Origin of the sequence: Staphylococcus simulans, assembly GCF_047037175.1 — a bacterium.
GTDB lineage: Bacteria > Bacillota > Bacilli > Staphylococcales > Staphylococcaceae > Staphylococcus > Staphylococcus simulans_C.
The window spans coordinates 1,553,778-1,669,120 of sequence record NZ_CP178241.1 but is presented as its reverse complement, the minus strand read 5'-3'; the positions used below and the strand labels follow the sequence as shown (position 1 = coordinate 1,669,120).

Genomic DNA, 115,343 nt, shown 5'->3' with positions numbered 1-115,343 from the left:
ATAAAACCGATTAAATTGAAGATAAGTGCTAGATTAAAAAAAGCGGCATCTGTTTTAATCAAGAATCATAATAATTTGTATGATATTAAAGTATACACTGAGGATAAACAAGTTTATTTAGAAACCATAGCAAAACCAGATGAACAATTACAAGTTATAAAAAACAATGGTTTTGCAATAGGTTCTGATTTTAAAGTTAATGCAAAACTTTGTTTAATGTTAGAAAAAGGCTCTCAATTTTATACTGACTATATTGATTTAGCACCTGAAAATGGTATTTTTAGGGTGGATAATATGATAAAAATAATCCGAAAATATAAATCGTTTAACACAGTATGGAAAGTTTTCATTATGATTAAAGATAATGACGGTAATGTCATAGAAAAAACAGTTGGTTTAAGCACATTGTATTCAGAGTTCAAAGACAAATTCCAGGAACATCACATTCAATATAATAAGCATTTTAATGATTTGTATGTCGATATTCCTGAAAATGAAGATAAATATAAAATTGCTGATACAACAGTTGAAGACAATGTGTTAAAGTTGATAATTCAAGCTAGCAATAAGTCGCCGAATTATAAGTCAGTATTTATAGCTAGGCGCAATAGACAAGGAAATATATTTGAATATCAAGATATCAAACAATATGAAATTAAAAAGAAAGAGTGCAAAATCCCTGTTGATTCACTAGCAATAGAGCAATATTGTGATGGAGATAACTTAGACTTTTTAATCGGAAATAGATTTGAGTCCGCACAATATTTAACAAGCATAACGGATGATAAGTTATCTCGAAAACCTCTAAGAGTTTCTAATGATTACATTGGAACATTATATAAAAACGGAAGAGGATCTGTCTCACTTTATATAGAGCCAAATACAATCAATACCGATGAGTCAGGTGTGAAGATAGCAGTTTTAGGAACATGTTTCTCAAGAAATGCATTTAATTCGAGTGATTATTTTAACCCTGATTACAAAAAATATTTCAACTGTGTTTACACTCAATTTCACAGTACAATAAAATCTTTAATTTCATCACCTGCCCCTAAGGCACTGATAGAGCAATATAGCAACGAAAAAGAATTTGAGCATATTAATACGGATATGAGTAAAACTTACTTTGAAGAGTTGAAAGAAAGTGATGCTGAGTATCTTATTATCGATTTGTACTCCGATGCAATGTTGCAGCAATTAGAATTAAATAATGGATCCACTATTACGTATTCTTATTTGATTAAAGAGAAGGTTGTATTAGGTGATTATGTATTAGATTGGGGACATGATAAATTTAAAAAGCTTAATTGTTTTATAGAAGACTGGGAAAAGAATATAGAAATATTTATGAGAAAGTTAGTAGAGATTATTCCGGAAGATCATATAATTTTAGATCGTGGAAGACTTGCGGAAAGATATCATACTGAATCGAATAAACTTGGTCGTTTTGGAACAATTGATTTTATTCGAAGAAATAACTACTTATGGGAAAAATTAGACAATGTATTTCAGGAAAAATACCCCAATATTAAAGTCATAGATATGAGCAACACACATTATTATGCCGATCGTAACTATCCATTTGGTTTTTCATACTCCCATTATGAAAGTGCCTATTATAAAGAATTTTTGAATCGTCTTATAAAAATCACATATCTAGATAAAATTTAACCTATCGTTCAAGAAGTCGTGAATCGGCTTCTTTTTTTATTGAATGTAAAACTTTCTTACAAGTGTTATACTTTTGTAAAGATTCATTAAACTCTATTAAATATATTAAGTTTATACTAATGAGTAAGTATGTGTATAAACGTTTTAGAAAAATAAACGCATGTTTACTTGAAAAATACATAGTAGAGTATGTTTCATTATAAATAAAGAAAAAAGAATGAAAGAGTGGACAGTATGAAAAGAGTAATTACGTATGGAACTTATGACTTATTGCATTATGGTCATATTGAATTGTTAAGACGTGCAAGAGAAATGGGTGACTACCTTATTGTCGCATTATCTAGTGATGAGTTTAATAAAATTAAAAATAAAAAGTCTTATTATAGTTATGAACAAAGAAAGATGATGTTGGAATCAATTCGTTATGTTGATTTAGTGATTCCTGAAAATGACTGGGGTCAAAAGAAAAAAGATGTTGAACGATATGAAGTAGATACATTTGTGATGGGTCACGATTGGGAAGGTGAATTTGACTTCTTAAAAGACCAATGTGAAGTGATTTACTTAAAACGAACAGAAGGTATTTCTACTACACAAATCAAAAAAGAGTTATACGGCAAATAATAAAGCCTTTGTTTTAAAGTTGATAAAAAAAGAAAACTAGGAGTGTCTACCTTGAATAAAGTCAGTGGATTTATACTCAATCAAGCAAAGAGAAAATACAAATTTATTGAGCAACCTGTTAAATCAAAGCTTAAAAGCAAGTATGTCTTAAAAACAACGAAATATGCGAATTTTTATAAAAAGAACAAAGTCAATGAGAATCAAGTTGTTTATCAATCACGAGATGGCAAGAGTATGACAGATAGCCCTTATGCAGTTTTTAAGTATCTATTAAATGATAAGCAATATAAAAAACTAGAACATATTTGGGTGGTAGATTCTGAGCAAAAACGTAAAGCCTATACAAAGCAATATAAATCACTTAAAAATATCCGATTCATTGTTAAAGAAAGTGATGATTACTTAAATGTACTTACAACAGCTAAGTATCTTATCAATAACTCAACTTTCCCAGCGTATTTTACAAAGAAACCAGAACAAGTGTATGTCAATACTTGGCATGGTACACCTATTAAAGCGATGGGATTAGATGTAAAAGATAACTTATTAGGTTCACAAAATATCATTAAAAACTTTTTGAGTGCTGATATTTTAGTTACACCTAACCCGCATACTACGGAAGTGTTTAAAAGAGCATTTAGTTTAGACGGTATTTATAATGGTGATTTAGCTGAAATTGGTTATCCGAGAATTGATTTAACATTGAATAGTGATAAAAAAGAAGTACGTAAACACTTAAAACAAAATGGGCTTAAATTAAAGCATCGTAAAACCCTTTTATTTGCGCCAACATGGCGAGGAACAGATGTTAATAATCCGGAAGACAGTGTCACTGACATTCATGAAATGGTGTTAGAACTTGAAAAGCAAACAGATTATCAAGTTATTGTTAAAGTACATCCATTTGTATATAAGACAGCTTTAAACTATAAAGAATTAAAGCCATATCTTGTTCCAGACTCATTTGATACGAATGAATTGTTAGCAGCTGTAGATTTATTAGTGACAGATTACTCAAGTATTTTCTTTGATTATCTTGTGACGGATCAACCTATTGTTTTTTATGCCCCTGATTATGAGGATTACAATAGTGATCGTGGACTTTATATCAATACAGACTTACTTCCTGGACCTTCGGTCTATGATGTAGAGGGACTTATATCAGCAGTTAAAGAAGCGGAAGCAAATCAAAGTGTGTACCATGCAAAATATGAGCGTTTTAAAGACTTGTATGTACCTTATGAAGATGGTCATGTAACTGAACGTCTTGTCAACATTATGTTCCAACCGATTGTCAGCAACCAAGAAAATGCTAAGAAAAAAATATTAATGTACCCAGGCGGTATGAAAAATAATGGTATTACGACATCAGCCATTAATCTATTAGAAAATATTGATTATGATAAATATGATGTGACGATTTTCTTAGGGCACACGAAGAATCGTGAAATCCTAGATAACTTGAAAGAAGTTAATGAAAATGTACGTATTATCTTAAGAAAAGGCCCTCTTTTAGGAACAACGTTAGAGAAATATAGAGATATCTTCGTTAAAAATAGAGGCGTTAAATCTGTGCTAGAAGAATCAGTATATCCAACAGAAGTATTTGAACGCGAATTTAGAAAGATCTTTGGAAACTCAAAATTCGATGTTGTAATAGACTTTAGTGGTTATTCTATGTTCTGGTCTAAAATTCTATTAGGCACAGAGTCTAAACGAAAATTGATTTATCTGCACAGTGATATTAAGAGTGACATGAACCGTAATGTAAATGGTGTGCGTCCGCACTATCAAAATTTAAAAGGTGTTATCAGTTTGTATAATCGATTTGACCATTTAGTCAGCGTATCAGAAGAAACTTGCAGAATTAATAAAGAAAACTTGGCAAATTCTAAAACGAAAGATAAGTTTACATCAGCTATGAATACGATTAATTTAACACGTATTAATAATCTAAAAGATGAAGATACAGATTTCTTTATGCATCGTGGTCAAAAAGTACTCGCGTACTTAAATAATGGAGAAATTGTGAGTGTTCCATTCAATGATCAAGATTTTAAAATCATGGCAATGGGACGACTTTCGCCAGAAAAAGGCTTTGACATTTTAATTGAAGGATTCAAAGAAGCAGTAGAAGAAAACCCAACAGCTAAGTTATATATCCTAGGTGAAGGACCACTACGTTCTAAGTTAGAGCAATTAATTCAAAAACTGCAGCTAGAAGATAATGTCTTCTTAGTAGGTCAAAAACGTAATCCATTTAACATCATGAAGCAATGTGACTTGTTTGCGTTGACTTCTCATTATGAAGGACAGTCTATGGTGTTGCTTGAAGCATTGACAATCGGCGTAAATGTTCTTGCTTCCAACATCCCAGCAAATCGTTATGTATTACGTTATGGTGATTTCGGTATTTTAACAGAAAATGAACCTGAAAAAGTAGCGGGAAATATTAAGAGCTTTATGAATGGGCAAATTCCAGTATTTGAGACGTTTAAAGGTCAAAAGCATAATGAAACAGCATTAAACGAATTCTATGCACTACTAGATTAATAAGAAATTTGAATATAGGCTTGCGCACTATGCGTGAGTCTATTTATTTATGAAAAATAATCTACGATAGAACTAAATATTATTGAGGACTCTATTGCACAAATGATGTGAATTCCATATAATTAATGATGATAAACGAATTTATAAAGGCATTTTTCTTTTAAATATCTCGCGTTGATATTTAAAAGACTTTTTTATGTGTTCGTTGAAAGTGTTTTACCAAAAAGGATAAATGTTAAGGGAGTACGCAAAATGAAAAAGAAAGTAGAACTCACATATGCGCGTGCTATTTTTTGTGTCATCATTGTTATTGTTCATGCTATGATGGGCTTTGTGAATGATCCACATATCACAGAGTTCCAAAAGCAAAGTGCAAGTTACATTCAAGTATTATTATTTAGTGCGACGCCATGCTTTATTATGTTATCAGAGATGTTGTTGGGTATGAGGTATTCAAAACATATACCAAACAATTTCTTAACTAAACGCGTAAAGTTCATTTTAATTCCATACATCTGCTTTGCGTTATTTGTAATCATTGAGATATATTTCGATCCAAGTAAAAACTTCTCAATGAGTCATTTATTAATTAATATTTTGCTAGAAGGTAAATTCTTTGGATGGTTTGTGCTGGTCATCTTCCAATTCTTTGTATTACATATGTTGTTTTATAAAGTATTAGATCGTATGAAACCACTTATACCTATCTTAGTGTCATTAATAATCAGCTTTGGCCATGCATTTTTAATGTACTATAGTACAGCTTACTTGGAGTTTTGGAATACGTATTATCCGCCATTTAATCGTACAATTATTTTAAATTGGCTGTTTTATTTTGTGATTGGATTCTACATTGGTAAGAACTTTGATGCTGTTATGCAATATGTTCATCAAAAAGTATATTATGTACTTGGTGTACTTTTAATAAGTGGACTAGTTATTGCATTTGATTTCTTCATGTTGAACGTAACTTGGAGAGAATCAAACCGATTCGATTTATTTATTTTTACAGCAGCGTTCTTTGTTTTAACGATTTATGTTGCAAAACAATTAAGTCGCTATCACATCACAGCATTATATTTGATCAGTGAAATCTCGTTCTTTATCTATTTATCGCATCAGATTATTATCGAACATATTTCTAGAGGTTTAGCTTCATTTGTGAAGTATCCGTTCGCATTCTTCACATTAACTACGATATTTACATTAGGTTTTTGTGTAGGGTTAGCCATCATCCTTTCTTTCTTCCCTTATGCCAGAATTGTAGTGGGAAGAAATACGTTATATCCAATGGTATTGAACAACTATAGTATTAAGCCAGAAGAAACTAAGCCCATTGCTGAAACTAAGCCTATTACTGAAACTAAATAACACTATTAAAGCATTTACATTAAGTTGTGAATGCTTTTTTGTATTTGAAAGCAGTCAAAGGAAAAATGATTTAAAAGTAGGCGAACTAGGCAATATTAATATGTATAATTGATCAGGAATATTTGAACATTATTGTTTTAGTTTAACTACCTTAAATGAATAACAATGTTCTTTAATATATTCAATACATCTTTTGAAGTCATGTCCATAAAATGTGTATATATTAAAATATATTGTTATTGCCGATTATGCGAGCGTGAGTTAAACTGTAACAGAAAGCTATGATTAACATTATCAAAAGCGTTAAAAGTAACAGAGACAGATAAAAGTTATTTTTCTCAGTATGAAAGCGCATTCAATAAAAGTGTAAAAAAGCGGCTGACAGTACAATAAATACAATGAATTTTATAAATCCAGAGTATGAGTTGTGCAGTATGGTCCTTTATTTTTGTGCGGAAATTGAATAATACTGTTTTAATAATGTATAGCGTCTCTCTACTTGCTTATCATGTATGAGTAAATGGAGGATAGATAGAAATGAGTAATCAAACTGAGCTTAAACGTAATTTAGGTTTCTTCTCAGCCATTTCCATTGTAATGGGAACGGTAATCGGTGCTGGTGTATTCTTTAAAGTTTCCAGTGTCGCAGAAGTAACGGGCTCTACAAGTATGGCAATGTTGGTATGGTTTTTAGGTGGTCTCGTCACAATTTGTGCTGGCTTGACTGCAGCCGAACTTGCTGCCGCTATTCCAGAGACAGGCGGGCTTGTTAAATATATTGAATATACTTACGGTAACTTCTGGGGTTACTTATCAGGATGGGCGCAAGCATTTATTTATTTCCCAGCAAACGTTGCAGCTTTAGCAATTGTCTTTGCGACGCAATTTACTAATTTATTCCATATTAAAGCACATTGGATTTTATGGATTGCGTTGATTACTGCACTTACTGTATACTTCATCAACTGTTTAGGATCTAAGGCAGGAGGTATGCTTCAGTCAATTACATTAGTCATTAAACTGATTCCTATTATCTTGATTGTAGCCGTCGGCTTCTTTGCACCTAGCAATGTGGAGTTCTCACTATTCCCAATTCAAGCAGGTGAGCAACAAGGCTTCTTTACAGCCTTAGGTGCAGGTTTACTTGCGACTATGTTCGCATATGATGGTTGGATGCACGTCGGTACAATTGCTGGTGAGTTGAAGAATCCTAAACGTGACTTACCAGGTGCAATCACTATCGGTTTAGGTGCAGTAATGGTTGTATATCTATTAATCAACGCAGTATTCTTAATGACATTACCGATTTCAGAAATCAGCGGCAACTTGAATGCTGCAAGTGAAGCTTCTGTCAAAATCTTCGGTGATGGCGGAGGTAAAATTGTCACAATCGGTATTATGGTATCTGTATATGGTGCTTTAAACGGCTATTTAATGACAGGTATGCGTGTACCTTATGCGATGGCTGAACGTGGCGGTTTACCATTCAAGAACTTCTTCTTGAAATTGACACCAGGACAAGCGCCATGGGCAAGTGGTTTAGTTCAAATGGTCATTGCTTTCGTAATGATGTCATTAGGCGCATTCGATACGATCACAAACATGTTGATTTTCGTTATTTGGACATTCTACACAATGGCATTTGTGGCAGTCATGATTCTTAGACGCAGAGAACCGGAGATGGAACGTCCTTATAAAGTACCGCTTTATCCAGTAGTACCTTTAATCGCGATTGTGTCAGGTGTCTTTGTATTAATTAATACATTATTCACACAAACATTACTCGCTTCCATTGGTATTATCATTACTTTACTAGGTATTCCAATCTACTTTTATACAAAGAGAAAAGAAGCTAAATAAATGAGATGATTTGAATTGGCCGGCATAATTGCCGGTCAATTTTTAAATAAGAGTTATCTCAATATTCAAAAATCATAGCATAAAGCGTTATAATATAAGAAGATACAACTTTAGATACGGTAGAAAACTACCGCAATACAAACATAAGGAGTACGATGAATATGAAAATTGCAGTTGCTGGTGCCGGCGCCATGGGCGGCCGTGTAGGAACACAAATTCAAAAAGCAGGTTATGACGTTACATTTATTGATAGCTGGTTACCTCATGTAGAGGCTGTACAAAAACATGGTTTTGAAATTCAAACTGAAACAGAAACTTATCAAGTAGATGCGACAATGATTACACCTGAAGAAGTGAAAGATCAATATGATTTAGTCATCATTCTTACGAAAGCAATGCAATCTGTTGAGATGTTGCAAAAGCTAAAAGATAAAGGTGCTATCACTAAAGATACAGCTGTGTTAACAATGATGAATGGACTCGGTCACGACGAACGCTTTAAACAAGTCGTACCTGAGGAACAAATCTATCTTGCAGTTACTATGTGTACAGCTGGTTTAAGAGGACCAGGTAAACTCTTACTTGAAGGTGTGGGTACTGTAGATTTCCAACGTGTAGATGGTAAAGAGAGTGAAAGAACGTTAGAAATTAATAAAGTGTTTGAAGATGCTGGTTTAAATCCAACAATCAGCCATCAAATTATGCAAACAGTTTGGTTAAAAGCAGCGCTTAACAGTGTTGTTAACCCACTTTGCACAATTTTAGATAAACGTATCGTTGATTTTGCAGCGTATGAACATTCACGCGAAATGATTTCACCAATCATTCGTGAAATCATTGAAGTTGCAGCAGCTAAAGGCGTCGAAGTTGATTTTGATACAATCTTGCACAAAATTGAAGGCTCTTATCCAGTTGAAACACAAGGCTTACATCATCCTTCAATGCATCAAGACTTATATAGCGGTCGTTTAACAGAAGTTGATTACTTAAACGGACAAATTGAAGCATATGGTAAAGAATTAGGTGTTCCAACACCAAACAATGCTATGTTGAAACACTTAGTACATCAATTAGAAATGACACATGTTAAAGCATAATTTATGTAATAAAGCTCTGCATCTTGCAGGGCTTTTTTTCGCGCATAAGCAGATTGTATGATAAGAATATTCAATTATGTGATAATTGAATATACAACCAAGAGAGAGCTTCATAATTAGCGTTTAAAACGATTTTGAAGCGAATATAAATTGAAAATAAATAAAGTAACTTTGAAGGAGGACTTTAATCATGAGTGTAAATGTAAGAGACTATGTTCATGAAAGTTATGATTTATTTATTAACGGTGAATTCGTCCCAAGTGAAAATGGCGAATCAATTGAAGTTACTAACCCAGCAACAGGTGAAGTCATCACAAAAGTAGCGAAAGCAAGTGAAAACGATGTGGATAAAGCAGTTAAAGCTGCACAAGATGCTTTCGAAAGCTGGAGTAAAACTTCAAAAGCTGAACGTGTAAAATTATTACGTGAAGTTGGAAGAAAATTATCAGAACAAAATGAGCGTTTTGCTGTGATTGAAACATTAAATAATGGTAAACCAATCCGTGAAACATCAACAATCGATATCCCATACTCAGCACGTCATTATGACTATTTCGCAAGTGTTTTAGATACTGACGAAGGCGCAGTGAACGATATGAGCGAAGACATTATGAGTATTGTACGCCATGAACCTATTGGTGTCGTAGGTGCTGTCGTAGCATGGAACTTCCCAATGTTATTAGCAACTTGGAAATTAGCACCTGCACTTGCAGCAGGTAACACTGTAGTTATCCAACCTTCATCATCTACACCAGTGAGCTTGATTGAAATGGCTAAAATTTTCCAAGAAGTATTACCTAAAGGTGTCGTAAACGTCTTAACAGGTAAAGGTTCTGAATCAGGTAACGCCATCTTCAACCATGAAGGAGTAGACAAACTATCATTCACTGGTTCAACAGAAGTTGGTTATCAAGTTGCAGATGCAGCAGCTCAACGCATCGTTCCAGCAACATTAGAACTTGGCGGTAAATCAGCAAACATCATCTTAGATGATGCAAACTTAGATGTGGCTGTTGAAGGGATTCAATTAGGTATCTTATTCAACCAAGGTGAAGTCTGCAGTGCAGGATCACGTTTACTTGTTCAAGAAGATATCTATGATGAATTAATGGATCGCTTAAAAGATGCTTTCAGTAAAATTAAAGTAGGTGACCCACTAGATGAAAATACACAAATGGGTTCACAAACTGGTGAAGCACAAATGGAAAAAATTCAAGGCTATGTAGACTACGCGAAAGAATCAGGTGCTGAAATCTTAGCAGGTGGTAATCGTCTAACAGAGGGTGACCTATCTAAAGGTTATTTCTTCGAACCAACATTAATTGCAGTAGAAAGCAATAAAGATAAACTTGCTCAAGAAGAAATCTTCGGACCTGTCTTAACAGTGATCAAAGTTAAAGATGAAGACGAAGCAATTGAAATCGCAAATGATTCTGTATACGGTTTAGCTGGCGGCGTATTCTCTCAAAATATTAACCGTGCATTAAAAGTTGCACGTGGTGTAAGAACTGGTCGTGTATGGGTGAACACTTACAACCAAGTACCAGAAGGTGCACCGTTCGGCGGCTACAAAAAATCTGGTATTGGTCGCGAAACTTACAAAGCAGCAATCGAAAACTATCAACAAGTTAAAAACATCTTCATTGATACAAGCAACCAAACTAAAGGCTTATATTAAGTCTGAACAACGAGCTTTAACGAATAATAAAGCAGTTTAAAGGCATGCCGCTCATTTCAAGTGATTTCTTGGAATGGGCGGTATTTTTGTATTTGAATGTCTCAGAAGTCAACGATGAGTGCATACACTATTATACATAGTTGTAGTAGACTATATATTTAACGGATTGTATAATTATATATGACTATAAAATTAAAACTAAGACATCATTAATGTGTAACAATTATTTAGATTTTGTAAATTTGGCGGGTTTTATTGGAGTATGTAATCTGAAGTATGTATAATCGAGGACAAACTTCACTTGAACATTATACAAAATAAGTGACTAGCCATAAAAATGGGTATATATAAAGAATAACCTTTTGTTTTATTAAATCAGTAATTTTAGACATAGAACGGAGCTATAGAATGGTTAAAGTGAGAATGTTAATCCCATGTTTTAATGAAGAAGATGTTATCAATTACACATATAAAGAATTAACAAAAGTATTAGACGCAGACTCAAAGCAACAAGGTTATGATTATGACTTGTTATTTGTAGATGATGGAAGCAGTGATCAAACAATTCATCTTATTAAGCAACACGCTGTACAAGACGCACACGTCAAATACATTGAATTCAGCCGAAACTTTGGTAAAGAAGCCGCAATGTATGCTGGATTGGATCAAAGCAGAGATGTAGATGCGGTAATTATTCTAGATGGTGATTTACAACATCCACCGGAATTAATTCCACAGATGATTAAGAAGTATATGGAAAATGGTACGGACCAAGTGATTGCTAAACGTAATCGTGAAGGTGAAAAAGCGATGCGTAAGTTTATGTCACATTGTTATTATAAATTGGTCAATCGTTTTGTGGATGTGCCGATTGAAGACGGTGTTGGAGACTTCCGTTTATTAAGTCAACGTGTTGTACGTACATTGGCAGATTTAGGGGAAACACAACGTTTCTCTAAAGGTTTATTCTCTTGGGTTGGTTATAAAGCCGAAACCATTGAATATGAAAACCAAGAACGTAAGGCAGGGGACTCTAAGTGGTCGTTCTTTAAATTATTAGATTATGGCGTAGACGGTGTCATTTCTTTTAATAATAAACCGTTACGAACAATTATGTACTTTGGTATGGGTATCTTTGGCATCAGTATTATTTACTTGTTAATCAACTTCTTGATGATTGTTTTTAATGGTATTGACGCACCAGGTTATTTCACGACGATCTTCGCAGTTTTATTCCTAGGTAGTATTCAGTTGATTTCTTTAGGTGTGATTGGTGAGTATATTGGACGTATCTACTACGAAGTGAAGAATCGTCCAAAATATCTTCAACAAGATTCTAATTTGACAGAACAGTCACAAGAGAAAAAGAACGTGGAAAAATTTAAAAAAACTTCAGACAGAGAAGAGAAACACCCTGACATTGAACCCTTGCATCATGCGATACCTACACCAAAAGAGCCGATTTCATACAAAACGAATTTACAAGAACGAGAAGAAAGTGAATTAAAAGAAAAAGAAAAACAAGCACAACGTATTAAACAAATGCATGTATAACATAAAGCGACACGTCTAAGAAAGCAGCTGCTTTCGTTAAACGTGTCGCTTTTAATATATTAAGTGTTAGTCTGTTTCATCATGTGCACGATCTGATTTGAATCCTTGCAAGATAATGAAAAATTCACCTAACACAATGAAGATAATGGTTGATGCGAGTGACGTGATACCTAAAATATCGAAAATAATCACGATAACCAAATAGAGAATAGGTATAATGAATTTTGAGTTGCCACCGGCTTTTGATGCAATGACTTTTTGGAGTACAATCGCAATGATCAGTGTAACCAGTGGTGTTATCCAATGCATTAAGAATGCTGACATTTTTTATCACACCTCTTTTTGATTTGTTTCCTCATCATTTCGCTTATTTTCTTCATGGCGTTTAAGCTGCTGCTCGAGCCCGAAGAGCTGAAGCGCTCCTAATCCAAAGAAAATAATAAACATGGATAAGTTAATGATATGTGTTAAAAATAACACAAGTAAAATAACTAAATAGGCAATCGGTACAACAAATTTATACTTCTTGGAAGTATGACGCAATATGTAGTGTTGCGTAAAGAATGCTGCAGCATAAAGAATAATGATACTAATAACACTTAGAAATGCAGACAACCTTGCACCTTCTTTATTTAAATGATTATGTCTCTAGTCTATCATATTGGCAGATGTTGTTAAGATAATGAAAAAACATACCCAAAATGAATCAGGTATGTTTCTGTATCAATCTTTAAAGCCTGTGAAGTTTTTAACTGTGCCATGTGTATATCTATAGACATGAAACGCAGTGACTAGTACGTATAGAATGAAGACCGGCGCAACGATATAGTGTGCGATGAATAAGCCAGTCATCACGAGTACTGAAATGACAGGTACGATTAGGTTCCAGTCACTTTTAATACGTTTCATTAATGAACCTTGAATTAAAATAACTATCACGAAGAAAATCAATGATAGTACCCACATTAAAACTGGAGACATTTAGACTAACCTCCTTACTTATCTCTGTTATTATGCTTACCTTTATTCTAAAGGCAGTGGATAGGTTAAGCAAATACATGAGAAGCGGTACAGTATCTTTTTGACACTGTACCGCATTTTAATCTAGTACTTTGTATAAATTAGAATAATTGATTGTCTTTAGGGAAGACATCATCGCCTAAGGCACGTTGTGCTAAGACGTTCAGATAGTTCCATGGACGATCAAAATTAGGTTGGAAGAAGAAGTCGACTAATGCTAAATCTTCTAATTTCCAGCCTGCATTAATTGCGACTGAAAGTGTGTTGATTGATTCGACTAAATCTTCTTTACTCATGATTTGGCCGCCTAAGATGTGATGTGAGTCTTCGTCATAAATAATTTTCAAATGCACAGTTGTATCATTTTGTCTGAATTTAGGGCGAACAGGTACTTCAATATACGTTGCACCTAAATTGCCGTTATAGTTTTCTTTTTCTGTTTCATGGACACCTGTTTGGCCGAATTTGTAGTCAAATAAGGCTAGCCCAGATGTACCAGAAACACGAGGCATTTTCATGTCATGACCTGCCATGTTGCGTCCTGCAACATAACCTTGACGACGTGAATTTGTCGCAAGCGCGATATAGCGTTCTTCTTCAATTGGCGCATACGGCACCATTGTTGCGTCACCACTTGCGTATACATCTTTTTCAGATGTTTCAAGATGGTCATTAATTTCAATGATACCTTTAGTACCTAATTTCACTTTCCCATCTAACCATTCTGTCGCAGGTTTCACACCTACAGTAAAGATGACGGTATCAGCTTCAAATTCACCATTGTCTGTCACGACACCAGTGACATTATTATTGTCATCTGCTTTTAAGGCTTTCACATTTTCATTTCCTCTGAATTTAAGGCCATGTTCTTTTGCATTCTCTTCGAGAATATCTGTGAATTCTTTATCGAGATACGTTTTAATTAAACGGTCACCGTTATCCATGATAGTCGTATCGATGCCTGCTTTAACGAAAGCTTCCGCAGCTTCAATACCGATATAACCGCCACCGACTACGATAGCTTTCTTCGCTGATTTCATACGTTCTTTGATTTGACCTGCCCAGTCAGCACCACGCATGAATAATACGTTATTATATTCGTTGATACCATCAATAGGCGGTGCATTAGGAACGCCGCCTGGACTTAGGAATAATTTATCATAGTCTACTTTAGATTCGTTATCGTCTTTATCTTTGACTGTGACTGTTTTATTCTCACTATCTAAGTCAGTCACTGTTGTATTCACATGAATCTTAACGCCGCGATCTTCTAGTGATTCCACACTTGCATAATGCAGTGAATCTAAACTAGGTGCGACATCTTCTAAATAGCTTTGAATACCGCAAGATAAGAATGAAGGCTTATCTGCACTTTCAAACACTTCGATTTCTGCTTCTGGGTCTGAAATCAGCAGCGTTTCGATTGCTGCGTAACCCGCATGAGAAGTTCCGACAATTACATATTTCATAATGAAAAGACCTCCTCTAATATAATTTTCATTACTATATAAATCGTCACATTAATATATTTACCCTTGTATGTTATTTCTAGACTTGATATTTCGGGAGAGTCTTCAAAGTTGATAAAATTGTCATATTTAAAATGTATCATTTATATACTTTCAAAAAGTGTTGTATGGTTTCAGTCCAAAATCGCTTATAATGTAAGTACTATGTCATGTAAGGAAATGAGGGGATGTTATGCAAGAGGTTGCACAATTAATACATGCATCTAAAGCTTATAATAAACAAACTGTGCTAGAAGATATTTCATTGACGCTCAAACAAGGCCAAATTATGGGATTGATCGGGCCGAGTGGTTCAGGGAAGACGACAGCCATTAAGTGCTGGCTAGGTATGGAACAGTTAGATGGCGGAGAAGCGTCTATCTATAATCAATCTATGCCGAATCGAAAAGTATTAAGTCATGTCGGTTACATGGGACAGACGCTCGCATTATATGAGAATTTAAGTGCGAAAGAGAACTTAGTTTTCTTTGGTAATTTAAAAGGCTTATCAGGTAAGAAACTGAATGAGGAAATTGAACGCTATATGAAATTGGTTGATTTAGAAAATAAGCAATCACAAATCGTACATACCTTTTCTGGAGGAATGAAACGTCGATTGTCTTTGGCCATTACATTATTAGGACAGCCGGAATTACTAATCTTAGATGAACCTACTGTTGGTATTGATCCAAGTTTGCGCCAAACTATATGGCATGAATTACGTCAGTTGGCTGACCAAGGTCAAACGATATTAATGACGACACATGTGATGGATGAGGCAGAGCGCTGTGATCAAGTTGGACTCTTAGTTGATGGTCGTATCTTTGCGCTAGGTTCACCCGAGGAATTGAAACAACAGTTCCACGCTTCAAGTATTGAAGAAGTATTCTTAAAAGCAGAGGAGGAGAAAGGTCATGAGATTTAAGGCAGTCTTAAAACGCGTCATGATTGATTTAGTACGTGATAAACGTACCCTCGCTTTAATGTTTGTCGTCCCTTTAGTTATTTTGACGATTATGTTCTTCTTATTTAACAGTGATAATGAAGAACACTTAAATATTGGTTTCTCTGATAATGTTCCAGAGGCTTATGTCAAAGCATTGCCTAAAGATAAAGTGAAAACAGAAACATACCATTCTTCTGAATCTGTTAAGAAGATTATCGAACAACATAATTTAGATGCATACGTTCAAAAAGAGGATAAACAATTGTCCGTCACGTACACTAATGAGAATCCAAGTAAAACCTCAGCAGTAAAACAAATCCTAGCTGGAACACTTCAAAAAGATAAGATGCAAACACTTGCGGGTGAAATGAAAACGATCAAAACACAACTGGCAGATATGCCTCAAGCTGGTAAACCAGATATGAAAGCAACATCAACTTCAGAAATCACATCACTTGATGCACACTATTTATATGGAAGTTCAGACAGTAGTTATTTTGACAAGATGTTCCCGATTCTCATGGGCTTCTTCGTCTTCTTGTTTGTGTTCTTAATTTCAGGAATTGCTTTGTTGCGAGAGAGAACAACTGGCACGTTAGAACGTGTACTCGCAACTTCAATTAAGCGCAGTGAAATAGTATTCGGTTACTTAGTAGGTTATGGTATCTTTGCGGTTATCCAAACAATGATTATCGTACTGTTTTCCATTTATTTATTAAAGATTGAAGTTGCGGGCAGTCTGTTGTGGGTCCTATTAATTAATATTTTAATCGCGTTCGCTGCACTGACGATGGGCTTATTCGTGTCAACATTTGCGAATTCAGAATTTCAAATGTTACAGTTCATTCCGATTGTAGTCGTTCCCCAAGTCTTATTCTCAGGAATTATTCCTTTGGATAATGTGAATCGTTTTATCGCAAGCATTGGTTATCTGTTCCCATTACGTTATGCAGGTGATGCATTAACTAAAGTGATGATTAAAGCACAGAGTATTGATGCTTTCTGGTTTGATATCGGTATATTGCTCCTCTTTATTCTAGTCTTTACCGTCTTAAATATTGTGGGATTAAAACGGTATAGAAAAGTATAGTTAAACTAATAGGAAATGAGATCTGTTCAGAAATGAAGAGGTCTCTTTTTTACACGTCAATAAAGAACTTCAAGAAATATAGCATGTTTGTTTGAAACGAATATGAACCAAAATTGACAACACTTTTAGAGTGATTTACGATTTATGGTAGCGATTACAAAGTTATATATAACACGTACATAATAGAGAAAACGATTGAATAATTAAAGAAGGTGGACGCTGTGGAAAGAATTAAACAACAAATTGAAACTGGCACTATCAGTGTGGGCATAGAATTAGGATCAACACGTATTAAGACCGTCGCAGTCAATGCCGAATGTGAAACTATCGCAACAGGGTCATTTGAATGGGAGAATACATTTAAAGATGGGTTTTGGACCTATTCACTCAATGACGTTTGGAATGGACTTCAAATCAGTTATCGTGCAATGACGGATGAGGTAAAAGCCGAGTATGGTGTAACCGTTAAGCGCTTGAAATCATTAGGTATCAGCGGCATGATGCATGGTTATCTGGCATTTGATGATAAAGATGATTTATTAGTGCCATTTCGTACTTGGCGTAATAATAATGCACATGATGCAGCACGTAAACTGACAGAACATTTTGGGGTGAATATTCCTGAGCGTTGGAGTATTGCGCAGCTATATGATGCAGCGATTCACGATGCACCGCACACACGCCATGTACGTTATATGACGACATTGTCAGGTTATGTGCATTGGTATTTAACAGGTGAACGCGTCTTAGGTGTAGGAGATGCCTCAGGTATGTTTCCGATAGACCCTAAGACACATCGTTTCAGAGAGGATTTATTAACTCAGTTTAATGACCTTTATCACAAAGAAGGCTATACACAAGATATTCATGATATCTTGCCGAAAGTGTTAGTGGCTGGAGAAGATGCAGGTTGCTTAACAGAAACAGGCGCGAAGTTGATTGATCCCAATCAAGAACTAGAAGCAGGGTGCCCAATGTGTGCACCTGAAGGCGATGCGGCAACGGGTATGGTGGCAACGAAAAGTGTTGCGCCAAGAACTGGTAACATTTCTGCAGGAACAAGTATCTTCTCGATGATTGTGTTAGATCATCCATTAAAGCAATTATATCCAGAAGTTGATTTAGTCACAACGCCTGCAGGCGATGAGGTTGCGATGATTCATGCGAATAACTGTACATCTGATATCAATGCTTGGATGGATTTGTTTGCGGAAGTATTAGATACCATGGGTGCTTCTTATACTAAAGAAGATTTATTTACAAGTATGTTCGAGAAGGCATTAGAGGGTGATCCGGAACTTGGACACTTATTATCTTATGGCTATGTTTCAGGTGAATTTATCACAGATGTGCCAAAAGGTTATCCGATGTTTATCCGCAGTGTTGAGAGCCAATTCAATTTGGCGAATGTGATGAAGACACACATTTTCAGTGCTTTCAGTACCTTGAAGATTGGGATTGATTTATTAAAGCGTAATGAAGCATTAGAAATCGACAGTATGATTGGTCACGGCGGCATCTTTAAGACAGAACGTGTCGCACAAAGTTTCTTAGCTGCAGCCCTGGAAAGTCCGGTCAGTGTGATGCAGACAGCAAGTGAAGGTGGCGCATGGGGAATTGCGGTGCTTGCGCGTTATCATATCGATCATAACGGCAAAAAACTGTCTGATTACTTAGAACAGCATGCGTTCGGTGACGTAGAAGCATTAGTGCTTGAGCCGAAAGAAGAGGATGTAGAGAGTTTCAAACAGTATATTGAGAGATTTGAAGCGGGACTACCTTTAGAACAACAAGCAGATACACACTTTAATTTATAAAGATAAACAAGTAAGATTATTGTGCAGACTTTAGAGAGAAATCCATCAAATTTAAAGAAACCCGGTAAGGATAACGGTCACTAACCATTGCCTTACCGGGTTTTGTATAGGTGTTAATTGTTATAAAGAATAACGATTAAATTATTCGTTTTCTTTACGACGACGTGCATTTAATAAGAATAATGTACCAGCACTTGCGAATAATGAACCAGATAATAATCCGAATAATACTTGATCTTGTTCACCAGTTGCAGGTAATTGTTTTTTAGCATCTTTAGCTTTTTGTTGAGCATTAGCTTTATTTGGAGCAGTTGTAGCTTTGCTTTCTTTTTGACCAGTTACAGCTTTAGCATTGTTGTTTCCAGCTTTTGAATTGTTTGTAGCTTTTTGTTCTTTATTATTTTGAACTGAATCTTTAACTACTTTTTTAGCTGGTACTTGTTTAGCATTTTCAGCTTGAGCTTTTTTAACAATTGCTTCTACTTCATCAGTAGCAGCTTGCGCAATTTTTTGATTGTATTGAGCTTTAGCATCTTTAGAAAGGTTTTCTAATTTGTTAACTACAGCCTGAGCTTGCGCGATTTGTTGAGCGTGAGCTTTTTGAGCTGTTGTAATTTGTTTTTTAGCGTTAGCAGCATATTTGTCTTGTGCTTGAGCATCTTTAACTAATGCTTCAACTTCATCAGTAGCAGCTTGAGCGATTTTTTGATTGTATTGAGCTTTAGCATCTTTAGAAAGGTTTTCTAATTTGTTAACTAATGCTTGAGCTTGAGTAATTTGTTGAGCATGAGCTTTTTGAGCAGTTGTAATTTGTTTTTTAGCATTTTCACCATATTCAGCTTGAGCTTGAACATGAGCTTTTTGAGCTGTTGTGATTTGTTTTTTAGCGTTAGCAGCATATTCATCTTGAGCTTGAGCATGTTTAACTAATGCTTCAACTTCATCAGTAGCGGCTTGAGCAATTCTTTTGTTATATTGATCTTTAGCATCTTTAGATAGATTTTCTAATTTATTAACTACAGCTTGAGCTTGTTTAATTTGTTGAGCGTGAGCTTTTTGAGCTAATTCAATTTGTTGTTTTGCACCTTCATTCTTAGCTGGAGCTTGTTTTGTGTTTAATTCTTTAGCTTGAGCTACAACAGTATCGATAGCTTTAGCATTTGTACGTGCAACTTCGTTAAGTTTGCGATGTGCAGCAACTTTTTGTTGAGGTTTTAAGTTTTTCAATGCGTCTATAGTGTTGTGAGCATCTTTAACTTTTTTAGCTACATCTGCTGGAAGGTTAGTGTTGGCACCTTCTTCACGAACATGTTTAGCTTGAGCACTTTTAGCATCTTTTTGTTTTGCAGCAGCGACGATGTCATTAATTTTTTGACCTTCGTTGTTTCCGCTGTCTACTAAAATTTGATGGTTGAAATCATCTTTTTGAGCATCGGTTAAGTTTGGTAAGTTATTAACTACATAATAAGCATCAGCAGTTTTTTGGTTTAAAGCTTTAACAGCTTTAGCTTTTTGTTCTTTGTCATAAGCGAATTGAGCGTCTAATTGTTTGGCGTCAGCAACGATAGCATCGATGTAATTACCATTATTAGTACCGCTGTCAACTTCGACTTGATGTAAGAAGCTTAATTGTTGTTTATTAGTGATGTTTTTCAAAGAGTTAATTACTTGGTATGCATCAGCAGTTTTTTGGTTTAATTCTCTAACAGCTTTATCTTTAGCATCAGCAGTTTGTTTATCTAATGTTTTAGCTTTAGCAACGATATCATTAATCTTTTGACCATTGTTGTTTCCGCTGTCTACTAAAATTTGATGGTTGAAATCATCTTTTTGAGCATCAGTTAAGTTTGGTAAGTTATTAACAGTGTTATAAGCTACTTGAGTTAAAGTATTTAATTCTCTAACAGCTTTGTCTTTTTGTGCCACAGTGCTAGCACCTGCTTCACGAGCATGTTTAGCGTTACCGTTTTGTTCATCTAAAGATTTTGCATTAGCAACGATATTATTGATGTTATGACCATTGTTGTTACCACTGTCATGTAAGATTTGTTTGTTAAAGGCATCTTTTTGTTGATCAGTTAAGTTGTGTAGGCCGTTAACAGTGTTATAAGCTACTTGAGTTAAAGTATTTAACTCTCTAGCTGCTTTTTGTTCAGCTTTAGCTTTTTGTTCTTTATCATAAGCGAATTGAGCATCTAATTGTTTAGCGTCAGCAACGATAGCATCGATACGTTCACCATTGTTAGTACCGCTATCAACTTCAACTTGATGTAAGAAGCTTAATTGTTGTTTGTCAGTGATGTTTTTCAAAGAGTTGATTACTTGATAAGCATCGGCAGTTTTTTGGTTTAAAGCTTTAACAGCTTTATCTTTAGCAGCAGCTTGTTCTTTAGCTACATTTTTAGCTGTTGCAACTTGTGCGTCTACAGCTTTAGCATCTTTAAAGATAGCTGGAATGTCAGCAGTTGCAGCTTTAGCGATTTTATCATTGTATTGAGCTTTATTTTCTTTAGAAATGTTTGCTAATTTGTTAACTTCAGCTTGTGCTTTAGTTACTTGTTCAGCAGCAGCTTTTTTAGCAAGTTCTACTTGGCTGTTAACAGCTTTAGCGTCTTGTTCTTTTGCAACTTTTTTAGCTGTACCTACTTGAGCATCTTCAGCTTTAGCAGTTTTTACAATGCCTTCAATATCAGTAAGTTTGTCATTACCTGCAGCAGCAGTAATTTTTGCGATATAAGCATCTTTAGTTTGATCAGAAATATTTGGTAAGTTATTTACCACGTTATAAGCGTTTTGTGTAATAGTTGTTGCATCTTGCGCATTGCCTTGAGCATCAGCAGCTTGCGCTCCGCTTAAAAATACGACTGTTCCTAAAGATACAGATGCGATACCAACTGTTAATTTACGTAATGAAAATAGTTGTTTTTTCTTCATGATGTATTTCTCCTCCTAATGTGACTATACATAGTGATGGTGACGATATGATAGATAAAATATTGATATGTCTATATTTTACACAACGTATATGGTCGATATACTTCACTTTATTAATTAAGTTTGAAAATTTTCTGTAAATTCAAACGACTTTTTGTATTGAGTGTGACATATTATGTCTTTTATTGAGTTTTTGTAGTTATTTAATAGGGTTATTGTACTTTCGCTAATGATTAAGGAGGGATTATAGACAGATTCTTTAAATATTTCACTAAGAATAATGAATAAAGAAAACAACCCAGTAGATATTTCTACTGAGTTGTTCTGAGATAGGGGAGTTTTTCTAATGTTAGATAGAAGAAAAATACTTACTTATTTTCTTTACGACGTGCGTTTAATAGGAATAAAGTACCTGCACTAGCAAATAGAGAACCAGATAATAAACCGAATAATACTTCATCAGATTCACCAGTTGCTGGTAATTCTTTAGCTTCTGCAGTTTCTTTTGCAACTTTAGCATCTTCATCTTTTGCTTTATTTAAGATTGCTTCGAATTGTGCACCTTTATCTTCTTTAGCTGATTTGTCGATTGCTGCGTTATAAGCATCTTTTTGTTTTTGAGTTAAGTTTGCTAATTTATTTACTGCATCATGCGCTGATTGAGTTCTGTCTTCTAATGAAGCTTTTTCATCAGTTGCTTCTCCAATAGCTTTTTCTACATCTTTTTTGTCTGTTTTATTTTCAGCTTTTGCATCTTCTTTAGGTTGATCTTTTTCTTTAGCTGTACCATCTTGTTGTTCTTTATTTTCAGGCTTAGCTTCTTCTTTAGATGAATCGTCTTGCTGTTCTTTTTCTTCAGGTTTAGCTTCTTCTTTAGATGAATCATCTTGTTGTTCTTTATCTTCAGCTTTGTCTTTTTCGTCAGGAGCTAGTTTAGCATCTAAAGCTTTAGCTTCATCTAAGATAGCAGCGAAGTCAGTGCTGTTAGTACCAGCAACTTCTAGAATGCGTTGGTTAAATGCATCTTTTTGCGCATCTGTTAAGTTTGGCAAGTTATTAATCGTGTTGTAAGCATCTAAAGAAGCTTGGTTGATGTCTTGAGCAGCTTGATCATTTGCTTTTTGCGCTTCATCTAAGATAGCAGCGAAGTCAGTGCTGTTAGTACCAGCAACTTCTAAGATACGTTGATTATACGCATCTTTTTGCGCGTCAGTTAAGCTCGGTAAGTTATTAATCGTGTTGTAAGCGTCTTGAGAAGCAGCGTTGATGTCTTGAGCTGCTTGATCATTTACTTTTTGCGCTTCATCTAAGATAGTAGCGAAGTCAGTGCTGTTAGTACCAGCAACTTCTAAGATACGTTGGTTATACGCATCTTTTTGCGCGTCAGTTAAGCTCGGTAAGTTATTGATCTTGTTGTAAGCGTCTTGAGAAGCAGTGTTGATATCTTGAGCCGCTTGATCATTTACTTTTTGCGCTTCAGCTAAAATCATGTCGAAGTTCGTGTTGTTAGCGCCAGCAGCTTCTAAGATTTGTTGGTTGTATGCGTCTTTTTGCGCATCAGTTAAGCTCGGTAAGTTATTAATCGTGTTATAAGCATCTTGAGAAGCAGTGTTTATGTCTTGAGCCGCTTGATCATTTGATGTTTGCGCTTCAGCTAAAATCGCATCGAAGTTTGCGTTGTTAGTGCCAGCAGCTTCTAAGATTTGTTGGTTATACGCGTCTTTTTGCGCATCAGTTAAGCTCGGTAAGTTATTAATCGTGTTGTAAGCATCTTGAGAAGCAGCGTTAATGTTTTGAGCTGCTTGTGTGTTGTTTGTTTGCGCTTCATTTAAGATTGCATCAAAGTTTGAGTTGTTTTGTCCGCTTTGTTCTAAGATTTGTTGATTGTACGCATCTTTTTGCGCATCAGTTAAACTCGGTAAGTTATTAATCGTGTTGTAAGCATCTAGAGTTTTTTGGTTTAAATCTTGTGTTTCGGCACTTACTGTTTGGCCTCCACCTAGAAATACTAATGTCCCTAGTGATACTGAAGCAATCCCCACAGATAACTTACGTAAAGAAAATAGTTGTTTCTTTTTCATTTTCTAATCCTCCTAATAATAAATATGCATATACTTTGATAGACTTACTAAGATGAAAAAAATATATTTTGCTTATGTATTTATTCTACCGAATAGGTATAGACATAAAATTTCAGTTTAAATAAAAATGAATGCGTTTTTCATTAATAAAGCGCACGACTTATCCACACTGAATGACACATTATGTCATCAGATGACTATATGTTTAGAGAGGGAGTTAAAATGATTAAGAAAGAGTGAAGACGTGATAAAATAAGCGGATAGTGGTTATTAATATAGGAAGAAACTCATTATGAGCTTCGACCAAAAAAGCTGCATGTCCACATTGAACATACAGCCTTTCACGTTAATATTCATTTGCGCTGAGACGAGTAAATAAGTATGTTTCTTGAAGCTTCAATAGTTCTTTCATCACAACTTGATACGTACTTTCTGGCCCAACAAGTCGTGCTTGATTTCGTGCAGTAAAACAGAAATTAATCGCATCTTCTACGCACATTTTAATACGAATGACATAATACTTTTTATTAACTAATTTAATGATTTTGTGCGGATAACGATGTCGAATTACTTCATAGAGTTCTGGCACGAGTTCAAAAGTAACCCATTCTATAGAGTTAGAAACAGACTGTGCATGGTAATGGTTGGGACTGAGCGTGATAACTTTTTGTTTTAAGTCGGTAGATTGAATTTGATCTTGCATCTTATAGATTAAATTGAATGTAAAGTTATAATATTGAATGCCGATAGGGGTGATTTCTTGATGATGGTCAGTATATAGCTTTTGAGATTTATTGATTGCGCGTGAGGCAGTGACAATATGTTTGAGTTCATCAAAGCGTTTGCCTACATTTAGCTTAGACAAATGTGCACGTAATTCACTTTCATGTTGTGTATGGAAAGTCGAAATCAATAATTCTAAATAATCATAAAGATGTTGGTCAATATCAGGTGAAACTGTTTCTAGCAACGTCAGCAAAAAGTAAAGTGAGATTTCATGATTTGAGCCGGAGCTGTCCATTTCATAGGTTTCTAACTTATGATTGTATGTGATTTCTTTACGATACCCATGCCATTCATCTGTATCATAAAGAAAATTCCGAATATTATCGATATCTCTTTGTATTGTCCTTGAAGAGACACCCCATTCGTTAGACAGCTCATACTTATTTACAACCTTTTGTTGAATTAAACGCGTATAAATACTTAAAATTCTGTGAGCTTGTTCCATAAACATGCCCCCTTGCTCTCAAGATGAAAATTCATAGATAGTGAAAAAAGATTCGAGTTTGTATGAAGTCACGAATGTCGTACATCACACAATTAAACACTGTGAAATCCCCATTCATAAATAGTATACAATAATTTTGCATACAAAAGAATAATGAATTTGATTACATACAGATTAGGTTGCATTGTAAACTCATTCTTTATCAATAGCACTATGATAAAATTAAACTGATTTGAAATAATTTTTCAAAAAGGAAAGGTGGTCCGTATGTCTGATATCGTCATTCAAACAGAAGCAAGCCGATTAACTAAAACGCAATTAAATCATGTGTTAAACAAAGACCGTGGATATATTCAACAATGGGCAGCTGACATAGAAAGTATCGGTATTTTAATTCAAGATCCGGCACAATTTTTGCGTGTATATTTAGCTGTACAATCTTCTGGTTATATTCCAGTTGTGTTAGATGCTAAATGGACGTCTGAACAACTCCATCAAATTTTGAAACACTATCATATTACGTATGTCATTGCGGATAAGCAGATTGAGAATGTTCATACACTGCTTTTAGAACAATTAAATGAAGCAGAAAATGCTTCTGCACAAAAGGTGACATCACCACCCCATGATCTTTTGCACATTGGTTTTACCTCCGGTACAACCGGTATGCCGAAAGCGTATTATCGCAATAAACACTCTTGGGTAGTCAGTTATGATGCGAATGATGCTATCTTAAATGCTGCACCTTCATGTATGATCGCACCAGGTCCGATTGCACATTCATTGACCTTATACGCCATGATGTATGCATATCGTTCTAATTGTCCATGTTATATGCAGATGGATTATCATCCGGCTCAATTATTTCATCAATTAATTGAGCATCCACAAGCTGTTGTTTTTATTGTGCCATCTGTTTTAGAACAACTCCTACAATTAAATACTGAACAGTTAAAGGATATTTCAGTGACCTTTTTAACGTCAGGCGCAAAATTAGAACCGCATACTATTAAACGTTTTAAAGACCGCATGCCCAAAGCGCAAGTGATTGAATTCTTTGGGACAAGTGAAGCAAGCTTTATTTCATATCATCATGTGACAGACTACGCACCTAAAAATGTCGGCAAACTGTTCCAAGGTGTCAAAGTCATTCTAACAGACGATGCTGGACAGAAATTGTCTGACCAAACAAAAATCGGACAACTGCATGTACAAAGCGATATGGTCTTTTCTGGTTATGTAGATGGAGAAAGTGTTTCTAATCAAGATACGATTGCGACAGGAGATTACGCCAGAATGACAGAAGATCAAGAGTTGATTTTAGAAGGTCGTGTAAACAATAAAGTCATTGTAGGCGGTATGAATGTATATCCTGAAGAAGTAGAACGTGTAATTTTAGAAACCACACCAATTGAACAGGTTATGGTAACAGGCGAAAGCCATTATGAGTTGGGAGAAGTCTTAATCGCTTATTACCAAAGTGAGCAACCTGTAGATATCAGAGCGTTAAAACGAGATTTACGCCAACATTTAGAACGTTATAAAGTACCGATGCGTTTTATTCAAGTGCCGGAAATGCGATGGACGAATAGCGGGAAAATTGCGCGAAAAGAAATGATAGCGCGTTATGGGAGGAAAGAAAAATGAGAGAAGCAGTCATTATTGAAGCGAAACGCACACCCATCGGAAAATATGGCGGCATCTTTAAACATCTAGAACCTGAAGCGTTGCTTCAACCGCTTATCGATGAACTTATCCAATTACACCCATCTATTGCGGCTAACATTCAAGATGTCATCATCGGCAACACGGTGGGCAATGGCGGCAACTTAGCACGCAAATCCTTGCTTCATGCGGGATTATCTTCTGACATACCTGGCATGACCATAGATAGACAATGCGGTTCAGGCTTAGAAGCGATCAATATAGCTTGCCGCATGATTCAAGCGGGTGCAGGAGATATTTATTTGGCTGGCGGTGTCGAATCGACGAGCCGTGCGCCATGGAAAATTCAAAAACCACAATCACTCTATGAGAAGCATCCGCCAGAGATTTACGAACGTGCACCTTTCACACCAGAATCTATGGGAGATCCGAGTATGTTAGAAGCTGCTGAAAATGTCGCACAAGTCTACCAAGTGACAAGGGAAAGACAAGATGCCTTTGCGGCACGCAGTCATCAAAACTATTTTGAACATTTGCCGAAAATTCAAAGAGAAATCGTGCCATTGCGTGTTCGAGGTGAAGAGGTAATACAAGACGAAGCACCTAAATCTAAGATCACTGCACAACGTCTGGGACGCTTAAAGCCTATATTTGATGCTGGAAGTGTGACTGTCGGCAATGCATGTCCTAAAAGTGATGGTGCCGCATTAGCGTTAGTAATGTCACGTGAAAAAGCAGAGGCACTTGGATTAAAAGGACAATTGAAATTTGTAGATGCGCAAGTATCTGGTGTGAATCCTAAATTATTAGGGATTGGTCCTGTTCCTGCGACAGAACAATTATTGATGAGACATCATCTTTCTGTGTCAGACATCGACTGGGTCGCATTTAATGAAGCGTTTAGTTCACAAGTGTTAGCTTCTATGGATTTACTAGGATTAGAAGAAAGACAAGTCAATCCATTTGGCGGTGCACTCGCAGAAGGTCATCCCTATGGCGCAAGCGGTGCAAATCTAGTTGCACGTCTGATTTCAATACTTACGTATTTCCCTGGAAATTATACTTTAGCGACGATGGGTATCGGTGGAGGATTAGGTATTTCGACTTTATTTGAGAGAGTAGAGGATTAAATGAAACAAACATTTACATGGAAGGCACCTGCGTTATCCGCACCTTTAGCTTTAGATGCATTTTATTTAACAGAGATATGGCATCAATTCGAACCGTTCCAAGACTCCGCTGAACATACTTATATGTTGAGACAAAAACGTATTCGTCATCATGGTGATTTAATAGAAGGAAAAGCCTACACAGCTGAACTGACATTGATAGATCAACGTAAACTTAAACACTTTACACAAGCGCGTTATACACTCATTATTAAAGAATTGCTTCAAAATGAAGTATTAATAGAAATTGAAAGCACCTTTATCACGCACACAGAAAAGTTAACTAAGCAACCATTACAATCAGAGTCACAGGTTGAACGCATTTCTAAGCAGGAGAAACAGGATTTACCCTCCAATGCGCTGCCACTAGAAATAAAGTGGTCTGATGTTGAAACGTATTTAGAAGCAGTTTCAGATTATAATCCTCTTCATTGGCAAGATTATGTCATGCCAGGGGATTATGTGGTGATGCAAGCATTGAATACAGTGGTACCTCACTATGAAGAGGTATCGGCTTATCGTCTGTTAGATATTAAATATAAACAGATGATAATGAAAGATGAAAGGTTATACATTCAAGTGAACACAACAGATGAAATTTATCATGTGACGGTATATAATCCTGCGCATCAAGTGTGTGTTGTGATAAAAGTTGGATAGTACTTTTACTGATGCTTTAAGTTGAATATAAGCGTATGTATTTTAAATTGAAAACCACAATGTGGTTTTCTTTTTTTATATGGTCATATATTATCTTAAGGTTTTGTAAAGCATGGTTTTTGACGCGAATAAGGGGTAGAGGCACATAAGGAGGGATTTAAATGGGAACTTTATGCGGGTTCTTTTTTCATGTTCATTAATGTGGACAGGTCATATACATTGTTAAAAGAGCCACACTGACCAGCTGATGGAAGCATAATGTATATATTCTCTAAAAAATGAATAAAATTTTTTCTTTCGGATTTCAAGCGCATTAATTCTACGCATTATTCACGGTTTATACATGTAAACCCCACATAAATGTATTAAATATACAGAAACATGTAATGAATAAAAAGATTAATGTGAAATTAACAACAGTTACAATGTGATTTAATTCACATGTGCATAGTTTGGAAGGGCTTACAATATAGATAAATAAAACAAGGAGGTTTCACAAATGAATGAACATCCAATTAAAGTAAACAGTGAGATCGGTAAATTAAAAACGGTATTGCTTAAACGACCTGGTAAAGAATTAGAGAATTTAGTACCTGAGTATTTAGGAGACTTATTATTTGATGATATCCCGTATTTAAAAGTAGCACAAGAAGAGCATGATAAATTTGCACAAGTGTTACGTGACGAAGGCGTAGAAGTGCTTTATTTAGAAAAATTAGCCGCAGAAGCCATTGAAGATCCAAAAGTACGTGAACAATTTATTGATGACGTATTATCAGAATCTGAAGAAACATTATTAGGCCACGAAGAAGAAGTGAAAGAATTATTCGCAACGTTAAATAACGAAGATTTAATCGAAAAAGTAATGGCTGGTGTTCGTAAAGAAGAAGTAAGACAAGAACATGCACACTTAGTAGAATATGTAGATGATTCTTATCCATTCTACATGAACCCAATGCCAAACCTTTACTTCACACGTGACCCACAAGCATCAGTAGGTAACGGTATGACAGTAAACCGTATGTTCTGGCCAGCACGTCGCAGAGAATCAATCTTCATCACTTATATCTTGAAACATCACCCAAGATTCAAAGATGCTGATGTGCCAGTATGGTTAGACAGAAATTCACCATTCAACATTGAAGGCGGAGACGAATTAGTACTTTCAGAAGAAGTTATCGCAATCGGTATTTCTGAAAGAACATCTGCACAAGCGATTGAAAAATTAGCACGTCAAATCTTTGCGAACCCTGATTCTAAAATTAAAAAAGTGGTTGCGATTGAAATCGCAAATACACGTGCATTCATGCACTTAGATACAGTATTCACAATGATTGACTATGATAAATTCACAATCCACTCAGCAATTGAGAAAAAAGGTGAAGACATGAATATCTTCACACTTGAACCAACTGAAGATGGTCAAGATATCACAATCACTCGTACACACAACTTAAAAGAAACATTGAAAGATGCGTTGAACTTAGACCATATCGACTTCATTCCAACTGGTGACGGCGACCGTATCGTAGGACCTCGTGAACAATGGAATGACGGATCTAATACATTAACAATCCGTCCAGGTGTTGTTGTAACTTACGACCGTAACTATGTATCTAACCAATTATTACGCGATAAAGGCATTAAAGTTATCGAAGTAACTGGTAGTGAGTTAGTTCGCGGACGCGGGGGCCCACGTTGCATGAGCCAACCGTTATACCGTGAAGATATCTAATTCTAAAGCATTCAGTGCTTTAAGTGATAAGGATTGCATCAATAGAGGCAGTTCACCGTCATCACTTAAAGCCTGACTTTAGATGAAATACTGCTTTGAGTTCATTTGATACCTATTCACGGCGACATGTCTGACATGGCCTATGATTATAGAAATAGCAAGAGGCGCAGGCCCTTTAACAATTAAAGCAGTATAGCGTCAAAAAATAAATAAATTGACAAGACATGCTTAGAGAGCAGTCTCAAGCATTAAAGGAGTTTTGAAGATGAGCGGAGAACAAAGTAAACTCAGTAAAACGGCTTTAATCGGTCTGGTCGTTGGTTCCATGATCGGCGGCGGCGCCTTTAATATTATCTCTGACATGGGCAGCAATGCCGGCGGTTTGGCAATTATCATCGGATGGATCATTACAGCTGTAGGTATGATTTCACTCGCATTTGTATTCCAGAACTTAACAAATAAACGTCCTGATTTAGACGGCGGGATTTACAGTTATGCACGTGCCGGTTTCGGCGACTTCGTCGGTTTCTCCAGTGCATGGGGATACTGGTTCGCAGCATTCTTAGGAAACGTTGCTTACGCCACGTTGCTGATGTCAGCAGTCGGCAACTTCTTCCCGGTATTTAAAGGCGGCAACACACTTCCAAGTATTATCGTAGCCTCCATCTTACTTTGGGGTGTACACTTCCTGATTCTGCGAGGCGTAGAAACAGCTACTTTAATCAACAGTATTGTAACGGTTGCTAAATTAATTCCTATCTTCCTAGCGATTGTATGTATGATTGTCGCATTTAACTTTGACACGTTTATGGCCGGTTTTGCAGGAATGAAAGGCAACATTGCATTACCTATCAACTTCTCAAACATTATGGAACAAGTGAGAGGTACAATGTTGATTACCGTATGGGTATTCACTGGTATTGAAGGTGCGGTTGTATTCTCAGGCCGTGCGAAAACGAAAAAAGACGTAGGTACAGCTACAGTACTAGGTCTATTGATTGTATTAGTGATTTACTTCTTATTAACTGTACTTGCACAAGGTGTTATTGAACAAAACCAAATTTCTGAATTAAGCAGTCCATCTATGGCAGCTTTACTTGCTCACATCGTTGGCCCATGGGGTTCAGTTGTGACTAACATTGGTTTAATCATCTCTGTACTAGGTGCTTGGTTAGGTTGGACATTGCTTGCTGGTGAGCTACCATTCATCGTCGCAAAAGACAAAATGTTCCCGAAATGGTTTGCGAAACAAAATAAAAATGGTGCACCTGTCAATTCACTTCTAATCACAAACATTTTAGTACAATTGTTCTTAATCAGTATGTTATTTACAGATAGTGCGTATCAATTCGCATTCTCACTCGCATCCAGTGCGATATTGGTACCTTATGCATTCAGTGCATTCTATCAGTTCAAATATACATTGCAGTATGATCGTAAAAGTAACCTGCAAATGGCAATCGGTATTATCGCTTCTATCTATGCGGTATGGCTCATTTACGCAGCAGGTGTGGACTACTTGCTACTAACAATGTTGCTTTATGTACCAGGTCTATTCGTATACTGGATTGTACAACGCAATAAAGGTATCAAACTTATCACAAGAGATTATATTTTAATGGGATTCATTGTCATCTTTGCCATTATCGGTTTAATAAGATTGTTCAGTGGTGCAGTCAGCGTTTTCTAATGACTGACGCATGAAATCCTGACAACAGATAGAGAAATGGCAGCTTGCAGGACCCTCGCTACATCCTGTAAGCTGCCTTTCTCACTGTATACATAAACATGTCTGTACCTGCGCAATATGTTACAATAAACACGTTGCACACGTTGAAAATGATGGTGATAAACTAATGCTTAATCATTTCAACACACATTCATGAAAAAGAGAAAAAAAGAGATGAGGTGAACGTGTATGAGCAATAGTACTGAAGATTATCAAGCATCGATACAAGCATTATCGAAAATATTAGAAGTGCCATCAGGACTGCTCGTTCCTCATCTTTCTGAGATTTATGTCAGGAATTATGAAAAAGGGCAAGTGATTTATTATCAAGGGTCAGAAGCGGATAGTATTTATGTATTACTCGAAGGCTATGTCTCAAGAGAGATGTTGAATGAAAATGGTGATGATTATTTAATGTTGAATCGTCCCATCAATATGTTTCCGCTCAATCATTTATTCCATTCTGATCATTATCATGAATCTTGTACTGCACTCACAAGCAGCTTGATTGTCAGAGTGCCTAAAAATGTCATTGAATATTTATGTAAAAACAACGAAGATACGTTTATTAAAATTTTTGATTTACTACGCACAGAAACTAATCAAAGCGTTGAGCGTAATATGGCTTTACTTGGCCGTAATGCCGAACAAAAAGTAATGAATACCTTACGTGTCATGTGCGAAACGGTCGGTAATGATCAAGGTGCGTATTATGAACTTGATAAAATCATGACCGTGACATTATTAAGTGAACTGGCAGGTGTCTCTAGAGAAAAAGCCAGTCATGTCATTAGAGATTTAAGTAAACAAAATTTAGTTTTAAAGAATCATCAAACATGGACAGTAAGCAAGTCCTTATAAAATAGAGAGAAGCGGCACACAAACTTTGGTTGTACTGCACCCCTAAAGTTGAACCTGAAAAAATCAACTTTAGGGGTGTTTATTTATGAGAAAAAATATCAGCTGAATCACGTTTTAGAAGTGGCTAATATCGATAAAAGTGTCTATCATAATTGGAAATGTTATATAGGCGTAAAAGATGAAAAAGATGCTCCATTGATTAAATTAATGAAACAAAGCATTGAAAAATATAATAATCGCGTAGTCTATCGCAGAATAACCCTGTGACTTAAGGAAATGGGTCATAAAATAAATCATAAGAAAGTCTTGAGATGACAAAGGAAAATAATCATTTTTATAAAAAGTTCAGTCATATAAGCAGAAGTTACAATTCTTATAAAGGTAATACTCGAAAAATCGCTAAAAATTTACTGAATCGCAGATTCATGTCTGACAGATTTTATCAAAAATCATTAACTGAAATTACTTGATTCAATATCAATAATACTAATATAAAACGCTATTTATCACCTGTTTAGATGTGTTTTCAAAAGAAATTATTGCCTATCCTATAAGCAAAAATCTAACTTAGGATTTGGCGATATAAACTATAGATAAAGCTATTAGAAATATCTCGATTTTAAATTATCGAACTACAGTTCATTCTGAATAGGGTTGGCACTAGCAGCACAAATTTTAGGTGGGAACGCTTAAAAATTATCGTATTTTCAAAGCTTGTCACGGAAAGTTAATTGTCATGATAGTTCTCCTTTGAAGCATTTCTTCGGATTATTAAAGCAAGGGAGGATTTATGGAGAAGAATTTAGTACTTATGAAGAGTTGGGATTAGAAATATACAAATATACTGAATACTACAATAAGGTAAGAAGTAAAATAAATTTAAAGGCAAAACTCCTGTTAAATACAGAAATCTTACCTTTAAAAAAGTTTAACTTTTAAGATTACTTCTATTGTACACGATAAAGGTTGTCTGGCACAATCGCATAAAAATAAGACGCAAAACTTGCGTCTTATTTACCTTATTGCCAAATATCTTCTTCAAATTTTACTGCGTCATGCCCTACCGTACCGTTTGCTGTCGGGTCATGGGACATTCTATCGTACCATTCTTTGTGTAAAAAGGCACGTTCTTCGTCCGTACGGTCTTTCGGTGCTTTTTTGACCGCCTCGTTAAATGTGTTCATGAAGTCTTGTGTTTTAATGATACGACCATCCTTGCCGTATGTGATTTCATATTTGTTGTGTAGTTTATTAGCTTCTGCTGGTTTAGCTTGTTCAACAGGTTTTGTTTCTGCTGGTTTAGCTTGTTCAACAGGTTTTGTTTCTGCTGGTTTAGCTTGTTCAACAGGTTTAGCTTCTGCTGGTTTAGCTTGTTCAGCAGGTTTAGCTTCTGCTGGTTTAGCTTCTGCTGGTTTAGCTTCTGCTGGTTTGGCTTCTGTTGGTTTAGCTTCTGCTGGTTTAGCTTGTTCAACAGGTTTAGTTTCTGCTGGTTTAGCTTGTTCAACTGGTTTAGCTTGTTCAGCAGGTTTAGCTTGTTCAGCAGGTTTAGCTTGTTCAACAGGTTTAGCTTGTTCAACAGGTTTAGCTTGTTCAGCAAGTTTAGCTTGTTCAACAGGTTTAGCTTGTTCAGCAGGTTTAGCTTGTTCAGCAGGTTTAGCTTGTTCAGCAGGTTTAGCTTGTTCAACAGGTTTAGCTGTTTCTTGTTTTACAACAGGTTTAGCTATTTCTTGTTTTACAACAGGTTTCACTGTTTCTGCTTTTTCCACAGGTTTAGATTCAGCTTTTACTGCTTCTTCTTTTTTAGCAGGTTTAACTTCTGTTTTTACTGTTTCTTCTTTTTTGGATTCAGCTTTTACTGGAGTTTCTTTTTTAGCTTCTGATTTAACAGTTGTTTTTGTATTTACTGGACTTTGCGGTTGTAAGGCTTGTTGTGTCTTTTGTTGATTAGTTTTTACTTCAGATTTAGTTATTGCTTTATTTTGTTGAACTATTTTTGTCTGTTTAGCTGGAGTTACAGGTTGGTATACAATATTGTTATTTTTAACAGATTGTATTGTATATTTACCATATAGGTACGTTTCTAAATTTTGAAGTTCATTTCCTGTAACCGGTGTTGTTTGGGCTTTAACGTTTTCTGGCGTTAAGTTTTGTTGTTGAGCTAAAAGAGTATATATTTCTTGAGTAATTGTTTTATCGATGTGTTGTTCTAAAATATCATCTTTTAATTCGTTTTGATAAGATCGGGCTAATTTTAGTCTTAAAATATTTTCAGAATCATTTTTGTGTGCAAGGATATCGTTATATACACGATATGTCATTTGTAAACGATTTGATTTGTTGTTATTAATAGTGAAGCCATCTAAATACGAATTGATTTTCACTACATTTTGATATAATTCGCTATCTTGATGTTGGATACTGTTTTGGGCAGTTTTGGCTAATAAATCATTGGCATAACGTGCATTATTTAAGTTTAAAACATCTACATTGCGATACGGATTAACATTTGCTTGTGAAATACCAGACATTTCAGCTTCTAGAGAAAGAAATGTATTTGAAGCAACGCTTGCACCAATACCAGTAAGCGCAAGTATGCTAGCTGCACTCATAGTGAATTTTTGAAGATGGCTTGGTTCTTTAGTTTTATTTTTGAAATTATTTCTAGTTTCAGATCTAAGTGGCTGTGTGTCAAATAATCTCATGGATTGCTTTGATTTTTTCATGATGTCGTCTCCTTAACTTTAGATACTCATATTGTAATATAAGGTTATTAGGTTGTGCAACATGTTACGCGACTTATATAGAAAAATATTGTTTGTGAAAAATGAAGGGGGTTTTAATTTTGTTGCGAAGTACATACAAAAGTACAATAATTATAATTAAGAAGAGATTGTAAATAGGGACCTTATTAATGTATGTGACTTATTAATAGAAATTAATTTTAGAGGACAGTAAGCTAGTCCTTATAAAATAGAGAGAAGCGACACACAAACTTTGATTCAAAGTAAGTATGTCGCTTCTCTTTGTTTAATTTCCTCTATCTCATTAAGGTTTTAGCAATAAGTATTTGACGTATTCTGCTTCTTCATGTGACTTCATCAGCATCATAATGACATCATTTCCGCTGACTGTACCAAGGACATGCGGCAGGTGCATTTGATCGATACAGTAATTAATCGTGCGGGCAAATCCTGGTTCGGTTTTAATTAGGATATAGCTGTCTTTAACAATAATGGAATTAATACTGTCATCGCGATATTTTTTGAATGCCTCACGAAAACTATTCGCTTCGCTTTTCTCTGGCAATACATAATAAGAAGGGGCTGAGCCATTCGGAACTTTTGTCACTCTTAAATGTTGTAGATCTTTTGCGACTGTTGTCATACTGAAAATGAGGTTATATTGTTCTTCCATAATTTCAGCTAATTCACGTACTGTAGAAATCTTGTTGTTCTTTAATAGTAATTTAATTAAATCAAGACGCTTCTCTCTTTCCATATCCTCATCCCTTAAATTAATAATTATTCAGTATTATTGTATTCTATAAGTTAAGTGAACTCAAATCATTTTTCCTTATTTCTTAATATTATCTCAAAGTGCTTTGAATAAATGAAAGAAAATGTTTGTAAGTTAGAAGAAATAAGGAGATTAAATAATTTGCGGTTTATAATGGTTGAAGACAGTAAAAAAGAAGTGTACACGTGATTGAGGTGTACACTTCTGTGTGTTTATTACTATTTCACTGCTTTTAATAGAGTGCGATAAAGTGCTTCTGCAGTGTCTTCATCTTCAATATGATGGACATTCATACGCCCGTCTTTAAATAAAGTTGCGTCATAGCCATGCACATTTAATAATTTGACATAAGGGTTGGCTTTTAGGACTTCTCCCGGAAATAAGTCGGCATTATCAAAATGATCCGCTTTGAATCGAAAGACATAGGTGTCACCACAACTGCCTTCGATTACGTTAGTTTGACGTTGGCCTAAATAGGCATACTGGCCTTGTGCACAAACGGTACAATTAGGATTTTTTAATCGGCTGACATCCATTGCTTGTTGTTTGATTTCAAATGGTGACACAGTAATCAATTTGCCTGAGAAACCTTTGCCTGAGACAAAACGCATCAGCTCTGCGATTTGATAACTGACCACCTGCATGATGACCGGCGGAATGACACCGTTAATCGCACAGCTTTCCGCAGTTTCTGGTGTTTCTTCCATAAAACAGCGTAAACAAGGACCTGTATAATCAATCGCATATACAGAACCTTTGCCTCCAACAGCTGCACCATAAATCCAAGGCAAGTTTAATTTATGACAGACTTCATTAAATAAGAAACGAATCGCAAAGTGATCCATACCATCTAACAAGATGTCTGGGTTAATGTCTTGAATCATAGTCTCAATATTCATCGATGTGATTTCTTCATAGATAGGCTGTACGTCGATTTGAGCGTTAATGGCCTTTAATTTATCGGCTAATGCGTAAACTTTCGGGCGCATTTCTCGCGCATCGGTTTCATCATACAGTGCTTGACGATGCAAGTTTGAAATTTCCACGATATCCATATCTACAATGGTTAATTTGCCGACACCCATGCGTACGAGCTGTTCAGCTAAATGACTGCCGAGTGCACCAGCACCCATGACTAAGACGTGGGTTTGTTCAAGGTGGTGTTGGCCTTGTTGACCAAATGGCGCAAAGCGTGTTTGACGGCTATAGCGCGCATTGATATCAAATGCTTCTGGCATTATAAGAATCCTAAACCTTCGCTAGGGCTTGAAGCTTGTGCTGTATATTTAACTGGAATACGACCAGCTTCATAGCTTAAACGGCCAGCTTCAACGCCAAGTTTCATCGCTTCAGCCATTTTAACTGGGTCTTTTGCGCGTGATACGGCAGAATTTAATAAGATACCATCAGCACCAAGTTCCATCGCTTGTGCTGCGTCTTTCGCTGAACCAATACCTGCATCTACAATAATCGGTACATTCGCATTCTTAATGATATAACTTAGGTTTAATGGGTTGTTGATACCGCGACCTGTTCCAATTGGTGAAGCTAAAGGCATCACCGCATGGACGCCGAGTTCTTCTAGACGTTTGGCTAGAACGGGGTCTTCAGAGATATAAGGACATACAATGTAACCACGTTCTAATAAGATTTTACATGCTTCATAAGTGGCAATCGGATCAGGTAATAATGTTTCATCATCTCCGATGATCTCTACTTTAATCATATCGCATACACCTGCATGTTTAGCTATCTCTGCGATACGTACAGCTTCTTCAACCGTTTTTGCGCCTGCAGTATTCGGGAAAGTTACGAAGTCTTTTAAGTTTACGTTCGCAAGTGGGTTCGGTAAATTTTTGTCATATAAATTCATACGACGTACCGCAAAAGTTAAGACGTTTGTACCTGAAGCTTCAATCGCTTTAGTTTGTACATCTTCATTATCAAATTTACCTGTACCGAGTAATAATCTTGATTCCATTTCATAAGGTCCAATTTTTAACATATTATCCGCCTCCAACAAATTCTAATAGTTCTAAACGATCATCTTCACGTACCATTTGGTTTGCGAAGTCTTCACGTTGTATTAAGTTTTGGTTGTGTTCTGCGATGACACGTTTCTTATCGAGTTCTAAATGATCTAGAATATCTTGAATCGTCACTTCCGAATCGAATGTGAACGGATCACCATTAATGATGCATTTCATGTATCTCCCTCCTTGGTTCAAATTGAAACGGTTCGAGTGCTTGTGGGCGTTGATCAGTGATTACCCATTCAGCCATTAATTCACCAATGATAGGTGACAGTAAGATGCCGTTACGGTAGTGTCCGGTAATAATCCACATGCCGTCTTTCACTTCATCCATAATGGGTTGTTCTTCTTTAGTCCATGGACGAATGCCTGACCAGTATTTCAGTTCTTTACTGCTGGCAAGTTCAGGTACACGTTCAATCGCTTCTTGAAGCAACCAAGTTTTACCTTGTTCGGATACTCCGACGGAGTAATCATCAAAGTAGCTTGTGGCACCGATTAAGAAACGATGCGGCGGCTTAGGCACGATATAACATCCATTGGTCATAAATAATGTTTGTTTTAAATCTAAGTCTTCGTTTTCAACGAGTAAGACTTCGCCTTTAACCCCGCTGACCGCATCTTGAATTTCTGGCTGTTCTGATACATTGCCGGCCCATGCACCTGTTGCTTCAATGACTTTATGTGCTTTAGTCAGTGTACGACGTCCATTGCGTTCAGCTTCGATATCATACCCTTCACCTACACGATGAATCGCAGTGACATTAGTGTGAGTAAAACGATCAATATTAGAATGATTTTCTAATGAGGCATGTAACGCTTTCGTGTAATGATTGGCATTGACTTGATGGTCATGCGGCACAAACATCATGGCTTCTGTTCCTTTGACCAGATGATTTGTGAGCAACGCTAAATCTGACTCAGTTAAATCTTGTACATCTTCATCATGTGCATGTAGAAATGTATATTGTTCTTTTAATGAAGGCACATCTTCAGGGCAAGCAGCTAATTTAATCAAGCCGTTTTGTTGGTACTGAATATCTATGCCAGTTTCTGAAAGTAATTCTGTACTTAATGCGTTGAACTTCGCACGTGATGAAAGGGCTAAACGAAAGAGGGGACTATCTGTTTTGAATTCATTTTGTGCCCCTAACATACCGCCTGCTTTATAAGAAGCATGTTTGCCTTCAATGTCGCGATCAATGAGTGCGATAGACAAACCGCTGTCTTTAAGATGTCTTGCGATAGACATCCCGATGACGCCTGCCCCAATAATGGCTAAATCATACATAGTGTTCACCTTCCTTGATGGTACGTAATGTGTGTAAATCTTGTTGTAAGAAGAAAGAAATGGCTGCGATGCCACTAAAACCTTGAGGCACTTGTGTGCGTGTCTCTTTATTAATACCGCCAAGTGCGATGATAGGCATATTCACTTTTAATGCATCTGTGATTTCAGATAGTGTACGTGGCGGAACACCTGGTTTAGAACGGGTTTTGAAAAGGTGCCCGAATAGCACATAATCCAAGTCATGTGCTTTAGCCTGTTGAATGGTCTCTTTATGATGTGTAGACATACTGACACAAACCTCTGGATGGCTTCTTTTGAAATCAAAGGCACGTACATCCATCTCTTTAAAATGAATACGTTGTAAATCAAAATTTTCTAACACATTTATATTGGAATGCGCAGTGATTTTATCTTTTGGAAATCCTGCATCTAACAAGCCCTGAATATCGGCTGCTTGTGTAGCTTGATTTGTCCTAACAATCAGACAATCAATCACAGGCGCGATTTCAACATAATGTGACATGATTGTTTCTGTGAGTTCATTTGGCGTTATCGCTACCCACACGATAGATTCACCTTCTTTTATCAATAAGTCGCAAGAAAAAAGCGAATAAAAAAGCAATAAAAAAACGCTATTTTCGTATAAGAAAATAGCGCATTAAACGTACAATACGCCACTTTCCTACGCTAGTGTGAACTAGATCAGGTTCCAAGAATTTCCTTATCAACTATAAAGATCTCAGCCTGTAGGAACAGGCACTTCCAGTGGACTTATTGAAAAGTATTTAATTCATAGCATTTCAGGAAGTCATCATATTCAATACTTTAACTATTCGTGTAGCGAGGCGTTAACGTATTGGACTGACTTTTTCATTCTTGAAAATATAACTTCCTTGTATTACAAACACATCATAAATCACTTACCTTAAAAATGCAATAGCGAATCGTTGTCACTACGGTTTTTAACAGTTTTAGTTCTCAACCACAAATGGTTGTATTGTCACATTGTTTACTTATTGGTTAAACAAATATAGAAAAGATGATAAACACCAATCATACCTTAAAGAAGCCCTTAACTAATGACAGTGGCTAAGAGCTTTGGCATATTATATGGTTCGTTAAATTCATATTATAAAATAATTATGTATTATTTCCAAGGGATACTATTGAAAACATGCGAATGCAGCTGTCAGTATGTGTGATACAATGAGAAAAAAACATAAGGGGATAAACATGAAACAAATATTTAAAAGTGCAGTTGTATCACTTGCGGTTGTGACGGGCTTAACATTAACAAGTACAGAAACTTTAGCAGCAGGCAGTTACTATTATAATGGGATGACAGATTATAATGCGTCAAAAGCCTACCCTCAAACAAAACGTATTTCTAATAACGAAGTACAAATTAAACATATCGCAAATGCATATAAAGGAAAATACAAAGCAGTAGGACGTATTAGCAACAAAGATGGTTGGAAAGGCAGAGGTAAAGACAGTATGGGGACAGGGACTGTCATAGGACCTTATACCGTTATTACTAATGCACACGTTATAGATGATGCCAAAGGTGCAGCAGCGAATCCAAAATATATTTCATTTGATTTAAACCGTGACGGCCAGAATAAAACATTTACTTTTCACGCAACCAAAGTCGTCAAAGTACCACAAGCTGATGTCGCATTAGTCTATACTAAAGAAAAGCTGACAAACTATACACAAGCACTACCACTTGCGTCAAATGCTCAAATCAACAACTTAACTTATAACCGTAATCTCTATTCAGTAGGTTACCCATGGCAAAATGGAGACAATACAAAATCCTACTGGAGTAAATTAAAATTCATACAAAAATCTTCAAATGGCACAGAACTACAAACTAAAGATAAATTCCGTGCAGGTGCATCCGGTTCAGTCATGGTTGATGGCAATTATCGTATTTACGGATTACGCACATATGGTTATAACCTATGGGGGACATCACCATACAATTATGCCAAAGTTGAAATGGCTGGCGGAGAAGCTTTAAATGGATCAACAGGAAACTTTGTGAGAAGTCATATTAAATAAACCTTAAAAACAATCTCCTTAATAGTGTGAAGTGAGTCATACGGATTAGGGAGATTGCTTTTTTGGTTTTTATTTACCTAATATGGCTCAAATTTGTAAAAAAAGATGACATTTATTTTACCTAAATAGTAAAGTAAATATTCAAGTTGGATATAGAATTAAGAATTGAATCGTAGTATAATTATATTAATAAATATCTAGAAGAACTAGAAAGTACTTCAGTGTTTAAATATAAGGAAAGGCGGTAACAACTATGAAAAAATCTTTGAAATATCTACATCGTATGCCTTATTTTGCTGGAGTTCAGCCGTCTTAGCCAGGTTTCATATTAATGATTTTAAGTTGATGGGAATTAAATGTTTTTCATTTAGCGTATATGAGAGTAATCAAAAATCTTAATTATTAATATGAGAGAGGATCTGGAATGATGGATGACGAAGTACAATTTTTAACTGATGAAATAAGACGAATGCAAAACATGTTGTTAGAGATGAGTCTGAATCAAAACTTAATGAGTATAGACTTGAAATATCTCGGAGAATCTGAAAATAGAAATTTTGAAAGCTTAGTGAATAAAATTGACAATTTAGATAGAAGCTTAATGGAACTTAAAAGTCTGATTCGCAACAATCAATAATGAAAAGTGATGTGAGATTTTTAGTGTATACATTACTGATAGGTACAGTCACTTTAGTTATTATCCAAAGTATTTTTATATAGGTATATATATGGCAGAAGTCTATGGGGCTTCTGCTTTTTTAATGCTTGGTTATGAAATTAATTTTCAAAATGAAGACGCTGTTTTGTGTTAAAATACCAATGATATATAATATGAATAAAGAAGGTTAGAAAATGACTGAATATGTAGTGACAAACGGTAAAGTTTATACGGAAACAGGTGTCTTAGATAAAGGTTATGTGAAAATTTCTGATGGTAAAATTTCAGAGGTTGGTGAAGGTGACTATCAAGGCAATCTTGAAGTAGTAGATGCACAAGGACAATATGTTTTACCAGGGTTTATTGATATTCATATTCATGGTGGATATGGTGAAGATGCGATGGATGCTTCGTTTGAAGGTTTGAAACATTTAGCTGAATCATTATTATCTGAAGGGACAACATCTTTCCTTGCGACAACTATGACTCAATCAGTGGAAAATATTGATCGTGCTTTAGAAAACATTGTGAAATATAAAGCAGTTCAAGATAAAGAAAATGCGACTGAAATTGCGGGTGTTCATTTAGAAGGTCCATTTATTTCAGAACATAAAGTAGGGGCGCAAAATCCTAAATATGTACAACGTCCTTCAGTCGAAGCGATTGAACATTTCCAACAGAAAGCGGATGGCAATATTAAAGTGATTACGTTCGCACCGGAAGTGGAAGGTGCGAAAGAAGTATTGGAAAAATTATCAGATCAAATTATCTTCTCTATGGGGCATACTGTTGCGACTTTTGATGAAGTGAATGAAGCGGTAGAACATGGCGCAAAACATGTGACTCATCTTTATAATGCGGGCACACCATTCCAACATCGCGAACCTGGACAATTCGGTGCCGCATGGACTAACGATGGTATTCACACTGAATTAATCGCAGATGGTATTCACTCACATCCAGCATCAGTTAAAATTGCTTATACCATGAAAGGAAACAAACGCTTTTATTTAATTACAGATGCGATGCGTGCGAAAGGTATGTCAGACGGTGAATATGACTTAGGCGGTCAAAACGTTATCGTGAAAGGCTCAGAAGCGCGTTTAGCCTCAGGTGCTTTAGCTGGCAGTATCTTAAAAATGAATGATGGCTTGCGTAATATGATAGATTTCACAGGTGCTTCTCTTGAAGAAATGTGGCGTGTAACAAGTTTAAACCAAGCCATTGCGTTAGGTATAGACGATTATAAAGGTAGTATTAAAGCAGGTAAAGATGCAGATTTAGTCTTATTAGATCAAGATATGCATGTAAAAACAACAATTAAAAATGGTCGCGTACACACATTTAAATAAGTATAGTGGTTAAGTAAACCTCTCGTATGACTTTCATATGGGAGGTTTTATTCATTTTGGTCAACTTAATAATAAATTTACAAAAGTAACAAATTCCATACAGTAGCTTAAAATATGACTGATACAATAGGATTTAAAGGAAATGAGAAGTGGGCTATATTATTAATTTGAATTTTTGTAGTGTTGTGTAGTCGTACTTCTTTTAATACAAGTAAGAATATTTTGGAGGTAAGCCTTTGAAGAATAAGTACATCAAGAAATTTGCGGCAGGAAGTATGGCGAGTTTAATGTTGTTGTTGGCAACGGGTGTTGCTAATGACGCTAATGCGAGTGGTGGAGGTCAACAAGCTGTCACACAACAACCAAAAGCTGCTGCGCAACAAAAAGGTCAAATTAAGTTATTGAAAGAAAAGCCAGAAGTGGCTCCAATCCCTAAGAAGAACAAACCAAACCGTATCATCGCAAATATTAATGGTGATACAAAAACACAAATGGCATTTAACTGGTTTACGACGGATAAAGCTGAACAGCCACAAGTTTGGGTTTCTACTACTAAAGACTTTAAAAATGCGAAAGTCTTTGCGGCCAATGCTGAACAAGTAGATTCTAAATACGTTGAGCGTGATAAAACAGGCCACATTATTTTTGAAGATATTGAAAAGAATGATGATGGGAAACCAGTTAAAGACAAGAACGGCAAACCTAAAATTAACGGCTATTATACAGATGAACATGTAGGCGGACCAGAATGGACAAGTGGTAACCAACATGGTAAAGCGATTCCTAAAGTTGAGAAAGAATATGTGTATAAAGCACAAGCTACAGGTTTAAAACCAAATACAACATATTACTACAAAGTAGGAGCTAAAGCCGGTAAACAAAGTGAAGTCGGAACATTTAAAACATCTGGTCAAGCGAATGATAATTTCAAATTCGTACAATATACTGATACACAAAATGCGTTTTGGAATGAGCATGTAAATAATGAAGCGAAATATGGTGCGAATACTATCGCAGAAGCGATTAAAACAGCAGGTAATCCTAACTTTGCATTACACACAGGTGACTTTGTACAAATTGCACAAGTAGAAGATGAATGGAATGATATCTATGGTCAATCACGTCCATCATTCATGTCATTACCTATCGTAGCTGTTTCAGGAAACCACGATGAATATTCATTTGAAGACAGCAACAAAAAGGTATTAGATCTGTTTAACCGTCACGTGAATGTACCGAAAGCAAACAATGCGGTAAACGGCGGCTCATACTACTCATTTGATTACAACAACATGCATATGGTTGTCGCAAACACGAATGACAACAAAAAAGGTCCAGATAATCCAGAAGGCAAAGCGATTGGTCAAACACAATTCAACTGGATTAAAGAAGATATTAAAAAAGCACGCGCAAATGGTGCGAAATGGATTGTCTTAAGCATGCATAAACCAATGTACTCTAAGTCATATCATGCTTTAGAAGATAAAGACATCATGAAATTACGTGATGAATTAACAAAAGAAATTGATGACTTAAATGTAGACTTAGTGCTACAAGGTCATGACCATGTGTTAGCACGTACAAAAGTATTGGAACATACATCAACAAAAAGCAGTTTCGTTAATGCGAAAATTGAAGACGCGAAACAAATTGTCGGTGCTGATGGTGTGAAATACTATGACAATCCGAAAGGTTCTGTGTATGTCTTACCAAATACAGGCGGTACAAAAGCCTATGATGATATTTACAGCAAACCACTAGAACACATTAAAAAAGTACGTCCGAAATTAGGCTGGTTGACAGAAGCACAACGTCAAGAATACAACAACTTATTCGCGCTCGGTGAACAGCCGCAAAAAACGGATGCCTTTAACAAAAGTCATGAAAACAACCGTGACTCTACAGCACAAAACTTCACAGTTTATGAAGTAAAAGGCAACAAACTGATTGTGAAAGTCTATCAATTACATGGTGACTTAAGCAAAGGTGAACCAAGAACTGTGACACTCGTTGATCAATTTGGTATCTCAAAAGATAAATAAGCATAACGTAAAAGAAAGATTGGGTTTTTGGAAGTGCCCAATCTTTTCTTTAAACATAAAGTAATCAATAATAATTAATACTTTAAACTAATCTTACAGTTCTAACATTGAATTAATAATTTCTTAACGATAGGTTGCTACAATTTATATCGAGAGGAAGTAAAGAGCTTATAAGACTGAATGTTAAGTGGTCACATGAAATTTTAAACTTCCTTTAAATTTCAACCTAATTTTGGAGGTAGCGCATTGAAGAATATTAAGATGACTAAGATGGTAGCAGGAAGTATGGCAAGTTTAATGCTTTTATTATCGACAGGAGCAGCACAAGCAGATGCAAGTGGGAAACCAACTCCACAAGCAGCACCGCAAGCGCAACAGGCACAACAAGGGATTAAATTACTCAAAGACAAACCTAAAGTTGCACCGGTTAAAAAGAAAAACAGTCCTAACCGTATCATGACAAACTTTAATGGCGACACTAAAACTGAAATGGGCTTCAACTGGTTCACTACAGATAAAGCTGAAGAACCACAAGTTTGGGTTTCAACATCTAAGAATATGAAAGATGCGAAAGCATTCAAAGCTGATGCAGAACAAGTGGACTCTCAATACATAGAAAGAGATCATTCTGGCCACTTCATTTTCGCTGATGTGGAAAAAGATGATAATGGTAAGCCAGTCAAAGACAAAGATGGCAATCCTAAAATTAAAGGTTACTTCACTGATAAAGGTGCTAACGGTCCAGAATGGACAAGCGGTGACCAACACGGTAAAGCTTCTTTAATGAACGTTAAAGAATATAACTACAAAGCGAAAGCAACAGGTTTAAAACCAAACACTACGTACTACTACAAAGTAGGCAGCAAAAAAGGCAAACAAAGCCAAGTCGGTACATTCAGAACTTCTGGTAACGCAGGTGATCCATTCAAATTCGTACAATATACTGATACACAAAATGCTTACTGGAATGAACACGTACGTAACGAAGCAAAATTCGGTGCGAACACTATTGCTGAAGCAATTAAAACTGCAGGCAATCCAAACTTTGCATTGCATACAGGCGACTTCGTTGAGAACTCACAAGTAGAAGATGAGTGGAGCGATATTTACGATCAATCACGTCCATCATTCATGTCTTTAGCCATCGCACCAGCAGCTGGAAACCATGATGAATATCCATTCAATGAAAAAGATAAAAAGTTATTAGACCGTTTCAACCGTCACGTGAACGTGCCTAAAGCGAATAACGCAGTGAACGGTGGTTCTTACTACTCATTTGATTACAATGGTACACACATGGTAGTTGCTAATACGAATGACAACAAAAAAGGTCCAGACAATCCAGAAGGTAAAGCCATTGGTAAAAAACAAATGGAATGGATTAAAGAAGACATCAAAAAAGCACGTGCAAACGGCTCAAAATGGATTATCTTAGACTTGCATAAACCAATGTACTCTAAGTCATACCATGCTTTAGAAGATGAAGATATTATGAAATTACGTTCAGAGTTAACAAAAGAAGTCGATGACTTAGATGTAGATTTAGTGTTACAAGGTCATGACCACGTATTAGCTAGAACTAAAATGTTACAACATACATCAACAAGCAACAGCTTCGTTAACGCAAAAATTGAAGATGCGAAACAAGTTAAAGGTGAAGATGGCGTAACATATTACGACAATCCAAAAGGTTCAGTTTATGTATTACCTAACACTGGTGGTACAAAAGCTTATGATGATATCTACAGCAAACCATTAGATCACATCAAAAAAATCGAACCAAAATTAAAATGGTTAACTGAAGAACAACGTCAAGAATACAACAACTTATTTGCGGTGGGTGAACAACCTCAAAAAACAGATGCCTTTAATACGAGCCACTCAAACAACCGTGACTCATCACAACAAAACTTCTCAGTTTATGAAGTGAAAGGCAACAAATTAATCGTCAAAATTTATCAATTAAGCGGTGACATCAGCAAAGGTGAACCAAGAACAGTTAAATTAATTGACCAATTCGGTATCCAAAAAGATAAATAATCCTTATAAATCGCGTTTCATGAATCAACGATGAATAAATCATATGAAATATTGGAGGAAAACCATTGAAGCATAAGTACATCAAGAAAATTGCAGCAGGAAGCATGGCGAGTTTAATGTTATTTTTAGCAACAGGTGTCGGTCAAGATACGACATTTGCGGCTGATCAAAAAGGTCAAGAAACACAAGAAGTCGGACAAAACAAAGCAGGTATTAAATTACTGAAAGACAAACCAGAAGTTGCACCTGTACCTAAAAACAATAAACCTAACCGTATTATGACAAACTTTAATGGAGATACTAAAACAGAAATGGCTTTCAACTGGTTCACAACAGACAAAGCTGAAAAGCCTCAAGTTTGGGTATCTGAGACTGAAGACTTTAAAGACGCTAAAACATTTAAAGCTGAAGCGAAAAAAGTGGATTCTCAATATATCGAACGTGACCCATCAGGCCATTTCATCTTCGCAGATGTTGAAAAAGACGATAATGGTAAAGTGAAGAAAGACAAAGACGGCAAAGAAAAAATTAATGGCTATTACACTGATGCGACAGTAGGCGGTCCTGAATGGACGAAAGGTGACCAACATGGTAAAGCGTCTATTGGTACAGTAGATGAGTACAACTACAAAGCACATGCTAAAGGTTTAAAACCCAATACGACTTACTTCTATAAAGTAGGTAGTGAATCAGGTGAACAAAGTGCAGTAGGTCAATTCAAAACATCTGGTTCAAAAGATGACGGCTTTAAATTTGTACAATATACTGATACACAAAACGCATTCTGGAATGAACATGTGCGTAACGAAGCGGAGTATGGTGCAGATACAATCAAACAAGCATTAAAAACAGCGGGTAATCCAGACTTTGCAATCCATACAGGCGACTTTGTAGAAAATGCGCAAGTTGAAGATGAATGGAATGACATTCTAAATCGCTCACAACAATCATTAATGTCGGTACCTTTAGCACCAGCATCAGGTAACCATGATGAATATTCATTTGATAAACATGAAAAGCGTAAGTTATTAGATCGCTTTAACAGACATATGAATGTTCCTGTCTCAAACAATGCTATGAGAGGCGGCTCTTATTACTCATTTGATTACAACAACACACACATGGTAGTTGCGAATACCAATGATAATAAAAAAGGAAAAGACAACCCTGAAGGTAAAGCCATCGGTAAGAAACAAATGGAATGGATTAAAAAAGATATCAAAAAAGCACGTAAAAATGGTGCGAAATGGATTATCTTGAATATGCATAAACCAATGTATTCTAAGTCATACCATGCATTAACTGATAAAGATATCATGGCTTTACGTAAAGAATTAACAAAAGAAATTGATGATTTAGATGTAGATTTAGTATTACAAGGTCATGACCATGTGTTAGCACGTACAAAAGTGTTACAACATACTTCAACTAAAAACAGTTTTGTGAATGCTAAAATTGAAGATGCAAAACAAGTTAAAGGCGAAGACGGCGTAACATACTATGACAATCCAAAAGGTTCTGTGTATGTCTTACCAAACACGGGTGGTACAAAAGCCTACGATGACATCTACAGCAAACCATTAGATCACATCAAAAAAGTTCAACCAGATTTAAAATGGTTAACTGAAAAACAACGCAAAGAATATAACAACTTATTTGCGGTGGGTGAACAACCTCAAAAAACAGATGCATTCAAAGATAGTCATGAAAATAACCGTGATTCAACTGCACAAAACTTTGCAGTCTATGAAGTCAAAGGTAATAAATTAATCGTTAAGATTTATCAGTTACAAGGTGACCTGAGTAAAGGTGAACCAAGAACAGCGACACTTATTGACCAATTCGGTATTTCAAAAGACAAATAATAATGCAATCAATCGTCATTTGACGAAGGCAGGGACTCGTAAAGGATACGAGTCCTCTGCCTATATACATAGGAGGCAAGATTTATGAAAAAAACTTTAACATATCTAACAGCAGTCGCAAGTTTAGGCTTGATTTTAACAGGATGCAGCGGACAACAAGAGAAAAAAACAAGTGATGCTAAAGCTCAGACAGAAACAACAACAGAGTTACAACAACCTACAGCCTCAACGAAAGACATTAAAATCAATAAAGAGAAATTATCTGATAAAGATCAAGAAAAAATAAAACAAGAAGTCATGAAGTGGGCAGAGAAACGTGCGAAACAACAAGGTTTAGCAACGTCTAATCGCTACTTTGGTGCAGGTGAGATTTCTATTGGAGACTGGTATGCGATGACACCTAAAGGTGAACTGCAAGTCAGCAATCAAGATGCACCAGGGCCTAAAGCCTTTGAACGCCATAATCTTGTAGGGGTCGTGTTCTATCACTCTAACCAAGGTGTAACAGGTTATGATGAACATGCGAAGCATTTATCAAACATTGAAGGTTATGATAAAGTAGCTGACTTAAACCAACCTGTTACTAAATATTTATTCGCAGATGACGGTAAAGTCTATGAATGTCAATTTAAATCCGACAAACCAGTCACACTATCATCAGGATTCGCACCTAAAGATCATAATGATAAAGACCCGAACTTAAGACCTGATGAATTGTTTAAAGTCTCTGAAGATGAAACTGCGACTGAATTGATGAATCATTTAGTCAAAGAATACGGCAAAAAATGATGTGCAAATCTGTACATAAGACATAATAATTTTGTCTAATTTGTACATATTTAAAATGGGGCAGTCATAGTAAGATACTGAATAGAAGTTGATTTCTTATAAGTACCCTAATGAATTGAAATGCTAAAAATTCCCAAGCGAACGATTGCCGCTTGGGAATTTTTTTGCGCTTATTAATTTTCATTATATGCTAGATATTCCGCAATTCCTTTAGATACAGGATAGTTAGGTTGATAGCCTAACGCTTTTAATGGGGATACATCTGAACGTGAATGTTTGATATCGCCTGCACGTTCCTCTTTAAATGAATAGTTCACTTCATAACCGAAGTAGTCTGAGAAGGCTTTGAATACGGTTAATAAATCTGTTGCCTCTCCTGTTCCTGCATTATAAATTTTGCCGTTTGTTTCCTCATTATGCAAGACAATCCAAATGGCTGAAAGCAAGTCTTTAATGTAAATAAAGTCACGTGTTTGTTTACCGTCACCAAAGAAAGTGAAATCAGCTTTGTTTAAGAATTTCTGATTTAAAATGGATAATACACCTGAGTAATCTGACTCTGGGTTTTGTCTTGGACCATACACGTTGAAGAAACGTAAAGAAACGGTCGGCAAGTTATACAGTGAATGGTAAATTTTTGCGTATTGCTCACTTGCGAATTTCTGTACAGCATAAGGTGATAATGGATTAATTTTAGAGTCTGTTGATTTTGGTAAATCTGGCAAGTCACCATAAATTGCTGCAGAAGAAGCGAATAAGAATTTTTTCAAATTCGGGTTATGTTGACGGTTTGCCTCTAATAAATGAATTGTTGAATCAATATTATCTCCGTTGGATTCGACCGGTTTGTCTACCGTTTCTACTACACTGACCATTGCGGCTAAATGAAAGACAAAATCAAATTGATGTACTTTCACAAGTTCTTCAAGCAATTCAAAGTCTTTTACATCATTTTGGTAGAAGTGATCATCATCTATAAATGGGATATTCTCTCGTTTACCTGTAGAAAGGTTATCTACGATAAATACTTCTCCGCCTTCGTTGTTAAATTTCTCTGCGATGTGCGAACCGATAAAACCAGCCCCGCCTGTAATCAATACTTTCATAATAGGTACCTTCCTCATTAGAAAATTTATAGCTTGCATCTATTTTAATATGTATACGTCTAAAGTGTAGCATTATACTATAAAACTTGAAAGACAAAACATGTGTGAAACTATTAAAATTTTGTAAAGTCGCGAACACGCGTCATGACAAGGATGAACAAGACAGACGGCAGTCTGACTTTATAGTATTTTCTCAAGAAAACACTTGCTTATGACGCAGCGTTATAGCGTAAGCTAGAGATGTAGAATAAATATAAAAATAAGTAGGGAGGCCATGCTCATGGAATATTCAACAGGTGAATTAGCCAAAGCTTGTGATGTATCAGTACGAACGATTCAATATTATGATCAAAAAGGATTGTTAGAACCGAGTCGCATGGAACATAAACGCAGACTCTATAGTGAAGAAGATAAAACAAAATTAGAAAGCATTATCCTGTTAAAAAGTATGGGCGTATCGCTTCAAGAAATTCATCATATTCTTAATGAGTCAGAAGACAATGCGACGTTAAAAGTATTATTGAAAAAGAAACAAGTAGAATTAGAAAATACATTAACACAAACGAAGCAACAATTAGCACGTCTGCATCAATTAGATGATCTAGTAGGGAACGATAATCTCGGTATATTAGATAACGCACAACAATTCGAACAATTATCAGAACGTATGGATCAAATGCGTCATATACGTCGCAATATGTTAGTGACCGGAGTGGCAATTGGCGGTTATCAACTCAGTGCTTTAGTACGCGCATTCACGCACAAAGATTGGAAAATTTGGGCTCGTGCCATTCCGTTTAGAATGCTGTGTGCGGCAGGTCTAACTGCGTATTACTATCAAAGTGTCAGCTATGTCTGTCCTAATTGTCAAACGGTCTTCAAACCGAAATTAAGCCAAATGATGCTCGCAAATCATACGTTTAAAACACGTAAATTAACTTGTCCAAATTGTGGTGAAACTCACTATTGTATTGAAGTAGCGGATGATCGCAAGTTGATATGAAAAGAGGGAGAACATCATGATTGCAAAAGTAGAACATCTATCTAAAAGCTTTGCGGGCAGAAACGTTATACAAGATATTTCATTTGAGTTAGAAACAGGCAAAATCCATGCGATATTAGGTCCGAATGGTTCAGGAAAAACAACGACGATCAAATTAATGACGGGCTTATTAAAACCAGATAAAGGTACGGTAACGCTCTTTAGTGAATCGTTAGACCATCCGAACTTTAATGAAGTCAGACAAAAGATGGCAGTACAAAATGATGGCGCGCTCTATGAAAATTTGACAGTAGCACAAAATTTAAAGTTTTGGGCTGAATTATATGGATTGAATGCAGCTGATTTTAATCAAACCAGCAACTACTTATTAAAAGTATTTGATATTCAAGCACATATGCAAGTTAAAGCAGGGGCTTTAAGTAAAGGGATGAAACAAAAGGTATTGTTAATTCGAGCAATGATGACAAATCCTGAGTTATTAATTTTAGATGAACCGACTTCAGGTTTAGATCCCATTGCGGCACAACAATTCGTTGAATTACTAAAACAAATGGCAAAAACACAAGGTACAACCATCTTAATGTGTACCCATCAACTTCAAGGTTTAGAATCAATTGCGGATAATATTTTCATTATGAAAGCAGGCAAATTTATAGTACAAGGTCCAGCCTCACAGCTCATACAAGCAGAATGGCCTGCACATGAATTTCATCTGAAAGTATCAGATGCGAAACAAGCTGAACAGATACTAAGTCAAGCCGCTTTGGACGTTGTGAATTTTATGGAAACGAGTGAAAAGCAACTTATCGTTAAAGTGGATGCCTATCATGGTATTTCTGAAGTGCTTGCTGTGTTAATCAGACAAAATATTAAAATATATGAAGTAACAAAGTACCAACATTCACTCCAAGAACTTTATGCGAAGAAAGTAGGTGCTTTATAAGATGAATACACACCGTATTAAAGCATTAGTTAAAAAAGAATTGTTAGAAATGATGTATGATAAATCCACATTATATCCGATGCTTTTCATCGCTATCTTCTTTAGTGTCATACTGCCAAACTTATTAATTGTGTTCAGCACGAAAGTGGATTTAATCAATTTACCAAGTGAATTTGAAACATCCATCAAGCAGTTGAAGACTGTTGATTTACCAGCTGATGTATCAACGGCACATCTTATAATTTACATTGTATTGATGTATTTCTTAATGCCGCTCTTTCTGTTGATGCCAGTCATTATTTCAAATGCTTCCGCAAGTTATAGCTTTGTAGGAGAAAGAGAACATAAAACACTAGAAGGGTTGTTGTATACACCACTATCAGATAAAGAAATGTTATTAGGGAAAGTAATCGCATCTTTTATACCTTCCATTATCATTACGTATGGCGCGGTAATATTCTACGGTATATCTGTCAATATATTTGGTTGGCAACATTTTCATCAATTGATTTTTCCTAATGGTGCTTGGTTATCTTTAATTATCGTGATTATACCGTCAATTACTTTTCTTTCAATATGTCTGGTCATGATGATTGCGAACCAAGCAAAGAGTATGAAATCTGCACAAAGTGTGGCACTCTTTCTAGTCGTACCGATTATCGGTTTAATCATTTCCCAAGCCTCCGGGATTATGCTTCTAGGTTTCAAAACGATTCTAATTGCCGGACTCATTTTAATTGTATTGAACATCATTATTTTCATATTATTAGCGAAGTCATTTAACAGGGATAAAATGGTTTCGAAATTATAAACAGGGCGATATTTTCGTCCTGTTTATAATTTTATGAAGAAGTAGAAAAAATTTAAGAGAATTGAATCGAAGCAATCAACGTGTTAATGCTCATTTGTCGTATCAATGAAGTCATATTGTAGAATTTCTTTCGGTTCTTTTTTAGTGAATTTATCAAATAAACTTTGATTGATGTTGGCTAACTGAGTTAAAAATTCGGGTTCTACTTTTAAGGTATCTAGAAATTTTTGTGGTGTGATGAGTTCGCGTACAAACATGTATTCTAAATGCGCATTTATTTTTAATGGATGTCTGCGTGTGAGTGTATCATCCAAAGGTTCAACGTTATCGTAATGTTTGTCTTGAATCGCATGACAAAAAATATTGTATTGTTCTGGTGTGAGTAAGCCTAATTCATAAGCACGCATGCCCATGACTTTGATGGAGACATACCATTTCTGTTTTAAAGGTAGATAATCATCTGGATTAGATAGATGAGCTATCTTTTTCATATCTTCTCTAAATGCTTGTTCAGGCAATAGAAATGAGAGGGCAAAGGTATTTGCTTCACGTTCTAGCGCTTGATATTCTTCATGCGTGAGTAAATCAAATTGAATATGCTTATGTAATAGTAAATGACCTAATTCATGCGCAACATCAAACATGCTTTGTACGGCAGAATCGTTGTTGTGCGTTAAAACAATATAAGGCATACCTTTTTCAGACCAGAAACTGAAAGGATTGGCTTCGTTATTGATATTTGATTCACATATACATACGCCTGCTCTTTCTAACATAAATAATAATCTTAGATTCGACGGCTCTTTCATCAGTAATGCATGTGCTTTTTCAGCAGCACTTCTAACGAATTCGATTGGAGTGCTATCTTGGTCGTAAAGCTGTTCTATTTCATATAGGGTACCTAAAATTAGTTTTAAAGGTGATTTGACGAACTTTAATTGGAATTCTACAAAGTTCGCGATAAATACAGATTGGTAAAATTGTTGTGCATGTGTACGAAGGTCATAGTTGCTTAGAGACACATGTCCGCGTTGAACTGTATGAGATTTAGAATAGACTTTGTTGTCGTCTGTTAGATAACTGGTTCTTACTTTGAAAAACCGACTTAAAGTTAAGATCAAATTGAAATTAAAAGGGGCATTGTTTTTCTCGCATTGTCTTAATTGGTATTCACTGATATTTGTGTGTGCAGCTAAAGTACTGTAGTTATAACCGTGTAATTGATTTAAGCGAACGAGTTGTTTTCCAATATTCATAGATGTTGTGTGCTCCTCTGTTAGTTATTTAAGGTTCTGTTCGAGATGGAAAGTTGTCTGCTATTTATTGTTTTATTATACATAAAACCCGAGCGAAATCATGATAATTACGCTCGGGTTGCTTTTGATTATGTTATATTCAGTTCATTTTATTTTACAATTATTGTAGTTTGACGTCTGCTTTCGCAACTTCAATCACAGTATCAATGAGTGTTTGGACACCTTTTTCAATTTCTTCTGGTTCAACAGATTCTTTTGGTGAATGGCTGATACCGTCCTTACATGGGATAAAGATCATGCTGGTAGGGCAGATTAAAGCCATGTTCATTGAATCGTGACCGGCACCGCTGAACATGAAGCGGTAACTGTAACCAAGTTGATTGCATACATCTTTAGTAATTTGTGCCATTTCAGCATTTAAGCCTACAGGTGTGTCTTGACCAAGGTCTTCGACCTCTGCTTGAATGTGACGACGTTCTGTAATATCAGTAATGGCTTGTTGTACTTCTGTCGCAACTTGTTCGCGTGACGCTAATTCTTTGCCTCGAATATCTATCAATAGTGTGACATCACCAGGGATAGCGTTCATGATATTAGGAAAGGCGTTTAAATGACCGACTGTCGCAACGACGCCTGCCTTATGATATGTTTGCGCAATTGATTCGACCTTTAAAATGATTTCTGATGCGGCAGTTAATGCATCATAACGCATCGGCATCGGTGTTGAACCTGAATGACTGGTTTCACCTGTCAGTTTGACTTTGAAACGGTGGGGTGCTGCGATATGTGTCACAATCCCAATGTCTTTATGTTTATTTTGTAAGATAGGCCCTTGTTCGATATGCAGTTCTAAGGAAGCTTTTAAGTCACCTTGATGATAGAAATCTTGTTCTGAAGGCAAGCTTTGTTTCAATGTATCGACTAATTGGAATAATGTTTTGCCTTCATTATCTTTAATGGCTTTCATATCATCTTGTGATAATTGGCCGATCATGTATTTACTGCCTAGTGTCGCAGTGTTGAAACGTGCTGATTCTTCAGCTGTAAATGCGACAATTTCAATCGGATGATCTGTTTCAATTTGGTGTTCGTTCAAATGCAGCATGAGTTGTAAAGCAGCAACGACACCAAGCAAGCCGTCGTAACGACCGCCGTCTTTCACTGTGTCAATGTGTGAGCCAATCATGACCGGCGGTAAATCCGGTTGTTTGCCTTCTCTTCTTGCGATGACATTGCCGAAGTAGTCGAAGCGGACTTCTAATCCTGCTTCGCGGCACAACATTGAGAATTTCAAAGCGGCTAAACGTTCGGCGTGGCGAAAGGCAATACGGTTTGTGCCGCCTGTTTCAGTGTTAAAACCATAGTTATTAAACGTGTCTAAATGAGACATGACAGTATCTCTATTCATGGAGCTCCCCCTGTTTTGTTTATGATTGATAGATAGTTATTAAACTGTTCTGTGTGCAATGTGAGTGGCTTATTTATCAAATAGTATTTCTTCTGATGCATATAATGCAAGTCGAATGTTTAAAGAGTTGAACGGATCTTCTACAGTACAGCCTAAAAGTTCTTCACAATTTTTAATACGGTATTTGACCGTGTTGCGGTGAATAAACATTTTTTTAGCTGTTTTCGTAATATCACATTGATAATCCATATAGATTTTAAGTGTATCTTTCAATTCTTCATCTTTTTTAGTACTAGGATAGGCTAGATCACCTAAAGTATGTTGAATGAAAGGTTTTAATTTACTTGGCGGTATCAGTTGCAGCAGTTCTTTCATACTTTTTGATTGATAGAAGTTCATAAATGCTTTACGCGTTTTATCTAAACCACTTTCGTAGGCTTCATTCGCTTCTAAAAATGATGTGGATAATTGAGAGAACTCTGTGACTTTATTTCCTATACCAAATGAAATACTGCTGTCGAAGAACTCATGATACTCTTTTTGAATATGTTTTAAGTAATTTATATAGTATTCGTGTTGAGACTGCAGTAAAATCGCAAATCGGCGATTGCTTGGCATACTGTAAACGCTAATACGTGAATCTAAATCTGTCAGTTTATGTTTTAACCAAGTGAACACAAATTGATAACGTTCTTCCACGTACTGACTGTTTTCTAAATTATCCATAGGATCAATAGCACAAATAATGACTTGATAATAATCAGATGGATAGATGCCATATTGTTCGAAAAGAATAGGGTGGTTATGAACGGATAAAGATTGATCAGAACGATTGGTAATGAGTGATTCGAAGAAGCGATTGATATCTAATGATTCAGCTTCTTCGACTTTTTTATTTTTATAAATCGCAAAGCTTAATGTCGTCACAATCTGTTCGATCGTTAATAAACTGAAAGGATATGACAACTTATTAATATCCGATACCATTAAATAATATGGGAAATACGCATACGCCTGTACTTTGAAAATGGCGACATCATTGGTGAACTTAGTTTGATTGCGTGTAATGGTATTCGCATTTTTTGAACGTAAGTATTCTAGGAAATATTTGATATGTTGTTGTTTTAATAATTTGTTTTGTTGGTAATGCCAGCTTTGAGAGTCAACCATATAGAAAGGATTGAATAACAGAACCGGAACCCCTAAGATGCGGCTCATTCTTTCTATCATTGTTTCGACACCGAAGCCTTTGATTAACATATCGTTCAATTCTTCTTGAATGTTTAAGGCGTAGTTTAACTTAGCTGTCTGCTCATCTGAAATATATGTTGAAATTTGTCTTGTGATTTCCCCTAAGTTCCATTCATCAGAAATTTCAATGAGTGGAAATTTTAATTGGTTCGCATAATCAATCACATCTTGATTAATCTGTTTTAAATAACGTGACGTTTTAATACCTAACCCTGCAGTATTAATGTCATTCAACTCTTTAATCATTTGTTTTAAACCTTGCTGATTATCTTTAAACAATAATCCTGTCGTCAGTATAAATGACTCTTTAGCAGTGTAGTCTTTAATATCAATATTCTCAGTGATGTCTAAATGGAGCACATCCCTATTCAAATCCCCGTGTTCATTGATGAGTTTCAATCCGGCAAAGCGCGGAGCAGCAAGTATATCCTGCAACGTCGGCATTTAATCACCTTCCTTAAAGTTGGTAGTTCAATTTCAGATGTTATGACAAAGGTCTTTATTTATACAAGTGAATTTACTTTTTGTTTTATCAACCTTGTTCAATAGCATTTAACTTCCCCTTAAACACTTTATGTAATTTCTATTAGAAATATATGAATACTATTGTACCTTAGTTATTTGCATCTACTGAAATAAATTTTAACATGAAATGACATAATTTGTTCGAAATCGATAATTTTATAAAAAATTACTGTCAAACTGCACAAAGAAAAACGTTTCCACTCACTGTAAAATTTTAAGTAAAGATTATACGTATAGTCATTATTTATTCCAACTCAAAGGAGATATACAAATGACGAAACAGGGGCAAGCGCAAAGCGGCATTCATGATGCGGCTTTCTTTGAACGCAGAGGCTATAACAAGGATGTTATGCCGAAAACTGGCAGCCAAAGGAATACATCAACATTTAACTTCTTTACCCTTTGGATGGGGGCTGTCCATAACATTCCAAACTATACAGCCGTAGGCGGATTTTTGCTACTAGGGCTTTCGCCGTTACAAGTTATCTTCGCATTGATTTTCAGTTCGTTTATCATTGCAGCATTACTTGCCGTTAACGGTTATGCAGGTTCTAAGTACGGCATTCCATTTGCGATGCAGTTACGTCAAACTTACGGAGACATCGGGGCAAAGCTTCCTGGTGTGTTACGTGGTGTAATTGCGGGTATTGGATGGTTCGGATTACAAACCTTCGCAGGCTCACAAGCATTACTTATTTTGCTTATTAAGATCTTCCCGGGGTTCGAGCATCTTGGTAATGGAACGACAATTTTAGGTATCACGATACCTGGTTTAATCGCATTTTTAGTGTTCTGGGCTATTAACTTTGCGATCGGTATCGGCGGCGGTGAAACATTAAATAAATTCACTGCAGTTTTAAACCCGTTAATTTATATCGTATTCGGCGGTATGGCAATCTGGGGATTCATGGTTGCCGGCGGCTGGGACAACATCATGAACTATGAAATCACTACAAAATCAACTGGTGTCATTTATCCAGCCATCTTATCATTCATCTTAATTTTCAACTCAATGATGGGTGTATGGGCTGGACCAGGTTCAAGTGTTTCTGACTTTACACAAAAAGCAGTTTCAACACGTTCACAAATTGTAGGTCAAGTTTCTGGTATTGTAGTTGCGCACTTATTGTTCGCATTCAGTAGTGTGTTTATCATTATTGGTGGTTCTATCTTCTTAGGTCATCAAGAATGGAACATTCTAACTATTATCAATCACTGGGATAGTATCTGGGCAATCTTAATTGCAACAGGTGTATTATTGATGACAACAATTTCTACGAACGCGACAAGTAATATCATTCCAGCAGCATACCAATTAAGTGTATTGATGCCGAAATGGATTAACTATCGCCGTGGTGTGATTTTAGCTTCTGTGATTAGTATTTTGATTATGCCTTGGAAATTAATGGAAAATGAAGATAGTATTTTCGTTTTCTTAAACATGATCGGTGCGATTTTAGGACCTGTTTCAGGTGTGTTAATCGTACACTTCTACTTAATTAACAGATGTAAAGTTGACATTGAAAGATTATACTTTGACTTGAACGACCCGCATCATGGCGGATTGAGATTTAACTTCTCTGCATATGCGGCAACGATTTTAGGTGTTGTATTCTCACTATTAGGTTTCATTCCGAAATTCCAAGTTATTTCTGACTTCTCTTGGTTTATCGGATTTATCATCGCAGGCGTTTCTTACATCATTTTATATGTGATTGAAAAGAAATTTAAAAAGGATAAAGGAGAGAAAGCTAATGAAATATGATTTATTAATTAAAAATGGTCGTGTTATTTTAGACGAAGGCGAACAAGAAGTAGAAGTAGCCGTTAAAGACGGTAAAATTGCAGCAATTGGTCATGATTTAGGTGAAGCAGAAAAAGAAATCGACGCAAAAGGTCAAATCGTTGCGCCAGGTATGGTAGATGCACACGTGCATATTACAGAACCAGGCGGCGGATACCGTGATGGTTGGGAAGGTTATGAAACAGGATTGAAAGGTGCTGCTAAAGGCGGCGTTACTTCAATCGTTGAAATGCCTTTAAACCAAGTACCAGCAACAACTGACAGAGCTTCAATCCAAGAAAAATTTGACGCAGGTAAAGGTAAACTATCAGCTGACGTAGCAAGTTATGGCGGTTTAGTACCTTATAACTTAGACGGCGGCATCCAAGAGTTAGACGAAGAAGGCGTTGTGGCTTACAAAGCTTTCCTAGCTACTTGTGGTGATCGTTCAATCGAAGGCGACTTCGAAAACGTTGATGATTACTCTCTTTACGAAGGTATGAAACAAATTGCGAAAACAGGCAAGATTTTATCTGTACACGCAGAAAACGCTGATATTACTGACCGTTTAGGCGAAATCGCTTATAAAAACGGCGAAACATCATTAGCAGCTTATGTAGATTCAAGACCTGTATTTACAGAAGTTGAGCCTATCCGTAAATTGATTTTATTCGCGAAAGAAACAGGATGCCGCTTACACATCGTTCACGTAGCATGTGAAGAAGGCGTTGATGAAATTGTGAAAGCACAACAAGAAGGTGTCGATGTGACATGCGAAACATGTACACACTATCTATACTTCTACAAAGAAGAATTAGATGACATTGGTCCAGTTGTAAAATGTTCACCACCAATCCGTGAAGAATCACGTTTACCAGGTATGTGGGAACGTGTTATCAATGGTGACATCAACTTTGTAACATCTGACCATTCACCAAGTACACCTGACTTAAAAGATACTGACAATGCATTTGAAGCATGGGGCGGTATCGCAGGTATCCAAAATAACGTGGATGTATTATTTGATGAAGGTGTTCAAAAACGTAATTTATCATTGAAACGTTTCGCTGAAATCATTGCGACAGAACCTGCAAAACGTTTCGGCTTAGAAAACAAAGGTAGTATCTCAGTTGGTAAAGATGCAGACTTCGTCTTCATCAAACCAGAATCTTCTTACACATTACAAGCTGAAGATTTAGAGTACCGCAATAAATTAAGTCCTTATGTAGGTCGTACAATCAACGCGCAAGTTGCGAAAACAATTTTACGCGGTGAAGAAACTTATAGTCTTGAAGACGGTGTTTCTAACGACTTCCGTGGTGAATTTATCTAAGTCTTGGTTAAATAGATGTGCTTATGATATAAGCATCAAAAGAGGCCTCCGAACTGAATGGTTCGGAGGCCTCTTGTCGTCTTTAAACAAGATTTAATAAGAATGATTGAGCTTGTTGATAAATATCTAAATTGAAGTCGTTTACTTCACGATCGAAATCGTGGTCTTTATTGTCAAAGGCAATGAATTTTGTGTTTGGAATATTGCGGTCTAAGTGCTGTGCTTCACCGAAGGGCACATCTGGATCTTGTTTGCCATGCACGATAAATGTAGGCGGAAATGTTTGGAGTGTTTTCGGTGCAATATTATAAGCTGCATCTGTAGATTGTTGAATGCCGAGTAATTTCAGCCACTGGTTTTGGCCACGTGCATAAAGGTAAATGAGATAACGTGTCTGCAAATCACCTTGTGTTAAGGGTTCCTTTTGAATCATATTGTTGAATAATTCTGGTGTGATTTGTTGGGACATGGCCTTGTATTGCGGGTTCGCACGTAAGAATTGAGGGACATGGAAACGACTGTAACCATAGAAATCAAGAATACCTTGTACTTCTCTTTTAGAAGCAACAATCAAAGATAAGAATGAACCGGCAGAACGTCCAAATAAGAAAATCGGCAAGTCTGGATGATTCGCTTTAACGTTATCAAATTGTGTTAAAGCATCTTCAATGATTGTGTCTATATTGCTTTCAGGTGCAAGTCGATAATCTGCAGAAATCATTGTGAAGTCTTCAGTGAGTAAATCCACATAGGCTTGTGGTAAATCATCAGGTTGTCCGAAAATTAAACCGCCGCCATGAAAGTAAAGCACGATCCCTTTAGGTTCATTTTGAGCGGGTGTGATGATTTGTGTTAATTGAAATTGGTCTTGGGTTGTAATGTGTTTTGTTTCTGACAACAAAAGAACCTCCTTTAGTTAATGTTAAAAGTATGGAATTTATTCATAATTACCCAAAATAATTATCCCAAACCTTATATCTATCGTATTTGTACAAAATGAATAAATCAGCGGTTGTTAATTGTCGGAATTGTGGATGTAGTAACAAAAGTAAACATTTATAATAGATGATGAGATGAAAAGGAGTTGTTGTATATGAACATCCGTTCCTCTTTTGAAGCTTTAGATAAGCAATTTACCGCTTACGGCGGTTTGGTTGGTGGAGGAATTACCCGTTTGCTTTATTCAAACGAATGGCAGCAAGCGGTGCATGCTTTAAAAGAAACATTAGAATCAGCTGGATTTGATGCAACTTTCGACGATATCGGCAACTTAACAGGCCGTTTAGAAGGCAGCAAATATCCAGAAGAAAAAATTGTTTCAGGTTCTCATATTGACACAGTTGTTGAAGGCGGTCATTTAGACGGTCAATACGGAATCTTAGCTGCAGTCACAGCAATGAAAGCACTAAAAGAAGAATATGGTCAACCCCTTCGTTCTTTAGAAGTACTTGCTTTAGCTGAAGAAGAAGGCAGCCGCTTCCCATTCGCATTCTGGGGCAGTAAAAACTACTTCAATCTTGTAGACAAATCAGAAGTTGAAGAGATTGCAGACGCAGAAGGTGTGCGTTTTGAAGATGCGATGAGAGATTCAGGCTTTGACTACAGAAAACAAGATCATACACATGATGATATTAAAGCTTTCGTTGAAGTGCATATCGAGCAGGGGAAAGTGCTTGAAACTGAAAACAAAGCTATCGGCGTTGTCAATGGTATTGTTGGACAAAAACGCTATACCATTACGTTAAAAGGTGAAGCGAACCACGCAGGTACTACACCGATGGGCTTAAGAAAAGACGCAGTAGTCGGATTCAGCGAAATCGCTTCTAAATTAACACAACGTGCAAGAGAAATCGGAGATCCGTTAGTATTGACTTTCGGCAGAGTGGACCCTGTACCAAACACTGTTAACGTGGTACCAGGTGAAATTGTCTTCAGCATTGATACACGTCATATCGATCAAGACGCATTAAATCAATTCGCTGATGAAATCACTGAAACGATTAAATCAGTATCTGAGTCAGAAGGCTTAGATTATGACATTGATTTATGGATGGACGAAGCACCAGTGTTAATGGATAAAGGTTTAGTAGATCGTATCGAACATTCGGCTGACCAAATAGTGGGTAATGAACAATATAAAGTTATGGCATCAGGAGCAGGACATGATTCACAAATCTTTGCGAAATTTGTTCCGACTGCAATGTTGTTCGTACCATCTATCAACGGTATCAGCCATAACGTTGAAGAAGAAACAAACATCGAAGACTTAGTAAAAGGAATCGAAGTATTAAAAGACGTTTTATATGAATTAGCTTACAAAGAATAATTAATGTAAAGGAGATTTTAATCATGGGTTACTTAAATCACAATCAAGGTTATAGAGAAGGTTTATTGGAGTCAAGATCAGTTATTAAAAAAGACAATTATGCGGTAATTGATCCAGATGGCTTAGTGAATAACGTTGTTCCAGGTTTCGAAAACTGTGACGTTACAATCTTAGGTTCACCACGTTTAGGTGCACGTTTCGTTGACTACCTAGTAACATTGAAAGATCAAGGCGGCAATACACAAGGCTTTGGCGGAGACGGTATCCAAACATTCATCTATGTGGTATACGGAAACATCAATGCGTATGCAGGCGATGACAAATATGAATTATCACAAGGCGGCTACTTATATGTACCAGCTGACCAAGTCATGAAATTCGAAAACAACAACAATAACGAAGACAGCCGCGTATTCTTATACAAAAAACGTTACCAACCACTTGAAGGTCACAAACCAGAAGTTGTATCTGGCAATGTAAATGAAATGAAAGCAGAACCATATGAAGGTATGAAAGAAGTATTAGTACAAGACTTATTACCAAAAGATATCGCATATGACATGAACATTCATATCTTATCATTCCAACCAGGTGCTTCACATGGTTATGTTGAAACACACGTACAAGAACACGGTGCTTACGTATTAAGCGGTCGCGGTATGTACAACTTAGATAACGAATGGTTACCAGTAGACAAAGGTGACTATATCTTCATGGGCGCTTATGCTCCACAAGCAACTTATGCTGTTGGTTTAGAAGAACCATTCGCATATATCTACTCTAAAGATGCCAACCGTGACATCGAACTATAAGAGAGGGTTTCTAAAATCATGAGTGAAGAAAATTTAGTTTATGTTGGCTATGATGAATTACGCCAATTATTTAAAGAGAAGCTTATGCTTGCAGGTATGCCTGACAAGTATGCAGATAAAGTCGCTGAGTTAATGGTATTTGCGGATGCACGCGGTATCCACTCTCATGGTGCCGTGCGCTTGCAATACTATGCAGAACGTACAGCCAAAGGCGGATTCAACTTAGAACCAGAAATTAAATTTGAACAAACAGGAAAATCAACAGGTATCTATCACGCAGATAATACAGTTGGCCATTATGCAGCGTATCATGCGATGGAAGAAGCGATTAAAATGGCTAAAGCACATGGCATTGCTGCAGTAGGTGTCAAAGAAATGGGACACAGCGGTGCGATTGGCTATTACACGCAAATGGCAGGTAAAGCAGGTTTAGTGTCATTAAGTGTCTGCCAATCAGATCCGATGGTTGTACCTTTCGGAGGTACGAAACCTTACTTCGGTACGAATCCGATTGCTTTCGGTGCACCACGTAAAGATGGCAAACCGATTGTCTTTGATATGGCTACAACTGTACAAGCGTGGGGTAAAATCTTAGACGCACGTTCAAAAAATCATTCTATCCCAGATACTTGGGCTGTGGATGATAAAGGTGAACCGACGACGGATCCATATAAAGTCAGCGCATTGTTGCCGGCAGCTGGACCAAAAGGTTACGGCTTAATGATGATGGTAGATATTCTATCAGGCAGCTTGCTTGGCTTACCATTCGGTCAGCATGTGTCTTCTATGTACGAAGATTACAGCGCATACCGTCGTCTTGGCCAATTCCATTTGGTAATCAATCCAGTTCTTAACACAAATGGAACAAATGGTCCAAGAACTTCATGATATTGATCCAGCGAAAGGCTTTGACCAAGTCTACTATCCAGGTGAAATTCAAGAAGATGTGGAAACAAAATACGAAGAATCAGGTATTCCAATTCCACAATCTATCTATGATTACATGAAGTCAGACCAAGTTTACTAATTCAATTGAATGAGCGGTGCTGGTCATTGCACCGGCATCGCTCTTTATTTAGTTTTATAGACTACCAAATTGCAAGAATCTTCAAAAAAGTCAGGAGGGTTTTAGTGATGCGTGTTACAAAAAAAGAACTTTATGCGTTAATGAAAAATAAATTGATGAAAGCCGGTCTGCAAGAAGATGCAGCAGCTGATGTTTCAGATGTTTTAACATTCGCGGATCATCGCGGTATTCATTCTCATGGTGCAGTACGTGTTGAATATTATGCAGAGCGTATTGCCAAGGGTGGTATTAATGCTCACCCGAATTACGAGTTCGAACAAACAGGTCCATCTTCTGCAGTGTTCCATGGCGACAATGGCCCAGGCCATCAAGCAGCGAAACAAGCAATGGACAAAGCGATTGAGATGGCAAAAGAAAATGGGATTGCCGTCGTGGGTGTGAAAAACATCAGTCACAGTGGTGCGCTAGGCTATTTCGTAGAAATGGCTGCAGACCAAGATATGGTCGGCATCAGCATGTGCCAATCTGACCCGATGGTTGTTCCATTCGGCGGTACTGAACCTTACTTCGGCACAAACCCGATTGCTTTCAGTGCGCCAACAAATGATGATCGTGTCATCACATTTGATATGGCAACGACTGTTCAAGCATGGGGCAAAGTACTCGATGCACGTTCAAAAGGACAATCTATTCCAGATACATGGGCAGTTGATGAAAATGGTGAACCGACAACAGATTCAAGAGCGGTACACGCGTTAGTACCTGTCGCAGGTCCTAAAGGCTACGGCTTGATGATGATGGTAGATATCTTATCAGGCAGCTTGCTTGGCTTACCATTTGGCGGCCATGTGTCATCAATGTATAAAGATTTAACAAAAGGCAGAGATTTAGGTCAATTACACGTAGTAATTAACCCGGCTTACTTCACTGACCCTAAACAATTCAAACAACAACTTTCAACCATGATTGATGAGTTGAAAGCACAACCCGCAGCAAAAGGTTATGGCGAAGTTTACTATCCAGGTGAACGTGGTCGTTTACGCAGCGAACGCTATGACAAAGATGGTATTGAAATTGTGGATGACATCTATGACTACTTGAAGTCAGATGATGTGCATTATGACCGTTATCACGGTAAAAACAGATTTGCAGAATAATAATGGAGGACTATTATGTTATATACAATCATTAAAGAGAATACGTATCAAGACTCTATTGTATTGATGTTGTTATCAAACAAATTATCAGCAATGGACGGCGTTAATAAAGTATCAATTATGATGGGGACACCCGCAAACAAAGACATCTTCAAAGCTTCAGGATTCGATACACCTGAATTAGAAGATGCGAAACCAAATGACATTGTGATCATGGTCGATACAGATGATGAATCAATGGTTGATGAAGTGAATCAACAAGTTGAAGACGAGTTAAAAGGTAAAGGCGAAGATGATAAAGCTGAATCACAACAAGAGGTTTCAAACTGGAACCAAGCGTTGGATAAAGCAAACAATCCTAACCTTGCGTTGATTTCAGTTCCTGGCCAATATGCGGCAATGGAAGCAGAAACAGCACTTAGAAACAACTTGCACGTGTTCATGTTCAGTGACAACGTACCGAAAGAAGACGAAGTACGTTTGAAAGAAATGGCACATGACAAAGGTTTACTCGTAATGGGTCCTGACTGTGGTACAGGTATTATCCATTCATTACCATTAGCTTTCACAAACATCGTTAACAAAGGTGACATTGGTATCGTTGGTGCATCAGGTACAGGTATCCAAGAAGTAACTACAATTGTTGACCGTGAAGGCAAAGGTGTGACGAACGCTATCGGTACAGGCGGCCGTGACTTATCTACAGAAGTGGGCGCTATCACAATGATGGACAGCATCAAAGCGTTAGCACAAGATCCAACTGTTAAAGTCATTACAGTTGTTTCAAAACCACCAGCTAAAGAAGTAGAAGAAAAAGTATTAAACTTGCTGCGTAATATCGACAAACCAGTTGTGACATTATTCTTAGGTCATAAACCAGCTTACACTGAAGCAAACATTTACCATGCTTATACTTTAGAAGAAGCTGCACGTGTATCAGTTCAACTTTCTAATGGTGAAAAACCTGAATTCACACCAGCAACGAAAGCAATCAAAGCATCATTAAAAGATGGCCAAGATGGTATCAAAGGTTACTATTCAGGCGGTACATTAGCAAGTGAAGCAGCAATGCTTGTTAAAGATGCATTCGATGGCTTAACAGAAGAAAAAATTGAAGGCTACACATACAAAGCCGGCAACCATGAAGTGATTGACTTAGGTGATGACATGTATACACAAGGTCGTCCTCACCCAATGATCGATCCAGGTAAACGTATTGAAAAATTACAAGAAGCAGCAAATGATGAAAGCACTGCAGTCATTATGTTAGATAACGTTATCGGTTACGGCAGTCATGATGATATGGCAAGTCAATTAGCACCAGCAATTGAAGATATCATCAGCGAAGCAAAAGCAAATGGCCGTGACATCGCAGTACTTGCGACTGTTGTAGGTACACAACACGATCCACAAAGTTATGATCAACAAATCAAAACATTAGAAGCAGCAGGTGCACAAATCTGCGAAACGAACGATCAAATGGTACGTTTAGCCATCGAATTAACAGGTCATAAAGCTGAACAACCAGAATTGAAAGAAGAATCATTCGAAGCAACACCAGTTGATTTATCAGTAGATGATAAAGTACTTCAATTAATCAACACAACGCCAAGCGTTATCAACGTTGGACTAAAAAGCTTTGCGACTGCGATTGATGAAAGCGGCGCAGATGTTGTTCAATTCAACTGGAGACCAGTTGCTGGCGGAAATGAAAAATTAATGAAAGTATTACAATTCTTAAACAACTATGAAGGAGAGTCTGTATAATGGGTTACCAAACAATTGATGAAGCAAACCAAGCTGTCATAGACAAAATTATCGCGGCGGCACCATTCCTAGTTGACGTGGTACCTGCCAAAGATAAAATTCCTGAATTAAAAGAGCATGTTTTATTACATGCTGGTCCACCAATCAAGTATGAAAACATGACTGATCCAATGAAAGGCGGTTGCATTGGTGCAATCTTATTCGAAGGTTGGGCAAAAGATGAAGACGAAGCGCGTGAATTATTAGAAAATGATAAAATCACGTTCATTCCATGCCACCATGTGAATGCTGTTGGACCAATGGGCGGTATCACTACAATGAACATGCCTGTATTGGTTGTTGAAAACAGAGAAAGCGGCAACGAAGCATATTGCCAAATGAACGAAGGTATCGGCGCAGTATTACGTTTCGGTGCTTATAATGAAACAGTTGTTAACCGTCTGCACTGGATGAAAGATGTATTAGGTCCAGTCTTAGGTAAAGCAATTCGTCAAATGGAAGATGGCTTAAACGTGAACGTATTAATCGCGAAAGCAATCGCAATGGGTGACGAATTCCACCAACGTAACATTGCAGCTTCATTAGCATTCTTAAAAGAAGTTGCACCCATCATCTCAGAATTAGAAGATGTTGAGCCTGAAAAACGTACAGAAGTTATTCAGTTCTTAGCAGACACTGACCAATTCTTCTTAAACGTTGCGATGGCAACAGGTAAAGCAATGATGGATGCTGCACGTCAAATCGAACACGGTACAATCGTTACAGCAATGTGCCGTAACGGTGAAAACTTCGGTATCCGTATCGCTGGTATGGGTGACGAATGGTTCACAGCACCTGTGAATACACCACAAGGTTTATACTTCACTGGTTATTCAGCAGACGATGCGAACCCTGATATCGGTGACTCAGCAATCACTGAAACAATCGGTGTCGGCGGTATGGCTATGATCGCAGCACCTGCAGTTACACGTTTCGTTGGTACTGGCGGCTTCAATGATGCCCTAGCAACTTCAGACGAAATGACTGAAATTTGTATCGGCGAGAACCCTAACTTCTCTATCCCGACTTGGGACTTTAAAGGGGCTTGCTTAGGTATCGATGCACGTTTAGTTGTTGAAAAAGGTATCACACCAGTAATCAACACAGGTATCGCACACAAAATTGCCGGCTTCGGTCAAATCGGTGCAGGTACAGTGCATCCACCAATCGAATGCTTCGAAAAAGCAATCACAGCATATGCTGAAAAATTAGGATTTAATGGATGATTCTCACAGCACAAGCCATTGGCGAAAGTGCAAGCAGAATCTTGAATCATACACCAGAACTTAAAGTGCACAGCTGCTTTAACAAAGGTTTCAATGTGGTGGATAAAGATGACAACCTCATCTTTATCGGTACCACGGAGAATGGCATGTTTCCATTCGGAGTTGTAGTTGATGTATTCACCAGAGATCGATTACTACAATCGATTCAGGTGGGTCAAACGTTAAAAGTACATCCGCGTGCTTTAGCGTTTGATCGCAATCTGCAACTAAATATCAATGTCGATTCATTTAAAGCGAGTCAAAATTTTGAAGCGGTTTATTTGAATCAATTAAAGGAAAGTATTCAATCCTTTGATTTCAGTGAATATGCGGATGGAGATTTCAACCTTAATCAAATGCATCGCATTTATGATGCATTGTCAAACCCACATGGAGATGCGAAGACTGAATTACGTTATTTAATAGGTCGAGGACAAGGTTTGACACCATCAGGCGATGATATGTTAGTAGGTATGTTGTTCGTGCATTATATAAGACCATTTATTGCGGATGAACAAATGCCAGTCATTGAACAAATGGTTGAAGCCCCTTTAACGACATTGGTCAGCCAAACCTTTTTGAAATATGCGGTTAACCATATCTTTAGTTCTAAATTAACTGATTTGATGGAAGATGCCTCTAAGTCGACGTTAGATAAACTTCTCCAAGTAGGCTCATCATCAGGTAAAGACACACTTTATGGTATGTCTATAGCTTTATTGAAGGAGTGAATGAAGAATGGGTAAATATGTTGTTTTAGCACTTGGCGGTAACGCAATTTTACAACCGGGCCAAGAAACAACGTTTGAAAATCAATATAACAACGTAAAAAATGCGGCTAGCAAAATGGTCGACATTAAAGAAAGTGGACACAAAATTGTGGTGACACATGGTAATGGACCGCAAGTGGGTAACATTATCGTACAAAACGAAGCGGCGAAAGACCAAGTTTCACCAATGCCAGTTGACGTATGTAACGCTGAATCTCAAGGCTTCATCGGTTACATGATGGAAAGTGCATTGAAAAATGACTTGCATCAACGCGGTATCGACTCAAATGTGGTGTCATTATTAACAATGGTTGAAGTCAGCAAAGATGATCCTGCTTTCGACAATCCAACGAAACCAATCGGTGTGTTCTTCTCTGAAGAAGAAGCAAAACGCATGGAACAAGAACAAGGTTTCACAATGGTTGAAGATGCTGGCCGCGGCTATCGTCGTGTTGTACCTTCACCTGAACCAATGGTAATCAACGGTGTCGATGCGATTAAACGCTTAATGACAGACACAGTTGTGATTTCATCTGGTGGTGGCGGTATCCCAGTATATCGTGATGAAGACGGTAAAATTCATGGTTTAGAAGCGGTTATTGATAAAGACCGTTCTGGCTTGAAATTAGCTGAACAAGTGAATGCTGATACATTCATTATGTTAACGGACGTATCTAACGTTTATATCAACTACGGTAAAGAAAACGAAGAAAAATTAGAAAATATCTCAGTTGAGGAAGCGGAACAATATGTTGCGGAAGGTCAATTCCCAGCAGGTAGTATGTTACCGAAAATCCAAGCTGCGATTGAATTCGCAAAAACAGGCAAAGAAGCGATTATCTGCTCACTTGCAGACGCTGTTGATGCTTTAGAAGGCAATGCAGGTACACGCATTACTTCAAAATAAATTAAGTACGTCTTTCACATGTAAGAGATGAGGAAATTCTGCGCCTGAACTTGCATAGATAGTTTGAAAGACATAGAATAAAGTTAATTCAATGAGGTGGGGAGATTCGGTTCTGTCCTGCCTCTCTCTTTATTTAGAAAAAACATAAATAAAATAAAGAAAGGGTGAGCTTATGGAACAGGAGGGTCTCTATCAAAAGCATAGCTTAAGAGATTCATGGCTTATAGTACTCGCAATGGTCTTTGTGGCTTCGACGTTACGTGCACCATTAACGTCAGTGGGTCCTGTCATTGATCAAATTAAAGATGCATTATCTATCAATAACAGTGTTGCAGGTATTTTAACGACGATTCCGTTGTTGATTTTCGGTATTGTATCACCGTTTGTATCTAAAGTATCCTCACGTTTGACGATGTCTAAAACCGTCTTCTTCTCTACGATTTTAGTCATTATTGCTTTAATTGTCCGTGTCTCAGGCGGATTCCCGGTTTTCATTCTTGGTACAGTATTATTAGGTGTTGGTATTGCCTTTGGTAACGTGGTACTGCCAAGTTATGTTAAATGGAAATTCCCACTTCAAATTGGCCTTATGACAGGCTTGTACAGCGGTACAATGAACTTTACTGCAGGTTTAGGAGGCGGCTTAAGCTTCCCATTATCTGAAGCGGGTACATACCGTCTATCGTTAGCTTTCTGGCTATTATTTGCGATTATCGCAATTATCTTATGGATTCCGCAAATGTTGTCAGGGACGAAACAAGAGAAAGCGATGTTGGCTGAAGCGGCTAAAGAAGAAAAGAAATTATTTAAAATCAGCCGTTCTAAACTGGCATGGATGGTCGCATTTATGATGGGCTTCCAATCCATGATCTTCTATACAGTGGTCGCATGGGTGCCTTCTATTTTAGTAGATAGAGGGGTAGATCAATCGACTGCAGGTTACTTGTTAATGTTGAACCAATTCGCACAAGTACCGATGACATTTATCTTCCCTATCTTGGCATCACGTATGAAGAACCAAAAATTATTAGTGACGATCGTATCCGCATTCTTTATTATCGGATTCGCACTCTTCTTCTCACAATCATTCACATTATTAATCATCGGTATGATTTTAGCCGGCTTTGGTATGGGCTCTGGATTTAGTTTGTGTATGACATTCTTCTCAATCCGTGCACGTACAAGCGATGGCAGTATTGCCTTATCAGGCTTTGGTCAATCTATTGGTTACTTTGTCGCAGCCATTGGACCATTCTTGATCGGTTTATTACACGATGTGACAGGTAGTTGGATCTCAGGTATCATCGCTCTTGTCACAATGGGTGTGCTATTCTATATCTTCGGTTTACTTTCATCACATGGTGAAGTAGAAGACGAATTAGCATAAATCTTGTAAGCATGACAGTTCTAAACGCTGTCATGCTTTTTTATATTGATAGCACTTTCTTAATGGGTTTCATATAATAGAAGTAAATTAACAAAGGGAGCTAACCATGGAAAATTTTAATGACTATTTAAATAAAGTAGAAGATCCGAAACAAAAGGAAATTTTGACGAACGTTTTTAATTGGGTAGATGAGACATTCCCTGAATTAGAGAAAGTGATTAAATGGAATCAACCGATGTATACACATCATGGGACTTATATTATTGGATTTAGTCGTGCCAAAGCACATTTCTCAATTAATCCTGAAGCTGCAGGGATGAAACCATTTATCGCGCGCTTTGATAAAAATGGCTATACGTATACAGAAAATCTATTCCGCATTAAATGGACGCAAGATGTGGATTATGACTTATTAAAGGATATGATTCAATATAATTTAGAGGATAAAGCAGAGATTACGTCATTTTGGCGCCATTATAAATAAAGATATGAATAGATACAAATAGCGCAACCTTTTGAATTCATTTTCAAGGTTGCGCTGTTTGTGTTTTATAAATTATTTTAGTTGTTTGTTTCGTTTATCTTTAAAGTATAACAAGGCTTCAATGATAAAGACGATAATTAGTGAGAAACCGAATAAAGGCATTAAAACACCAAGGATAATCAAGGTGATAATCAATGCGATAGACATCGGCTTTTTCACACGTCTCGGCAGCATTTCAAGTTGTTTCATGTGTTTTAGGCGTTTGAACCAAGATAAATAACCAAAGATGATACCGCCTAAAAAGGCAATACATACAAGCAGGTTAATGATTTTATTGGCAATGCCGAATAAGTGGCCTTCGTGAAGCGGAATGCCCCATGTTAACCATTTAGCTAAGATGCCGTAATCTTGATAATCAACTTTGCCTAATTGTTTACCAGTATATTGGTCCATATACTGCGTTGTTTCTTTTTCTGGTGCGACATCAAAGCCGGTTACACCACTATTGCTGGCTTTGGAAAGTGTAAAGGAACCTTCAGGACTCGTTGGATACACAATCGCATAGGGACGTGTTAAGCCTTGTTTTTCAGCTTTATGCATGACTTGATCTAATGACAATTGACCTGGAATATCAGTCATCGGCATAGCCATACCGCCGTGATGACCACCGCCTTCTGATTCGGGTGCTGCTTTTTGTCTTAATGCCCAAGGAATTTCATTGGCTTCTGATTTAGGCGGATTTGCGACTAATTTTGTTTGACCCAATTGTGGGTACGCTGTTGAAATTTGGTTAATCTTAGCCCCCATAAAGCCAGACCAAGGCAAGCCAGTAAAGACTAAAATTAACATTGGAATAGCAACGACTAGACCGATAGCCGCATGCCATTTTTGAAATTTAAGTACTTTATTGTTAGAAGTTAAGAGTTTCTTCTTAATTAACATATAAGTACCAGATAGTATCATAAAGATTGTCCAACAAGCAGTTAATTCCACTAAATAGTTAATCGCAGTATTTTCAGTTGAAAGGGAACTATGTATGCTTCTGACCATATTGGAATACGTATATTTCGCATTTTGTTGATCGACAATCTGGTTATGCTTGTCTAGGAAAATATAATAAGAATTACCATCCATATCCCCAATGGTAATACGGTTATTATAAGGCGCTTCCATCACACTGACCTTATTGATCGTGTAGCCTGGATGTTCTTTTTCTATTTGTTTAATCGCATCAGTCATAGATTGTTGATGCGTATGTTTACTTTTATCATAGAATTCATGCTTATACAATTGATTTTCAACTTCAGGGAAGAACAGATAAGCAATACCAGACAAAGTCAAAGTAATTAATAAAGGCGTAATAAATATCGCAGCATAAAAGTGCAAGCGCTGCATAGGGTTAAATGTATTATGTTTCATAGGACACTCCTTTATATATAAATTGTAATGATTTCGCTTTACATAAAAGCTATATTATATTATTACAGATTTTCAAATAGATTAAAGGACAAATGTTTGTCATATTTTGAAAATTGTATGACGAAAGTTTGACAATTATTAAATGCTGAGTATTATAAGCGAGACATATAAATTTAAGTTTAGTGTAAAATTTACTTATCATTGGTGTTGACTTATATTATTAGATAAAATATAATTTAGATATAGCACAACGTATATGTGCTGTACTTATACCTAAAATTACAGAATCTACTAAAACAAGGCAAAATGCCGTGTTTATCTCGTCAACTTGTTGGCGAGATTTTTTTAATATCAAAAATCAAAAAATTCAAACATCTTAGGAGTGGTCATATGCACAGAAATTATATCTTAGGACTAGATATCGGAATTACATCAGTGGGATACGGAATTATTGATTATGAAACAAGAGATGTTATAGATGCAGGCGTACGCTTATTTAAAGAAGCAAATGTTGAAAATAATGAAGGACGACGATCAAAAAGAGGTGCCAGAAGACTTAAGAGACGTCGCAGACATAGAATACAAAGAGTGAAGAAACTGCTTTTTGATCATAACTTGCTTAATGATGAAAGCGAATTAAGTGGGATCAATCCTTACGAAGTGCGTGTAAAAGGGTTGAGAGAAGGATTAAGTGAAGAGGAGTTTTCTGTAGCCTTGCTTCATTTAGCAAAGCGCAGAGGTGTACATAACGTAAATGATGTGGAAGAAGATACTGGTAATGAATTATCCACTAAAGAACAAATCGCAAGAAATAATAAAGCTTTAGAAGATAAGTATATAGCAGAATTACAGTTAGAACGGTTGAAAGAACAAGGTAAAGTTAGAGGTGCTGCCAATCGCTTTAAAACCTCCGATTACATCAAAGAAGCGAAGCAGTTATTAAAGACACAAAGTAATTATCATCAAATTGACCCATCTTTCACAGAAACATATCTCGAATTATTGGAAAATAGACGAGCGTATTATGAAGGCCCAGGTGAAGGCAGCCCGTTTGGTTGGAAAGATATCAAAGAATGGTACGAAATGTTAATGGGACATTGTACATATTTCCCAGAAGAATTGCGAAGTGTAAAGTATGCTTACAATGCTGATTTGTACAATGCGCTTAATGATTTAAATAACTTAGTGATTGCACGAGATGAGAATGAGAAGCTAGAGTACTATGAAAAATTCCAAATAATCGAGAATGTCTTTAAACAAAAGAAAAAGCCAACACTCAAACAAATTGCGAAAGAGATACTTGTAAATGAAGAGGATATCAAAGGATATCGTGTTACAAGTACAGGTAAGCCAGAATTTACTAACTTTAAAGTCTATCATGATATCAAAGGTATTACTTCAAGTAAAGAAGTGCTTGAAAATGCTGATTTACTTAATCAAATCGCTGAAATATTAACGATTTATCAGTCAGCAGAAGATATACAAGAAGAATTAGCAACACTGGATTCGAAATTAACACAAGAAGAAATTGAACAGATTTCAACTTTAACAGGCTATACAGGTACGCATCGTCTTTCTCTTAAAGCTATCAATTTAATATTAGATGAGCTATGGCATACAAGCGATAATCAAATGGCTATCTTTAATCGTTTGAAACTTATGCCGAAAAAAGTGGATTTAAGTCAACAAAAAGAAATTCCGACATCTCTAGTTGAGGACTTTATTCTATCCCCAGTAGTGAAACGTTCATTTATTCAGTCTATTAAAGTAGTTAACGCTATTATAAAAAAATTCGGATTGCCAAAAGATATTATTATTGAACTTGCAAGAGAAAAGAATTCTAAAGATGCACAAAAATTCATAAAAGAAATGCAGAAAAGAAATCGTCAGACTAATGAAAGAATCGAGGAAATCATCAAAAAAACTGGTAAAGAAAAAGCTAAGTTTTTAATTGAGAAGATTAAACTGCATGATATGCAAGAAGGCAAATGCTTATATTCATTAGAAGCAATTCCTTTAGAGGACTTACTTAATAATCCTCATCATTATGAAGTAGACCATATCATTCCTCGTTCTGTTTCCTTTGATAACTCTTACAATAATAAAGTATTAGTAAAACAAGAAGAAAATAGTAAGAAAGGCAATAGAACGCCATTTCAATATTTAAGTTCTTCTGATGCGAAAATTAGTTACGAGGCATTTAAACACCATATTTTAAACCTAGCTAAAGGTAAAGGAAGAATTTCTAAGAAGAAAAAAGAATATTTGTTAGAAGAAAGAGATATTAATCGCTTTAGTGTCCAAAAAGATTTTATTAACCGTAATTTAGTAGATACACGATATGCTACAAGAGAGTTAATGAACTTATTAAGATCATATTTCAGAGTGAACGAATTAGATGTCAAAGTGAAATCGATTAACGGCGGTTTTACAAATTTCTTGAGAAATAAATGGGAGTTCAAAAAAGAAAGAAATCAAGGTTATAAACACCATGCTGAAGATGCATTGGTTATTGCAAATGCTGACTTTATTTTCAAAAAATGGAAAGAGTTAGACAAGACTAATAAAGTAATGGAAAACCAAACTCTTGAAGAAAACCAAACTGAAAGTATGCCAGAAATTGAAACTGACGATAAATATAAAGAAATCTTTGTAACACCACATCAAATACAAAATATCAAAGACTTTAAAGACTTTAAGTTTTCTCATAGAGTTGATAAAAAGCCAAATAGAGAATTAATAAATGACACTTTATACTCAACACGAAAAGATGAAAAGGGAGATACACTCTTCGTCAACAACATTAAAGGACTGTATGACAAAGATAATGACAAATTGAAAAATTTAATCAAGAAATCACCTGAAAAATTATTAATGTATCATCATGATCCACAAACTTATCAAAAGCTGATAACAATAATGGAACAATATAGTAATGAGAAAAATCCACTTTATAAGTACCATGATGAAACAGGCAATTACTTAACTAAATATAGTAAAAAAGATAATGGGCCAATCGTTAAAAAAGTTAAATATTATGGTAAAAAATTAAACGCTCATCTGGATATCACAAATGATTATCCTAATAGCCGTAATAAAATTGTGAAACTGTCATTAAAACCGTATCGTTTCGATGTATATTTGGATGATGGTGTATATAAATTTGTGACAGTTAAATATTTAGATGTTATTAAAAAAGAGGGACACTATGAAATTGATTCAATAGCATATGAAGAGGCAAAAAGTCAGAAGAAAATCAGTGGAAATGCAGTGTTTATCGCAAGTTTTTATAATAATGATTTGATTAAGGTTGATGGAGAATTATTCAGGATTATAGGTGTGAATCATGATTCGACTAATAGGATTGAATTAAATATGATTGACATAACTTATAAAGAATATTTAGAAACCATTAATGATGGAAGAACTCCGCGAATATATAGAATGATATCAAAAAAAACACATTCTATTGAAAAATATTCAACAGATATTTTAGGTAATCTTTATAAAGTGAAAAGTAAGGAAAAGCCTCAAATGATCATGAAAGGGTGAGTAGTTTTTGGCGTGGAGAATTGTATATCTTTCAGAAGTAGATAAACTTGCATTGAACTTGAATAATTTGAAAATCGCAAAAGGGGATTTAGAGGTTAAAATCCCCCTAAGCGATATTTTCGCTATAGTGATTGAAGACTTAACAACGACAATAACATCAAGACTTATGATAGAGCTTTCTAAATATAATATTTTAGTCATTTTTTGTAATCAACAACATTTGCCAGAATGCATGGTGCATCCGATTAATGGTCATTTTAATCAATACGGACAAATGAAAGAGCAGCTTCAGTGGTCAAATGAAAGAAAAGAAGAATTATGGAAACACATTTTGATTCAAAAAATACAAAATCAGATTCAGTGTATGAAACATGTTGGAGTACATGAAGAGAGAATTATTAAAATGAAAACATTACAAACTTTGATTACTGCTAAAGATGAAATGAATATAGAAGGACAAGCAGCTAAATATTATTTCAATACATTTTTCGAGGATTTTAGGCGTGATGATGAGTTTCTAATTGAAAATATGGTGTTGAACTTTGGTTATACAATTATAAATTCAGCAATCGCTAGAACTATTGTAGCCAAGGGATTGATTCCAGCATTAGGTATACATCATATTGGTGCACGAAATCATTTTAATCTTGCATCGGATATCATTGAAGTGTTTAGACCTCTAGTAGATTTATATCTGTTAAAGCATCCTCCGGAAGAAGAATATATGACAAAGGCGTATAGATTAGAATTGGTTAATTTAATGCATGCAAGAGTACAAATTGATGGTAAGCAGCATACTGTAATTAGAGCAATTGAAATTATGATTCAATCAATGATTGAGTATTTCAGAACTGGGAGATATGAAACACTTAAACTACCAAATATTAAACAATATTCCTTTTATGAATCATGAGTTATAAATTTATGAGAGTAATGATAATGTTTGATCTCCCAACTGATACGAAAGAAGAGAGACGTTTATACAGTAAATTTAGAAAAGGATTGATATCTGAAGGATTTTTGATGATGCAGTACTCTATTTATATTAAAAGTTGCAATAATAAAGATTCAGCAGAAAGCAGTGTGAATTATGTTAAACGAATTTTACCACCTAATGGTCATGTAAGAGCTTTGACTATTACGGAGAAGCAATATGAGAAAATGAAAATATTATTAGGTGAGGAAGATAAGAATATTGAGATTTTAGGAGATAATCGTACAATTTTATTTTAGGAGAAAAGATATGTATGAAGCGGTTTTAGAAATTAACATTGAGGATTTACCAAAAGTTATTTTAAATACTAGTGACTATACATCTATTTATAATGAAGATTCAACGCATGAAGAATACATTCTAGAAACACTTAAGAATTACTTTCAACCAAGAAATTCAAATAAAGACTCTGTATCTATTACAAATCTTATTGAGTATGAGAGGGTTTCAAATAACCGATATAGAGGATTTATCTTAAATCATTCCGCTATAGAAAATGAGCATCAATTAGCAGCAACCAGTATGATGACTAAGAAAATCATTAGAGAATTACAAAATGATATGGAAATAGAAGGCTATATCAACTCAATTAATGTATTATTAGATGACTTAAGAGAAAATTTAAGAGGGACTTTGCCTTTAGCTGTTAAATCTTTTGATTTAAAACAGTTTATAAAACTACTGTCATTTAAATATGATTATAGCGAAGATTACGCCAGGTTGATTAACCGTTTGGAGCAAGTAGTTCCTTTAGTAGTAGATGAAATGAACTATCAAGCGAAAGAAAAAGCGTTTCTGATTTATTTGTATCCAGAAGCTGGTTTAAGTATAAAAGAACAAATTAGGTTCCGAAAAATATTAAATGATTTACCTGTACCAATTATTGTGCTAACTGAATCACCATATTTTTTATCTAATAGTATCAAAGGCTTAAACTACTTTATTCAAAACGTACAGATGATCACAGAAACATTTTTTGAAGACAGTTATTGGAATGCGCCTATTAATATAGATGAAGAAAAGTTTAAAGAGAGATTCGAGTATTTGTTCAACAAATACTGTTCATTTCTAGAAGTAAACCCTACAATTTCTAATTATAATCTGACAGAGATTGTTGCTTTTGATGATTTGGATTTATATGTAGTGATAGCCTTTTTAAAACACTGCAACTTAGCTTACCAACTTGATATTGATCAAACCAAAATTTCTTCAGCATTATCAGCTTATTTATTTTCTTAATCACAATTTAAATATATAATTGTGCTAGAGGTTTTAGTACTCTGTAATTTTAGGTATAAGTGATTCATAAAGTTGATGAGATTAAAAAGTGGGCAGGTTTTAGTACTCTGTAATTTTAGGTATAAGTGATTCTAACTCTAGTGAACCTGTTACATCGTATACGTTTTAGTACTCTGTAATTTTAGGTATAAGTGATTCCGCATTAACTGGATCAGTACAATTTGTAGGTTTTAGTACTCTGTAATTTTAGGTATAAGTGATTCAAAGATGACAAAAAATTGAGACTAGAGGTGTTTTAGTACTCTGTAATTTTAGGTATAAGTGATTCTAGTTAAACAACAAACATATCAACGTTCATGTTTTAGTACTCTGTAATTTTAGGTATAAGTGATTCCGTTGATAGCGCTTGTTACTACCGTTTTTGGTTTTAGTACTCTGTAATTTTTAAGCAGCTTCGGCTGCTTTTTTATTTTTTGTACATTGACATACATAGGTGATAGGACTACAATAATTCTGAAAATTACGAAAACATCATGTCTTTTGCATCACGAGAGGAGTCTTATTATGGAACACACAGCGATGGATCATACTTCACCCACACGTCCAGGGACTAAGATAGGTCCTAAGTATTTTCTTTTTAATTTATTGAATGGGGTCGCTATTGGTATCGTAGCCGGTTTAATCCCGAATGCGATTTTAGGAGAAATTTTAAAAGCATTAGTCCCATTTAGTCCGGTATTTACACAATTACTGCATATTACAACAGCCATTCAATTTGCGGTACCTTGTTTAATCGGTGCGTTAGTTGCGTATCGCTTTAAATTTACACCATTAGGTATTGCGGTTGTCTCCGCAGCTTCCTTTATCGGTAGTGGCGCAGTTGTCTTTAAACATAATGCATGGGTTATCACAGGTATAGGAGATTTGATTAATACCATGTTCGCAGCCGCAATCGCCTCACTCATGATTTTATTTATTGGTGAACGTTTCGGCAGCTTGAACTTAATTATTTTGCCTACCTTTGTGGCTGTAAGTACAGGTTTCATCGCTTTGCATACATTACCTTATGTCAAACTTGTCACAACCGCAATCGGTAATATGGTTAACAGCTTTACTGAATTACAACCGATTCCGATGTGTATTTTGATTTCTTTAGTATATGCGTCAATTGTTATTTCGCCGATTTCAACCGCCGCGTTGTCCATGGCTATTGGTATAGAAGGATTAGCTGCAGGTTCAGCATCAATTGGTATAGCGGCAGTAGAAGCAGTGTTAACGATTGGGACATTACGTGTCAATCGCTTAGGGGTGCCGATGACAATCTTTTTAGGTGGCGTTAAAATGATGTTGCCGAACTTAGTACGTCATCCAATTATCTTTTTACCAATTACGACAACCGCTGCGGTTACCGGTTTTGTGGCAAGTTTAATTGGTATCGGCGGAACGAAAGAATCAGCAGGTTTCGGTATTATCGGTTTAGTCGGACCGATCAATGCGTTCAGATTTTTAGATTATGGTGACTTCTGGCTTAAAGCCATTCTTTGTGCTGTCGCATTCTTTATCGTACCGTTTATTACTGCGTTCATCGCACACTTTGTTTATAGTAAAATATTTAAACTTTATGATGAAGAGATTTTTAGATTTATCGATTAATATTTATAGTGAGAAGCTGCTTTTGGGTGGCTTCTTTTTTATGGTAGATAATGAACGGTTTCTACTATTTTAGTGGCTTCTTACTATTATATGTTATTAAAACCATTATTAAATTGAAGAGGATGTTGACTTTAAGACATTAAAATATTAGAATTATCAGAAAATTAAAACTTATTAAGCATCATAGAAATGGGAGGAAATGATATGTCAGAAACGATGACAAGACCAGGTACCAAGGTGTCGGTTGGTACATTTTTGTATAACGTATTGAACGGGGTTGCATTTGCGATTATCGCAGGATTAGTACCGCATGCCGTTTTAGGGGAGATTTTAAAAGCCTTAGCACCGCATTTTAAATCAGCAGGGGTACTCTTACAAGTTGCGACAGCGATTCAATTTACAGTACCGATGTTAGTCGGCGCACTCGTTGCACACCGTTTTAAATTTACGCCACTTGGCATCGCGGTAGTCGCAGCTGCGTCATTTATCGGAAGTGGGGCAGCACAATTTAAAAATGGCGCATGGGTAATTACAGGAATTGGTGATTTGATCAATACGATGTTAGCCGCTTCAATCGCCTCACTATTAATCCTATTAATCGGCGAACGCTTCGGCAGCTTAAACTTAATTATTTTACCTACCTTTGTGGCAGTCATTACTGGCTTTATTACCTTACATACTTTGCCTTACGTTAAGTTAGTTACAACAGGAATTGGCCACATCATTAATACATTTACAGAAATGCAGCCAGTATTAATGTGTATGCTGATTGCGATTGCGTACAGTATGATCATCATTTCTCCGATTTCCACAGTTGCGACGTCAATGGCAATCGGTATCAGCGGTTTAGCAGCAGGTTCTGCTTCTATTGGAATTACAGCGGCTGAAGCAACATTAGTCTTCGGGACAATGAGTGTCAATCGTCTGGGTGTCCCAGCAACCATCTTACTAGGCGGCGTTAAAATGATGCTTCCAAATATGGTTAAATATCCAGTCATGTTAGTACCGATTACTGTTACAGCTGCGATTTCTGGTTTTGCATCTAGTTTCATCGGTATCGGCGGTACAAAAGAATCAGCCGGTTTCGGTATTATCGGTATGGTTGGACCAATCAATGCGTTCAGATTTATGCATGTGGATGATTTTTGGATGAAATTTATTTTAATTGGTATCGCATTCTTTGTGATTCCATTTACGGTTGCCTTTATCGCACACTTTGTTTTCATCAAAATCTTTAAACTTTATGACAAAGAAATCTTTAGATTCTTAGGGTGAATGGGGATTTCTGATAAAATATATCAGAAATTTAAAGTGCAGAGATTGCGCTTAAACGTTGTTGTACCACCCAATATTAAATTAAACACAATTCGAAGTGTAAAATTATAGCAAAAAAAGTCTTTTACTTAAGCAACAAATGTATTATATTAAAACAATACACATGAAAAGGTTTTCATCTAAATTGTCAGAATACTTATACAAACACTGACAACATGCATGATTTCACATCATAATATATACTTATCGAATTTGAGTTGTGATTTGAATACCCAACTTAATCGATACGGATAGGGCATAAATGTTATAATTAAATTTGTTGGCTATTTATAGAATGGCTACAACTATCTTAAGTATATCAACAACTGAAGAGATAACGGGGTTAAAACATATACGACTGCACGAGCTGATGTTTGTTTACAGCTTGTGCGGTCACATTATTAAACAAAGGAAAGAGCGTTTTCATAAACGCTTAGTATGACCTAACACAAAGGGGAGGCAAAACAATGGATTACCAAATCATCAGTGAACAAGCTATCTTAGTTCGCTTTGAACCACAGATTGCGCCTGAGACTTTCAAGAAAGTCCAACAACTCGTGGTTTATTTGGAACGCCAAGATCATGAAGCGATTAAAGAGATTGTACCGTCTTATCGTGCAGTAATGATTCACTTTAATGATCGAAAAATTCATGCGAAAGCATTAGTCGAAGCGTTGAAGCTTGATACACTCGATGTTAGTGATATTGAGACATCAGAGAGTTCTAAAGTGGTACGTATTCCAGTTATTTATGGAGGAAAATACGGACCAGATATTGAAGAAGTTGCACAGCTTAATGATTTAACAGTTGAAGAAGTAATTCAATTACATACAGAACCAACTTATTTAATATATATGCTAGGGTTTATGCCTGGCTTCCCATATCTTGGAGGATTAGATGAGCGTCTGTATACGCCTAGAAGAGATGAACCGAGAGTTCGCATTGATGCAGGTTCTGTCGGAATTGCGAAAAACCAAACCGGCTTATACCCGCAAGATTCACCAGGCGGCTGGCAAATCATCGGACGCACACCATTAGATGTGTTCGACTTGGATCGTGAACCAATGACACTTTATGAAGCAGGAGATCGTATTGAATTCTATCAGATTTCACAAGAGACGTATGATGACATCATTGCGCAAAAATATGAGCCTGATTTTGACATAGAAAGATGGGTGACTGTTCAAGATGAGCATTAGAATTATTAAACCAGGACTATTCACAACGATTCAAGATGAAGGACGCTTTGGTTATCAAAAAGAAGGATTCTCTAGCGCAGGCGCTTTAGATAGATATAGTTACCGTTTAGGTAAACAATTAATCGGTAATGAGGGTCCGGCGATTGAAGCAACAATTATTGGACCGACAATACAATTCTTAGAAGACAATTCTGTCGTTATTACAGGTGCAGAATTTAAAGCAACGTTAAACGGTGAACCTGTTTCACATCAAACGGTTGTACAAGTTTATAAAGGTGATGTACTCGCTTTAAATGCGGCAGTCAAAGGTGCCAGAGGTTACTTACTCTTTGGTCATCCGATTGATGTACCTGAAGTTGCAGACAGTTATGCGACACATACACGTACGAAAATGGGCGGTTTCCATGGACGCGCTTTAAGAAAAGATGACATGATTCCTGTTCATTATAATAATGACTATCGACGTCATGTCGGCTATACAAGCGATTTAGATTTAATACATGAAGGTACGGATGCGATCAGAGTTGTGGAAGGTCCGCAATTTGACAGCTTCCCTGATTCTAGTCATGAAGGCTTAGTGTCAGAACCTTTTGAGATTTCTGAACAATCGGATCGTATGGGCTTTCGTTTGAAAGGTGCTTCCATTCCGCCGACAGACAGTGCAGATATTATTTCTGAACCTGTGGCACTCGGCAGTGTACAAGTACCAAATGACGGCAACCCGATTGTATTGATGAACGATAAACAAACTGTCGGCGGCTATACTAAGATTGCGACAGTCTGCCAATCAGACTTAAGTATCTTAGCACAAAAGCAGCCAGGTCAAAAAGTAAACTTTGAATGGGTGACTGTTGAGGAAGCCATTCAACATTTAGAAGACTATAATAAAGGCTTTGAAGCTTCATTAGAAGCAATAGAAAAAGCACCGTTGTTTGACATGAGGGAAATGAGAACAACGTCAAAACGTATTAGCGAATTACTAGAGGGGGATAAATAGAGATGAAACTAGAAGAAATTAAAGATTTAATTAACTTAGTCAAAGAGAACAAGGTGAATAAGTTTAAATATAAAGATGAGGCACATGAAATTGAATTAGATTTCTCAACACCACAACAAGCACAACCCGCAACACAAATTCAAAATCAAGCGACTTCTAATCCAACGCCAGAAGCAGCGCAAGCATCACAAGGTGAAGAACAAGCATCTGGTGATACAGTGAATGCGCCAATGGTCGGTACATTCTTCTTACAAGATACGAAAGAATTAACTGAACCAGTTGTTAAAGTCGGCGACAAAGTGAAAAAAGGCGATGTTATCGGTTATATCGAAGCGATGAAAGTCATGAATGAAGTAACAAGTGAAGTAGACGGCGAAGTTACAGATATCTTAGTTGATCATGGCACAAATGTAGAATATGACCAAGCACTGATTGAAGTTAAGTAAAGGGGTGAGAAATTATCATGTATCGTTGTTTAATTGCGAATAGAGGAGAAATCGCAGTACGTATTATTCGTGCCTGTCGTGAAATGGGCATCGAGACAGTAGCCGTATATGCGAAAGGAGACGAAAAGAGTCTGCACGTCAGTCTTGCAGACCAAGCCATTTGTATTGGCGAAGCGAATCCGTTGGACAGCTATTTAAATATTAATCGTATTATTGCCGCAGCAGAGATTACAGGTGCCAATGCGATTCATCCAGGTTACGGCTTCTTATCAGAAAGCTCTAACTTTGCGCAAAAAGTAGAAGAAAATGACATCTACTTTATTGGACCAACCAAACGTACGATGGAAATGATGGGTGATAAAATCACAGCGCGTCAAACAGTTGACTCTGCAGATGTGCCGATTATCCCAGGTTCTATCGGTTCTGTTCATTCTGTTGATGAAATTAAAGAAATCGCGAATGATATCGGTTATCCTGTCGTATTAAAAGCCGCAAGCGGCGGTGGCGGTAAAGGTATCCGTATCGTGAAAGAACCAGAACACTTAGAAAAAGCGTTTAAAGAAGCACAAAGTGAAGGTAAAAAATATTTCGACGATGATCGTATCTATGTCGAAGCATTTATTCCTGTTGCGAAGCACGTAGAAGTTCAAGTGATCGGTGATGGCAAAAACAATTATGTACATCTTGGTGAACGTGATTGTTCTGTACAACGTAAAAACCAAAAACTGATTGAAGAATCACCATGTGCAGCATTATCAGATGAAAAGCGTCAAAAGATTTGTGAAGATGCGGTTAAAGTAGCGAAAGCATCAAATTACCGCAGTGCAGGAACGATTGAGTTCCTAGTTACAGAAGATGCCTATTACTTCATCGAAATGAATGCGCGTATCCAAGTTGAACATACTGTTACAGAAATGCGCGCAGACAGAGATTTATTACAAGCACAACTTTATTTAATGCAACATGGGGAATTGCCGTTCACTCAAGAAGATATTCACTTCTCTGGCCACGTGATTGAAGCACGTATCAACGCAGAGAACCCAGAACGTAAATTCCAACCTTCACCAGGTAAAGTTAAAGCTTTACATTTACCGCAAGGTTTCAATGTGCGTGTGGATTCATTATTGTATCCTGGTTATGTTGTATCACCTTATTATGATTCACTTGTGGCTAAAGTGATTGTTAAAGGTGCAAATCGTACGCATGCGATTAACAAATTAAAAGCAACGCTTGATGAAATGGTCATTGACGGTTTCTCAACAACTGCTGATTTCTTATACGCGGTATTATCTTATCCTGCATACGCAGAAGGTGATGCAAGAGATGTTGATATCAAATTCTTAGACCATCATCAAATTACTAAGGGGGCTGCTTTAACATGAAAATAGATTTGAATTGTGATTTAGGCGAAGCATTTGGTAATTATTCATTCGGCGGAGACCATCAAATCATTCCTTTGATTACTTCTGCAAACATTGCATGTGGTTTCCATGCGGGTGATGAAAATGTGATGTATGAAACTGTGAAACTTGCGAAAGAACATGGCGTGGGTATCGGTGCACATCCAGGGTTCAATGATCTTCAAGGCTTTGGACGCCGCAACATGGATTTATCACCTGATGAGATTTATGCATTAGTGGCATACCAAATTGGTGCTTTATCAGCATTTTGCCGTATTCACGATGTCAAAATCAATCATGTTAAACCACATGGTGCCTTATATAACATGGGTGCGCGTGACAAAGATATTGCACACGCGATTGCACAAGCAGTATATGACGTGGACCCATCACTTATTTTAGTGGGCTTATCTAATACATTACTTGTATCAGAAGCTGAAGCAATTGGTTTGAAAGCAGCAAATGAAGTGTTCGCAGACAGACGTTATGAAGAAAATGGCCAATTAGTCAGCCGTAAAGAATCAGACGCTGTCTTAACGGATACAGATGAAGCAATCGAACAGGTTGTGAAGATGGTAAAAGAAAACAAAGTCATTGCGAAAACTGGTAAAGAAATTGAGCTTAAAGCAGATACAATTTGTGTGCATGGCGATGGTGCGCATGCATTGGAATTCGTGTCGAAAATCAGAGAACGACTAACGAAAGAAGGTATTTCGATAACGAAATTAGGGGGTTAATCAATGGGAGATAACAAACAAAATAAAACGGAGTTCCAGTTCACTAAGGAGCATAAGAGACTGTTATTAGGGTCAGTCTTCTTAATGGCAACTTCAGCGATTGGGCCGGCATTCTTAACACAAACAGCAGTATTCACACAACAATTCGCCGCAAGTTTTGCGTTTGCGATTTTACTATCAATCATTATTGATATCGGTGCGCAAATCAATATTTGGCGTGTCTTAGTTGTGACAGGTTTACGTGGTCAAGAAATCGCGAATAAAATGGTTAAAGGATTAGGGACCTTCATTTCCATTTTAGTTGCGATTGGCGGTCTGGCATTCAATATTGGTAACGTCGCAGGGGCTGGTTTAGGTTTAAATGCGATTTTCGGTATTGATGTTAAATGGGGTGCCGCAATTACAGCCATTTTAGCGATTGGCGTATTCATCAGTAAGAGCGGTCAAAAAGTGATGGACTTCGTAACGATGATCTTAGGGGTATTAATGATTGGTATTACAGCGTACGTGATGGTGGCATCTAATCCGCCATACTTAGAAGCTGCAGAAAAAATGGTGTTACCTGAACATCCAGGTGCATTAGTATTACCGATTATCACATTAATCGGTGGTACTGTAGGTGGTTATATCACATTCGCAGGTGCACACAGAATCTTAGATTCAGGTATCAAAGGGAAAGAATATCTTCCGTTTGTTAACCAATCAGCGATTGCTGGGATCTTAACAACAGGTGTAATGCGTGGTTTATTATTCTTAGCTGTATTAGGTGTTGTTGTGACAGGTGTTACATTAAATCCTGACAACCCGCCAGCATCAGTATTCGAACATGCATTAGGACCAATTGGTAAGAATATCTTTGGTATCGTATTATTCGCAGCAGCATTATCATCAGTAATCGGCTCAGCGTATACAAGTGCGACATTCTTGAAAACGTTAAGCAAGTCATTGATGAAACGCAGTAATATCATTGTGATTGTATTCATCGTTGTTTCAACAATTACATTCTTATTAATCGGTAAACCAATTAAATTATTAATCATCGCAGGTGCGTTGAACGGTTTAATCTTACCGATTACATTAGGTGTTATTTTAATCGCAAGTAAGAAGAAATCGATTGTCGGCGACTACAAACATCCAACTTGGATGTTAATGTTCGGTGTTTTAGCCGTACTTGTCACAATCGTAACAGGATTCTTATCATTCCAAGGTTTAGCGGATTTATGGAATTCTTAATTTAAAGCATATTATAAAGACACACGGGCAATTTGCTCGTGTGTCTTTTTGAGTGCGTTGTGCTTATGAGGCACAAACGCTTGTAGTATACCTAATGATTAAATTCGGCAGGTACACACATTGTTTATTGTTGATATAAAGCTATATATTTATATGACATTAAACGTTATACTATACCTAATCAGATAGATAAAAGAAACGCGTTATACCCAAATAAATAGCTTTATCATTTTGGAAAGGATGATTGACATGACAACAGAAGCGGTAATCGGCATCGATTTAGGAACGAGCGCAATTAAACTCATTGCGGTCGATCGCTTAGGCAATGTACTTGGCACTCAAAGTGAACCGCTCAAGCTTTACCAAGACTATCCAGGTTATTCAGAACAAGCACCAGAAGAATGGGTGACAGCCGCGATACAAGGGCTGCACCATTTATTAGCACAAACAACTTTAACAGATGTTTCAATTGAAGGTCTTTCATTTTCAGGTCAGATGCATGGATTGGTGATTATAGACCCAGCAGGCCAACCATTAAGACGCGCAATACTATGGAATGATACACGTACTACACCGCAATGTGAACAAATTAAAGCGAAGTATGGGGATCAAGTGTTAGGCAATCCTGTCGTAGAAGGCTTTACTTTAACGAAGCTATTATGGGTTCAACAACATGAACCAGAATTGTTTAATCAAATTGATACCTTTATGTTGCCGAAAGACTATTTACGTTATGCATTAACAGGGGCATTACATACAGAGTATTCCGATTCAGCCGCAACGATGTTGTTGAATCCACAAACCAAGTCATGGGATAAAGAAATAGGGGCTTCTTTCGATATCCCTGATCATATCTATCCTGAATTAGTAGAATCGCACGCACAAGTTGGCGTATTAAAAGCAGAACTTCAACAACAATTGTCTCTTAATAAACCTGTACCTGTCTTTGCGGGCGGGGCAGATAATGCATGTGCGGCACTTGGCTCAGGTGTGATTCGTCCTAACGATGCGATATGCAGTATTGGGACATCAGGGGTGTTATTAATATGCGAACCTGTTGGAGAATCAGAAGGTTATGGTCATAAAATTCACCTAATGAACCATGCGGTTTCAGGGGTGAATTATTTAATGGGTGTGACTTTAAGTGCAGGCTATAGTTTGAGCTGGTTTAAACGTGAATTCTATCCTGAAGATGACTTTACGACTTTAATGCATGACGCTGAAGCCTCTCAAATTGGTGCACATGGCTTAATATTTACACCTTATTTAGTTGGTGAACGTACACCGCATGGCGACGCTTCTATCCGCGGCAGTTTTATCGGTATTACAGGCAATCATACACGCGGCGACTTTGGTCGTGCAGTGGTTGAAGGCATTACGTATTCGTTATATGATTCCCTAGTATATTTAAGAAGTATCGGACGTGATGTCACGAAGATTGTGTCTACAGGCGGAGGTGCTAAGAGCGACTTCTGGCTGCAACTTCAAGCTGATGTGTTCAACACTGAAATTTATAAGTTGAAACATGAAGAAGGGCCAAGTATGGGGGCAGCGATGTTAGCGGCCTATAGTCTAGGCTGGTATGATTCATTGAAAGCTTGTGCCGACGCATTTATTCATTATGCGAAAGTATTCCAACCCGATTCAAAACGTCATCAAGCCTATGAAGCCTATTTCGAAATTTACCAACAAGCGTATCAAGCGACGCGTGATATTACACGTGACTTGTTAGCACTTCAAAAGTAAATCAAATAAATCCCCTGAGTACACAATATGCACCTCAGGGGATTTATTTACATCGTAGGTTTTAGTTTATTTACCATTTTTCTCTAAGTAGTAACCAATCCAAGCACCAAGTGGTAAACCAACAATCGGTGTTGTAATCGCACTTAACACAATCGCTGAAACAATCATGATAATACCGTTTTTAGAACCGAAACGCATGTGTTTGATAGTTTCAATCACGTCTTGAACATATTCTTTAATTGACATAGGATGACCTCCTTTAGAATTGTTGCTTACTTAATTTCAGTTTAAATATAACATTTTTGAATGAAAAAGCGTACGAATATGATTTGTACGAATACGATTATATGTACTTTGATAGGAAAGGGGGCTAAAAGATGCAGTATGAATACTTAAAAGAAGAGACAGAACGTTTAGAAATCAGACCGATGACGATAGAGGATTATGACCCATGGGTCACAGGTTATGCGGGAAGGGCGTTGCCGAAAAGTCCTTTTGACGAAGGGTGTTTAGCATTGCCTGATGATTCTAAAACATATTTTCAGCGGCTTATCAAACAACAACAAGCACTGATACAATCTGATGATACTTATGTCTTTGGAGTCTTTCGTCAATCTGATGGAGTACATATCGGGAATTTCAATTTAGTGACACTAGCACGTCAACATTTTCAGTGGGCTGAATGTGGTTATGCGCTACATAATCAATTTTGGCGTCAAGGTTATGCGTATGAGGCTTTGACCGCATTATTAAAAATTGCGAAGCGGTTAAAATACCATCGGGTAGAAGCCCATGTTCATCCAGGGAATCAGGCTTCAATAGGCTTATTAGAGAAGTGCGGCTTTACTTATGAATGTACGAGAGAACAATTTATGTTTGAAGATGGTGCATGGGCAGATCGGCTGATTTACTTTATCAACTTGAATGATACACCGCCGCTTCACCCCTCCCTCTAACTTTACAAAAATTTAAAAAACAATTCTATAGATTTTCGCTATAATAAAAATAAGCGTATAAAAGAGAAAACACGATAAAGGAGGCATGCATCATCATGAAAGGCAGATTACTCGTCTCATCAGATATTCATGGACATAAAGAAGCACTCGCAACCTTACTTGCTTATGTAGATTATAATCCTAAACGTGATCAGCTGGTTTTGCTAGGGGATTATGTCAATCATGGACCTGATTCTGATGGGACACTTAAAATGGTACAAAAGTTACATCGTGAAGGGGCGATTGTATTATTAGGCAATCATGATGTACGCTGGATGAAATCAAAAGAAAAGGATAAACGCAAATGGAAAGCGGTGCTAAAACAATTTGACAGTATGGCACATATTGGAGATTACTTGTTTGTGCATGCAGGGGTTAATCCTAAGAAGTGTTTATCCAAACAAAAATTAAAAGAAGTTTCAGGGTTTGAACCTCCTGAAAAATTATCACGTAAAATAAAAGGAAAATGTGTCGTCCATGGGCATGTGCCGACGAAGCGTCTTGGTGTGAAACAACATCGCATTCATGTGGCAGATCACACGATTGATATCGATACAGGCGCAGGACATGGTAAACGCTTATCTTTAGTAGATTTAACACATCAACACGTCTGTGCGGTAGAAGTCCGTCGACTGAAGAAAATTTATGAATACAGTTATGCATAAAAATAAACCTAAAGGTTGCAGGCCTTTAGGTTTGTTTTTATTTCAGCTCTTTTAAAACATCTATTGATTTCGATGCCTTCAGCTTATATTTAATCTGTTTCTTGATCCGTTTTCTTAAACACGTTAAAGCCAACCACATTAAACGCTATAAGCAGAACTATGAAGATAATCGCATCTGTCGTGGCAGCTTGTTGACTTTGCAGGTTACCAAACAAGGCTAGGGTAATTAGACTCGGCAACGTAATGACTAAAGTAGTCATTAAAAGTATCCATGATTTTTTAAGTCCAGTTACGAATAAAATGATAACGGAAATGACACAACCTATTATCACATTTGTGCGACTGGAGAATGTCATAAATGTATAAATAGGATAGTGAGATGTGAAGTACACATTTGCGACGAAAAGTCCCATGATTATGATAGCGAAGCAGAAACAAGCAACATAAAGTTTAATGGGCGTTTTGTCCGCAGCCAGTATGTCATACCCCCATTTAATCACAATCATTTTAATGAACTTCCAAGCTATAAAGCCAATCAAGAGCACCGTAGCTAAATAAATCAAAAGCCCTATAGTTAAGGCAAATGTTCCATTAAAAAATTTCGGAAGTAGTGTAAATATCAATATAATAGCTATTGTTTTGATTAAAAAGCGCAGCCACTTTTGGTCATACGGGACTTCTTGTGAAATATTGTTAATATATGCTTCTACAGAATGGTCGGTAATATTTGATGTGGAATGGCCATTTGCATGTGCTTCATGGAAATGGTCGCGCAATTCTTCTTCGATTTCATCAATCGATCCCTCATCTTTTCCTCTTTCTAATAACGTCATACGCAGTTTGAGTAAAAATGTTTCTTCTCTTTGGTTTAACATTCTTCTTCACTCCCTAATAGGTTATTCATGCCTTGGTTTAACGCATGCCACTTTTGTTTAAAATGATTTAATTCTAATTGGCCTTCATCGGTGAGGGTATAGTACTTACGCTTAGGACCGCCAGAAACTGATTTTCGTGTTTCACTTTTGATATAGCCTTTCTTGTTTAGGCGCAGTAATACAGGATAGATACTGCCATCACTGATTTCTGGAAACTGCTGTGCGTTAAGTTTCTCTAAGATTTCATAGCCGTAGGTTTCTCCTTGCGCAATTAAAGCTAAAATAGCCCCGTCCAGTAAACCTTTCATCATTTGATTCGAAATTGTCATTGCCTTCACCTCTTTACACCAAACCAAAACTAACTATCTTATAATGTAAGATAGTCTAATTTTTTGTGTTTGTCAACTATCTTATAATAAAAGATAGTGGGACAAAAAAAGACATATATCCAATAGTAGGACATATGTCTGAGATTGTTTTATTTATGATGAGTGGTGTTGTTGATGTTTTTTCATTTCTTTAGGCATTGCGTGGCCGCAACCTTTGTTGATGTCACATGCTGCACATTTGCCTTGTTTAGATTTTTTGAAGAAGCGGACAATCGTAAAAGCCGCATATCCAAATATCAATAAGAAGATGACAAGATTAATGAGTAATGTCATATAAAATTCCTCCTAGAAAAAGAGTTGGCTTGTTTGGTAGAACACAAATGCGAGGATATAGGCAATCGCAATCGGATAAAGCGTTGCGATGATTGTCCATTTCCAAGACACTGTTTCTTTTCTGATGGCTGCGACAGTTGATAAACATGGAATGTACAATAAGATAAATAACATAAACGCATAGGCTGAAGCGGGTGTGAAATGACTTGCGATCATATTCGTCAAACCTTGACTGTCTACTGCGTAAATAATTGCCATTGCGCTGACTACGACTTCTTTAGCTAAGAAACCAGGAATTAATGTTGCGCCAGTTTGCCATGAGCTGAAGCCTAATGGAATGAGTAATGGCGCAATCGCTGCACCAATCAAGTGTAAGAAACTATGTTCGACATCAACGCCAAAGCCAGTTGGACCTGCATAGTTTAATAACCAAATGACAACTGATCCACCAAAGATAAAGGTACCTGCTTTTTTCACAAAGCCTTTCGCTTTTTCCCATGTACTACGCCATAATGTTTTCGCTGATGGTAAACGATACGGAGGTAATTCAATCACAAAGACTGAGTTTTCCTTTTTCAATATCGTTTTAGTCATCACAAAGCTGACGATTAAAGCAACGACAATCCCAATCACATATAAGCTTAGCACGACGAGTGCTTGATGTGTTTGGAAGAATACGCCTACAAACAAAGCATAGACCGGTAAACGTGCGGAACATGACATGAATGGTGTGATTAAAATCGTTGTTAAACGCTCTTTTTCTTGTTCGATTGAACGTGTTGCCATAACACCAGGAACGTTACAGCCAAAGCCAATAATCATCGGAATAAATGACTTACCGTTTAAGCCTAGACCTTCCATGACTTTATCCATAATTAAAGCAATACGTGCCATATAACCTGAATCTTCTAATACTGAAATAAAGAAGAATAAAATTAAAATTTGCGGTACGAAGACAAGTACTGCCCCGACACCAGCGATAATCCCATCGGTAATCAAATCTTTCATGAATGGGAAGAGCCCAATCGCATCCATAGCTTGGTTGACCCAATCTGTAAAGGTACCGCCGATAAATTCATCTAGTTTATCAGACAGCGGTGTCCCGATCCAAGAGAAGGTGGCTTGGAAAATCAGCCACATAATGCCTAAGAAAATAGGAATACCGAAAATTTTATTCGTTAAGATTTTATCAATACGGTCAGTTAAGTATTGTTTCTTCTTATCTGGATGTGTAATAACGTCTTCGATCAGTGTGTCGATAAATTCAGTACGTGAACGACGCATGCTGTCAACAATGGAAATCTCCAGCTGTTCAGCTAAATGATTGCGAATCTGACGTAAATCTTCATGATGATGTGCACCGATATAATGTTCGATGGCTGGGTTGCCCAGTAAGTATTGGACTGCGATAAAACGATGACGTTTCTCTGGTAGTTCTAAGTGATGTTTTAAATAATGTTGGATGTCAGATAAAGCTTGTTCGACTTTATGTTCATATGGAATTTTCAATGGTTGTGAGGTAGATAATGTTTCTTCTTTTAATAATTCTAAAATACTGTCGATCCCTTGACCGCTTCTCGCCACAATCGGCAAGATCGGCAGCTTCAAACGACGCATCAATAAATTACGATTAATGAGAATACCGCGCTTTTGTGCGACGTCTCCCATATTTAAACAAAGTAATAACGGTGCCCCGAATTCCATTAATTGTGTCGTTAATAATAAGTTACGTTTCAACTGTACCGTATCAACGATATTGATGATTTTTGAAAACTCATCATGTAATAAATAGTCTGTTACAACGGATTCATCTTTAGAAATTGGTAAGAGGTCATAAATACCTGGTAAATCGACCAGATCACCTTGCTTATCTGATAAGATACCGACTTTCTTTTCAACCGTTACACCGCTCCAGTTGCCGACATATTCATAAGAACCTGTCAGGGCATTAAACAGTGTCGTTTTGCCGACATTCGGATTGCCGACAATACAATACGTATTAGCCATTTGCTTGCTCCAAAGTGATTTTACATGCATCACAATGTCTGATACCGATACATTGTCCGTCCATTTCTAATGTGCATGGACCTTTCATAAAGAATTTTTGACGTACTTTAATTTTGCTTCCGACTGTAAAACCAAGTGCGCTTAGGCGATGTGCAAGCATTGTGTTATCGAAGTTCATGTTGATGATTTTATATGTTAACCCTTTTTCAGCGTTTGTTGCGTCTACCATAATGGGACACCTCTCTCATATCTTACTAATTGATAACTATTATCATTGATATTTTACACTAAGATGAAGTCAACTACAATATAAAGTTTAAAAGTTATTTTGAACTTTATTTGAACAGTGTCACATTTTTTGTTTTCAAATAACAATATAGGGGAGAAAGTATGAACCTTTTCAAAATTTAGATAATGGGCGCTTATGTCTATTGCCTTTTGAGATTGTTGTATATTATAATCAATCTTGTTAAGAAACAATTTGCTATACTTGTATGTATAAGATTTATTTTTGATTTTGAGCAAAAATTATGGTGCATTCCTTTAATCCTCATCTTAGAAAGTCTCCATATCTCAACGCAAGAAGAAGTGATGCCTATAAAAGCAGGCAGTCGCTTAAACATACTCACTACGACACCATCTGCGCGTCATCTTGTAAGATGATGTATTTTCTTCATTTTAGGTACGCAAATTTAAATTCACGCATGTTCGTCAAACCTTTACTTATGTTAGAACAATTAATGCAAGACGCATTAAATATTAAGCGAATGTGAAAGTGCGATTGTTTTTCTTTGGATTTATTGTGTATTTTGTTGTTTTGGTCGTTAATTGCGATTTAAGAATGTTAATTACATGTAAAACTTATGCAACAATTCAATTAATACGAATTAATTTATTTTGTTTTCCTTTATAATGGTTATCAAACAGTCGGAATTTGTTGTGTAAGTTAAAATAACTTTAACCTTTCTGACATGTATCATTCAATTTCCGCATTACGGAGGTAACGAAGCAATATGGAAGAAAATAATAGTTTTGATTTTTCAAACGTATGGAGGATAATCAAGCGTCACTTAAAGTGGTTGATTATTTTTCCCATTGCAGGTCTGATTTTAGCCGTGCTCCTTACAGCATTGGTAGCGCAACCGAAATACGAAGCAACTTCACAAGTCTTGATTGAGAAAAGTAAAAAAGGCGATTTGACTATGGCTGAAAAGTATCAAGCTGATTCTCAAATTGTAGCTACATATACAGATATTGCGAAAAGTCCGCGTGTATTAGGTAAAGTCGCTAAAGAAATAGGGAACGATGAGGATGCGAAATCCATTACTGAGAAGGTAGAAGTGAATAACCAACCTAATTCTCAAGTATTGAACTTTACCGCAACCGCAAACAGCGAGAAAGATGCTGAGAAAATCGCAGATACTGCTGCTGAAGTATTAAAAGAGGAAGTAGATAAATTATCACCAGATGGCGGTATTGAAGTCCTTTCTAAATCAAAAGATGATGTGAAAGAAGTTTCATCAAGCATCGGTAAAAATGCAGTGGTTGGTTTTGCCGCAGGTCTTATTATCGCAATTGTTTTAATCTTAATCCGAGAATTCTTAAATCAATCAAAAAGTTCTTCAAAACCAAATACACATCAGACACAACATACACAACAACGTAGACGTACAAAACGAGAAGATTTAACACAAGATGACTTTGAACGCTAAGACAAGCGTCAGTCTTGCAACGAGAATCTGAGAGGAACAACGGGTTGGGACAGATAAGTTTCCCAACCTTTTCCATTTCATTCAGACATCACATAAATATGACACCGAGAATAAACAGAGATCAATTAATTGAGGTGAAATAAAGTGTCAAAAATTTCCGCAAGGCAGCAGCGACTCATCCTATTGTTGTTTATTGATTCAATCATAGTTGCTTTTTCTGTCTTTTTGAGTTATTTAATTCTTGAACCGTATTTCCGCGGTTATTCTTTATCATTGTTAATTCTATCATCACTGGTATTACTGTTTTCACATCATATCTTTGCCAGTGTATTCAACTTATATCATCGTGCTTGGGAATATGCCAGTGTGAATGAAATGCTGGTCATTGTTAAATCCGTCACATGTTCGATGGCTCTGACGGTTTTAATTGTACCGTTCTTTACACATGAAGGACCGTTCTTACGTTTATACTTCATCACATGGATGATGCATGTCTTATTAATCGGAGGTTCACGTTTATCATGGCGTTTATATAGAAGAACGTTAGTCCGTAAAGGTGTTAAACGTAAGAATACATTAGTCATTGGTGCTGGTGAAGGCGGTTCAATGCTGATTAACCAAATGTTGAAACGTCCTAACATGGGCATGGAACCTGTGGTTGTCGTGGATGATGATCCAAAGAAACAGAAATTGACCATTACTGAAGGGGTTAAAGTTCAAGGGACAATTGAAGATATTCCTAATTTAGTAAATAAATACCGCATTAAAAATATCATTATCGCTATTCCTACATTAACGCAACAGCGTTTAAGAGAAATTAATGATATTTGTGAAAAGACACAAGCCAATGTATTGAAAATGCCGAATATTGAAGAGGTTATGTCTGGTCAGCTAGAAGTCAGCCAGTTGAAGAAAGTTGAAGTGGAAGACTTATTAGGTCGTGATCCTGTTGAGTTGGATATGGAAATGATTTCGAAGGAACTGACACACCAAACGATTATGGTCACAGGTGCCGGCGGTTCAATCGGTTCAGAAATTTGTCGTCAGGTTTGTCGTTTCGCACCTGCACGTATTATCTTGTTAGGGCATGGTGAAAACAGTATTTACTTAATTCATCAAGAACTACAAAAACAATATGGCGATCAAATTGATATTGTTCCAGTGATTGCGGATATTCAAGACCGTTCACGTCTGTTTAAAATCGTCAATCATTATCAACCGTATGTGATTTATCATGCGGCGGCACATAAACATGTACCGATGATGGAATATAACCCAAGTGAAGCGATTAAGAATAATGTCATTGGTACGAAGAACGTGGCTGAAGCTGCACGTGAAGCACGCGTCGCAAAATTCGTTATGATTTCTACGGATAAAGCAGTTAATCCGCCGAACGTGATGGGTGCGTCTAAACGTGCCGCAGAAATGATTGTACAAAGTATGAATGAAGAAAACAGTTATACGAACTTTGTGGCGGTTCGTTTCGGTAACGTATTAGGTTCACGTGGTTCTGTTATTCCGTTATTCAAGAAACAAATTGAAGCGGGCGGACCGATTACCGTGACACATCCTGAGATTACACGTTACTTTATGACGATTCCTGAAGCAGCGCGTTTGGTACTACAAGCCGGAGCCATCGCGGATGGCGGTGAAGTCTTTGTCTTAGATATGGGCGAACCGGTTAAGATTGTGGACCTTGCGAAAAACTTAATTCGCTTAAGCGGCTATAAAGATGGTGACATTGAAATCAAATTTACAGGACTTCGACCAGGTGAGAAGCTGTATGAAGAATTGCTGGATGAAGATGAAATCCATCCAGAACAAGTTTACGAAAAAATCTACCGTGGTAAGGTAGAAGAAATGAAAAATGAAGATGTCTTACGTATTCTAGATGAGATTATTCACAGTAAAGACTATAAACAAAAATTAATTGATCTTGCGAATCATCGCTATGATATTAACAATAAATCAGAGAAAGAGGATGAGGGGAACACAGATATCCCGCCCTTTCGTCTAATTAAATAACACCTCACAAAAGCATCTGATGACAATCAGGTGCTTTTGTTAAAAGTTGACTATTAATAGATAAAACTCTAATATTATCAGTGATGTAAACGTTACAAATTGTGATAAATCACAATTTAAATACAACGAGCTGAATGTTTTGAATGTGGCTGTTTAAAGGAAAAGATAAGTTATAATTTTGATGACTTCAGACCACCTGATGAAAAAGGAGATATTGTATGACTAAGATAAAAAAAGCAGTAATTCCCGCAGCAGGCTTAGGAACACGTTTCTTACCTGCGACTAAGGCAATGCCGAAAGAAATGTTGCCGATTTTAGATAAGCCGACCATTCAATATATTGTTGAAGAAGCCTATCGTGCAGGAATTGAAGACATTATTATCGTGACAGGTAAGCATAAGCGTGCCATCGAAGATCACTTTGATAATCAAGTCGAACTTGAAAACAACCTCAGAGAAAAAGGTAAAACAGATTTGTTAGAGAAAGTTCAACGCTCTACACACTTAGCCAATGTATTCTACGTCCGTCAGCGTGAACAAAAAGGGTTAGGTCATGCGATTTGGACAGCACGCCAATTCATCGGCAATGAACCTTTTGCGGTCTTATTAGGTGACGACATTGTAGAATCTGATACACCTGCAATTAAACAATTGATGGATGTTTATGATGAAACAGGCAAATCAGTCATTGGTGTACAAACCGTTCCAGAAAAAGAAACACATCGTTATGGCATTGTGAAACCTGAAAAACAAAATGGCCGTTTATATGAAGTAGAGAAATTCGTCGAAAAGCCTGCACCAGGCACAGCACCCTCTAATCTAGCAATTATGGGGCGTTATGTTTTAACACCTGAAATCTTTGATTATTTATCAACACAAGATAAAGGCAGCGGCGGTGAGATCCAACTTACAGATGCGATTGAACGATTAAATCGTGACGATGAAGTCTATGCTTATGACTTTGAAGGCCATCGCTTTGATGTGGGTGAGAAAATCGGTTTCGTTAAAACAACGATTGCTTACGCATTAAAAGACGAAGAAATGAAAGATGAAATCAAATCATATATCCAATCTTTAGATTTATAAAATTACGATTTCAAAACAGAGGATGTTAAGTGACATCTTCTGTTTTTTTATGCACAAAATAGGTGGAATCCGTTATAGATTAACAACTTAGGGTATATTAATAATGAATAGGTTGATACTAAACTTTATCAAGAAAGAAGTGAAGTTTTATGTATAATAACATTTTAGTACCGTATGATTTCGGTAATGCGTTTAACAATGTACCAGACCAATTAGAAGCTTTAACAAAAAATAATGATCAAGCCAAAATCACAGTGTATCATGTCATTTCTGAAACAGAACTTGCGAACTATGTGCGTTATCAAAACAAACATTTTGAAGAAGTAACAAAAGAAAAAGAAGTAGATATGAAACCATTTATCAAAGAACTTGAAGACAGAGGCTTGAATTATGAAATTGTCTTTACAACAGGTAGTCCAACGATTGAAATTTTAGATGAGTTAGAAAAAAATCATTACGACATGGTGGTAATGAGTAACAAACGTTCTCGTGTTGAAATTAAGCACGTGTTAGGTCATGTGACACACAAAGTCGCAAAACGTTCTAACACACCTGTCTTAATTGTTAAATAACTGTATAATGTATTCATTTTAAAGATGAGGAACCGCTTCGGCGGTTTCTTTTTTACATTTCTCGTCTAAAAAGGGGTAGAGGTTTAAAAAGGGGAGGTAGATCCATGAACCTATTAAAATATCAAGATTGGAAAAATGAACAACAAACGCTGCATTTAATCGCACAAATACTCGGTAAATATAAGCTTGCGTGTGCTTATCAAGCACCGCAATGGGAGCATATTACGTTAACGATGACACCAGAAGGCTTTACAACAGGCTTACTGTATTATGGTGAAAAGTACTTCTCAATCAGCGTCAACGTCTTAGATGACCAAATTGAAGTACGTGTGAATGAAGATATGACCACATTCCCGCTACAAGATGGCAAAACAGTCCAAGACTACTACAAACAAATCACAGGCACTGTTAAAGCGTTTGATATTGAAGTTGAACTCAATCCTAAACCTCAAGAAGTGTCAGATACGACACCTTTAGATGAAGATACGACACATCATCATTATGATCATGATAAAGTCGTGCAAGCTGTACAATTGATGCAGTATGCTAACCGTGCTTTAGAACGCTTTGTGACCCCATTACGTGCCCGTGTAGAAGGTCCAGGGTTATTCTGGGGTACCTTTGATATATCCGCATTAGTGGTCTATAACGATATGTATGAGACGTTTAAACCAAGACAAGTCATTGAATACGGCTGTTTTGATGAACGCTTTGTGGAATTCGGCTTCTGGTTTGGTGATGACAACTTTGAAGGGCCAACCTTCTTTGTCTTACCTTATCCATTTGTGGATGCAGACTTTACGTATGAAGGACAATTGCCTGAAGGAGCTTATTTCAGTCAACAATTAACAGAATTTGTTTATGAATTGAAACAAGGTACTTTAGATGAATTAGATGTGATTAATGAAACGTTCAAACGCGGCTTTGAAATTTTCACCAAACATCAAGGCTGGGAAGGAACATCCCATTATACCATTCCAATGAATATGCCGAAGAATGACTTGTCAGATTATGAGGCATAGCGCATCTGCCGGTATTTCGCTATAATGAATGCACATGTGAAATTTCAGCTAAGAAGGAGCGAACATAGCCATGATTGAAATGGACGGCATTGTAGCCAAAATGAAAAATCAAAAAATCAATTATGATAGAGTCTTGAAGAAAATGATACAACAATGGGAACGCTCAGAGGAACGTCCTAAAATTTTGTTGCATAGTTGTTGTGCACCTTGTAGTACGTATGTATTAGAGTTTCTGACGCAATATGCGGATGTGGCAATATATTTTGCGAATCCGAATATTCATCCGAAGAAAGAATATGAACGCCGTGCTTATGTGCAAGAACAGTTTATTAAAGATTTTAATGAACGCAATGAGACGACGGTGCGTTATATCGAAGCACCATATAAACCGCATGAATTTATGAAGATGGCAAAAGCACGCGGTGTGATGGATGAACCAGAAGGCGGTTTACGCTGTACCGCATGTTTTGAGATGCGTTTAGATATGGTGGCAGAAGCGGCTGTTAAATATGGTTATGACTACTTCGGCAGTGCATTAACTTTGTCACCTAAGAAAAATGCACAGTTGATTAATGAATTAGGATCAGAAGTTCAAAAGTTATATGATGTTAATTATTTACCAAGTGACTTTAAAAAGAATAAAGGATATGAACGTTCACTTGAAATGTGTCGTGATTATAATATTTACCGTCAATGTTATTGTGGCTGTGTCTTTGCGGCGCAAGCACAAGGTATTGATTTTAAAGAAGTCAATAAAGCTGCGCAAGCTTTCTTTGATGAACTTGAACAAAATGAATCGACACAATCTTAAAATGACAAAGCGCCTGATAGTGCAGGTACTAAAACAGTACTTGCGTTATCAGGCGCTTATTGTTTATTTTAACTTGTGATGAATGTCATTGACTAAACGTTTGTGTTTCATGTATGGCAAAAACATAAAAAAAGAGAAGGTCTGGGGAAACCTTCTCTTCGTTACAGTGAGTTTAGAAATGACGGGGAATCATTTCTAGTACTTGTAATAACAATATCAATTTTAAGGAGTTTACTCAATGTTCCATACACTCAGGGGAAAGTGTATGAGAACGAACCATTTAGTATATTTCTATAAGAGTTCATCAATATAACTGGTTATCATGCTTATTACTTACTTTGCCTACAATTTTTAAGGAGTGGTTTGAGCAAGTATGACGTTCAGATGTTGAATCCTCTGTCATCCAATCTATCTGTATCATGTATGCTCAACGTTTGAATATACTTACGACTCATTTTTAGAGATTAGCTCTTGCATTTGTTTCATATTGTCGGGGCACATCATTTCATTTAGCTGCTTACGAAAGTTGGGAGTATACAAGTAAATGGTTGGGGAGCCACTTACTTAATAGTGCAGCTGTTTTGAAATGTTGTTTACTTGATGTATCAGGGGAAACACATCAAAGTTCAATATGATACAAATGTGTCAGCTTCGAATATAGGATGGGGTAATCCTGGATTCGACTTCGCTTATATGAGAACTCACCTCCTGAAATATACTAAAATTGATACATGTTTCTTTCGGATGCGGGGAACATCGTTAAAGAAATATGCAGCAACACGACAGAAATCCTACCACGGTATTCCTGCCAATGAAATTTCTAAGTTGTTGTTCTGAGATGTACTCGTTCACTGTAAAGCGTCGCATTATCATAAAATAATGCCGCCAAATTAAAATTTTAAATAGATAGCGTTGTCAGAAGCGCTCATCTATCTGCTGTTCATGTCTCAGGGGTCTCTAGAACAACATTATCGCTTGAAACAACTTTGTTATCTATTTCACATACTACAATAACATGACTTGTGAGTAAAATCACTAAATATGGTGCATAACTTTTTAGAGTTGTGACGTTATTGTGAAACTGTACGGTTTACTGTTGCATTATGTAAGCGCTGTACCACCACAGAAATATTGTATGCAATAGGGAGAAATGGTGTTTCTTCCTATTTAAATAGCAGTTCAGCCTTGTTTGTATAGGGAACGCAAGGGTAGAATAAATATAAAGGCAATCATCATTGAATGAAGGGAAGGATACGACAATGACAATTAAAGTGAAACGTATTTATGATGATAAAGCAGAAGATGATGGTGTACGTATATTGGTGGATCGTGTATGGCCACGCGGTATTTCAAAGGAAAATGCCAACTTAGATGAATGGTTGAAAAAGATTGGACCTACTAAAGCATTAAGAGAATGGTTCAATCATGATGCAGATAAGTTTGAAGATTTTAAAAAGAAATATATTAAAGAACTTGAAAATAATGATGAACAAAATGAGGAATTAAAAACACTCGAAGGCATGGTCAAAGATGCGCGTAAAGATATTATTATTTTATATGGTGCTAAAGATGAAAAACATAATCAAGCAGTGGTCTTACAATCTTATTTAAAAGATCAAGGTTATAAATAGGAAGATAGCATACAAAAAAATGAGAATTGAATATTTATCGCAGCAATCCAGCAAGGTATATAACGCTTTGTTGGATTGTTTTTATTTTGCAATTAAATCTTTACTGTTCTAATACACAGTGTGAAGAATATAACACTTAATCTAACAGAGTCACATCCTTGTCACATGTTTATTAAAACGGTTTCATAATTTAGTGATTTATTTCACAAGTCACGTTATAATAATATGTGAAAAGGTGAACAAACAATAAACCTAAAATACACATTATCCATGGAGGGATATCAATGATTGAACCAAAATCAAAAAAACAATCAGCATGGGCAGGATTTGAAACTGGCAAATGGACTTCAGAAGTGGATGTTAGAAACTTTATTCAATTGAACTACACAATGTACAATGGCGACTCTTCATTCTTAGAATCACCAACACGTGCAACAAGTGATCTTTGGAAACAAGTTATGGAATTATCTAAAGAAGAACGTGAACGCGGCGGCATGTGGGATATGGATACGAAAGTTGCTTCAACAATCGTGTCACATGATGCAGGTTACTTAAACAAAGACATTGAACAAATCGTAGGGGTTCAAACTGAGAAACCATTTAAACGTTCAATGCAACCATTCGGCGGTATTCGTATGGCTAAAGCTGCATGTGAAGCTTATGGTTATGAATTAGATAAAGAAACTGAAAAAATCTTTACTGATATTCGCAAAACACATAACCAAGGTGTATTCGATGCTTACTCTAAAGAAATGTTAGCTTGCCGTAAAGCAGGTATCATTACAGGTTTACCAGATGCATACGGTCGTGGACGTATTATCGGTGACTATCGTCGTGTAGCATTATATGGTGTTGACTACTTAATTGAAGAAAAAGTAAAAGACTTCAATAACATGTCTACTGAAATGGATGAAGGAACAATCCGTTTACGTGAAGAATTATCTGAACAACACCGCGCTTTACACGAATTAAAAGCAATGGCTGAAATGTACGGTTATGATATCAGCAAACCAGCAACAAACTTCAAAGAAGCAGTTCAATGGTTATACTTCGCTTATTTAGCAGCCATCAAAGAACAAAACGGTGCAGCAATGAGTTTAGGACGTACATCAACATTCCTAGACATTTATGCAGAACGTGATTTACAAAACGGTGACATCACTGAACGTGAAGTACAAGAAATCGTGGATCACTTCATTATGAAATTACGTCTTGTGAAATTCGCAAGAACACCTGACTACAATGAATTATTCTCAGGCGACCCAACTTGGGTAACTGAATCAATCGGTGGTGTAGGTATTGACGGACGCCACATGGTAACTAAAAACTCATTCCGTTTCTTACACACATTAGATAACTTAGGACCAGCACCAGAACCAAACTTAACTGTTTTATGGTCACAACGTTTACCAGAAAACTTCAAAACTTTCTGTGCTGAAATGAGTATCAAATCAAGCGCTATCCAATACGAAAACGATGACTTAATGCGTGAAAGCTATGGCGATGACTATGGTATCGCATGTTGTGTATCTGCAATGCGTATCGGTAAACAAATGCAATTCTTCGGTGCACGTGCCAACTTAGCGAAAACGTTACTTTATGCGATTAACGGCGGTAAAGATGAAAAATCAGGCAAACAAGTTGGACCAGAATTTGTACCGATTACTTCAGAAATCTTAGATTATGATGAAGTTTATGCGAAATTTGATCAAATGATGGAATGGTTAGCAGGCGTTTATATCAACTCTCTAAACATCATCCATTACATGCATGATAAATACAGCTACGAACGTATCGAAATGGCATTACATGATACAGACGTAATACGTACGATGGCAACAGGTATCGCAGGTTTATCTGTAGCTGCCGACTCACTTTCAGCAATCAAATACGGTGAAGTACGCACTATTCGTAACGAAGAAGGTTTAGCAGTAGACTTTGAAACAACTGGCGACTTCCCTAAATACGGTAACAACGATAAACGTGTAGATGATATTGCTGTAGAATTAGTAAAATCATTCATGAAAAAATTACGTAAACACAAAACTTACCGTGATTCAGAACACACTATGAGTGTCTTAACAATCACTTCAAACGTAGTATATGGTAAGAAAACGGGTAATACACCAGATGGACGTAAAGAAGGCGAACCATTCGCACCAGGTGCTAACCCAATGCACGGTCGTGACGAACACGGTGCTTTAGCATCATTATCATCTGTTGCGAAAATCCCTTATGAATACTGTAAAGATGGTATCTCTAATACATTCAGTATCGTACCTAAATCATTAGGTAAAACAGATATGGAACAAAACCATAACTTAGTTTCTGTATTAGATGGTTATGCAATGCAACAAGGTCACCACTTGAATATCAACGTATTCAACAGAGACACATTATTAGATGCAATGGAACATCCTGAAGAGTATCCACAATTAACAATTCGTGTATCTGGATACGCAGTAAACTTCATTAAATTAACAAGAGAACAACAATTAGATGTTATCTCAAGAACATTCCACGAAAGAATGTAATTAAGGTAAGAGCCGCATACACTGCGGCTTGATACCTATTAGAAATAACAAAGTATGACGTATAAAAATAAGAGTAATATGGATCATGAAACAAAAAGAAAGGACGATTATTATGGAAGGAAGAATTCACTCAGTAGAAAGTTTAGGGACAGTTGACGGGCCAGGACTTCGCTACATTATATTTACACAAGGGTGTTTATTAAGATGCCTGTACTGTCACAATCCTGATACTTGGGGGTTGACTGACGCATCCCGTAAAGCGACGGTTGACGAATTAGTGGATGAAATCCTTCCTTATCGCCCTTACTTTACGGTTTCCGGTGGAGGCGTCACAATCAGCGGTGGCGAACCTTTACTACAAATGCCATTCATAGAAGCGTTATTTAAAGAATTGAAAAAAGCAGACATTCACACATGTATTGATACTTCGGCAGGTTGTGTGAATGAGACTCAAGCTTTCCTTTCCCATTTAGATAATTTGCTTGAGTATACTGACTTGATATTGCTTGATTTGAAACATATTGATAACGAGAAACATATCGCATTAACAGGAAAACCTAATGAACATATTATTAAATTTGCGAAGATGTTGTCTGATCGCAAACAACCGGTTTGGATTCGTCACGTACTTGTTCCAGGCTATACAGATGATGAAGCAGATTTAATTAAACTCGGCGAATTTATTAATTCACTAGAGAATGTCGAACGCTTTGAAATCTTGCCTTATCACCAATTAGGTGTGCATAAGTACGAAGCATTAGAACTTGAGTATCCATTAGAAGGTGTTGTCGAACCGACAACTGAAGAAGTCGTACGTGCATACGATTTAGTTAACTTTAAAGGTATCACTCCAGTGAGTGTATAAAATATTAAACAGGCGCTTAGAATTATTCTGGGCGTCTGTTTTCACTATCCATCGATTGACATGAAGTGACATTCTTTTTTAACATAATAGTGTTGTTCAAATCTAGATACCAGTTTTGAATTAAACGACTTAGTATTAGGGAAGAGATAACTAAGTCGACAATATAATATTTCACAACCATTCAAGGAGGGCATACTATGTTTGAAAAATTATTAACATCACTTGGTGTAGGGGCATTAACAGTTGAAACACGCTTAGAAAAAGATGTGTTTGACGCTAATGAATTAATTTCAGGGAAAGTTGTTTTAAAAGGCGGAGATGCGGATCAACAAATCTCTAAAATTAAACTTTCTTTAATCGAACACAAAGAAAATGAAACAGAACACAGTGACTTTGATGAAATGGAAAATATTTTACAAGTCTATGAAATTAATAGTGAACAAGTGATTGAAGCAGATCAAACTGTGGAAAAATCATTTGAATTTCCGCTTGAAAAATATAAATTCCAAAATAACACAGATGCATTGACACTCAGAACTTATGTCTATATTGATAACGGTGCGGATGCAGAAGAAGACGCTGAAATTACTATTAAATAAGACAGATGTTTCGTATAAAAATAACACCGCATTCCTTATCGAAGTGTTGCGCTTAGGATAAAGGAATGCGGTGTTTTTAGTTTGTTTTTGATGAGTCCTAGTATCGGTAGGATTATCTTGAAATACGGATGATAACTTTACCAGTCGCATGGCCTTGTTGAAGATATTCTAGTGCTTTGTCTACTTCTTCAAAGTCAAAGGTAAGGTCGAGGACCGGTTTGATTTTATGTGCTTCTACCAGTTGTCTGATTTTGTTTAATTGTGCGCGGCTATCATGTGTAAAGATAAAGTGATAGGCTGCGTGATGTTGTCGTGCAGTACGTTGAATTTTACGTGACGCAAAGGTTAATAACAGACGTTTCCAAAAAGAGAGTTTTAAATCTTTGGCAGTTTGTGCATCCGGAATACCGTTGATCGACACGACTTTACCTAAGGGTTTTAAAATCTTAAATGCGGAAAGTAAATTGTTACCGCCTAATGTATCAAAGACACCGTCATACTCTTTGAGTACCTCTGTAAAATCTTGATGTCGGTAATCGATGATATGGTCAGCACCGAGGTCTTTCACTAATTCATGATTTTTACGACTGGTTGTTGTGGAAACATAAGCACCTAAGACTTTCGCAAATTGAATCGCAAAGGTACCGACCCCGCCGGAACCTGCTTGAATGAGGACTTTTTGACCTCTTGTTAAATGCATGACATCATTTAAAGCTTGGTAGGAAGTTAGACCTGCCATCGGAAGAGAAGCGGCCTCTTCGTAACTTAGGTGGTTCGGCATTGCGGCGATTTGATTTTGTGTTGCGGTAATGTATTCGGCGAAGGCACCGGCTTTTAAACCATAGACATTGTCACCGATTTGAAATGCGGAGACATGTTTGCCGACTTCTACAATTTCACCCGCAAAATCATGCCCCATAATATAAGGTGTTTTATAGTTGAAGAAGAGGCGCATTTTACCGCCTTGCGCTATTTTAAAATCGACCGGATTTACACTGGCCGCATGTATTTTAATTAAGACTTGATCATCTTTGATTTTAGGTCTTTTAACTTCTTTTAATTCTGCTTTGGCATGTTTGCCGTATTTTCTGTTGATGATTGCTCGCATTTTCTTTTTTGCCATACTCTTCACACTTCCAATTTCTCATTTACTTTATTATACACCTACTTTCCCTAGAAATAAGCACATTAACCTATGTTTCATAAGGTTGTGAAAAGATGTCATTTAGATATTTATCGCAAAATATTTCATTTGATTTTGTCCTGTTTTCTATTCATTTCATTCTCGTTTTGATGCTGCCTCGTGGTAAAATATAAGTAAGCAAGTGTCACAAAGCACAGATGAAAGAGAATAATTGAAGGAGTGGCAAAAATTATGAGAATGGTGGATTTAATCGATAAGAAAAGAGACGGCAAGGCTTTAACGACTGAAGAAATTAATTGGATGATCGAACATTATACCAATGGCGACATTCCAGATTATCAAATGTCGAGTCTTGCGATGGCAATTTATTTCCAAGATATGAATGATGAAGAGCGTGCGGCTTTAACCATGGCTATGGTTCATTCAGGCGACGTGATTGATTTATCTAAAATCGACGGCATCAAAGTCGATAAACACTCTACAGGCGGTGTAGGAGATACCACAACATTAGTACTTGCGCCATTAGTTGCGGCGGTCGGTGTACCGGTTGCGAAAATGAGCGGACGTGGATTAGGACACACGGGTGGTACGATTGATAAGTTGGAAGCGGTAGATGGCTTCCATGTGGAAATCTCAGAAGATGAATTTATTCGCTTAGTGAATGAAGATAAGTTAGCGGTTATTGGCCAGTCTGGCAACTTAACACCTGCGGATAAGAAAATTTATGCGTTGCGTGATGTAACAGGAACAGTAAACTCTATTCCGTTAATTGCTTCATCCATTATGAGTAAGAAAATTGCGGCTGGTGCGGATGCGATTGTCTTAGATGTTAAGACAGGGAATGGCGCATTTATGAAAACGTTAGATGATGCAAAAGCATTGGCGCATGCGATGGTTAAAATTGGTAATAATGTCGGCAGACAAACAATGGCTATTATTTCTGATATGAGCCAACCACTAGGCAATGCGATTGGTAATGCGCTTGAATTACAAGAAGCCATTGATACCTTACGCGGTGAAGGACCAGAAGATTTAACTGAATTAGTGATGACGCTTGGTTCTCAAATGGTCGTGCTTGGCGGTAAAGCTGATACTTTAGATGAGGCACGTACATTACTGAAAGAAGCGATTGAGAGCGGCGCAGCTTTAGATAAATTCCGCACATTCTTAGCTAATCAAGGGGGTAATCCTGAAGTAGTAGATCATCCCGAATTATTACCTCAGGCTAAATACCAAATTGATATCCCAGCCAAATCTAGCGGTGTCGTTACTGAAATTGTGGCGAATGATATGGGGATCGCATCTATGATGCTGGGTGCAGGTCGTCAAACTAAAGAAGATGAAATTGATTTAGCTGTTGGCTTAGTCCTCCATAAGAAAGTCGGAGATAAAGTTGAAACAGGCGAAAGCCTAATGACTGTATATAGTAATACAGAATCAATCGATGATGTGAAAGCTAAAATCTATGATAATATTACGATTGCACAAACAGGTGAAGCACCAACATTGATTCATACGATGATTACAGAATAATAATTGAAATAAAGAAAGATAGGAGCGAGTGAGTATGACAACGCCATTTAAACGTGTACATTTAATTGTGATGGACTCTGTAGGTATCGGAGAAGCGCCAGATGCGGCCGCTTTCAATGATGAAGGCAGTCACACATTAAAACATACATTAGAAGGTTTTAAACAACAATTACCAAACTTAGAGCGTTTAGGATTAGGTAATATTGAATCTTTACCTGTAGTGAATAAAGTAGAACATCCTGAAGCCTTTTATACAAAGCTAAGCGAAGCGTCTGTCGGTAAAGACACAATGACAGGGCACTGGGAAATTATGGGCTTAAATATTATGCAGCCATTTAAAGTTTATCCAGAAGGCTTCCCTGATGAATTAGTTCAAGAAATTGAAGACATGACAGGACGTAAAATTGTGGCTAATCGTCCAGCATCAGGGACACAAATTATTGATGAGTGGGGCGAACACCAAATGAAGACAGGCGATTTAATCGTCTACACTTCAGCTGACCCTGTGCTTCAAATTGCGGCACATGAAGATATCATTCCTTTAGAAGAGTTATATGATATTTGTGAGAAAGTCCGTGAATTAACGAAAGACCCTAAATATTTAATCGGTCGTATTATTGCGCGTCCTTATGTGGGAGAACCAGGCAACTTCACACGTACTTCAAATCGTCACGACTATGCTTTGAAACCATTTGGCCGTACGGTGATGAATGAATTGAAAGACTATGATTATGATGTCATCGCGATTGGTAAAATCAATGATATTTATGATGGTGAAGGTGTTACGAAAGCAATCCGTACGAAAAATAATATGGATGGTATGGATCAACTGATTGATGTCGTTAAACATGACTTTACGGGTATCAGCTTCTTAAACTTAGTTGACTTCGATGCATTATATGGCCATCGTCGTGATAAAGAAGGTTATGCGCAAGCTATTAAAGACTTTGATGAACGTTTGCCTGAACTGTTTGATCATCTGCAAAAAGATGATTTAGTAATCATCACAGCAGACCATGGTAACGATCCAATTGCGCCTGGTACTGATCATACGCGTGAATATATTCCAGTATTGTTCTATAGTCCGAAGTTAAAAGATAAAGCACATGAATTAAGCGGAGATACGACATTCAGCTCTATTGGGGCAACGATTGCAGATAACTTTAATGTACCTATGCCTGAATTTGGTCGCAGTTATCTATCTGAACTCGGTGTTGACTCTGAATAGTGGATATTAAATATTAAATAAACAGAAAAATTTAGACATAAAAAATAACGTTCTATCCAATAGAAGGATGGAACGTTATTTTTATACGTATAATGGTTAATTATGAGTTGGATGTGCGTTTGTCACCAATATGAATTCTTTGATCTCCGTCTTTAATCCAACCTGCATTACGACACACTTTATAAAGCAAGTAGCTGACAATCGCAGGTAATGCAATTTGGAAGACCCCGATTAAGATCCAAGTTTGAAGTGAAGCGCCCATTGTGTTGATTGTCATAATTTGTCCGATAAAGCCGCTCGTTCCCATACCAGCACCTGCCGCATTATTCGTCATTGGGAAGAGTGTGGTCATGATTGGTGCGACAATCGCACTTGCGAGTGTCGGTGGAATTAGAATGGCCGGATTCATTAAGATGTTCGGCACTTGCAGCATACTTGTACCGATACCGACTGAAATTACACCGCCGACACCATTGTCTTTGTAGCTTGTGACCGCAAAGCCAACCATTTGTGCACAACATCCAATCGTTGCGGCACCTGCAGCTAGACCTGATAAATCTAACATTAAAGCTAAGGCGGCACTAGAAATCGGAGCTGTTAAAGCTAAACCGAAAATAACTGCGACTAAGATACCCATGACAAGTGGACGTTGATCTGTCGCAAGCATAATCATTTTACCGAGGGATACCATAAAGTCATTTAAGAATGGTCCGATAAACTTAGCAACGGCACCCCCGATAATTAATGTAAGCAATGGTGAGATGATAATATCAATTTTTGTTTTAGCGGCATAAAAACGACTTAATTCTGTTGCTACTAATGTTGCGACAAAGGCACCAACTGCACCGCCGCCGAATTTATCATAACCGAGCGAGCCGACAATAATACAAGAGAAGACCACTAACGGCTGTGCACCTAAACCATAAGCAATAGCACCCCCGATTGCAGCACCTGTTAAGCCCATCGCAACGGTACCGATATCAGATAAGAAATGTAAATTTAAAACAGGAAACAAAGTTTGTTTACCGATAGTTTGTAAGATTAAACCGATAATAAGTGAACCAAATAAGCCTAAGGTCATATAACTTAGACCTTGAATAAACCAACGATGTAGAAGTTTTTTCATTTAGGATTTCACCCTCCAATTATTTGTCATTAGTATAGCATAAATGCAACTGCAAAAAAGATTGTTATTTTGAATAACACATCATTGTTAAAAGAAATAAACAAAAGTCATATGCTTAACAAGCGGGTTAACGAAAGCAAGTTATAATTATAAGATAAGTGGTATATATAATGTATGAGATATTTTAGAACGGGGGCAGAGATAATGGATAAGTTATGGCAGCAAAATTTACCGATTTCAGGTATTAAAGATATTGTTCCAGTGACAGGCGGTGACGTGAACGATGCCTATCGTATTGATACCGAACACAATGAAACATTCTTCTTATTAGTACAACCGAATAGTTCTTATGATTTCTATGTGGCAGAGGCAGAAGGATTAAAAGACTTTGAATATGCGGATATTACTGCACCGCGTGTCATTGCGAATGGCGAAATTAATGGAGATGCGTATTTA

96 protein-coding genes, 1 pseudogene, 1 CRISPR repeat array and 1 riboswitch (2 of these 99 cut by a window edge) are annotated in these 115,343 nt (G+C 36.7%); of the genes and pseudogenes, 69 read left to right on the top strand and 28 right to left on the bottom strand.

What is annotated here, in order from left to right:
• From ACFCT9_RS08345 to ACFCT9_RS08310, 8 genes are all read left to right on the top strand, one after another.
• Positions 1-1,671, top strand: partial view of a DUF6270 domain-containing protein gene (locus tag ACFCT9_RS08345; RefSeq protein ID WP_412518510.1) — the 3' portion only. The gene continues 171 nt to the left of window position 1, outside the view; only the last 1,671 of its 1,842 coding nucleotides appear in the window; the start codon falls outside the window, past its left edge; its stop codon occupies positions 1,669-1,671.
• Between the two features lie 234 nt (positions 1,672-1,905).
• Positions 1,906-2,295, top strand: coding sequence for a glycerol-3-phosphate cytidylyltransferase (gene tagD, locus ACFCT9_RS08340; protein WP_412518508.1), 390 nt, complete (start codon positions 1,906-1,908; stop codon positions 2,293-2,295).
• 51 nt (positions 2,296-2,346) lie between these two features.
• Complete coding sequence (locus tag ACFCT9_RS08335) at positions 2,347-4,848, top strand: CDP-glycerol glycerophosphotransferase family protein (protein WP_412518506.1); 2,502 nt, start codon at positions 2,347-2,349, stop codon at positions 4,846-4,848.
• A 252-nt stretch (positions 4,849-5,100) separates the two neighbouring features.
• A complete protein-coding gene (locus tag ACFCT9_RS08330) occupies positions 5,101-6,219 on the top strand; it encodes an acyltransferase family protein (protein ID WP_412518505.1) in 1,119 nt (372 codons plus the stop codon).
• Positions 6,220-6,756: 537 nt separating this feature from the next.
• The gene (locus ACFCT9_RS08325) at positions 6,757-8,079 is read left to right on the top strand and encodes an APC family permease (protein ID WP_412518503.1); all 1,323 of its coding nucleotides are present in this window, start codon (positions 6,757-6,759) and stop codon (positions 8,077-8,079) included.
• A 161-nt stretch (positions 8,080-8,240) separates the two neighbouring features.
• Entirely contained in the window at positions 8,241-9,176 is a 936-nt protein-coding gene (locus ACFCT9_RS08320) for a ketopantoate reductase family protein (RefSeq protein WP_412518501.1), read from the top strand.
• Positions 9,177-9,366: 190 nt separating this feature from the next.
• Entirely contained in the window at positions 9,367-10,854 is a 1,488-nt protein-coding gene (locus ACFCT9_RS08315) for an aldehyde dehydrogenase family protein (RefSeq protein ID WP_412518499.1), read from the top strand.
• A 408-nt stretch (positions 10,855-11,262) separates the two neighbouring features.
• Positions 11,263-12,408: a glycosyltransferase family 2 protein gene (locus tag ACFCT9_RS08310; protein WP_412518498.1), complete on the top strand. Its 1,146-nt coding sequence runs from the start codon at positions 11,263-11,265 to the stop codon at positions 12,406-12,408.
• Between the two features lie 66 nt (positions 12,409-12,474).
• Here the strand turns inward: ACFCT9_RS08310 and ACFCT9_RS08305 are convergent, their stop codons facing one another.
• From ACFCT9_RS08305 to ACFCT9_RS08290, 4 genes are all read right to left on the bottom strand, one after another.
• A complete protein-coding gene (locus ACFCT9_RS08305; RefSeq protein ID WP_412518496.1) occupies positions 12,475-12,732 on the bottom strand; it encodes a hypothetical protein in 258 nt (85 codons plus the stop codon).
• A gap of 6 nt (positions 12,733-12,738) precedes the next feature.
• The gene (locus ACFCT9_RS08300; protein ID WP_412518494.1) at positions 12,739-13,023 is read right to left on the bottom strand and encodes a hypothetical protein; all 285 of its coding nucleotides are present in this window, start codon (positions 13,021-13,023) and stop codon (positions 12,739-12,741) included.
• A gap of 108 nt (positions 13,024-13,131) precedes the next feature.
• Positions 13,132-13,389, bottom strand: coding sequence for a hypothetical protein (locus ACFCT9_RS08295; RefSeq protein WP_412518492.1), 258 nt, complete (start codon positions 13,387-13,389; stop codon positions 13,132-13,134).
• 140 nt (positions 13,390-13,529) lie between these two features.
• Positions 13,530-14,897 carry an FAD-dependent oxidoreductase gene (locus ACFCT9_RS08290; protein WP_412518491.1) on the bottom strand — a complete coding sequence of 456 codons (1,368 nt, stop codon included), beginning with the start codon at positions 14,895-14,897 and terminating at the stop codon, positions 13,530-13,532.
• Positions 14,898-15,129: 232 nt separating this feature from the next.
• Between ACFCT9_RS08290 and ACFCT9_RS08285 the strand changes: the two genes are divergently transcribed.
• The 3 genes from ACFCT9_RS08285 (at position 15,130) to ACFCT9_RS08275 (ending at position 18,789) form a co-directional block, all read left to right on the top strand.
• The gene (locus ACFCT9_RS08285; RefSeq protein ID WP_412518489.1) at positions 15,130-15,861 is read left to right on the top strand and encodes an ABC transporter ATP-binding protein; all 732 of its coding nucleotides are present in this window, start codon (positions 15,130-15,132) and stop codon (positions 15,859-15,861) included.
• Entirely contained in the window at positions 15,851-16,972 is a 1,122-nt protein-coding gene (locus tag ACFCT9_RS08280) for an ABC transporter permease (RefSeq protein ID WP_412518488.1), read from the top strand. Before ACFCT9_RS08285 ends, ACFCT9_RS08280 begins: the two co-directional genes overlap by 11 nt.
• Before the next feature lie 221 nt (positions 16,973-17,193).
• Positions 17,194-18,789: a xylulokinase gene (locus tag ACFCT9_RS08275; RefSeq protein ID WP_412518486.1), complete on the top strand. Its 1,596-nt coding sequence runs from the start codon at positions 17,194-17,196 to the stop codon at positions 18,787-18,789.
• A 141-nt stretch (positions 18,790-18,930) separates the two neighbouring features.
• Here ACFCT9_RS08275 and ACFCT9_RS08270 read toward each other — a convergent pair whose 3' ends face one another.
• The 3 genes from ACFCT9_RS08270 to ACFCT9_RS08260 all read right to left on the bottom strand — a co-directional run bounded on the left by ACFCT9_RS08270 (position 18,931) and on the right by ACFCT9_RS08260 (position 25,035).
• Complete coding sequence (locus ACFCT9_RS08270) at positions 18,931-21,723, bottom strand: YSIRK-type signal peptide-containing protein (RefSeq protein ID WP_412518484.1); 2,793 nt, start codon at positions 21,721-21,723, stop codon at positions 18,931-18,933.
• Positions 21,724-22,091: 368 nt separating this feature from the next.
• On the bottom strand, positions 22,092-23,804 hold the full coding sequence (locus tag ACFCT9_RS08265) for a YSIRK-type signal peptide-containing protein (RefSeq protein WP_412518482.1): 1,713 nt from the start codon (positions 23,802-23,804) through the stop codon (positions 22,092-22,094).
• A gap of 346 nt (positions 23,805-24,150) precedes the next feature.
• Positions 24,151-25,035, bottom strand: coding sequence for a helix-turn-helix transcriptional regulator (locus ACFCT9_RS08260; RefSeq protein WP_412518480.1), 885 nt, complete (start codon positions 25,033-25,035; stop codon positions 24,151-24,153).
• Positions 25,036-25,302: 267 nt separating this feature from the next.
• Between ACFCT9_RS08260 and ACFCT9_RS08255 the strand changes: the two genes are divergently transcribed.
• From ACFCT9_RS08255 to ACFCT9_RS08225, 7 genes are all read left to right on the top strand, one after another.
• Positions 25,303-26,682: an AMP-binding protein gene (locus ACFCT9_RS08255; protein ID WP_412518478.1), complete on the top strand. Its 1,380-nt coding sequence runs from the start codon at positions 25,303-25,305 to the stop codon at positions 26,680-26,682.
• Positions 26,679-27,830, top strand: coding sequence for a thiolase family protein (locus tag ACFCT9_RS08250; protein WP_412518477.1), 1,152 nt, complete (start codon positions 26,679-26,681; stop codon positions 27,828-27,830). The genes ACFCT9_RS08255 and ACFCT9_RS08250 overlap by 4 nt, the downstream gene beginning before the upstream one ends.
• Positions 27,831-28,529 carry a hypothetical protein gene (locus ACFCT9_RS08245; RefSeq protein WP_412518475.1) on the top strand — a complete coding sequence of 233 codons (699 nt, stop codon included), beginning with the start codon at positions 27,831-27,833 and terminating at the stop codon, positions 28,527-28,529.
• A gap of 499 nt (positions 28,530-29,028) precedes the next feature.
• A complete protein-coding gene (gene arcA / locus ACFCT9_RS08240) occupies positions 29,029-30,264 on the top strand; it encodes an arginine deiminase (protein WP_412518473.1) in 1,236 nt (411 codons plus the stop codon).
• 265 nt (positions 30,265-30,529) lie between these two features.
• Positions 30,530-31,954, top strand: coding sequence for an arginine-ornithine antiporter (gene arcD / locus ACFCT9_RS08235; RefSeq protein ID WP_412518471.1), 1,425 nt, complete (start codon positions 30,530-30,532; stop codon positions 31,952-31,954).
• A gap of 228 nt (positions 31,955-32,182) precedes the next feature.
• A complete protein-coding gene (locus ACFCT9_RS08230) occupies positions 32,183-32,854 on the top strand; it encodes a Crp/Fnr family transcriptional regulator (RefSeq protein ID WP_412518469.1) in 672 nt (223 codons plus the stop codon).
• Between the two features lie 714 nt (positions 32,855-33,568).
• Complete coding sequence (locus ACFCT9_RS08225) at positions 33,569-33,793, top strand: IS3 family transposase (RefSeq protein WP_412518467.1); 225 nt, start codon at positions 33,569-33,571, stop codon at positions 33,791-33,793.
• Positions 33,794-33,873: 80 nt separating this feature from the next.
• Here the strand turns inward: ACFCT9_RS08225 and ACFCT9_RS08220 are convergent, their stop codons facing one another.
• The 7 genes from ACFCT9_RS08220 to ACFCT9_RS08190 form a co-directional block, all read right to left on the bottom strand.
• Positions 33,874-35,577 carry a hypothetical protein gene (locus ACFCT9_RS08220; protein ID WP_412518466.1) on the bottom strand — a complete coding sequence of 568 codons (1,704 nt, stop codon included), beginning with the start codon at positions 35,575-35,577 and terminating at the stop codon, positions 33,874-33,876.
• Positions 35,578-35,899: 322 nt separating this feature from the next.
• Positions 35,900-36,352, bottom strand: coding sequence for an arginine repressor (locus tag ACFCT9_RS08215; protein WP_412518464.1), 453 nt, complete (start codon positions 36,350-36,352; stop codon positions 35,900-35,902).
• A 236-nt stretch (positions 36,353-36,588) separates the two neighbouring features.
• Positions 36,589-37,608: a ThiF family adenylyltransferase gene (locus tag ACFCT9_RS08210; RefSeq protein ID WP_412518462.1), complete on the bottom strand. Its 1,020-nt coding sequence runs from the start codon at positions 37,606-37,608 to the stop codon at positions 36,589-36,591.
• Positions 37,608-38,375 (bottom strand): thiazole synthase, encoded by a 768-nt coding sequence (locus ACFCT9_RS08205; RefSeq protein WP_412518461.1) that lies wholly within the window; start codon positions 38,373-38,375, stop codon positions 37,608-37,610. Before ACFCT9_RS08205 ends, ACFCT9_RS08210 begins: the two co-directional genes overlap by 1 nt.
• A gap of 1 nt (position 38,376) precedes the next feature.
• On the bottom strand, positions 38,377-38,577 hold the full coding sequence (gene thiS, locus ACFCT9_RS08200; protein WP_412518460.1) for a sulfur carrier protein ThiS: 201 nt from the start codon (positions 38,575-38,577) through the stop codon (positions 38,377-38,379).
• Positions 38,561-39,694, bottom strand: coding sequence for an NAD(P)/FAD-dependent oxidoreductase (locus ACFCT9_RS08195; RefSeq protein ID WP_412518459.1), 1,134 nt, complete (start codon positions 39,692-39,694; stop codon positions 38,561-38,563). The genes thiS and ACFCT9_RS08195 overlap by 17 nt, the downstream gene beginning before the upstream one ends.
• The gene (locus tag ACFCT9_RS08190; RefSeq protein WP_412518457.1) at positions 39,687-40,259 is read right to left on the bottom strand and encodes a thiamine phosphate synthase; all 573 of its coding nucleotides are present in this window, start codon (positions 40,257-40,259) and stop codon (positions 39,687-39,689) included. The genes ACFCT9_RS08195 and ACFCT9_RS08190 overlap by 8 nt, the downstream gene beginning before the upstream one ends.
• A 97-nt stretch (positions 40,260-40,356) precedes the next feature.
• A riboswitch (TPP riboswitch) is annotated at positions 40,357-40,468 on the bottom strand.
• A 231-nt stretch (positions 40,469-40,699) separates the two neighbouring features.
• Here ACFCT9_RS08190 and ACFCT9_RS08185 point away from each other — a divergent pair.
• From ACFCT9_RS08185 to ACFCT9_RS08150, 8 genes are all read left to right on the top strand, one after another.
• On the top strand, positions 40,700-40,774 hold the full coding sequence (locus ACFCT9_RS08185; RefSeq protein WP_412521640.1) for a hypothetical protein: 75 nt from the start codon (positions 40,700-40,702) through the stop codon (positions 40,772-40,774).
• Positions 40,775-40,921: 147 nt separating this feature from the next.
• Positions 40,922-41,761: a trypsin-like serine peptidase gene (locus ACFCT9_RS08180; RefSeq protein WP_412521639.1), complete on the top strand. Its 840-nt coding sequence runs from the start codon at positions 40,922-40,924 to the stop codon at positions 41,759-41,761.
• A gap of 424 nt (positions 41,762-42,185) precedes the next feature.
• The gene (locus ACFCT9_RS08175) at positions 42,186-42,398 is read left to right on the top strand and encodes a hypothetical protein (RefSeq protein ID WP_412518455.1); all 213 of its coding nucleotides are present in this window, start codon (positions 42,186-42,188) and stop codon (positions 42,396-42,398) included.
• Between the two features lie 215 nt (positions 42,399-42,613).
• Positions 42,614-43,771 (top strand): N-acetylglucosamine-6-phosphate deacetylase, encoded by a 1,158-nt coding sequence (gene nagA / locus ACFCT9_RS08170; protein ID WP_412518453.1) that lies wholly within the window; start codon positions 42,614-42,616, stop codon positions 43,769-43,771.
• A gap of 275 nt (positions 43,772-44,046) precedes the next feature.
• Positions 44,047-45,813: a metallophosphoesterase gene (locus ACFCT9_RS08165; protein ID WP_412521638.1), complete on the top strand. Its 1,767-nt coding sequence runs from the start codon at positions 44,047-44,049 to the stop codon at positions 45,811-45,813.
• Between the two features lie 261 nt (positions 45,814-46,074).
• Complete coding sequence (locus tag ACFCT9_RS08160; protein ID WP_412521637.1) at positions 46,075-47,853, top strand: metallophosphoesterase; 1,779 nt, start codon at positions 46,075-46,077, stop codon at positions 47,851-47,853.
• A gap of 104 nt (positions 47,854-47,957) precedes the next feature.
• Positions 47,958-49,718: a metallophosphoesterase gene (locus ACFCT9_RS08155; protein ID WP_412521636.1), complete on the top strand. Its 1,761-nt coding sequence runs from the start codon at positions 47,958-47,960 to the stop codon at positions 49,716-49,718.
• An 84-nt stretch (positions 49,719-49,802) separates the two neighbouring features.
• Complete coding sequence (locus ACFCT9_RS08150) at positions 49,803-50,507, top strand: hypothetical protein (protein WP_412518451.1); 705 nt, start codon at positions 49,803-49,805, stop codon at positions 50,505-50,507.
• A gap of 173 nt (positions 50,508-50,680) precedes the next feature.
• Here the strand turns inward: ACFCT9_RS08150 and ACFCT9_RS08145 are convergent, their stop codons facing one another.
• Positions 50,681-51,613: an NAD-dependent epimerase/dehydratase family protein gene (locus ACFCT9_RS08145; protein ID WP_412518449.1), complete on the bottom strand. Its 933-nt coding sequence runs from the start codon at positions 51,611-51,613 to the stop codon at positions 50,681-50,683.
• Between the two features lie 280 nt (positions 51,614-51,893).
• Between ACFCT9_RS08145 and ACFCT9_RS08140 the strand changes: the two genes are divergently transcribed.
• Genes ACFCT9_RS08140 through ACFCT9_RS08130 form a run of 3 tightly spaced genes read left to right on the top strand, consistent with a single transcriptional unit; the run spans position 51,894 to position 54,370 of the window.
• The gene (locus tag ACFCT9_RS08140) at positions 51,894-52,616 is read left to right on the top strand and encodes a MerR family transcriptional regulator (protein ID WP_412518447.1); all 723 of its coding nucleotides are present in this window, start codon (positions 51,894-51,896) and stop codon (positions 52,614-52,616) included.
• Positions 52,617-52,632: 16 nt separating this feature from the next.
• Positions 52,633-53,559, top strand: a complete 927-nt coding sequence (locus ACFCT9_RS08135; RefSeq protein ID WP_412518445.1) for an ABC transporter ATP-binding protein — start codon at positions 52,633-52,635, stop codon at positions 53,557-53,559.
• A 1-nt stretch (position 53,560) separates the two neighbouring features.
• Positions 53,561-54,370, top strand: a complete 810-nt coding sequence (locus ACFCT9_RS08130) for an ABC transporter permease (RefSeq protein WP_412518443.1) — start codon at positions 53,561-53,563, stop codon at positions 54,368-54,370.
• A gap of 83 nt (positions 54,371-54,453) precedes the next feature.
• Here the strand turns inward: ACFCT9_RS08130 and ACFCT9_RS08125 are convergent, their stop codons facing one another.
• The 3 genes from ACFCT9_RS08125 to ACFCT9_RS08115 all read right to left on the bottom strand — a co-directional run bounded on the left by ACFCT9_RS08125 (position 54,454) and on the right by ACFCT9_RS08115 (position 58,729).
• Positions 54,454-55,626 (bottom strand): ImmA/IrrE family metallo-endopeptidase, encoded by a 1,173-nt coding sequence (locus tag ACFCT9_RS08125; RefSeq protein WP_412518441.1) that lies wholly within the window; start codon positions 55,624-55,626, stop codon positions 54,454-54,456.
• Between the two features lie 160 nt (positions 55,627-55,786).
• On the bottom strand, positions 55,787-57,034 hold the full coding sequence (locus tag ACFCT9_RS08120; RefSeq protein ID WP_412518439.1) for a Zn-dependent hydrolase: 1,248 nt from the start codon (positions 57,032-57,034) through the stop codon (positions 55,787-55,789).
• Positions 57,035-57,103: 69 nt separating this feature from the next.
• The gene (locus ACFCT9_RS08115; protein ID WP_412518438.1) at positions 57,104-58,729 is read right to left on the bottom strand and encodes a PucR family transcriptional regulator; all 1,626 of its coding nucleotides are present in this window, start codon (positions 58,727-58,729) and stop codon (positions 57,104-57,106) included.
• Positions 58,730-59,081: 352 nt separating this feature from the next.
• Here ACFCT9_RS08115 and allW point away from each other — a divergent pair, with 352 nt between their 5' ends.
• Both allW and allB read left to right on the top strand, forming a co-directional pair.
• Positions 59,082-60,575 carry an allantoin permease gene (allW, locus tag ACFCT9_RS08110; protein ID WP_412518436.1) on the top strand — a complete coding sequence of 498 codons (1,494 nt, stop codon included), beginning with the start codon at positions 59,082-59,084 and terminating at the stop codon, positions 60,573-60,575.
• The gene (gene allB, locus ACFCT9_RS08105; protein WP_412518434.1) at positions 60,565-61,926 is read left to right on the top strand and encodes an allantoinase AllB; all 1,362 of its coding nucleotides are present in this window, start codon (positions 60,565-60,567) and stop codon (positions 61,924-61,926) included. Before allW ends, allB begins: the two co-directional genes overlap by 11 nt.
• An 82-nt stretch (positions 61,927-62,008) precedes the next feature.
• Here allB and ACFCT9_RS08100 read toward each other — a convergent pair whose 3' ends face one another.
• Positions 62,009-62,824, bottom strand: a complete 816-nt coding sequence (locus tag ACFCT9_RS08100; RefSeq protein ID WP_412518432.1) for an alpha/beta hydrolase — start codon at positions 62,822-62,824, stop codon at positions 62,009-62,011.
• A 195-nt stretch (positions 62,825-63,019) separates the two neighbouring features.
• Between ACFCT9_RS08100 and allC the strand changes: the two genes are divergently transcribed.
• From allC to ACFCT9_RS08050, 10 genes and pseudogenes are all read left to right on the top strand, one after another.
• The gene (gene allC, locus ACFCT9_RS08095) at positions 63,020-64,252 is read left to right on the top strand and encodes an allantoate deiminase (protein WP_412518430.1); all 1,233 of its coding nucleotides are present in this window, start codon (positions 63,020-63,022) and stop codon (positions 64,250-64,252) included.
• Positions 64,253-64,275: 23 nt separating this feature from the next.
• Positions 64,276-65,064, top strand: coding sequence for a (S)-ureidoglycine aminohydrolase (gene allE, locus ACFCT9_RS08090; RefSeq protein ID WP_412518428.1), 789 nt, complete (start codon positions 64,276-64,278; stop codon positions 65,062-65,064).
• A gap of 18 nt (positions 65,065-65,082) precedes the next feature.
• Positions 65,083-66,091, top strand: a pseudogene (gene allD / locus ACFCT9_RS08085) (ureidoglycolate dehydrogenase).
• 107 nt (positions 66,092-66,198) lie between these two features.
• Positions 66,199-67,248 carry an ureidoglycolate dehydrogenase gene (gene allD / locus ACFCT9_RS08080; protein WP_412518426.1) on the top strand — a complete coding sequence of 350 codons (1,050 nt, stop codon included), beginning with the start codon at positions 66,199-66,201 and terminating at the stop codon, positions 67,246-67,248.
• Positions 67,249-67,263: 15 nt separating this feature from the next.
• The gene (locus tag ACFCT9_RS08075) at positions 67,264-69,015 is read left to right on the top strand and encodes an acyl-CoA synthetase FdrA (RefSeq protein ID WP_412518425.1); all 1,752 of its coding nucleotides are present in this window, start codon (positions 67,264-67,266) and stop codon (positions 69,013-69,015) included.
• Positions 69,015-70,280 (top strand): DUF1116 domain-containing protein, encoded by a 1,266-nt coding sequence (locus tag ACFCT9_RS08070; protein ID WP_412518424.1) that lies wholly within the window; start codon positions 69,015-69,017, stop codon positions 70,278-70,280. Before ACFCT9_RS08075 ends, ACFCT9_RS08070 begins: the two co-directional genes overlap by 1 nt.
• Positions 70,277-71,050, top strand: coding sequence for a DUF2877 domain-containing protein (locus tag ACFCT9_RS08065; protein WP_412518422.1), 774 nt, complete (start codon positions 70,277-70,279; stop codon positions 71,048-71,050). The genes ACFCT9_RS08070 and ACFCT9_RS08065 overlap by 4 nt, the downstream gene beginning before the upstream one ends.
• A 7-nt stretch (positions 71,051-71,057) precedes the next feature.
• The gene (gene arcC, locus ACFCT9_RS08060; RefSeq protein ID WP_412518420.1) at positions 71,058-71,996 is read left to right on the top strand and encodes a carbamate kinase; all 939 of its coding nucleotides are present in this window, start codon (positions 71,058-71,060) and stop codon (positions 71,994-71,996) included.
• Positions 71,997-72,168: 172 nt separating this feature from the next.
• Positions 72,169-73,383, top strand: coding sequence for a CynX/NimT family MFS transporter (locus ACFCT9_RS08055; RefSeq protein ID WP_412518418.1), 1,215 nt, complete (start codon positions 72,169-72,171; stop codon positions 73,381-73,383).
• Positions 73,384-73,489: 106 nt separating this feature from the next.
• The gene (locus tag ACFCT9_RS08050; RefSeq protein ID WP_412518416.1) at positions 73,490-73,867 is read left to right on the top strand and encodes an iron chaperone; all 378 of its coding nucleotides are present in this window, start codon (positions 73,490-73,492) and stop codon (positions 73,865-73,867) included.
• A gap of 72 nt (positions 73,868-73,939) precedes the next feature.
• On the opposite strand, the gene ACFCT9_RS08045 is transcribed toward ACFCT9_RS08050, so the two are convergent.
• A complete protein-coding gene (locus ACFCT9_RS08045) occupies positions 73,940-75,286 on the bottom strand; it encodes a PepSY-associated TM helix domain-containing protein (RefSeq protein WP_412518414.1) in 1,347 nt (448 codons plus the stop codon).
• A 390-nt stretch (positions 75,287-75,676) separates the two neighbouring features.
• Here ACFCT9_RS08045 and cas9 point away from each other — a divergent pair, with 390 nt between their 5' ends.
• The 13 genes from cas9 to xylB all read left to right on the top strand — a co-directional run bounded on the left by cas9 (position 75,677) and on the right by xylB (position 91,796).
• Complete coding sequence (cas9, locus tag ACFCT9_RS08040) at positions 75,677-78,838, top strand: type II CRISPR RNA-guided endonuclease Cas9 (RefSeq protein ID WP_412518412.1); 3,162 nt, start codon at positions 75,677-75,679, stop codon at positions 78,836-78,838.
• Positions 78,839-78,845: 7 nt separating this feature from the next.
• Positions 78,846-79,751, top strand: a complete 906-nt coding sequence (gene cas1, locus ACFCT9_RS08035; RefSeq protein ID WP_412518410.1) for a type II CRISPR-associated endonuclease Cas1 — start codon at positions 78,846-78,848, stop codon at positions 79,749-79,751.
• An 11-nt stretch (positions 79,752-79,762) separates the two neighbouring features.
• Positions 79,763-80,071: a CRISPR-associated endonuclease Cas2 gene (gene cas2 / locus ACFCT9_RS08030; RefSeq protein WP_412518409.1), complete on the top strand. Its 309-nt coding sequence runs from the start codon at positions 79,763-79,765 to the stop codon at positions 80,069-80,071.
• A 10-nt stretch (positions 80,072-80,081) separates the two neighbouring features.
• On the top strand, positions 80,082-81,071 hold the full coding sequence (locus tag ACFCT9_RS08025) for a hypothetical protein (protein ID WP_412518407.1): 990 nt from the start codon (positions 80,082-80,084) through the stop codon (positions 81,069-81,071).
• A 30-nt stretch (positions 81,072-81,101) separates the two neighbouring features.
• Positions 81,102-81,465: direct repeats of the CRISPR family, unit length 36 nt; unit sequence GTTTTAGTACTCTGTAATTTTAGGTATAAGTGATTC.
• A gap of 170 nt (positions 81,466-81,635) precedes the next feature.
• Positions 81,636-82,724, top strand: a complete 1,089-nt coding sequence (locus ACFCT9_RS08020) for a PTS transporter subunit IIC (protein WP_412518406.1) — start codon at positions 81,636-81,638, stop codon at positions 82,722-82,724.
• Positions 82,725-82,928: 204 nt separating this feature from the next.
• Positions 82,929-83,999 (top strand): PTS transporter subunit IIC, encoded by a 1,071-nt coding sequence (locus tag ACFCT9_RS08015; protein ID WP_412518405.1) that lies wholly within the window; start codon positions 82,929-82,931, stop codon positions 83,997-83,999.
• A gap of 506 nt (positions 84,000-84,505) precedes the next feature.
• A complete protein-coding gene (gene pxpB / locus ACFCT9_RS08010; RefSeq protein ID WP_412518403.1) occupies positions 84,506-85,237 on the top strand; it encodes a 5-oxoprolinase subunit PxpB in 732 nt (243 codons plus the stop codon).
• On the top strand, positions 85,227-86,234 hold the full coding sequence (locus ACFCT9_RS08005; RefSeq protein WP_412518401.1) for a biotin-dependent carboxyltransferase family protein: 1,008 nt from the start codon (positions 85,227-85,229) through the stop codon (positions 86,232-86,234). Before pxpB ends, ACFCT9_RS08005 begins: the two co-directional genes overlap by 11 nt.
• Positions 86,235-86,236: 2 nt before the next feature.
• Positions 86,237-86,680, top strand: coding sequence for an acetyl-CoA carboxylase biotin carboxyl carrier protein (gene accB, locus ACFCT9_RS08000; RefSeq protein ID WP_412518399.1), 444 nt, complete (start codon positions 86,237-86,239; stop codon positions 86,678-86,680).
• Between the two features lie 17 nt (positions 86,681-86,697).
• Positions 86,698-88,062 carry an acetyl/propionyl/methylcrotonyl-CoA carboxylase subunit alpha gene (locus ACFCT9_RS07995; protein WP_412518398.1) on the top strand — a complete coding sequence of 455 codons (1,365 nt, stop codon included), beginning with the start codon at positions 86,698-86,700 and terminating at the stop codon, positions 88,060-88,062.
• Positions 88,059-88,817, top strand: coding sequence for a 5-oxoprolinase subunit PxpA (pxpA, locus tag ACFCT9_RS07990; protein ID WP_412518396.1), 759 nt, complete (start codon positions 88,059-88,061; stop codon positions 88,815-88,817). Before ACFCT9_RS07995 ends, pxpA begins: the two co-directional genes overlap by 4 nt.
• A 3-nt stretch (positions 88,818-88,820) precedes the next feature.
• Positions 88,821-90,050 (top strand): NRAMP family divalent metal transporter, encoded by a 1,230-nt coding sequence (locus ACFCT9_RS07985; RefSeq protein ID WP_412518394.1) that lies wholly within the window; start codon positions 88,821-88,823, stop codon positions 90,048-90,050.
• Between the two features lie 249 nt (positions 90,051-90,299).
• Positions 90,300-91,796, top strand: coding sequence for a xylulokinase (gene xylB / locus ACFCT9_RS07980; RefSeq protein ID WP_412518392.1), 1,497 nt, complete (start codon positions 90,300-90,302; stop codon positions 91,794-91,796).
• Positions 91,797-91,862: 66 nt separating this feature from the next.
• Here xylB and ACFCT9_RS07975 read toward each other — a convergent pair whose 3' ends face one another.
• Positions 91,863-92,042 (bottom strand): VraH family peptide resistance protein, encoded by a 180-nt coding sequence (locus ACFCT9_RS07975; RefSeq protein ID WP_412518390.1) that lies wholly within the window; start codon positions 92,040-92,042, stop codon positions 91,863-91,865.
• 131 nt (positions 92,043-92,173) lie between these two features.
• Between ACFCT9_RS07975 and ACFCT9_RS07970 the strand changes: the two genes are divergently transcribed.
• Together ACFCT9_RS07970 and ACFCT9_RS07965 are read left to right on the top strand one after the other, a co-directional pair.
• Positions 92,174-92,752, top strand: a complete 579-nt coding sequence (locus ACFCT9_RS07970) for a GNAT family N-acetyltransferase (RefSeq protein WP_412518388.1) — start codon at positions 92,174-92,176, stop codon at positions 92,750-92,752.
• Positions 92,753-92,847: 95 nt separating this feature from the next.
• Positions 92,848-93,456, top strand: a complete 609-nt coding sequence (locus ACFCT9_RS07965) for a metallophosphoesterase (RefSeq protein ID WP_412518386.1) — start codon at positions 92,848-92,850, stop codon at positions 93,454-93,456.
• Positions 93,457-93,545: 89 nt separating this feature from the next.
• Here the strand turns inward: ACFCT9_RS07965 and ACFCT9_RS07960 are convergent, their stop codons facing one another.
• The 5 genes from ACFCT9_RS07960 to ACFCT9_RS07940 form a co-directional block, all read right to left on the bottom strand.
• On the bottom strand, positions 93,546-94,331 hold the full coding sequence (locus tag ACFCT9_RS07960) for a hypothetical protein (RefSeq protein ID WP_412518385.1): 786 nt from the start codon (positions 94,329-94,331) through the stop codon (positions 93,546-93,548).
• Positions 94,325-94,660, bottom strand: a complete 336-nt coding sequence (locus ACFCT9_RS07955; protein ID WP_412518383.1) for a PadR family transcriptional regulator — start codon at positions 94,658-94,660, stop codon at positions 94,325-94,327. Before ACFCT9_RS07955 ends, ACFCT9_RS07960 begins: the two co-directional genes overlap by 7 nt.
• A gap of 153 nt (positions 94,661-94,813) precedes the next feature.
• A complete protein-coding gene (locus ACFCT9_RS07950; RefSeq protein WP_412518382.1) occupies positions 94,814-94,993 on the bottom strand; it encodes a FeoB-associated Cys-rich membrane protein in 180 nt (59 codons plus the stop codon).
• Positions 94,994-95,005: 12 nt separating this feature from the next.
• Entirely contained in the window at positions 95,006-97,000 is a 1,995-nt protein-coding gene (gene feoB / locus ACFCT9_RS07945; protein ID WP_412518381.1) for a ferrous iron transport protein B, read from the bottom strand.
• Positions 96,993-97,229, bottom strand: a complete 237-nt coding sequence (locus ACFCT9_RS07940) for a FeoA family protein (protein WP_412518379.1) — start codon at positions 97,227-97,229, stop codon at positions 96,993-96,995. The genes feoB and ACFCT9_RS07940 overlap by 8 nt, the downstream gene beginning before the upstream one ends.
• 784 nt (positions 97,230-98,013) lie before the next feature.
• On the opposite strand from ACFCT9_RS07940, the gene ACFCT9_RS07935 reads away from it, so the two are divergent.
• The 10 genes from ACFCT9_RS07935 (at position 98,014) to ACFCT9_RS07890 (ending at position 109,856) form a co-directional block, all read left to right on the top strand.
• The gene (locus ACFCT9_RS07935) at positions 98,014-98,712 is read left to right on the top strand and encodes a YveK family protein (RefSeq protein ID WP_412518378.1); all 699 of its coding nucleotides are present in this window, start codon (positions 98,014-98,016) and stop codon (positions 98,710-98,712) included.
• A gap of 144 nt (positions 98,713-98,856) precedes the next feature.
• Positions 98,857-100,737 carry a polysaccharide biosynthesis protein gene (locus tag ACFCT9_RS07930; RefSeq protein WP_412518377.1) on the top strand — a complete coding sequence of 627 codons (1,881 nt, stop codon included), beginning with the start codon at positions 98,857-98,859 and terminating at the stop codon, positions 100,735-100,737.
• Positions 100,738-100,955: 218 nt separating this feature from the next.
• Entirely contained in the window at positions 100,956-101,822 is an 867-nt protein-coding gene (galU, locus tag ACFCT9_RS07925) for a UTP--glucose-1-phosphate uridylyltransferase GalU (RefSeq protein ID WP_412518376.1), read from the top strand.
• 149 nt (positions 101,823-101,971) lie between these two features.
• On the top strand, positions 101,972-102,394 hold the full coding sequence (locus tag ACFCT9_RS07920) for a universal stress protein (protein ID WP_412518374.1): 423 nt from the start codon (positions 101,972-101,974) through the stop codon (positions 102,392-102,394).
• 104 nt (positions 102,395-102,498) lie between these two features.
• Positions 102,499-103,416, top strand: coding sequence for a DUF5996 family protein (locus tag ACFCT9_RS07915; protein ID WP_412518372.1), 918 nt, complete (start codon positions 102,499-102,501; stop codon positions 103,414-103,416).
• Positions 103,417-103,486: 70 nt separating this feature from the next.
• Positions 103,487-104,227, top strand: coding sequence for an epoxyqueuosine reductase QueH (locus tag ACFCT9_RS07910; protein WP_412518370.1), 741 nt, complete (start codon positions 103,487-103,489; stop codon positions 104,225-104,227).
• Between the two features lie 1,259 nt (positions 104,228-105,486).
• Complete coding sequence (locus ACFCT9_RS07905; RefSeq protein ID WP_412518368.1) at positions 105,487-105,858, top strand: DUF488 domain-containing protein; 372 nt, start codon at positions 105,487-105,489, stop codon at positions 105,856-105,858.
• A gap of 284 nt (positions 105,859-106,142) precedes the next feature.
• Positions 106,143-108,392: a formate C-acetyltransferase gene (gene pflB / locus ACFCT9_RS07900; RefSeq protein WP_412518367.1), complete on the top strand. Its 2,250-nt coding sequence runs from the start codon at positions 106,143-106,145 to the stop codon at positions 108,390-108,392.
• 109 nt (positions 108,393-108,501) lie between these two features.
• On the top strand, positions 108,502-109,257 hold the full coding sequence (pflA, locus tag ACFCT9_RS07895; protein ID WP_412521635.1) for a pyruvate formate-lyase-activating protein: 756 nt from the start codon (positions 108,502-108,504) through the stop codon (positions 109,255-109,257).
• A 197-nt stretch (positions 109,258-109,454) separates the two neighbouring features.
• Positions 109,455-109,856 (top strand): sporulation protein, encoded by a 402-nt coding sequence (locus ACFCT9_RS07890; protein WP_412518366.1) that lies wholly within the window; start codon positions 109,455-109,457, stop codon positions 109,854-109,856.
• Between the two features lie 112 nt (positions 109,857-109,968).
• Here ACFCT9_RS07890 and ACFCT9_RS07885 read toward each other — a convergent pair whose 3' ends face one another.
• Positions 109,969-110,979 (bottom strand): NADP-dependent oxidoreductase, encoded by a 1,011-nt coding sequence (locus ACFCT9_RS07885; protein WP_412518365.1) that lies wholly within the window; start codon positions 110,977-110,979, stop codon positions 109,969-109,971.
• Positions 110,980-111,231: 252 nt separating this feature from the next.
• On the opposite strand from ACFCT9_RS07885, the gene ACFCT9_RS07880 reads away from it, so the two are divergent.
• Positions 111,232-112,533, top strand: coding sequence for a pyrimidine-nucleoside phosphorylase (locus ACFCT9_RS07880; protein WP_412518363.1), 1,302 nt, complete (start codon positions 111,232-111,234; stop codon positions 112,531-112,533).
• A 34-nt stretch (positions 112,534-112,567) separates the two neighbouring features.
• Complete coding sequence (gene deoB / locus ACFCT9_RS07875) at positions 112,568-113,761, top strand: phosphopentomutase (RefSeq protein ID WP_412518362.1); 1,194 nt, start codon at positions 112,568-112,570, stop codon at positions 113,759-113,761.
• A gap of 100 nt (positions 113,762-113,861) precedes the next feature.
• On the opposite strand, the gene ACFCT9_RS07870 is transcribed toward deoB, so the two are convergent.
• Positions 113,862-114,887: a PTS transporter subunit IIC gene (locus ACFCT9_RS07870; protein WP_412518360.1), complete on the bottom strand. Its 1,026-nt coding sequence runs from the start codon at positions 114,885-114,887 to the stop codon at positions 113,862-113,864.
• 204 nt (positions 114,888-115,091) lie between these two features.
• Here ACFCT9_RS07870 and ACFCT9_RS07865 point away from each other — a divergent pair, with 204 nt between their 5' ends.
• Positions 115,092-115,343, top strand: partial view of a fructosamine kinase family protein gene (locus ACFCT9_RS07865; protein WP_412518359.1) — the 5' portion only. 618 nt of this gene lie beyond the right edge of the window; only the first 252 of its 870 coding nucleotides appear in the window; the start codon lies at positions 115,092-115,094; its stop codon lies off the right edge, out of view.

Excerpts from the sequence above, each read along its gene's own strand:
- tagD (WP_412518508.1), top strand. The coding sequence starts at position 1,906 with ATGAAAAGAGTAATTACGTATGGAACTTATGACTTATTGCATTATGGT.
- ACFCT9_RS08330 (WP_412518505.1), top strand. The coding sequence starts at position 5,101 with ATGAAAAAGAAAGTAGAACTCACATATGCGCGTGCTATTTTTTGTGTC.
- ACFCT9_RS08325 (WP_412518503.1), top strand. The coding sequence starts at position 6,757 with ATGAGTAATCAAACTGAGCTTAAACGTAATTTAGGTTTCTTCTCAGCC.
- ACFCT9_RS08320 (WP_412518501.1), top strand. The coding sequence starts at position 8,241 with ATGAAAATTGCAGTTGCTGGTGCCGGCGCCATGGGCGGCCGTGTAGGA.
- ACFCT9_RS08315 (WP_412518499.1), top strand. The coding sequence starts at position 9,367 with ATGAGTGTAAATGTAAGAGACTATGTTCATGAAAGTTATGATTTATTT.
- ACFCT9_RS08310 (WP_412518498.1), top strand. The coding sequence starts at position 11,263 with ATGGTTAAAGTGAGAATGTTAATCCCATGTTTTAATGAAGAAGATGTT.
- ACFCT9_RS08305 (WP_412518496.1), bottom strand. The coding sequence starts at position 12,732 with ATGTCAGCATTCTTAATGCATTGGATAACACCACTGGTTACACTGATC.
- ACFCT9_RS08295 (WP_412518492.1), bottom strand. The coding sequence starts at position 13,389 with ATGTCTCCAGTTTTAATGTGGGTACTATCATTGATTTTCTTCGTGATA.
- ACFCT9_RS08290 (WP_412518491.1), bottom strand. The coding sequence starts at position 14,897 with ATGAAATATGTAATTGTCGGAACTTCTCATGCGGGTTACGCAGCAATC.
- ACFCT9_RS08285 (WP_412518489.1), top strand. The coding sequence starts at position 15,130 with ATGCAAGAGGTTGCACAATTAATACATGCATCTAAAGCTTATAATAAA.
- ACFCT9_RS08280 (WP_412518488.1), top strand. The coding sequence starts at position 15,851 with ATGAGATTTAAGGCAGTCTTAAAACGCGTCATGATTGATTTAGTACGT.
- ACFCT9_RS08270 (WP_412518484.1), bottom strand. The coding sequence starts at position 21,723 with ATGAAGAAAAAACAACTATTTTCATTACGTAAATTAACAGTTGGTATC.
- ACFCT9_RS08265 (WP_412518482.1), bottom strand. The coding sequence starts at position 23,804 with ATGAAAAAGAAACAACTATTTTCTTTACGTAAGTTATCTGTGGGGATT.
- ACFCT9_RS08260 (WP_412518480.1), bottom strand. The coding sequence starts at position 25,035 with ATGGAACAAGCTCACAGAATTTTAAGTATTTATACGCGTTTAATTCAA.
- ACFCT9_RS08255 (WP_412518478.1), top strand. The coding sequence starts at position 25,303 with ATGTCTGATATCGTCATTCAAACAGAAGCAAGCCGATTAACTAAAACG.
- ACFCT9_RS08250 (WP_412518477.1), top strand. The coding sequence starts at position 26,679 with ATGAGAGAAGCAGTCATTATTGAAGCGAAACGCACACCCATCGGAAAA.
- ACFCT9_RS08245 (WP_412518475.1), top strand. The coding sequence starts at position 27,831 with ATGAAACAAACATTTACATGGAAGGCACCTGCGTTATCCGCACCTTTA.
- arcA (WP_412518473.1), top strand. The coding sequence starts at position 29,029 with ATGAATGAACATCCAATTAAAGTAAACAGTGAGATCGGTAAATTAAAA.
- arcD (WP_412518471.1), top strand. The coding sequence starts at position 30,530 with ATGAGCGGAGAACAAAGTAAACTCAGTAAAACGGCTTTAATCGGTCTG.
- ACFCT9_RS08230 (WP_412518469.1), top strand. The coding sequence starts at position 32,183 with ATGAGCAATAGTACTGAAGATTATCAAGCATCGATACAAGCATTATCG.
- ACFCT9_RS08220 (WP_412518466.1), bottom strand. The coding sequence starts at position 35,577 with ATGAAAAAATCAAAGCAATCCATGAGATTATTTGACACACAGCCACTT.
- ACFCT9_RS08215 (WP_412518464.1), bottom strand. The coding sequence starts at position 36,352 with ATGGAAAGAGAGAAGCGTCTTGATTTAATTAAATTACTATTAAAGAAC.
- ACFCT9_RS08210 (WP_412518462.1), bottom strand. The coding sequence starts at position 37,608 with ATGCCAGAAGCATTTGATATCAATGCGCGCTATAGCCGTCAAACACGC.
- ACFCT9_RS08205 (WP_412518461.1), bottom strand. The coding sequence starts at position 38,375 with ATGTTAAAAATTGGACCTTATGAAATGGAATCAAGATTATTACTCGGT.
- thiS (WP_412518460.1), bottom strand. The coding sequence starts at position 38,577 with ATGAAATGCATCATTAATGGTGATCCGTTCACATTCGATTCGGAAGTG.
- ACFCT9_RS08195 (WP_412518459.1), bottom strand. The coding sequence starts at position 39,694 with ATGTATGATTTAGCCATTATTGGGGCAGGCGTCATCGGGATGTCTATC.
- ACFCT9_RS08175 (WP_412518455.1), top strand. The coding sequence starts at position 42,186 with ATGATGGATGACGAAGTACAATTTTTAACTGATGAAATAAGACGAATG.
- nagA (WP_412518453.1), top strand. The coding sequence starts at position 42,614 with ATGACTGAATATGTAGTGACAAACGGTAAAGTTTATACGGAAACAGGT.
- ACFCT9_RS08165 (WP_412521638.1), top strand. The coding sequence starts at position 44,047 with ATGGCGAGTTTAATGTTGTTGTTGGCAACGGGTGTTGCTAATGACGCT.
- ACFCT9_RS08160 (WP_412521637.1), top strand. The coding sequence starts at position 46,075 with ATGACTAAGATGGTAGCAGGAAGTATGGCAAGTTTAATGCTTTTATTA.
- ACFCT9_RS08155 (WP_412521636.1), top strand. The coding sequence starts at position 47,958 with ATGGCGAGTTTAATGTTATTTTTAGCAACAGGTGTCGGTCAAGATACG.
- ACFCT9_RS08150 (WP_412518451.1), top strand. The coding sequence starts at position 49,803 with ATGAAAAAAACTTTAACATATCTAACAGCAGTCGCAAGTTTAGGCTTG.
- ACFCT9_RS08145 (WP_412518449.1), bottom strand. The coding sequence starts at position 51,613 with ATGAAAGTATTGATTACAGGCGGGGCTGGTTTTATCGGTTCGCACATC.
- ACFCT9_RS08140 (WP_412518447.1), top strand. The coding sequence starts at position 51,894 with ATGGAATATTCAACAGGTGAATTAGCCAAAGCTTGTGATGTATCAGTA.
- ACFCT9_RS08135 (WP_412518445.1), top strand. The coding sequence starts at position 52,633 with ATGATTGCAAAAGTAGAACATCTATCTAAAAGCTTTGCGGGCAGAAAC.
- ACFCT9_RS08130 (WP_412518443.1), top strand. The coding sequence starts at position 53,561 with ATGAATACACACCGTATTAAAGCATTAGTTAAAAAAGAATTGTTAGAA.
- ACFCT9_RS08125 (WP_412518441.1), bottom strand. The coding sequence starts at position 55,626 with ATGAATATTGGAAAACAACTCGTTCGCTTAAATCAATTACACGGTTAT.
- ACFCT9_RS08120 (WP_412518439.1), bottom strand. The coding sequence starts at position 57,034 with ATGAATAGAGATACTGTCATGTCTCATTTAGACACGTTTAATAACTAT.
- ACFCT9_RS08115 (WP_412518438.1), bottom strand. The coding sequence starts at position 58,729 with ATGCCGACGTTGCAGGATATACTTGCTGCTCCGCGCTTTGCCGGATTG.
- allW (WP_412518436.1), top strand. The coding sequence starts at position 59,082 with ATGACGAAACAGGGGCAAGCGCAAAGCGGCATTCATGATGCGGCTTTC.
- allB (WP_412518434.1), top strand. The coding sequence starts at position 60,565 with ATGAAATATGATTTATTAATTAAAAATGGTCGTGTTATTTTAGACGAA.
- allC (WP_412518430.1), top strand. The coding sequence starts at position 63,020 with ATGAACATCCGTTCCTCTTTTGAAGCTTTAGATAAGCAATTTACCGCT.
- allE (WP_412518428.1), top strand. The coding sequence starts at position 64,276 with ATGGGTTACTTAAATCACAATCAAGGTTATAGAGAAGGTTTATTGGAG.
- allD (WP_412518426.1), top strand. The coding sequence starts at position 66,199 with ATGCGTGTTACAAAAAAAGAACTTTATGCGTTAATGAAAAATAAATTG.
- ACFCT9_RS08075 (WP_412518425.1), top strand. The coding sequence starts at position 67,264 with ATGTTATATACAATCATTAAAGAGAATACGTATCAAGACTCTATTGTA.
- ACFCT9_RS08070 (WP_412518424.1), top strand. The coding sequence starts at position 69,015 with ATGGGTTACCAAACAATTGATGAAGCAAACCAAGCTGTCATAGACAAA.
- ACFCT9_RS08065 (WP_412518422.1), top strand. The coding sequence starts at position 70,277 with ATGATTCTCACAGCACAAGCCATTGGCGAAAGTGCAAGCAGAATCTTG.
- arcC (WP_412518420.1), top strand. The coding sequence starts at position 71,058 with ATGGGTAAATATGTTGTTTTAGCACTTGGCGGTAACGCAATTTTACAA.
- ACFCT9_RS08055 (WP_412518418.1), top strand. The coding sequence starts at position 72,169 with ATGGAACAGGAGGGTCTCTATCAAAAGCATAGCTTAAGAGATTCATGG.
- ACFCT9_RS08050 (WP_412518416.1), top strand. The coding sequence starts at position 73,490 with ATGGAAAATTTTAATGACTATTTAAATAAAGTAGAAGATCCGAAACAA.
- ACFCT9_RS08045 (WP_412518414.1), bottom strand. The coding sequence starts at position 75,286 with ATGAAACATAATACATTTAACCCTATGCAGCGCTTGCACTTTTATGCT.
- cas9 (WP_412518412.1), top strand. The coding sequence starts at position 75,677 with ATGCACAGAAATTATATCTTAGGACTAGATATCGGAATTACATCAGTG.
- cas2 (WP_412518409.1), top strand. The coding sequence starts at position 79,763 with ATGAGAGTAATGATAATGTTTGATCTCCCAACTGATACGAAAGAAGAG.
- ACFCT9_RS08025 (WP_412518407.1), top strand. The coding sequence starts at position 80,082 with ATGTATGAAGCGGTTTTAGAAATTAACATTGAGGATTTACCAAAAGTT.
- ACFCT9_RS08020 (WP_412518406.1), top strand. The coding sequence starts at position 81,636 with ATGGAACACACAGCGATGGATCATACTTCACCCACACGTCCAGGGACT.
- ACFCT9_RS08015 (WP_412518405.1), top strand. The coding sequence starts at position 82,929 with ATGTCAGAAACGATGACAAGACCAGGTACCAAGGTGTCGGTTGGTACA.
- pxpB (WP_412518403.1), top strand. The coding sequence starts at position 84,506 with ATGGATTACCAAATCATCAGTGAACAAGCTATCTTAGTTCGCTTTGAA.
- ACFCT9_RS08005 (WP_412518401.1), top strand. The coding sequence starts at position 85,227 with ATGAGCATTAGAATTATTAAACCAGGACTATTCACAACGATTCAAGAT.
- accB (WP_412518399.1), top strand. The coding sequence starts at position 86,237 with ATGAAACTAGAAGAAATTAAAGATTTAATTAACTTAGTCAAAGAGAAC.
- ACFCT9_RS07995 (WP_412518398.1), top strand. The coding sequence starts at position 86,698 with ATGTATCGTTGTTTAATTGCGAATAGAGGAGAAATCGCAGTACGTATT.
- pxpA (WP_412518396.1), top strand. The coding sequence starts at position 88,059 with ATGAAAATAGATTTGAATTGTGATTTAGGCGAAGCATTTGGTAATTAT.
- ACFCT9_RS07985 (WP_412518394.1), top strand. The coding sequence starts at position 88,821 with ATGGGAGATAACAAACAAAATAAAACGGAGTTCCAGTTCACTAAGGAG.
- xylB (WP_412518392.1), top strand. The coding sequence starts at position 90,300 with ATGACAACAGAAGCGGTAATCGGCATCGATTTAGGAACGAGCGCAATT.
- ACFCT9_RS07975 (WP_412518390.1), bottom strand. The coding sequence starts at position 92,042 with ATGTCAATTAAAGAATATGTTCAAGACGTGATTGAAACTATCAAACAC.
- ACFCT9_RS07970 (WP_412518388.1), top strand. The coding sequence starts at position 92,174 with ATGCAGTATGAATACTTAAAAGAAGAGACAGAACGTTTAGAAATCAGA.
- ACFCT9_RS07965 (WP_412518386.1), top strand. The coding sequence starts at position 92,848 with ATGAAAGGCAGATTACTCGTCTCATCAGATATTCATGGACATAAAGAA.
- ACFCT9_RS07960 (WP_412518385.1), bottom strand. The coding sequence starts at position 94,331 with ATGTTAAACCAAAGAGAAGAAACATTTTTACTCAAACTGCGTATGACG.
- ACFCT9_RS07955 (WP_412518383.1), bottom strand. The coding sequence starts at position 94,660 with ATGACAATTTCGAATCAAATGATGAAAGGTTTACTGGACGGGGCTATT.
- ACFCT9_RS07950 (WP_412518382.1), bottom strand. The coding sequence starts at position 94,993 with ATGACATTACTCATTAATCTTGTCATCTTCTTATTGATATTTGGATAT.
- feoB (WP_412518381.1), bottom strand. The coding sequence starts at position 97,000 with ATGGCTAATACGTATTGTATTGTCGGCAATCCGAATGTCGGCAAAACG.
- ACFCT9_RS07940 (WP_412518379.1), bottom strand. The coding sequence starts at position 97,229 with ATGGTAGACGCAACAAACGCTGAAAAAGGGTTAACATATAAAATCATC.
- ACFCT9_RS07935 (WP_412518378.1), top strand. The coding sequence starts at position 98,014 with ATGGAAGAAAATAATAGTTTTGATTTTTCAAACGTATGGAGGATAATC.
- galU (WP_412518376.1), top strand. The coding sequence starts at position 100,956 with ATGACTAAGATAAAAAAAGCAGTAATTCCCGCAGCAGGCTTAGGAACA.
- ACFCT9_RS07920 (WP_412518374.1), top strand. The coding sequence starts at position 101,972 with ATGTATAATAACATTTTAGTACCGTATGATTTCGGTAATGCGTTTAAC.
- ACFCT9_RS07915 (WP_412518372.1), top strand. The coding sequence starts at position 102,499 with ATGAACCTATTAAAATATCAAGATTGGAAAAATGAACAACAAACGCTG.
- ACFCT9_RS07910 (WP_412518370.1), top strand. The coding sequence starts at position 103,487 with ATGATTGAAATGGACGGCATTGTAGCCAAAATGAAAAATCAAAAAATC.
- ACFCT9_RS07905 (WP_412518368.1), top strand. The coding sequence starts at position 105,487 with ATGACAATTAAAGTGAAACGTATTTATGATGATAAAGCAGAAGATGAT.
- pflB (WP_412518367.1), top strand. The coding sequence starts at position 106,143 with ATGATTGAACCAAAATCAAAAAAACAATCAGCATGGGCAGGATTTGAA.
- ACFCT9_RS07890 (WP_412518366.1), top strand. The coding sequence starts at position 109,455 with ATGTTTGAAAAATTATTAACATCACTTGGTGTAGGGGCATTAACAGTT.
- ACFCT9_RS07885 (WP_412518365.1), bottom strand. The coding sequence starts at position 110,979 with ATGGCAAAAAAGAAAATGCGAGCAATCATCAACAGAAAATACGGCAAA.
- ACFCT9_RS07880 (WP_412518363.1), top strand. The coding sequence starts at position 111,232 with ATGAGAATGGTGGATTTAATCGATAAGAAAAGAGACGGCAAGGCTTTA.
- deoB (WP_412518362.1), top strand. The coding sequence starts at position 112,568 with ATGACAACGCCATTTAAACGTGTACATTTAATTGTGATGGACTCTGTA.
- ACFCT9_RS07870 (WP_412518360.1), bottom strand. The coding sequence starts at position 114,887 with ATGAAAAAACTTCTACATCGTTGGTTTATTCAAGGTCTAAGTTATATG.